This is a genomic window from Prosthecobacter sp., assembly GCF_044227185.1.
Taxonomy (GTDB): Bacteria; Verrucomicrobiota; Verrucomicrobiia; order Verrucomicrobiales; family Verrucomicrobiaceae; genus Prosthecobacter.
Genome location: NZ_JBGAFO010000014.1, coordinates 1 through 115,343, shown reverse-complemented (window position 1 = coordinate 115,343; position 115,343 = coordinate 1). Strand labels below are relative to the sequence as shown.

Genomic DNA, 115,343 nt, shown 5'->3' with positions numbered 1-115,343 from the left:
GTGTGCACTGGATTTACGATCCCGCCTTGATCCAGAAGAAGCATGGTCGTGTGACCGGCTATCTGGCGCCGAGCGCGGACTCCTACCATCCGCACAAGCAGGCGGGCGAACAAGGCCACGCGGGAGACCAGGCGCTGCGGCTGCTGGCTTTTTTGCAACGTGAGCGGCGCTGGGACGCCGCCGCTTTTCTGGCGGACTGGCAGGCCATGTGGCCTAGCTACAACGACTATGTGGACAAGGCGACGAAGGGGACGCTGACGAATCTGCAGGCCGGCGCCACGGTGGCAACGAGTGGCGCGCCTTCAGATGAGCTGGCCGGACCTGCGCGCATCGCGCCGCTGATGGCCTTTTTGGCTGACAAGCCCGAGTCTGAAGCTGTCGCCGCGGCGATCGAGCAGACGGTGATCACGCACCGCTCGCCGGAGACGGTTGAGTGTGCGGAGTTTCTGGCGCGTGCCACGCAGCGCCTGCTGCACGGCGGGGAGCTGCAAAGCGTCATTACTGAAACCGCGCCTGCGTGGGCGCTAAAGGCTGCGGAGGGTGTGGGGGATGAGGATGCCATTGGCCAGCTCGGCCGTGCGTGTCCCCTTCCCCAGGCGCTGCCTGCGGTGCTATGGCTCGTGAGACACCATGGAAACGACTTTGCCAAGGCTGTGATCGAGAACGCGATGGCGGGCGGAGACAACTGCGCGCGTGCTCTGGCGCTGGGCATGCTGCTGGGTGCGGCGCATGGGATTGAGGCGATTCCTGCGGCGTGGCGTGAGGGACTGCGCGCGAAGGAAGCGCTGGAGGGCTTTTTGCAGGCTCTCAGGTAAAGCGCATGCGCTGATCGAAAGTGAGGAGTGTCTATCGCACCTGAAGGCAGCGGTGCAACCGGTGCGGTAGAGGCGCACGTGCCTTTACCACTGGCTGAAGGGCACGGCGCAGAGGTTGGAATTCGTGTAGCGTAAATCGTGGCTCACCTCATCGCCAATCCAGGCGGGCTTCTCAAAGGCGGTGTCTTCAGAGGGGAGCTCGATTTCGGCGACGATGAGGCCGTCGTTGGCGCCGTGGAAGACGTCCACTTCCCAGAGCATGCCTGCGTGCATTACCTCGTGGCGGGTTTTGTCGATGAGCGGTTGGTGGCAGAGCTGAAGCAGATCCCGCGCATGCTCGAGGGGAATGGGGAACTCGATCTCGGTGCGCGTGATGCCGGTGCGGCGGCTCTTCACGGTCATGAAGGCTTCAGCGCCCACCACGCGCACGCGGACGGTGCGGTCGGGATCGCGTGAGAGGTAGCCCTGGGTCATGCGCCGGCCAGGTGAGGCGGGCTGCCATTGGCCGGGCTTGATGAGGTACTTGCGCTCAATCTCGGTGGGCATCGCGAAGTTCAGCTCTTGGAAGAATAGAGCGCCACGAGCGCGGCGCCGATGGCTTGCGAGAGCTCGCCGAGAGTGGCTGGCACGAGCTGCAGCTCCTCGCGCTGCCTGGGGAAAAGATAGGGCAATGCTGCAGCACGGATGCCGCCGAGGTAGCGCTCGCGGAACTCCGGCGTGGTGCTCTCAGGATCCACGAGGCCGCCACCAATGACGACAATGCCCGGATCGAGCGCCATGGACAGATTCGCCACGTGAATGCCCAGGGCGCGAGCCTGGATATCAAAGATCTTCAGCGCGAGGGGATCGCCCTTTTGCGCACGTCCGCGCAGGGAGAGCCCCTTGTTTTTCGGCGTGTCGTTGCTGGCGGCGAGCTCGTGATCGGGATGCTTGGGCAGGAAGAACTCCAGGAACTGCGGCAGGCCGGAAATGGTGGAGTAGGCCTCGATGCAGCCCCAGTCACGGCCGCAGCCGCAGCGGAAGGCGGGGACTTCATCCAGACCATGGCCCAGAAGGTGGCGCGGGATGGGCATGTGGCCGCCTTCCATGCCTGCGAGGTGATCACCACTGAGCGGGAGACCATTGGCATCGATGTAAGCTGCGCCAAGACCAGACCCGGGGGCGAGGAGAAGCACGGTGGCCTTGGTGGCTCCGCGCACACGCGCGGCCTCGCCCACGCCGCCGAAGTCGCCATCATTGCCGACATAGAGCGGGATCTTGCGGCCTGCGGCTTTTTCGATCGCTGCTGAGTAATCGGCGTGGAAGTTCCAGCCGATGAAGCTGTCCGGCAGATTGGAGGATTTTTCCAGCACGCCGTAGCGCTGGTAAGGCCCCGGCAGCGCCAGCCCCGCAGCCTCCACACGGTCCCAGGAGAGGCCGTTGTCCTTCAGGAAACCTTCCGCTCCTTCAACCCAGCCCGCCACCACCGCCGCGGTGCCATTCTGGGCGTTCGTCGAGCTCTGGCGGAGGTGAGTTGAAACAGGCTCACCATCGGCAAACACGCCGCCGGTCTTGGAAGTGGTGGCGCCGGAATCGGTGCCGAGGAAAATATCGCGAGTATCAGATGGCATATTGGGGCCGTGAACTTGGCGAGCGAATGGGCCGTGGTCGAGGGGAATGCACGTCCATGAGCAAGAGACCTATGCAATTCATGGGACTGACGGGTGGCCGAGCAGCGCCAGAGCTTCGCCGGATGGGCATTGACAGCCTGCCGGGGGAGGACGACTGGCAGCGCCTTCTTCTATGATCACACACGAGCACGGTCGTCGCCGGTTTTTGCAGATGCTTGCTGGCGGCCTTGGCCTGGGGAGTTTTGTCAAGGGGGCAGCGCATGCGGAAGAAGACCTCATCACTGCGGCGGACCAGGCGGTCAACGTGCTCGAATTTGAAGCCGTGGCGCGCAAGAACCTTCCGCCCTGGCACTACGCCTACATCGCCACGGGTGTGACTGATGACTCCACGCTGCAGGCCAATCGCGATGCCTTTGGCCGCTACCAGCTGCACACACGCCGGCTCGTGGATGTGTCGAAGGTGGACACGTCCGTGAAACTCTTTGGCGAAGTGTGGGAGACACCCATCATGCTCGCGCCGGTGGGCAGCCAACGCGCGTTTCATCCGGAGGCGGAGCTTGTCACGGCACGCGCGGCTGCGGCCCAGAAACACAACTTCATCGTCTCCACGCACTCTTCCACCAGCATCGAGGACGTGAACAAAGTCATGGAGCGCCCGGCGTGGTTTCAGCTCTATCCCACCGATGACTGGAACGTGACCGGCGCCGTGGTGAAGCGCGCCGAAAAGGCCGGCTGCCCGGTGATGGTGCTCACCGTCGATTCCCAAAACGGCGCGCTGCGAGACACCCTTTTCAAAGTGCGCCGCTCCGCACCTGTGAAGTGCACGGACTGCCACATCGGCGGCTTCGCCTACAACAACGTCGCCAGCCGCAGGCCCATGTTTGCCGGGCTCGATCTCTCCAAGGTCACCACCCAGCTCCCGCTGAACATGACCTGGGACGTTCTCCCGCGCCTCAAAGAGCTCACGACCATGAAGCTCCTCATCAAAGGCATCGTCACCAAGGAAGATGCCGCGCTTGCGCTGCAGAACGGTGCGGACGGCATCATCGTCTCCAATCACGGTGGCCGCAGCGAGGACAGCAAACGCGCCAGCATCGACTGCCTCCCCGACGTCATCGCCGCCGTGAATGGCAAGGTGCCCGTGCTCGTGGATGGCGGCTTCCGCCGCGGCACCGATTTCTTCAAAGCCCTCGCCATGGGCGCCACCGCCGTCTGCATCGGCCGCCCCTACCTCTGGGCCCTCGCCGCCTTTGGGCAGACTGGGGTGGAAACGATGCTGACGCTGCTGCGGAAGGAATTACAGATTGATATGCGTCAGGCGGGTGCGGCTTCGATTGCGCAGATCACTCCGGATTTTTTGGTGAGGTAATAAGCCTCTAAAATGAAACGTTGGCGCAAAGCACACCCTGACGGCAACATGTGCGCCATGGAGGATTTGAATCCCTATGCAGCACCCACAGCGGAAGTGCTCGTGACGGACGCGGATACCAGCCGCGTACGATATGATCATTTGAGGACAGAATCGCACTTGAAGGCCTTGGGGTGGGTCCTTTTGATGCTGGGCATTTTGTCTCTCTTTTTTTCTTGGATGATCCAGCGGATCCAATGGCGGGAGTTTGGACTGGAGCCGGGCCTGGATGTCATTCCTTGGTACGATTGGGCCACGATCGGAATGTACTTCGTGGCAGGCCTGGGCTTGATACGCCTGATGAAAATAGCTGGCCTGCTGACGATGATTCTGTCTGCGGTTTGGCTCATTACCAATGCTCTCTCCCTCCCCCAATCTCTGGTTGGAATCACGATTCACGCCTTCATCCTGCGCTTTCAATTTCAAAAGCAGACACGTTTCATCTTCTCTGAATCCTATCAGACCACTCTACGACAGACCCCCGAGATCAAAAGCGGGATGGAGCCGTGGGGCATCTTGGCAATCATCCTTTTACTGCTCATTCTTATCATCCCCGCGTGGATCGAGTTTCACTGAAGTCTCGAATGTCGCAGAGATTGGGCGGCCGAACTGCCATTTGTCAGATCAGGCCAAAATAGCGGCGACTGGGGAGGCCGAAGGTGAAGCGGTAGAAGAGATAGCCCATGGCATAAGACATCAGCGCTTCCATAAAGCGCTGCCCCAAAAAGGGACGAGCAAAAGCGCCGACGGCACTCCACTGCACAAAGCTGGAGTAGCATGCTTTCAAAGCCAGGAGCGCCAAGGCTATGGCGATCCCATAGTAGGCGATTTTTCGCCTTCCTCCAAACATGCCCAACGCCAAGCCAAGGGGCAGTAAAAGAGAGGGATCAAACAAAGACTGATTGCGCCAAATACTCTCAGCACCTTTAGCCTTGATGGCCTGCCAGTAGAGGATGCCAAGAATCAACGTGAACAACCCCACGCAAAACACAGCCCACTTGACCGAGGCCGGGCGGCGAGGGAGGTTTGCGCCTGAACTGCCCCTGTAGGCCGAAGCCGCTTTTGGTGCGGTATATGGATTGAGAGGTTCAGGCTCAAGCATTGGGAAGTTTATGAAACAGCCTCCACGCACCTCCCACACAGCGTCGGGTGCTCGGCATTGGCTCCCACATCCGGGAGATACTTCCAGCAGCGGCCGCATTTGCAGTGGGTGGATTCTTGCACGACGGCGCTGAGTTCTCCGCCGCGGGTGATCTTGAGTTCGCTGAGGATGAGGAACTCGTGGAGGGTGGCGGGGTCGTTGAAGACGGGGTGGTCGAAGCCTTCGGCGGGCAGGGTGAGGGCCACGGTGGCTTCGAGATTGGAGCCGATCTTCTTTTCCTGGCGGGCTTTTTCGATGGCCTGCTGGATGACGCCACGGACTTTGAGCAGCTCATTCACGGCCAGGGTGGCATCGCTGCCGGGGAAGGCGGGATTGGGCTGCGGGAAGGACTGGAGGTGGACGCTGTCGGTGTAGCCGAGGTGCTCCCAAGCTTCATCGGCCGTGAAGGCAAGCATGGGGGCGAGGAGGCGGCAGAGGGTCTCGGTGATCTCGCGGATGGCGGCCTGCGTGGCGATGCGGCGCGGGCTGCTGGCGGCATCGCAGTACATGCGGTCTTTGGTGATGTCGATGTAAAGGGCGCTGAGGTCGCCGGTGATGAAGCTGTTGATCACGCTGAAGACCTTGCGGAAGTCGTAGTGGGCGTAGGCGTCCACGCATTCCTTGGTGATGGCGTGCAGGCGCTCGAGGATCCAGCGGTCCACGAGAGTGTATTGGGGTGCAACCGTCGCGGTTGCAGAGGGCTGGCGGGAGGCCGCCGGCACGTCTTCATCCGGCAAGCGGGACGCTAGCTCTACATCCAGATCCGGCAAGCGGGACGCTTGCGCTACTTCCCCGCTCAGATTGCCAAGCAGCACGCGCAGGGTGTTGCGGATGCGGCGGTAGTTTTCGCTGTTCTGCTTGAAGAGGTCTTCGGAGAACGGGACTTCGTTTTGGTAATCCACACTGGCCACCCAGAGGCGCACCATGTCGGCGCCGTAGGTGTTGTAGTAGTGGTCGGCGGTCATGGGCTTGGCGTTTTTGCCGGCCGCGCCCTGGTCGCTCTTGCTGATCTTTTTGCCGCTGGTATCGACAACGAAGCCGTGGGTGATCACCGCCTTGTACGGCGCATGGCCGCGGGCGATGACGCTCATCATGAGGCTGCTCTGGAACCAGCCGCGATGCTGATCCGTGGCCTCGATGTAAAGGTCCGCCGGAGCATGGAGTTCCGGGTGCTGATCGAGCACGGAGACGTGGGAACAGCCGGAGTCGATCCAGACGTCGAGGGTGTCGTTGCCGCGCTTGGTGCCCGCAGGCAGGCCCACTTCGGCAGCCCACCAGGCGTCGTCTTTTTCAAACCACAGATTGCTGCCGTGCTGCGCCACGATGGCGGCCACTTTGCCGATGACCTCGGGCTGCATGATGATCTCGCCACTGGCGGAGTAGAAGACGGGAAGCGGCACGCCCCAGGTGCGCTGGCGGCTGATGCACCAGTCGGGGCGGCTTTCCACTGTGCCGTAGATGCGGTTGCGGCCCCAGGCGGGCAGCCACTGCACTTTGTCGATCTCGTACAAAGCCTTGGCGCGGATGTCGTCGATCTTGATGAAGAACTGCTCCACCGCGCGGAAGATGATGGGGGTCTTGGAGCGCCAGCAGTGCGGGTACTGATGCACGTATTTCTCGTTGCCCAGAATCGCGCCTTTGGCGTTGAGGATTTCGATGATGCCGTCGTTGCTCTGGAAGACGTGCTTGCCCACGAAGTCGGGCAGTCCGCACTCGGCAGTGTATTTGCCGTCGGCGTCCACGGGAGAGAGGATTTCCAGACCGTGCTCGCGCCCTGCCTGATAGTCATCCGCGCCATGGCCGGGGGCGATGTGGACCGCGCCGGTACCGGTGTCGTCGGTGACGAAGAGGGTGTTGATGACCTTCGACGTACGCGGGAGGAACGGATGCTGCGCTTCGCAGCCATTCAATGCGCTGCCTTTGAGCTCTTCGCTGGCGTGCTCGGTGTTCAGCTTGAAGCCGGTGGCCGCACTGAAGGCTTCCACACGGGACTTTGCGATGACCAGTTTTTCCACGCGACCGTCGGCATGCGCGAAGCTGCCGCTGATGTAGTCAAAGGTGGGATGCAGGGCGATGGCGAGGTTGGCCGGGAGCGTCCAGGGCGTGGTGGTCCAGATGACGAGGTATGCGCCATCGCAACCGGGCGGCGGATTCACCAGCGCAAACTTCACGTACACCGCAGGGGAGGTCTTTTCCTTGTACTCCACCTCGGCTTCAGCGAGCGCGGTCTGCGCGCCGTAGCTCCACAGCACGGGGCGCTTCATGCGGTACACGAGGCCCTGCTCCACGGCTTTGCCAAAGGTGCGCAGGATGCCGGACTCGTACACGGGGTCGAGCGTGAGGTAGGGGTTGTCCCAGTCGCCGAAAACGCCGAGGCGCTTGAAGCTGTTGCGCTGGATGTCGATGTACTTGCGTGCCTCCGCCTCGGAGCGTTGGCGCACCTCCACAGGCGTGAGCCCGGCGGCGGATTTCACGACTTTGAACTCGATGGGCAGCCCGTGGCAGTCCCAACCCGGCACGAAGGGCGTGTGAAAGCCTGCCATGGTCTTCGACTTCACGATGAGGTCCTTGAGGATCTTGTTGAGCGCGGTACCCATGTGCACGTCGCCATTCGCAAACGGCGGGCCGTCATGCAGGATGAAGGTGGGCTTGCCCTTGGACTGCGCCACGATGCGCTGGTAAAGCTTTCCTTCCTGCCACTTGGCCAGGCGCTGCGGCTCCCGTGCCACGAGGTCGGCTTTCATCGGAAAGTCGGTCTTCGGCAGGAGGACGGTGTCTTTGTAGTTCTTGGCAGCAGTGTCAGGGGCGCTCATGATTCGGAGAAAAGGAGCGCTGAGCCTAGCGAGATGGGGGCCTGTGGCAAGGCTCTCAAGTTCCAAGTTTGAGGTTTCAGGTTGGAAGCTGGGAAGCGGAAACGTCCCTGGGGGCCCTATTCCACGCCTCCCCCCCTGCCCTATGCGGCCACGACAGTGGCATCCGACTCGCCAGAGGCCGCCTCTGGCGGCGGTGCTTCCGGCGGCGTGAACTGTGAGGCGGCTGCCTTCATTTCCTTCTCCGCCGCCAATGCCAGGCCGCAGAGATCCCCCATGATGCGGACGAGCAGCGGGACGAGGGCCTCGGTGCAGACATTGGCCAGTTGAAAGGCGCGCGCCCATTCATTGTCCTTCTGGTCTGGAAGATGCAGGGCCTGGGCAATGGGCGGGTGGCCGCTGAGGTAAGGATGCTCGGCATCGCCGAGGGTGGTCATGCACTGCGAGGTGGCGACTTCGATGCGCTGGGCCACCGCTCGGGCCTGGCGCTCCAGCTCGTAGCCATTGGAATGATTGGCGGCATTGTCGAAGAGCAACTGCAGCGAACGACTGGTGCGGGAGGCCTGCATCATGTTTGGCACGCCACTGGCCAGGGCGCGCTGGGCCACCAGCAGGCGCTCCAAATGGCGCCGGGAAGCCTCGTCTTCATGATGAGACTGCCACCAGTCCAGCGCGGCTGCCAGACGTCGGGAGGCTCCGGTTTCGTAGGAGCTCATCAGCGCAGCGAGCTGCTGCATTTCGTGATTGGTCTCGCGGATGGCGAACTCCGCGCCGCTCTTCGTGCTGGAGGCCAGCGAAAACTGACCGGGCTCGGAAAGCGTGAAACCGGCGGTGATGAGATCGCCGGCAATGACCTGCTTGAGCAGGGCCTCCTGACAGCGGTCGAGCTGGGCGAGCTGATGGCCGTAGGTGGCAGCCAGCGGCTCCATCTGGTCCACCGCCTCACGCCACGTGCCCTGGCACCCGGGCTCGATGGACTGGATGCGCAGCAGGTGAAAGTTTTTGCCGTAGAAGGCTTCGAGGTACTGGTCTGAGGCGTCGGCAGACTGGCGGTCTTCCACCATGCGGGTGGTGCTGCGGAACTGCACCTTGCCCGCGGGCACTTCGAGGATGTGCTCAAAAAAGTGGCGGGTCACATTCTGGCAGGAGGCGGTGAAGTCAGCAAAAAGCTCCGCCGCCGGGGTCTCCTGCTGAAACACGCCGGGTGCCTGCCACGCGAGGGCGGCTTTCACCCGGTCCGGGTCGGCGGGATGAGTGTCGTTCCAGCTGGTTTTGGCTTCGGCGGTGTGTTTGTCGAACTCCTTCTGCACCTCCGCGGGGAGGTTTTTTTCCCTCCACAGGACCATGGCCGGCAGATCATCCGGGAGCTCTTTGGACTGGTAGGTCTGGTAGGCGTCATTCATGGCCACGGCATGTCCGAAGCCGAGGGAGCGCAGGCGTGCTGCGGTGCGTGCAAACTCCGCGCTGCCCGCCAGCTTTGCTTCATAGCTGTCGGCATCGTACTCCATCTGGCGGGACATGAAGCAGCTGATGGCATGGCCCAGATGCATGAGGCACCAGAGCACCTTCCGCCCGACCCAGACACCGCCCTTGGCGAGCATGAAGATGAGCTTGATCCACCATTCCTCGGACTGGGACCACTCCTCGAGTTTTTCATCCCAGTGGTCCCGCTCAAAAACCACCCGGGCAAACCAGGCGTTCACACTGCGGATGATGTAGCTGAGCCGCATGCCCGCGCCCTGTGCAAAGTGGCCGAACTCATGAGCCAGCACGCCCGCAAGCTGGCGCGCCGTCATTCCCGCGGCCAGCGGCAGACCGATGACGAGCACGAGATCGCTGCCAAAGAAACTCAGCCAGCCGCGGCGAAACCCGGCGGAGGCATTCACCTGGGTGTCCAGACGGATCTCGCGTGGCTCCGGAGCTCCAACGAGCTGGCAGATTTTCGCCACAAAGGCGAACAGCAGCGGCTCCTCCGCCGGCGTGATCTTGAAGATCTGCGGGCGGTCCGTGGAGCGCGAGAAGAGCGGCTTCACCAAAAACAAAATGAAAATGCCACCGGCCACCGCAGGCGCGAGATAGACGACCAGGGCGATGACAGCGGCGCGGCCCCGTGCGTGGGTGATGATGCCGATGTCATTCTGCAGATGCCACCACACGAGCCAGCCGACGGCGATGATCAAAGCGATGTAAATGAGCGGCAGCAGCACCATGGCCAGCGCCACAAAGGCCAGACCGAACTGATAAAGCAGCGGCACGCGCGTGGGCTCGATGCGGCCTGAAAAAGCATCCAATGGCGAGGCAGGGGCTGTGTCTGGCATGTGAATTCTCGATTTTCTTATCAGTCGAGGGCGGAAGCGTCAATGAAACTAAGCGGAAGTCTCAGGACAAAGCACAGCCCCCGGCCACAAGACCCATTTGCCCTCCGCCCGGTGCCGCGTATCGCTCTGCAACCATGTTTCTGACTCGTCCTCTGCTTTTCGCTGTCACCTTTGCTGCACTCACTACCGCTTATGGTCTGGAGGTGCGGGTGTCCCCTGCCCTCTCGTTTTCTCAGGCGCTGGAGCAGGTGCGCGCGGCGCGCAAGGCGGGCAACAGCTCTCCGGCGACGATCGTGCTGCCAGCGAGCGTGACGGAGCTGACGCAGCCGATCCAGCTTGAGGCGCAGGATTCAAACCTGACCATCACCGGGACCAACAGCATCCTCATCGGTGCGCCGGTGGTCAGAGGCTGGGAGAAGTATGAGGGGCAGATCATGAAGGCGGATGTGTCCAAGCTGCTGCCGAAGGGCTTTGTGCCGCGGCAGCTTCTGAGCGGAGGCGAGAGGCAAATCCTGGCGCGGTATCCGAACTTCGATGCCACAGATCCGCTCTACGGCGGCTGGGCCTTTGTGGCGGAGTTTCCGCCTGCGGGCGCGCCGGAGGGGCACCTGTGGAAACGCACGCTGTACGTGAAGCCGGAGGATGTGCGGAAGTGGGCGCACCCGGAGGATGTGGAGATCGACATCTTTGCGCAGTACGGCTGGTGGAATTTTGTGGAGCCGGTGGCTTCGCTGGATGCGCAAACGCGGCTGCTCACGCTGAAGAAAGACTGCAGCTACGACCTGCACCCTCACAATCGCTACCATTTTCAAAATGCGCTGGAGGAGCTGGATGCACCCGGTGAGTGGTATTATGACAAGCGCAGCGGCATGCTCTATTTCTGGGAACCCTTTCACAAGGACATGCCCGAGATCCGACTGCCCGTGCTGGAGAGCTTTTTCAAAGTGAAAGCCGGAGCAAAAAACATCGCCATCCGCGGCCTCACGCTCATGGGCTGCCATGGCTCAGCGATCACGTTTGAGCGGGCGGAGGATTGTGTGGTGGAGAAGTGCGTCATCACGCAGGTCGGTGCCTTTCATGGCAGCGGCGTGGGTGTGAGCGAGGGCAAGAATGTGCGCATCTCGCATTGCGAAATCAGTTACACCGGCAGCAACGGCATCAGCCTCAGCGGCGGCGACCGCAAGACACTCACCGGGCCGGGGCATGTGGCGGCGGACAATCACATTCACCACATGGGCGTGTTTAACAAGAACGCCTGCGGCATCAGCATCTATGGCGTGGACAATACGGCCACGCACAACCACATCCACGACGGCCCGCGCATGGGCGTGCAGATGAGCGGGAACAATCTGGTGGTGGAGTACAATCACCTGCACCATCTCTGTCTGGAGACGCAGGACGGCGGCGCCATCTACACCGGCGGGCGCGACTGGATCAGCAGCCGCGGCAGCAAGTGGCAGTATAATTTGATCCACGACGTGATCGGCTGCGGCCAGGAATCCGGCGGGCTGAAGCACCCATGGTTCACCTTTGGTCTCTACCCGGACGACAACAGCGGCGGACTCGACATCATCGGGAATATTGTCTATCGCGTGGCGCACACGCCCATCCACATGCACAACTCGCGCGACTGCGTGGTGGAGAACAACATCTTTGCCCTCGGCGGCAAGTTCCAGTTTGATCTCCATGGCTGGACGAAGGACCAGCGTTTCCACACCGGCCACATCGACACGATGATCAAGGGGTACGAATCCGTGATCGGCCAGCCTGCGTGGAAGAACATGCGCAACATGGACCTGCACCCGAAAGATGCCATTCGCGAAGACGGCACCATGATGAGCGGCAACAGCTTCCAGCACAACATCATGTTTGGCGACACCGCCGGTGTGAAATACGGCGACATCCGCAATGCTTCACCGAAGTACAACACCATTGATTACAACATCGCCTGGAACAGCGGACACCCCATTGTCACCGGCATCAATCAGGTGGGGCCAGACAAAGGTGCGCCGCTGGTGAATGAAAACTTCGACAGTGCCGAGCCTGGCAAAACACCCAAAGGCTGGGGCTTCAATCACCGGCCGAACAAGGACGTGCAGCTCGTGGTGGCTGATGGCGCGCTGCGCGCGGACTGTGCCCTGGGCACGCCGCCGAATCCGAAGAGCGTGTTTCATGGACCCGATGTGCCGATCAAGCCGGGTGCCGCCTACCGCGTGAAACTGCGCGTCAAATCCTCCGAACCCACCGCCAAGCTCAGCCTCGCCTTTGCCTCCTTCAAAAACGGCGAAGGCTACTGGCAGGCCGGCAGCACCAGCATCACCGCCACCCCTGAATGGAAGGAGGTGGAGGCCACCGGGCGCATGCTGCGCGAGAACGAAGCCGGATGGAAACCCTGGATGACCGCCTTCTGGCTGCGCATCGACTGCCATGAGCCAAAGGGCCAGATCTTCATCGACGACGTCCGCATCACGGAAGCCGAACCTCTGGATGAGTGGGCAGCCTGGCAGAACGCCGGATGGGACAAACACAGCCTCGTGGCCGACCCTCTGTTTGTGGACTGGAAGAAGGATGACTTCAGGCTGAAGCCGGAATCACCGGCCTTTAAGCTGGGGTTCAAGAGAATTCCTGTGGAGGAGATTGGGGTGAGGAAGTGAGTGATGACCGTACTATGCCTCATTCTTCGCGAAGGGATTGATGACACGAAGGTTCGGAATGTGCTTGAAGTCCCCTGCATTTCTGGTGACAAGAGGCACATCATATTCCAACGCTGTGGCGGCGATGATGGCGTCTCCGAGTTTCATCTTCTTCTGCTGGCGCAATTGGATGGTCTGCCGGATGATTTCTTCGTCCAAAACGAGTTCGGTCGTGGATGCCAGAAGAGCCAGGAGCTGGGCTTGCCGCGGTGGCGAGAGTTCTCCAAACTTGGGAAAGCCAAGCACCTCGATCCTGGTGACGCTCGCAATCATGGCATCCGCTCTTTGCACGTAGGGCAGGCACAGGGCATCGCCGGGCTCGGCGGCATAGATGATGATATTGCTGTCGCAAATCATGGGAGGTCAATCCGGCCTGGGAAGGATCACGTCTTCCCGGAGGTCTTGCTGCCAGGCCGCCGGATCAGGTATCACATCCTTGAGTCCACCCGTCGCTCGCAATCCTTCCAAAGCAGCCGCACGTTTCACCAGCATTTCGGGTGTGGCGGTTGGAATCAATCGCCTGGGCTTTGCCGTCCCCTCAAGGGGAACCGAGAGCACTAGATGCATACGCCCCGGTTTTAACCAATCGGGCAGTGGCGAGAGCAGCTTCAGGCTGCCATCAGCGCCAATCTCGACATCGGTCTCCAATGTGTTCATGGCGGGATTTTAGGCTATTTTGCTCCCATCGTAAAGTCCGCGAGTGGTGGTTTGTCCATGAACAGCGGAGGCAAGTTTTCACGGCCGTTGCGCTTCTTCCACCCCGCATTTGCCATTCCGCCGCTTCTTCCCACAGTAAGAAACAGAGAGCCTCCGGCCTTTTTCCCGACGTAATCCCCCACATCATGTCCCAATTCCTCCAATTCGACCGCACCGGCAATCCTGCTGAAGTTTTGCAGCTTCAGGAACGTGAACTCACGCCGCCGGAAGGGCATGAGGTGCGGGTGCGCATGCGCTATGCGCCGGTGAATCCGGCGGACCTGAATTTCATCGAGGGAACCTATGGCCGCCCGGCGCATCCGCCCTGCATTCCCGGACACGAGGGCTGTGGCGAGGTGGAGGCCGTTGGGGAGAAGGTCACTTCCTTGGAAAAGGGAGATGTGGTCATCTCTCTGCTCGGCACGGGCTGCTGGACGCAGCACCTCACGGCGGCGGAGCATCACTTTGCCAAAATTCCGCCGCAGATCGATCCCGTGCAGGCCTGCATGATGCGCGTCAATCCGGTGACCGCCTGGGCGCTGCTGAAGCACTACCAGACGGATCTGCCGAAAGGCGCGTGGGTGGCACAGAATGCGGCGAACTCCGGCGTGGGACGAGCCTTCATTCAACTGGCGAAGCACTTCGGTTTTCGCACGCTCAATTTTGTGCGGCGCGCGGAGTTGTTTGATGAATTGAAAACGCTGGGCGCGGACGCGGTGTTTCTGGACACGGATGAGGGCGTGACGGAGGCGAAAAAGCTCGTGGGAGATGAGCCGGTGATGCTGGCCACGAATGCGGTGGGCGGAGACAGCGCGATCCATCTGATGGACCTGCTCAGCCCGGAGGGCATGCTCGTCACCTACGGTGCCATGAGCCGCCGCAGCCTGAAGGTGCCAAACAAATTTCTCATCTTCAAAAACCTGCAACTGCGCGGGCTGTGGATCACCAAATGGTTTGAGAAAGCCAGCACGGCGGAGCTGTATGAAGTGCTCGATCCCCTCACCTCTCTCATCCAGTCGGGCGAACTTGTCACCGCCATTGATGAGATCGTGCCGCTGGCTGAATTTAACCGGGCGATCAAGCGCGCGCAGGAAGGCTCGCGCGGTGGCAAGGTGATCCTCGATCTCGCGTAAGCAAAGCCGATGCATGTTCTCCTCACGAATGACGATGGCATCGCCGCGCCGGGTTTGCGCGCGCTGGAAAATGCGGTGAAGCAGCTCGGCTGGCATTACACCGTGGTGGCTCCGGCGATGGAGCAGAGCCAGTGCGGCCACCGAGTCACCACCCATCAGTGCCTGCAGGTGGATCCCGTGGGGCAAAACCGCCACGCCGTGCACGGCACTCCGGCGGATTGTGTGCGGCTCGCCGTGTTTGCGCTGGGTCTCAAGCCTGACCTGGTGCTCTCAGGTGTGAATGCGGGGGGCAACATGGGGCAGGACATCGTGATCTCCGGCACCGTGGCCGCGGCACGTGAGGCCGCCTATCATGGCATCCGCTCCATGGCGCTGTCCCACTACATGATTCGTGAGCTTGCGGTGGACTGGCAGCGCACCGCCGCGTGGGTGGCGGAAATCGTGCAGGAGACCTATGCCCAGGATCATCCGCCCAGCAGCTTCTGGAACATCAATCTGCCGCACCTGCCAGCCGAGAAGACAGCGGTGCCACCGCGCATTCTCTGCCACCCGGCGCGCTCACCGCTGAGGGTGAGCTACCGCCAGGAGCCGGAGGGGTATGTCTATGATGCCTCCTACGCTTCACGCCCGCGTGATCCTGATTCAGACGTGGAGGCCTGTTTTGGTGGAAAGGTTTCCGTGTCCTTGCTGCAGGTTTGAAAGGATGGACGGTGCCGGACGGGCCACCCTCCGGTCATTTTGTCACCCTGGCTTTGAGAACCATCGCATAGGGCTCCACAGTCAGGCCCAGCCCGAAAAGTTCGGCCGTGTATTTCAGCGCCTCGGTCAGTGGCACGTTGCGCAGATCCAGCGAGATTCGTGTGCCGGGCGCGACACCCTCAGCTCTGACGATGATGGACACGCCCTTTTTATCGGGATCAAGCTCGCGCGCCTTGATGCGGAGAAACTCCACGGCTTCGGCCACAGTCACACCCTGAAACTGGACCTGCGGAATGATGATGGCGGCGGCCTTGGCTTCCAGCGGAGAAGGCTGGGCCGCGGGAATCACCGTCGCGGGAGGAGCGAGTGTTTTGCCCGCGGCAAGCGCCTCGATCAGCCCCTCCACATTCTGCAGCTCCTGCTCGGTGTTTTTGATCACAAGCTGGGAGCCATCCTCCCCCACCAGCGACACTGCGGCGCCCTCGGGAAAGGAAACGCCCTGCTTCGTGAGCCACTGCCTGGCATTGCCGATCTTTGCGGCGGCGCCGGCAGGCAGCTTGTAGGAGCGCGTGACCATCTTTGCCCTGGCATTCTCCGGGCTGATGAAGATGGCGGCGGCTTCATAACGCACCACGCGATGGCTGAGCGATGAGACGTAATGCAATGCCTCGCTGACCGGAATGCTGATGAAGTCCACGGAGATCTCCGCATCCTTCTGAAAATCGGGGTCTTCGATGTTCAGATTCAGGCCCATGTGATCCGGGTCCAGTTCAATGGCCCGCTGACGGAGAAAGGCAATGGCCTGCTCCAGGCTGGCCCCTTTGAGTTTCATGCTGGGTATGATGAGCTTGTTGGCTTTGTCCTTCAGTTTGCCGGCGGGAGAGGCCGCCTCCTGCCCCGGCTTTTCCTCCGCAGCACGCACCTGCGCCGCAGCACAAAGAGCGAGCGCGCCAAAAGCGAGGACGAGGCAGGTGACCGCACCGCGAGTGCTGTAGGAGCTGCGATTCCGCCCGCCATCCATGATCGCGGAGAGGCGTGTCTCCAGGGTGGAGGGCTGGGCCATGGCCATCACGGGTGCGCACAGTCCGCCCGCAGCCTGCACGCCACGCGCAGCATCCAGGAGTTGCAGCGCGTAGTTTTCCGCCACGGCGCCACCGCTCATCACCAGATCGTCCGCCGCCTGCTCCTGCGTGGTGCGCCAGGCCTTGGCGGCGAGCCAGACGAGGGCATTGGGCCAGTAAACGGCCGTTATGAAGGTGGTGATAAGGCGTGTGAGCGCATCGCCGTGGCGGATGTGGCCCATCTCGTGCCTCAGCGCGGCCTCCAGGCATGCCTCGTCCCACTCCAGGCAGTGCTCCGGCAGCAGCAGCACGGGCTGGATGATTCCCCAGGTGAGCGGCACCGTGACGCTGGAGGATGTGCGCAGTGAAACCGTGCGCCGCAGCCCCAGAGTTCGAGCCACACGCGCGGCGCAGGCCAGCACGCGGCCATCCTCCAACAGACGCGTTTGAGCTCTCAAGCGGCGAAGCTGCAGGCTGCCGAGCAGCCGCAGGGCAAGGAGCCAGACGCATCCCGCGCCCCAGACACAGGCCGCCCACTGCATGGCACTGAGTGTGGGCAGCCATGACTGCGCCTTGTACTCAGGCATCACCACTTCAGAAGCCGCGGCGGCATGCACCACAGGGCTGAGCTGTGGCAGCGGGGTCTGCGCCTCCGGCTGCGCGAAATCGATGGACCAACAGGGCTGCCAGAGCTGTGTGAACGGAAGCAGCAGCAGCGCGGCGAAGGCGGCCAGCCACACCGCGCAGCGCTGGGCGGCGGAGGCATTTCGCCACAGGTGCTGCGTGGCGAAGGCGAGGAGCACGATGCCGGCGCTTTTGGCCAGCAGGTCGAGGACGGAGTACAGCAGTGGATTCATAGGTTGGCTGGGTTAACGGTTCCTGGCTTGCTTGATGATGGACTCGAGGCGTTCGAGCTCCTCGGGTGAAATCTTTTCGCGCCCGTCCACCAGCGCGGCGACGGCATTGGCCACGGAGCCTTCGAAGAAGGTCTGCACGAGGTTCTTGAGCGCGGAGCGGCTGGCCTTCTGCACGGACTGGGTGGGCAGAAAGACGTAGCGTTTGCCGTCTTCGCGGTGCTTCAGCATGCCCTTCTCCTCCAGGATGCGCAGCAGCGCGCGCACGGCGGAGTAGCTGGGGGCGTCTGTCATTGCGGCGGCCACTTCAGAGGCGGTGGCCTCACCCTTCGCATAGATGATGTCCATGATCTGGCGTTCACGGCGGCTCAACTGGCTGGCTTTTTCAGACATGCTAAATTATTAGCACAAAAAGCCGTGGTCATGCAAGCACAATCTGCTAATTATTTAGCACATGCAGTTTTACTTGGGCAGGCCGGGCACGCGCTGCAGATTCGTGACGACCCGCTGCAGCTCCTTGGTGTTCGGGTGGTCGGGGCCCAGTTTCTTTCCGGCCTCCGCCAGGGCCTCCGTGGCCTCCTTTTGCGCCTCGGCCAGCTTCCTTTCCTGGATCAGGCAGAGCACAAAGTGATAGCGGAAGGTCAGCGTGTCCGGGTGGTCCTTTCCGGGGTGTTTGTCCATGAGCTCCAGCAGACCGCGGAACTCCTTCTCGGCCTCCTCCAGCTTGCCCTCCTCGCGCAGGGTGATGGCCAGGTTGCCACGGGCCATGAGGGTGGGCTGCTGGTTCACGCCCATCACGCGCTCGTCGATTTTGACGAGGTCGCGCAGCTCGTTCTCCGCCTCGGCGTACTTGCGTTCGTCACTGAGCACCGCGGCCAGGTTGCCACGGTTGAGCAGTGTGGCAGGATGCTCGGCACCATAGACCTTGGTCATTTCCTCCACCACAGCGCGAGTCTCCTTCTCCGCCTCCTCATAGCGCCGTTCTTCATGCAGGTTTTCCGCCAGCGCATTGTGCATGCGCAGGGTCTCCGGATTCTCCGCGCCTGAATATTTGACGTGGCCCTGCCATGCGGCGCGGAATTCGGGGCTGGCCTCCTTCACCTTGCCCTGCGCGCGCAGGCAGGTGCCCAGCGCCCCACGGCAGTCTGGCAGCAGCGCATTGTCAGGTCCGAAGAACTGGGTGAATTCATCGATCAGCGTACGCAGCACCTTTTCGGCCTCCTCGTATTTGCCCTGCTTCATCAGCTCGCGCGCCGCAGCCTGGCTTTTCTTGAACTCCTCGGCCTTCTTCTGCAGCTCCACCGGCAGCCCCTTGGGCAGCTCCATGTTTGCGGGCGGCCGCTCCCTGGAGGGTTCCGCTTTCTTGGCCGGCTCATCGGCGGCGCACAGGGCGGCGGGGAGCAGCAGGAATGCGGAGAGATGAGTGAGGACGGCGGCTGGCTTCATGGGCGGGCTGACAAGGAACTCCATGTGCGCGTGATGTCTTGTGTTTTGTTTTTCAACAGACGGCGCTTCCAGGCATTCTCTGCTCTCAGCCCAGTTGCGCAATCACCTGGGCCGCCACGATGCGCAGCAGCATGGTGAGGGGATAGACCGCGGCGTAGGCCACCGCCGGGGAGTCGCAGCGCGCCATGGTGGTGGCAAAGGCGAGCGCGGGCGGGTCCGTCATCCCGCCAGACAGGAGACCGCAGAGCGTCATGAAGTTCAGCCGGTGCACTTTGCGTGCCATGCAGCCCACCACAAGCAGCGGCAGCGTGGTGACCAGGATGCCCAGCAGCACCCACTGCAGCCCCTGTGCCGAGAAGACGGTGGCGGCAAAATGCTCGCCTGAGAGCAGGCCCACATTGGCGAGGAAGAGAATGATGCCGAGCTCGCGGAGGGCACGGTTGGCATTGAGAGGCATGTGCATCACCATGGGGCCCAGGCGGCCGAGGTGGCTCATCAGGATGGCCACGATGAGCGGTCCGCCGGCCAGCCCCAGGCGCACAGGCGCCGGCAGGCCTTCGATGCGGAGAGGGTAAAGGCCGAGCAGCACGCCCAGGAGGATGCCCGCGAAAATGGCGGCAAATTTGGTCTCCTGCAGCATCTGCACCGCGTTGCCCAGCCGCTGCGTTGCGGCATTGAGGGAGTCTTCATCTCCCACGAGCTGAAGCATGTCTCCAAACTGGAGGCGCAGATCCGGCAGCGCGGTGAAGATGAGGTCGCCACGGCTCACGCGAGTGACGGCGACGCCATGGAAGTGATCGAGACCGAGTTCATGTACCGTTTTGCCGAGCAGGCGTTTGTTGGTAAGCACCACGCGGCGGTAGGTGATCCTGCCGGGAGCCTTCATGAGGTTCTCCTCCGTGCTGCTGCCGATGACGCGGCAAAACTGCTCCAGATGAGTCTGGGTGCCCACGGCCATGATCACATCCCCCACATGCAGCCGTGTCTCCGGCGTGGCGGCAGCCACTTCCACCACAGTGGCCGGACGATGGCGGGAAACGACCACACTGGTTTCATGGATGCCGGGCACCTGGGAGATGCTGAGCCCCTCGAGATTCGGATTCTCCACCCGCAGGTTCATGCGTTGCAGCGGTTCGATGCCAGCGCCCTGCTCCTGCCGGAAAAGCTCCGCCTCGCGGGTCACATCAACCTGGAAAAAGACGCGCAAGACGATGAGCGAGACGATGATGCCGACGATGGCCAGCGGGTAGGAGGCCGCGTAGGAGAGCGCCGGCAGCGTGACCAGTTCCGGACCTGCATGGGCCGCCGCCAGCGCCTGCTGTGCGGCCCCCAGCGCAGGAGTGTTTGTCGTGGCGCCGGCAAACAGTCCCGCCACCGCAGGCAGCGGCATGCCCAGGACCCAGCCGCCTGCCAGAGCCACCGCAGCCCCGAGAAACACCAGCGCGAAAGCATAGGCATTGAGCAGGCGCCCCTGCCGCCGCAGGGAGGCGAAGAACCCCGGTCCCATCTGCATGCCGAGCGCAAAGACGAAGAGCACGAGGCCGAACTCCTTCAAAAAGTGCGCCACCTCCGCATTTGGACGCAGGCCGAAGTGAGCCGCCGCCAACCCGGCAAACAGCACGCCTGCGGTGCCCAGCTTCACGCCACGGAAACGGATGTGGCCCAGGCCGATGCCCCCGAGAATCACAATGCTGAAAATGAGCAGGTCGGCGGCCACGGGGTTTTCCTGCTGCAGGTGCTGAAGAAATGACATGCCGTCCTCATAGGCACGAGTGATGCCAGAAGCACGGTGGTTTTGTCCGCCATTTTTGTGTCCGGATCACGCGCCCGCTGGCATTCGCTGCGCATGCCTTGCCCGCAGGTGTTTTGGTCCGGTATGACGGCGCTGTTTGTGCTTAAAGGCCGGGCATGAATTCAGAATCCCCTTCTCTCTATGAACGTCTCGGCGGTGAGGAAATGATCTCCGCCCTGGTCCCCGCCTTCTATGCCCGTGTGCTGGCGGATGCAGAGCTGGGGCCGTTTTTCAGACACACCGAACTGGAAAAACTGCATGCCATGCAGCGCGAGTTTTTTGTGATGGCCACGGGCGGCCCGCTCCAGTACAGCGGCCGCCCGCTGGCCCACGCCCATCATGGCCGCGGCATCACCAGACATCATTTTGGACTCTTCACCGGCCACCTGCTGGAGACGCTGCAGGACATGGGCGTGACGCAGGAGGAGGCGGACGAAGTGATCCAGCGCATCAATGCCGTGACCAATGAGATCACCGGCGCCTCCTACTGAACCGCCCTCATGCGCACGCTTCTGACAATGCTTTGCCTGCTCTGGCTCCTGCCCGCGAAGGCAGATGAGTGGTGGGCGTGGTCGAATGTGGAATACTACCGCAGCCCGCCGTGGACGGGCAGCGTGTTCATGGGCAACTTCGCCGACGAGGTGGACGGCTCCTACGCGCAGATCGTCAGCCCGCGCGTGAAGTATGCCGCCACGAGATGGTTGGAGCTGGGGCTCGGGCTGTCCATGCTCAGGCTCGAAAACATCGCCACCCATGACCGCTACGACCAGCTCCGCACGGAGCTGGAGATCAATCCCCACTACGACCTCACCAAGGATCTGCGCGTGGACTGGCGCAACCGCATGGAATGGCGGGAGAACCAGGGCGCCGCCGCCGCGGCCAACCGCACCCGCCACCGAATGCAGCTCGCCTGGACGCTGCCGCGGCCGCTGGGACCGCTGACGCGCCTCTTTGCCAGCGATGAGGTGCTGATGGACCTGCACCTGCGCCGGCAGACCGAAAACCGCCTGATACCGCTGGGACTGACCTTCAAAGTCACCGACTCGATGGATATCGACCTCTTCTATATGATCGACTCCAAGCGCACGAAGACCACCTGGACACACGAGTCCGTGCTGGGCACCTACCTGCGGGTGCGGTTTTAAAGTGTGTCTGGACCACCGGCTTTGTTTGCCCAACCGCGGATTCAAGGCGTAGAAAGCAGGCATGCCTCAGTCTTCCAACGCGCGCCTGTTTGTCTGGTTTCGCATTCTCTTCAACTGCCGCTTCTACTACCCGGTCTTCACCATTCTGTTTCTGGATCTGGGGCTGAGCATCGGTGAATTTGCGGCGCTGAACGTGGTGTGGGCGCTGACCAGCGTGGTGCTGGAGGTGCCCTCCGGAGCGCTGGCGGACCGCTACGGGCGCAGGCCCCTGGTGGTGGCGGCTGGTGGGCTCATGGTGCTGGAAATGGGCGTGCTGTGCCTGATGCAGCCGGGGCACCATGATCTGGTGCTGTGGCTGTTTGTGGTGAACCGCGTGCTCAGCGGCGCGGCGGAGGCCTGCGCCAGCGGCGCGGACGAAGCGCTGGCCTACGACTCGCTGCCGGCGGCGGAGCGCACCACGCTGTGGCCGCAGATCATGGCGCGGCTCTCACGCGGCATGGCGCTGGGTTTCGTGGTTTCCTCCATCACCGGCTCCGTGCTGTATGACGCGCACAGTTTGACGAAGGTGCTGCAGTTCATGAACTTCGATGTGACGGTGGCCAAGAGCGTCTCCATGAAGCTGCCGCTGCTGCTGTGCCTGGGCACGGCGCTGGCCTGCCTGATGGTGACCCTGCGCATGACAGAAACGCGCGCCCCTGCCCTGAAAACCCCGCTGCTGCAGAGCATCCGCGAGACCTGGGTGTCCATCCTGCACACCGGCGGGTGGATGTGGCGCACGAAGGCGGCCTTTGCGCTGATCGTGTTCGGGCTGGTGTTTGACAGCATCATCCGGCTTTTCCTCACGGTGGCGAGCAACTTCTACCGGCTGGTGGGCATCGAGGAAGGCTGGTACGGCGTCATCGGCACCGGGGTCTCGCTGCTCGGGCTGGCGACGGCGGGCCTGATGGAAACCAGCGCCAGGGTGATGAATGCGTGGCAGAACTTTCTCTGGCTGGGTCTGGTGGTGTTTGGCGGGCTGATGGCGGCGGCGCATCCGCAGCCGGGCTGGACGGGGATCGCTCTGGTGGTGCCGCTGTTTCTGAGCATGCGCTTTCTGCAGTTCTTCCTCTCGCATTACCTCAATGAGATCGTGGACTCCGAGCAGCGCGCCACGGCGCTGAGCTTCCGCGGGCTCACGATCAATCTGGCCTACGGCATGCTGACGCTGCTCTTCGGCTGGCAGACCGGCTGGGAGGCGGGCCGTCTGCACCTGGGCACGGACGATCCACGGGTGTTTGCGGAGTCGCTGAAGCTGTGGCCGTGGTGGTTTGCAGGAACCGTCGTCGTGGCGGGCGGCTGGATGCTGCTGCGCTCTTTTACCCGGCCCAAGATGAACGCAGCTTCGAACGTGTAGGTCAGTAAGAACATTCGACAAACCACCGCACCGGAGCAAACTGCACCTACCATGAAAGCGCCATTCCTCTTCCGTCTCTGTCTGGCCGTGATCGTCACCGCCTGTTTCACCCAGTGTTCCTCCACCCCCAAGACGCGCATTGAAAAGAACCCGCAGATGTACGGGCGGCTGAGCGCGCGGGACCAGCATCTCGTGACCCACGGCCTGATCCATGAAGGCATGACGCGTGACGCGGTCTTCCTGGCCTGGGGCCGGCCGGATGCGGTGTCGTATGGGGTGAACCGGGGGCGCGAGAGTGAAAACTGGACCTATGAAGGGCAGCGCCCGGTGCGCTCCATGAGCATGAACCTGGGATTTGGCTATGGCGGCTTTGGCCCCTGGGGCTTTGGGGGCTGGGGCCCGTATGGCTTTGGCGGCTTCCCGTATTATGGCGGCGGCTCCACGACCACCTACGTGCCCTACACCTCGGGTGTGGCGGAGTTTGTGAACGGCCGGGTGGTGAGCTGGAAGTCCACCAAACGCTGATCCCCCTTTCTGTTCCCGGATGAGCGTGCCTGAAGAGCATCTGGCCTCACGCCGCAGCCTTAAGTCCCGCGACACCCGCTGGGCGCATGCGCTGGCGGGATGGCTGGCGCGCTCCGGGTTCACGCCAAATGCGATCTCGCTCCTCAGCGTGGTCTTTGCGGGCGGGGCAATGGCCTGCTTCATGGTGGCGGGAGATCAGGTCAGCACGGCGGGCACCCTCGGTGCCTGGCTGGGGGCGCTGGTGTGCATCCAGCTCCGCCTGCTGTGCAATCTGATGGACGGCATGGTGGCGGTGGAAGGCGGCAAGGGCTCGCCGGTGGGGGCCATTTACAATGATGCGCCGGACCGCGTGGCGGATGTGCTGATCATGGTGGGCGCGGGCTACAGCGGCGCGGGAGACCCCGGAGTGGTGAAGCTTTTCCACGTCATCCCCATGGGCTGGTGCTGCGCTGTGGTCTCGGTCTGGACGGCCTATATTCGCGTGCTAGGCGCCTCCCTGACCGGGAAGCATGACTTTCGCGGTCCCATGGCCAAGCAGCACCGCATGGCCGTGCTGTGCGGCGGCACCCTGGTGGAGCTGACGCAGCACCTCATGGGCTGGGAGCGCTGGGGCATCCTGACCGCGCTGACCCTGATCTTTTTCGGCGGACTCTGGACCTGCAGGCGGCGGCTGGCGGTGATGGCGGAGGCGCTGGCAATGACGAAATCAGAATGAGGAATGACGAATGAATGCCCAAGAAAGGCGCGGCACGCCAATGCCTGAAATAATTGCCGGCCAGCTCCCGTCCTCTTTTCTCCCATGAAAAAAGCCCTGCTCCTGCTCGCCGCCCTGTGTGCCTTCACGCTCCATGCCGCTGATTTCCCGGCGGGCAGCCCGAAGTTTTTCACCAGCCCCGGAGCCGTGCTAAAGGCGGCAAAACAGAACGGCAAGCCGATCGTCATGATCTTCTCCGCGTCCTGGTGCGGACCCTGCCAGCACATGGTGAAGGAGGTCTATCCCAGCCCGCTTGTGCAGCCGCTGCAGGACAAGTTTAACTGGGCCTACCTGGACATTGACGACGAGGCCAACGGCAAGCTGGCGGAGGGGTTTACGGTGGACACGATTCCGCACATCTTCTTTCTGGATCCCTCCGGCAAGACGAGCCTGGACCACCTGAAGGACACCGCCACGCCCAAGGAGTTCGTGGCGAAGCTGACCAAGGTGCTCAAGAAGGCGGAAGCGGCCAAGGCGAAGAAGTAAGTGCCGGGCCAGCTCCCCGGAAAGTGGCGGAAAACCGCAGAGACTGCCCCATCGATCAGGCGTCGATGGGGCCGGAGCCGTCCATTCGCGCCCCGGGGACGAGGCGGGGTATCCGCCCCCTAGAAATCAAAGATTGCTTTCAGGGCGGATTTAAACCACAATAAGTGTTCTAAAAGGAAAGTTAACAATTAGTATTTGTTAATAACAATGCGCCAGCACTCCCGCCTTCTCCTCATCCTCGTTCCTCTTCTTCTGGCCTCCTGTGAGTCCTCCGGCTTCCTGGGCCGCGGTACTCGCATCACCGCAGTGCGCACCACCGCCTACACGCATGGCGAGGCCGACCACATCGTGTATGGTGCCAAAACAGCGGTGGGCACGCAGCTCCGGTATGGAAATGTGCGCAGTGCTGCTGCGGACTGGTCCGTGTACCCGGTAGGCACCATTTTCCAGATCGAAGGACTGCCCTATGTTTATCAGGTGGACGACTACGGCTCCGCGCTGGTGGGGACGAACACCATCGACCTCTACAAGCCGGACAAGGCCACCATGAAGGCCTGGGGCGTGCGCAATGTGAACATCCGCGTGCTGAAGTGGGGCTCGTTTTCCAAAAGCCTCTCCATTATGAAGGAGCGCACGGGCTACGAGCACATCCGCCGCATGGTGGCGCGCATCGAAACCAGCTCTCAATAGCAGGCGTACCCACTCCGTGACGAAACAAGAGCGCGCGGATTATATTCGGAAACGGCTGGCAGAGCTGTATCCCGACCCGCCGATCCCGCTGGACCATACGGACGCCTTCACCCTGCTGGTGGCGGTGCTGCTTTCCGCGCAGTGCACGGACGTGCGGGTGAACCAGGTGACGCCAGCCCTCTTTCGGCTGGGGCACACCCCGGCCGCCCTGGCGAAGGAGCCGCTGGAGAAGATCGAGGCCATCGTGAAACCTTGCGGGCTGGGACCGCAGAAAGCCAGGGCCATCAAGCAGCTCTCGGGCATCCTGCTGGCGGAGCATGAGGGCCAGGTGCCCGCCTCTTTGGAGGCCCTGGAGCGCCTGCCAGGCGTGGGGCACAAGACCGCCCAAGTCGTGATGGCTCAGGCCTTTGGTGTGCCCTCCTTTCCGGTGGACACCCACATCCACCGGCTGGCCCAGCGCTGGGGTTTGACCAGCGGCCAGTCCGTCCTGCAGACCGAGCGTGACCTGAAGCGGCTCTTTCCCAAGGAGAGCTGGAACAAACTGCACCTGCAGATCATCTACTACGGCCGGGAGCACTGCACCGCGCGCGGGTGCGACGGGACGGTCTGCGAGGTCTGCCGCACGACCCATGCGCAACGCAAGAAACCCGTGAAGACACGGAAGGCCTGAGACGGCGGGACTCTTACCAGCGCAGACGCAGGCTGGTACGGAAGGCGCGGGTGGTATCGCCAAAATCACCGCCGACACCAATGTCGAACATCGGCAGGAGGCGGAAGTAGGCCGTCACATCGAGGATCTTGCTGTCGTAGCGGTCGGCACTCGTCACGGTCACGCCCGCCTGCAGTTCCAGCCAGTCCAGCGGAGTGAAGCGCAGGGCCGGACGCACATAGATGGAACCGTCGCTGAAGCTCACGGAGCTGTTCTGCGCCTTCAGGCTGGCGTAGATGAGGCCGGCCTCAGCCACAAAGGTGAGGCGGTCGTTGATGAGAGAGGTGTGGAAACCAGCTCCAGCCTGAATGGTGGCGAAGTCGTAGTTGGCGCGGGTGGCTCCGGAGACGCCGCCACCGTCACCGCTGCCCCAGGAGGCTCCGAATTTGAGATAGAGAGGATTGAAGAGGGCGACAGTCAGCGTGGCACCGATGGTGTTGGCCCCGTTCAAGCCGCCGTGGTTGGGGGCCATGTAGCGGTAGTAGGCCTCCAAGTTGTTGAAATTCACCATGTTAGGCGCAGTGGACTTTGCCCCGTAAGCGCCAGAAGCGGTGGGCGCTGCACTGTAACTGCTGACACCCTGCGGCGCATAGGAGGAGACCTGCCCCGGCTGCGGTGCTGAAGCATAGGGGTCCACATAACCAGGAGGGGCCGTCACATTGGACGAAACGCTGGATGGAGGAAGCGCATTGGGATAGGCGGGGACGCTCGGCGTCGTGCCATAGCCGGGCGGCGGCGGCGGAGTACCATAGCCGGGCGGAGGAACGCCCATGACGCCATAACCGGTCTGACCCACCGCACTTTGACAAAAAGCACTGCCGATGCTGAGAGCGCAAAGTAGAATCCTTTTCATGAGAAGTGGGGCATCTATTGATTATTTAGATAAGTTAAATAATCTCTCAAATCAATAGATTCGGCAAATCTTTTTTTTGGCTTTGAGATTTAGATTCGCTCCAGTGATTACAGAGGAGCGGCAGTGCTGATCCTCCGCAGCGGCGAAAAGAAAACGGGGACCAGCCAGGTCCGTGCAAGCTGCGGCAGGAACTCCCCTGCGCGGGCCGAGCTTACTTCCGCAGCCAGCGGGGGAGCAGCACCAGCAGGACGAGACCTGCGGCCAGTCCGGCGACCAGCGGGCCTTTCCGACCTTCATCGGCAGGGGGGGCAGCATCGGGAACGATGCTCACCACATCGACCTCAGGAAGCGTGATGGGCTTGGGAAGCACCTGAGCCTGAAGAGGGGGAGCTTGAGGAGCCGCGCTGGGTGCCGGGGCGTCTGCATCCGCATTTGCATCTGCGCTCGCAGGCTTGAGCTCGCTGGCGGGAGTGGCGGCAGGCAGGGCCTTTTCCCAGTCGAGATTGAGCAGGATGTCCCATCCCGGGCTTTCGTTTTTGAGGCGGCAGCCGCAGCGGCCCACGAGGAACATGCAGGCCGTCTCCAGGGAGGCATCGTCCAAAACACCGAGCGGCCAGGCGCCGAGCACCCTGCCCCGGCCGAACACGGCTCCGGCAAAGCTGGTGATGGCGGGGTCAAAATCGGCCTTCGGTCCGGCCAGCATGCGCAGCAGCAGGGATTCGGCAGGATCATTCCGCCGCAGCCGGAGGGTGGAAAACTTCAGGCGCAGGGGCGGCCCGGGGCCGAGCTGGCTGTCCGGGTCATTGGGGTCCTGAATGGGCAAAGCGGCCACCTGCTCCAGGAACTTGAGGCGTTTCTCGATGCGCTCCACCTCCAGCACGTCCACCGGGGAGCCGCTGTCCGCGATGACCCAGATGACGGAATCCCCCGCCAGAAGCTGCTGGACGAGCTTTTGGCGCGCCGGGGAATCCAGCACGGCGGCGAGTGCCGCGGCATCCAGCCTGCCGGACCAGACCTGCTTTTCGCTGTCCCGCGAGTAGCCCAGCGTCGTGTCCTGCTGGGCGGCGTCCTTTGAAGTGGTGATGTCCAGGTTGGCCTTGCCATTGGCGCGCAGCGGGCGCAGCAGATCCTGGATGGCGCTGTCCTTCGCCACCGCCTGGGGCAGCACGAGGTGGAACTTGTCCGCCTCCCAGCGGTCCAGCGCAAAGCGGAAGACGGGGATGGTACAGGCCAGAGCGCTCGTGGTCCAGAGGGCAAAGAGGAGGATGAGGCGCTTGAGGGGCATGGGAGGGAACGGGTTAATGACGAAATCAGAATGAGGAATGACGAATCAATGATGAAGGCCCAATGAACAGGCTACAGCGGCCTCGCATTCCTCTGGGTGCTTCGTCATTCGGTATTCTGCATTTGGACTTCATTCGCCATTCGCCATTGATTCGCTACGCTCACCCTTCGGGCTCCTTTCAGTCGTCTGTCTCACTTCGTTCGGCTCTGGTTTCGTCATTTCCCAAAGCACTGCAGCCTTCCATCCATGGTGCTGACATACACGCGGCCCTGGGCGACGGTGATGCCGTCCCAGACGGCGGGGCTGGTGAGCTCGAGGCCGGCGCTTTGCTCTCCGGTTTCGGTGTTCACGGCCCACATCTTGGCACCGCGCTTGCCTTCCAGCGCCTCGTCCTGCTCCTTGAGCTCCTGCAGGATGGCGGGGTCTCTGGCGGCGAGGCGTTCAAAGGCGTACTCTTCATCGATCATGTCCGGCGCACCGCTGACGAGCACGGTCTTGCCAGCCAGGGCCATGCTGCGGGCGACGATGGGTACGAAGCGGTCCCAGGTGTGCTTCACAAAGCTGCCGCCATTTTTGCCGCCGCCGCCCTTGGCATCGGCTCCGCCTTTGAACCAGAGCGCGCCGCCCACCTTGCCCTTGCCAGATTCGACGCCCGCGCCCACGCCGTGCGCCTCATTGCCGGAGCTGTCGCGTGAGTCGCCATTGTCGAAGTTGCAGACCAGCACGGCATCCGTGGGCTTCACGTCCGGCTGCTCGAAACGCTGCTGCACCTCCTCGGCGCTCAGCGCCTTGTGGTAGATGGCAAACTGGTCCAGCAGGCCGCTGTAGGCACCCGCATTGTCCTCGGCCACGCCGTTGCCATTGCCCACGATGAGCGGGTTGGCGGGCTTGGCGGAGATGAGGCTCCCGGCGGTGCCTTCGGCCACCAGCTTGCCGTCTATATAGAGCGTCATTTTCTTGTCCGGAGCCAGCACGCCCGCGATGTGGTGCCAGCCGTCCCCGAAGGCTTCGGCGGAGACGATGGTGCTCACCTTGGAGTCGTCGCGGATGTGGAACTGCGGCTTGCGGTCATGGAAGTCGAGGCCTACACCGAGGCGAGGACCGCCGTGATTGATGATGGTGCCGCTGGGCTTGTCCGGCAGCACCCAGACCTCCACGGTGATGGCCGTCTGGCTGGGGTCCAGCACGGGCACATTCGGGAACTGCACGCTGCCAGGGATGGGCGCGCCTTTGCCAGCGGCGGCACCGCCTTTGGCTGCGCCGCCTTTTGCGGCACCTTTGGCATCGCCCTTCTTGCCGCCTTTGCCCTGGCCTTTCTTCTTGGCCTCCGCCTGGGCCTTCAGCGTTTCGCTGTGGCCCACCTGGGTTTCCCCTTTGGGCTGCACCGCGAGCGGCACACCTTTTTCATCGAGCACGACGCTGTTCCCCTTGCGCTCGGTGGTGGCGGACTCAGTGTCATACGCTTCATCCGGCGGAGCCTTGGGCGTGGCAAAGAGGGTGTACTCCATGGTGGTGGTCCACTTGTAGTACTGCGCCTCGCGGCCGTAGGAGTACACGTTCTTGTCATCGTGCACCAGGATTCGCCCGGCAGGAGCATACTTGCCTGCCTGGAAGTAGCCGCCATGGCCGCCGGCGAAGCTCTTGCCATAGACCCAGTAGCTGCGGTGGAAGTTCGAGTCATCGAGGAAGCCCATGGGGGCAAAGAGGTGCTGGCCCTCGCCTTTGTGCGCGCCGCCCTGCTTGTCGAAGTCTCCGCTCACGGGCCCGATCTCCACGCGCTTGCCGTCCGCGCCGATCTTCTGCGTGCGGAGGAAGGTCCACTTGCCATCGCTGCTGAGGATGTCGTTTAGCGCCACGGGCATCTGCAGGGTCTTGTGGCGGTCATTCAAATCGCCGCCGGTTTCGGGGTCGCGGTCGTCGTAGTTGATCTTGACCTTCATCTCGCCGGTCTTGGCATCCACGCGGTAGAACCACAGCCCGCCATCGAGGAAGCAGGAGTGGCCGGAAATAAAGCTCACCAGCCCGTTTTCCACCAGCACGCTGCCATGCACCGGCCACACACTCTCCATCATCTCCCACGCGCCGTGGCTCATCATGACGGGTGCGCCCTGGAACTTCCAGACGAGAGCGCCGTCCTTCGCACGCAGGCAGTACACATTGCCGTCGTTGCCACCGATGAACACCCTGCCCTGCCAGTAGGTGGGCGGTGAATCCATGCGACCGCCAGCGATGAAATGCCAGGCCTCCTTGCCGGTGGCGGAGTCAAAGGCATGCAGCGTGTGCTTGTCCACCTCCGAGACAAAGGTGAGCCCGGCGGCGGTGGTGGTGGTGCTCAGCGGCGGGGTGAGCTTCACCTCCCAGGCCATGCCGAGGTCCTTCTTCAGATCCTGATTGGAGTAGCCGCTGCGGGCGTTGTCAGAGCGGTAGGTGGGCCAGTCCTTGGCGTCGGCGGCCTTCTCCTCGATGACTTCGGCATAGGCGGGGCCCTTGGTCAAACGGTCGCTGTCAGCGGTGTGCGGCGGCATGGGGTAGCGCGGGGCGGAGGCCATGGCGGCCATGCCGTCCAGCTTGGCCTCGGGGTAGCAGGCGCAGTTGTGCGGACCGGCGTAGGTGAGGCCGTTGCAGGGCAGCACGCCATAGAGGCAGGCGCCGCGCACCCAGTGGTTGAGGTCCCAGTGCTGCTTTTCCATGTCCACATACTCAATGCCGGTGCGGGAGGGGATGATGAACTTCTCCGTGGCCTTCGCCATGTAGCAGCGGTGGTGGAACCAGTAGGTTCCCTGCGGCACATCGGGGTAGAACTTCTTTTTCACAGCGCCCGTCAGCGGATCGCGTCCGGTGTACTCGCCGGTCTGATTTCCCTGCGTGGTGCCGGCATTCCATACCAGACCCTGGGCCACGATGACATCCTCCATGCTGCGGTAGCCGCTCTTCTCGTGCGAGGAGCTCCACAATTCCTTGCCCGTGTCCGCGTTGATGCCCTTCATGAGGCCGTCGCCGCCGGCGTAGAGGATCACATCGTCATTGAGCACCACGCGCGGGGCAAAATTAAACTCGTAGAGCTTGCGGCGCGCCTCGGGCACATCGGCAAAGAGCACCTTGCCCGTCTTCACATCGCGGCTTGTCAGTCCATCGCCATTATAGTACACCATGCGCTTGTCATCCAGGGCCAGGGTGATGGGGCCGACCTTGTCGTCCACCTTCCAGATCGTCTTGCCGGTGTCTGCCTCAATCGCCATCAGGTGCCGCGTCTTGCCATCCCAGTTGAACTCCGTCTCCACGCGCTTCTGGTCGCTCTGCTGCTTCACGGCGAATTCTTCGTTCAGCCGCCAGGGCTCGGGATTCACCAGGGCGTAGAGGGTGCCGTTGCGGTAGAGCAGCTCCTCCGCGCCTTTGGTCTGCGGGTACTCGCGCACCACCTCCCCCGTGGCTCCATCCAGGCAGACGATGGGATCGCTGATCCCGAGGGTGACGTACACCTTGTCGCCAATGGCAGCCAGACGACGGGCGAGCTGTGTGGGGCCGGACTTCAGCGGCCAGAGGTGCGTGCTCCACTGCGGGATGGGTTTCTTCCAGAGGATGGTGCCATTGAAGGCGTCGCGGGCGATGAGGGCAAACTTCGCCGGCATGAGGATGGAGATGCGGCTGCCCTCATCCATGATGTAAAAGAGGCGGCCCTGGGAGCTGACCTCGGCGCTGACGGAGGACATGCGGTCATGGTGGCGGCTCCAGCGCGGATTTCCCACCCACTGCATGCGGGAGGGCGGGCCTGTGAGCATGTCCTTGGACGTAGGGTTTCCTTTGGAGTCGTAGGCGTAGTGCGTCCACTCATCCATGCCTTTGGGCCAGGGCTTCACGATCTTCTCCCAGCCTGCGCCGCCCGCCTTGCGCACCATCGCCACGCCCAGAGGCGTGAGCACGCGGTCGATCTCCGCCTTGTCCACCGCCCCGGCGTCTTCGACCACGAGGAGGTTCACGTAATTCTCGATGTAGGGCAGATGTTTTCCATCCCAGGTGTCCACGGCCACGGGGCCGTACTTGCCCGCCTGATGAATGGACTCCCGCACCGCTGGCACCGCCGCTGCATCGCGCAGGAGGCCCTGCACCTGGTAGCGGTCGCTGACGCGGAGCGCCTGGGTGGTTTTGCCGTCGCCACAGCCCACATGCACCACGATGCCGCCTTTCACGCCAGATTGGGAAAGCAGGTCCGCGGCATCGTCAGCCAGCAGCGGGGAGGAAAGGAGGAGGCAGGTCAGGAAGCGTTTCATGGAAAAAGAGAACCCGCGTAACGAAGGCGGCGTGAGGGATGTTTCGAGAGGTTTTTGGCCAAGGCCATCTGAGCCCTGCAGGCCGAATAGGCCCCATCAGCCCTATACGACCTATTCAACGAGCTCCCGCCCGCTCCCCTTCCCCCGCCACGGCATTCGTCATTCGACATTCCTCTCCCACGCTCCACCATTCCCTTCCACCGCTCCTTCCCCTGCCCCGTATGCTCCGCTTCACCCTCTTCGGCTTTCCGGTCCAGATTCACGGCATGTTCTGGCTGAGCACCGCGCTCATGGGCGGGGCTGGCAGGGACAATTCTCCCGATGGGTTTCGGCAGGTGCTGGCCTGGGTGGTGGCGGTGCTGCTGTCCGTCCTCATTCACGAGCTGGGCCACGCGCTGGCCATGCGGAACTACGGCGACCGGCGCGTGAACATCGTGCTGTATGCCTTTGGCGGACTGGCGATCGGCAGCAGGCCGCGCACGCGACGGGAGGATTTCCTGGTCAGTGCGGCGGGTCCGGGGCTGGAGATCCTGGCCGGTCTCGCGGTGGGCTGGGCGCTCACCCTCTGGCCGCCGCCCTGGCTCTGGCTGCGGCAGATGCTGGATGCCTTCACCGTGGTCAGCATCTTCTGGGCGCTGCTGAATCTGGTGCCCGTGCTCCCGCTGGATGGCGGCCACATCTGCCAGGCTTATTTCGGCCGGAGCGGAAAGAGGCAGGCGCTGAAGATCAGCCTGGCGTGTGCCGTGGTGCTCGCCGTGGTGTCTTTTTCCAGCGACCTCTGGCTGCGGCTGCAGGGCAGCACCCTGGCCCTGCTGGACATCAACGCGCAAACACGCGTGGGCGGCGGGGTTTTCACCCTGCTCCTGTTTGGCATGCTGGCCTGGAACAATTGGAAGGAGTTGCAGAATGAGCCGCAAATTCCGTGGATGAATGCGCGTTGAAGGTGCATTGGACTGTTTTCGTCCCCTGATGCGCCTTTTCAGATCACTTTTTATCCTCTTTGCCGCCGCCACCACCGCAGCGGCTCAGTCTCCCAAGCCGGAGCTGATCTCCCCCCAGGTAAAAGCCGCCGTGGACAAGGCCGTGGCCTGGCTGATCAAGCAGCAGAAATCCGCCGGATTCATCGTGGATGAAAAAACTGACGCCAAGCCCAAGCGCGGCGACCTGCCCTCCCACAGCGCGGCCATGACCTCGCTGGCGCTCATGGGGCTGGCCTCCGTGGGCCACATGCCGGACGATCCCACGCCGGAAGGCCAGGCCTGCGGCAAGGCGCTGCGCTTTGTGGTGGACGGCGTGGAGCCGGATGAAAACGGCTACCTGGGCCGCAGCGACCGCTCACGCATGTACGGCCACGGCATCATCTCCCTGATGATGAGCGAGATGATCGGCCACTCTCCTGATGAAGAGACGGACAAGCGCATGCGCAAGCAGCTCGCAGGCGCCATCCAGCTCATCATCCGCTCCCAGCAGGTGCCCAAAAGCGAGGCGAACCGCGGCGGCTGGCGCTATGAGCCCAGCTCCAGCGACAGCGACATCTCCGTGAGCGTGTGGCAGGTGATGGCCCTGCGCGCCGCGAACGATGCGGGATTTGACGTGCCCAAAGGCGCGATCGACAACGCCGTGGCCTACATCAAGCGCAGCTACCGCGTGGAGCGCGACTCCAACGGCAACCCGAAAGCCGACAACGCCGCCTTCAGCTACGAGCCCTACGGCGGCCGCCAGACCTTCTCCACCACCGCCGCCGGCCTGCTCTCCCTGCAGGTGTGCGGCCACTACGAGGCCGCCGAAGTGCTGGGCTCCGCCAACTGGCTGATGAAATCCCCCCCGGAGATCAATGAGCCCTGGTTCTTCTACGGCTGCTACTACTACGCCCAGGGCATGTACCAGCGCGGCGGAGACCACGCCGCCACCGCCCGCCAGAAGACCGAGCAGACCCTCATCGCCGCCCAGGGCCAGGACGGAAGCTGGTACCCGCGCAACGGCAACGAAAAGAGCGCCGGAGCCGTCTATGCCACCTCGCTCGCGCTGCTGAGCCTGAGTGTGCACCACCACTTTCTGCCGATTTATCAGAAGTAGGGCAAAGCACAGTCAAGAGGTCAAGGAGTGGTCAAAGGGTCAAACCGGTGACGTCGGAGCAAGATCGTCCTCGTCCTCCTACTCGAACTCGTCCTCGATCACGGAGCATCGCTCCAAGCTTCCGCTTTCAAGCGACAAGCCGCTCCGCCCTCTGCGTCAGCATCCTCCTCTTCCTCTTCCTCTTCCTCTTCCTCTTCCTCCTACTCCTCCTCTCCCTCCCGGAAAGCTTCCCCACCCAGCGCCATCCCATCCCCCCCGGCAGGAAGATCAGGGTTTTGTCAGTTGTGTCAGTTCCTTTTTCAGGGAGGGACTTTTTTTCAGCGGGAAGGTTTCAAGGGGGGGATGGAGGTTTCGTTGGTTTTGTTGGTTCTTTTTAGACAGCGAGACATTTTTTCATCCCGCCCACAACTCATGACTGCCGCCCGAAAACCCGCCGGAGGGGAGGTTTCGGCGGTTTTGGCAGTTCATTTTGAGAAGGGCCCGAAATTTCTCCGTCACTCCAGACAGTCCCAAGACCAGCCCGTGGTATGAACCCACACCACCGCTGCGAGCAGGCAGAGCTGACACCTTGAACGTGAGGCAGTAAAAAGAGGCATCTTCGCGCAAACCACCAGCTCATGGCATGCCCCCCCCGCAAGCAGAGCTGATTGACTCATTGAATGCATGCCAGCAAACAGAGGCACATCCATGCAAATCATGGAAAGCATCCCACAGAGATCACTGGTCATCCTCCATGAGATGTCTCCGTGATGCCTCCTTTCCATAGCACACAGCCCCCTGCCCCTCCATCCGTGGCACCCGTCTCCAACCTCGTGAGACACAGGAAGCCCGGCTCCATTCCCACCCTCCCGGCCCAGCATCCGCCTGCAAAAAAAACACGCTCCTCCAAAATGAACTGACACAACTGACACAACCCCGGTTCTGCCAGTGTTTTCCCTTATTGGCCCGCCCAGAGGACAGTCTCCGCTTGGACAAACAGCCGCCGCATCCCCTTCCCAGCAGCGCGAAAAAAACTCTCTCTGCTCAAAAAGAACTGCCAAAACCGCCAAAACCCCACGCTCAGAAAATTCTGCGCTCTTCAAAAAAGAACCAACAAAACCAACGAAACCCCCGCTCTGCCTGCATCATTCGGCCTGCGATAAAAAAGCCTCCCCTTCCAAACGAACCACCAAAACCAACGAAACCTACCCTCTTAAGACGACAACCTTCGAGTTTTCAATGCCCTTCCGCAATGCGCGGCTTCCTGCCCCGCGCTGCATCGGCTTGCAGCATGCTGCGCCTCCATGCAAGGCCCGGGTGGGTTCCCGCCGTATTCACCGCACCATGAACACGCTCACCCGTCGCCAGTTCGTCCGCCGCTCCGCCTTCGCCTCTCTCGCAGCTCCGGCCTTCGTGAAAGCGGCCGGGGCGGACAAGATCAACCTGGCCTTCATCGGCCCCGGCGGGATGGGGACCAACCACATCAACACGATGTGCAAACGCGATGACGTCATCTACTCCTGGATCTGCGATGCCGACTCCAAACGCGCGGAAGCCGCGGCGAAGAAGATTCAGGAGCTCACCGGCCAGACGCCCAAGATCACCGGCGACATGCGCCACGTGTTTGATGACAAAGCCGTGCAGGCCGTGCTGATGGCCACGCCGGACCACTGGCATGCGCCGGGGGCCATCCTCGCCGCGAACGCCGGCAAACATGTGTATGTGGAAAAACCCTGCTCGCACAATCTGCGCGAGGGGCGGCTCATGATCGAAGCCGCTGCGAAAAACAAGGTGGCCATGCAGGTGGGCACGCAGAGCCGCAGCACGGCCAGCATCAGCCAGATCATCGAAAAACTGCGCAGCGGCGTCATCGGCGAAATCTTGGTGGCCAAAGCCTGGAACAGCCAGCTCCGTGCGAATCACGGCCACAAGCCCGACACCGAACCACCCGCGAACCTCGATTACGAAGCCTGGCTCGGGCCGGTGCCGAAGGTGCCGTTTAAGAGCACCTACCATCCCGGCCACTGGCGCTGGTTTCACCACTTTGGCGCAGGTGATTTCGGCAATGACGGCGTGCATGACATCGACATCGCCCGCTGGGGCCTAGGCGTGCAGCAGCACCCGGACCGCATCATCGGCCAGGGCAGCAAGCTCTTTTTTGACGACGACCAGGAGTGGCCGGACACGCTCTACTGCGCCTTTGAGTATGACATCGCAGGCAAAACCAAACAGCTCATCTACGAACAGCGCGACTGGTCGCCCTACGTGCAGGAAGGCCACGAAAACGGCTGCGCCTGGTATGGCACGGAGGGCATGGTCGTGGGTGGGAAGCAAAAAGGAAGCTGGCAGATCTACGGCCGCAAAAACAAGCTCATCGAAGACATCAAGCCCACCTCAGGCCCCGACCTCGCCGCACACCACGCCAATTTTTTCGACGCCATCCGCACCGGTGCCAAACTGAACGCCGACATCACCATCAACCACCTCTCCACCTCCCTCTGCCACCTCGGCAACATCGCCGCCCGCACCCGCAGCGCGCTGGTGTTTGATCCCACCAAAGAGCAGTTTATCGGAGCCGTCGCCGATACCTCGAAGCTGCTCCGGCGGGAGTACCGCGAGCACTGGGCCACGCCAGTGGGGTGAGGGCCGGAGGTTACGGTTGTTTACAGTAGTTGACGGTGGTTGACGATTGTTTATCCAATCCTCCCTAACCCACTGCGTCCCCATCACTAACAACCGTAAACTCCCCTTCCTCGCCGCGCTGCTGGCGCTTTCCGGTGCCTGCGCGCTCATCTACCAGATGGCGTGGCTGCGGGAGTTCCGGCTGGTGTTTGGCGGGGCGACACCAGCGACGGCGGCGGTGCTGGCGATCTTCATGGGGGCCATGGGCGCGGGCAGCGCGCTGTTTGGGCGCAGGGCGGAAGCTTCCCGCAATCCGCTGCGGCTGTATGCTTTCATTGAACTGGGGGTGGGGATCGCCGCGCTCCTGACACCGCTGCTGCTGGGGCTGGTGCGGTGGCTGTATTTGAGCACGGGAGGCATCGCGGCGCTGGGCGTGGTGCCGGCCACGCTGCTGCAGCTTCTGCTGGCCACGGTGGTACTGGCCCCGCCCTGCCTGCTCATGGGCGGCAGCCTGCCCGCGGCCTTCAAGTGGGTGGAGACGGACCAGGATGCGCAGCGCGGCAGTCTGGGCGTGCTGTATGGCGTGAACACCCTGGGCGCGCTGGCCGGCGTGCTGGGCAGCACCTTCTGGCTGCTGGAGCTGTGGGGCATCCGCGGCACGGTGGTGGCGGCGGCGTGCGTGAATCTGGTGATTGGTGCTGTGGCGTGGTATGTGGCCCGGGGAGAGACGAGCTACCGGACCAGGGAGGAAGAGGAGGAGTATGAGGAAGAGGAGGAGGAGGAGGAAGATTCGAGTGGAAAGTTGACGCGGCGCTTCATCTACCTCGTCGCAGGCATCACCGGCTTCACGTTTTTCCTCAGCGAGCTGGTGTGGTTTCGCATCCTGGCCCCGCTGCTGGGCAGCTCGGTCTATGGCTTTGGCTTGGTCCTCGCGCTGGCACTGGCGGGTATCGGGCTGGGTGGGCTGCTGTATCGCACGCTGTGGGCGGCGCGGGCGGGAGCGGTCACCCTGGGCGCGCTGGCGCGCGTGGCGGCGTGGCAGGCGCTGTTTCTCGCGCTGCCCTGGGCGCTGGGAGACCGCATCGCGGTGTTTGCCATTGAGGTGAATCAACTGCGCTCGCTCGGGCTGGCGGGGCAGATCACCGGCTGGAGCTTGATCGGCGGTCTTCTCGTCTTCATGCCCTCCGTCCTCGCGGGCGTGCAGTTCCCGCTGCTGGTGGGCCTGCTGGGGAGCGGCAGCCGGAATGCGGGGCGTCATGTGGGCTTTGCGTATGCGGCGAATACGCTGGGAGCCATCACCGGCTCTCTCGCGGGTGGTTTTCTCCTGCTGCCATGGCTCAGCGCGCCTGGGGCCTGGCAGGCGGTGCTGGTGCTCACCCTTTTGCTCAGCCTGGGCGCGGCGTTGCTGGGGCTGCGGTCTTTCTCCATCCTGTCCGGGCCTGCGCTGGCGGCGCTGTGGCTCGCGGCGGGCGCTCTGATGTTTGCGGGCAGCGGGCCCAGCGCGGCATGGCGGCACAAGCCCATCGGCTACGGCCGCGTAGAGGCGCTGCCCGCTTCCATCAATGGCCTGCGCGGCTGGTTGCACGCCAGCCGCTGGAAGATCGCGCACGAATTTGAAGGCCGTGAGGCCAGCGTGGCCGCCGTGAGCAGCGACGACGGCTACTGCCTCTACGTGAACGGCAAGTCCGACGGCTCCGCCTTTGGCGATGCGGATACGCAGATCATGCAGGGTCTCGTGCCCGCCATGCTGCACCCCGCGCCGCACAGCGCCTTCGTCGTCGGCCTCGGCACCGGCACCACTGCGGGCTGGGTGGCCGATGTGCCCGAGATGAAACAGGTGGATGTGGTGGAACTCGAACCCGCCATGGCCGTGCTCGCCCGCGATCACTTCGCCCCGGTGAATCGCAGCGTGCTCAGCAAATCCAACGTGCGCCTCATTCCCGGCGATGCCCGCGAGGCGCTGCTGGCGCACGGCGGCCGCTACGACCTCATCATCTCCGAGCCTTCAAATCCCTACCGCGCCGGAGTCTCCACCCTCTTCACGCAGGAGTTTTATGCAGCCGCCAAGGCCCGGCTGAATGAGCACGGCCTCTTCGCTCAATGGGTGCAGGGTTATGAAGTGGATGCGCAGGCCATCCGTCAGGTGTACGCCACGCTCACCTCCGTGTTTCCGCATGTGGAGACCTGGATTTCCGGCCCGAATGATCTGCTCTTCATCGGGCATCTTTCGGCACCAGGATATACCATGGAGCAACTGCGCACCCGCAGTGCCCAGCCCTTGTTTGCCGAAGCGCTGAAACGCGTGTGGCTCACGAACTCCGCGGAGGGCGTGCTGGCGCGTCATCTCGCCTCGCCCGAATTCGCCCGCCGCCTGTTTCAGGCCGAACCCGCCCACATCAACACCGACGACCGCAACCTGCTGGAGTACGGCTTTGCCCGCGCGCTTTCCAAAGACAACAGTTTCGAGACCACCCAGGTGCTGGCCCTGGCGCTGGAGCAGGAAACGGACGTGCCCGCGCACCTCGCGCCGCAGATCGACCGCGACCGCCTTGGCTACGAGCGCCAGCGCATGCTGGCCGCAGACGGCGCCACCTTTTCCCTGCCCGATGATCTCAGCGAGGAAAACCAGCGCCGCGCCGAAGCTGCCGCCGCCTTTGCCAAAGGTGACTTCCCCGGCGTGCTCGAGGCCTGGACCGGCCAGGCCGGCAGCCCCGCCGAGCAGCTCATGCTTTTGGAGGCCACCGCCCAGGCTGGCACTGCCGAGCAGTTCCTACCACACTATCATGCCGTGCTTCCAGACTGGCCTGCCGATGCCCACCTCGCCGCGGCGCTTTCCGCCTTCCGGCAGGAGGCCTATGACGATGCTACCTCCCACCTCCTGGAAGGCTTCAAGGCCCTGCGCCCGCAGATCTGGGCGCGCCTTTCCAACGTGCAGACCGCACTCTCGCTGGTGCCACCGCTCGCCGCCGCCAATCGCGATCTCGCGCCGCAGTTCGCGCAGCTCTTACTCAAGCCCTTCCCTGGTGGCCTCGCCGATCCCACCCGCCTGAACACGCTGGTGGAAATCCTGGCACTGCTGCCCGCGGCGCAGCAGATCGAAGTCCTCGCCCTGTTTGAGCCGAATCCCCCGTGGCAGCGCCAGTTCCTGGAGTTTCGCGCCAAAACCTATCGTGCCGCAGGGCACGCCCGCACCGCGCAGGCGGAGCGAGAACTGGCCGAATTTTTGCGGCACGCGGGCCGGCGTTTGGATGAAGCGCCAGCCTCCGCACGTTGATTCCACATGCTCACCACCCTGGTCGTGATCCTCGCATCTGCGACTGCGGCAGCCGAACCGCTGCCGGACACCCGCATTGAAGCGCTGCCACGCACGGCCGCGCTGCCAGGAGACACACCCGCGAAGATCGCGCTGGGCCGCCTGCTGTTTTTTGATCCCATCCTCTCCGCCACACAGGACGTCTCCTGTGCCACCTGCCACCATCCGCAGCACGGCTGGGCAGATGCCCGCCCCACGCCCCTGGGCGTGCACGCCAGCGGCCTCGGCCCTGCGCGGCGACTGGTGAAAGACGCCGCCTTCCTCCCCCTCACGCGCAACACGCCCACCATCCTCAATGTGGCCTTCAACGGCATCGTGTCAGGCAAGCCCTACGATCCCGCGCAGGCCCCGATGTTCTGGGACAACCGCACCCACAGCTTGGAGGCGCAGGCGCTCGCGCCCATCCGCCAGTTTGAAGAAATGCGCGGGCATGCCAGCAGCGAGGCCGATGCCGTGCCGCAGATGGTGGCGCGGCTCAAGGCTGTGCCGGAATACGTGAAGCTGTTTCAAACCGAGATCACGGCAGACAAGGTCACGCAGGCCCTCGCCGCGTATGAGCGCACGCTGATCACGCCAGATTCACCCTTCGACCGCTTCATGCGGGGCGACAAAGCCGCCATGACCGCCGAGCAGCAGCAGGGCATGGCCGCCTTTCAAAAAGCCGGATGCGCCCTCTGCCACAACGGCCCCATGCTCTCCGACTACAAGCTGCACGCCATCGGCCTCACCGACAGCGCCACGAACCGCACCGAATTCCGCACACCGACGCTGCGCAATCTCACGCACACCGCCCCCTACATGCACCACGGCGGCAGCCTCACGCTGGATGAAGTCCTCCTCTTCTACGACCGCCTCATGGACCAGGCCGCCGAGACGCTGGAAGGCGGCGATGTGAGCACGCTGCCACCGATTGATCCCCTCTTTCGCCAGATGAATTTGCTGCCGGAAGACCACGCGAAGATCCGCGCATTTCTGGAAGCGCTGAGCAGCGATGGGTATGATAGGACGGTGCCGGAGAAGGTGCCGAGCGGACTGCAGCCCGGAGGATAGTGGTCCGTACAGTCCTCCGTGCGGTTCGCACCGCCCAGGACTTGCTAACCAACATAGCCCTCGTGCACCCGTTCAACCTTGCCTCATATTTGGCCTCAGCATCGAGGGGATGATGGATTCTGCGCAGCATAGCGTGATTTTGCAAATCAGGGGGCTTGCGTGCCGCACAGAGGACTGTGCGGACCACTATGCTGCCGCCTACGCGTGTGCGTAAGCGGGTTTCATGACAGGCAAGACACATGCCTCGTTTCTCACCAAGCATCCGTCCGAAACGGCTGCGCGGGCAGGCCGTCCTTGTTGAACAAGTTGGCCCACTGGAAGGCGTTGCTCCACGCGTAGCGCACGGCCACTGGCTTCGGTACATCTTTGCTGGAAACGAAGATGCTGGCCCAGTCGATGCGTGCATCTGCCCAGTAAAATTTCTTGTCCGCTCCGGCAATCATGAAGCCCTGCAGCTTGTCACCATTCTTGAAGACGAGTCCTTTACCCATGTGGTTGAAGGTCAGCATGATCTTGTCTCCCTGGACGCTGTGGGAGGCGAGCTGCGGGCCCAGGTATTCATTGCCTTTGTCATACGCCACAGCCAGCGCCACCTGCACGGCGCGCGCGCCATAGCCGGACTTGTTCGGCGGGTGGATGCCGTTGCCCAGGTCGCTGCTGATGACCATGTGTGTGTTCTTGTACTTCATGATCTGCTCAAAGGCCACGTGCGAGTACTCCTTGTCTGGATTGTTCGGAATCGTCGCTGGCAGCGGCGCGAATTTCTCTGCGAGACGGTTCATCGGCTGCGAGTAGTCGTAGGCGCAGCCGCCGCCGCTGGGCTTCTCCACGTAGAGCCAGGGGAAGTCGCCCTGCCCCCAGGCCTTGCGCCAGCCGCCGATGAGAGCACCCATGAGCGTGACCTGATCCACGCCGACGATGTTTGTGCGGCTCTCGCCCTGGTCCCACAGCACGCCTTTGATGCCGTAGCCGACATAGGGGCGGATGTAAGCCTCAAAGAGCTGGCCCACTTTGCCGGTGTTGGTCTCGCCCGCCTTGCCCACAGGCTGCGGCGCACGCGGTGCCGGAGGCGGCTGCTTGCCCTCTTTCTTCGCGGCTTCGGCCAGCGGTTTCCACACGGCCACGTCGGCATCCCACTTGGCTTTGTCCACGGCATACTTGGCCACGAGTTCGTCATACTTATACGTCGGCGCGAAAGCCTTAACCGCTGCGGCGCAGGCGGCATCGCTGCGATACATCTCCTCGCTCAGCCAGAAACCGGACGGCGTGCCGCCCACCGCCCCCACCATCAGGCCCACGGGCACGCCCAGTTCCTTCTGCAAAGGAAAGCCAAAGGAGAACAGCAGCGCGCTGAATTTCACATTTGTCTCCGGCGTGGCCTGCTCCCATACGGCATTGCCTTCCTTGCGCAGCAGGCGCAGGTGTGGGTAGGTCTGCTTTGAGGCGGCATCCAGCACGGGATCATTCTGCGTGTAGCTGGCCACCACCATGTCCATGTTGGACTGGCCGGAGCCGATCCACACATCGCCCACCAGCACATCGTCGATCTTCTTGTCACCAATGGTCAGCGTGCGCGGCTCCGTGCTCGCCTTCAGCGCATCCAGCTTCACGCTCCACGCGCCCTTGGCATCCGCCGTGGCCGTTTTGCTCTGCCCCGCGAAGGCCACCGTCACCTTCTCTCCCGGCGCCGCCGTGCCCCACACCGGCACCGCCATCCCGCGCTGCAGCACCATGTGCGGCGTGAAGACTTTGGACAGTTTCACCTCGGCATGCAGTGCGGAGGCCAGAAGGAGAAACGAAAAACAAGCGAGCGATGGTTTCATGAGGGAAGGCATACGAACACCTCGGCGCATTCTTCCGTCTTTGCAGCAGAGATGCGGAGATCAGAAAGCATCAACCACGGAATACACAGTATACACGGAAAAATGAATCTGATTCACAGTCATCCCATAGGCAGAGCAAAGAGAGGTGCAAAGCCTTGAGTTTGTGAGTGCAGGAGAGGCTGAAGTGGCGGAAGGCGAGTTGAAGTTTGGGTGTGTTTGCTGCGCAGATCAGGCGGATGCTGTCCCATATGATGACACACTCGTGGGCTCAAACCCTGGGAGCCATGCAGCATGAAGAGCTCCAAGCAGGGTAAAACTGCCTCCTGCTGTCCCATAACTTCTCAGCAGTCCCGGCAGGTCCAGGCGCTCCCACATCGCTGCGCGCACGACGGCAAAGAGCCGCGTGAAGCTCTGCGCCCACTGGCTGATGTGCGCCGCGTAGCGCAGCAGCACATACACCAGCAGCGCCGTCCACACCTGCCAGCGAATGGCGTTGGCGCTGTGGCCGAGGAAGTCGCCGAGCTTGAGGGTCTGCTTGACCTGCTTGAAAAACACTTCGATGTCCCAGCGGGCACGGTAGAGGTCGCACACGCTTGCCGCGCTCCAGTCGGTGTTGTTGGTGATGAAAACCATCAGGCGCTCTTCGCCATCCACCTCCACCCAGGCCTCGACCCGGCGCAGGGTCCAGCCCTTGAACTTCTTGCGCCATTTGGCGCCCGTGAGCCTGACGATCTGGTCTTTGACGATCCTGCCGCCCTGCCTGACCGGCAGGTTGTTTTTGGCACGGCAGCAGAGGTTGTCCTTGGCGCGCGTGACCCACTGCACGCCGCGCGTGTCGAGATCGTGCAGGTGGTCAAAGTCCACGTAGGCCTTGTCGAAGACGACGACCTCGCCGTCCTGCAGTCCGGCGCAGAGTTCGCGGGCACGGGTGTTGTCATGCTCGCCCGCGGTGTCGATGATGGCGCAGGTGGGAAGGAAACTGCCCAGCCCGAGGCGCAGATGCATCTTGGCCGCCGCCTTGCGCCTGCGGTGTTTGGCCCAGTTCATGCAGTTGGCCACCAGTTCCATCACGGTTGAATCAACCGCATGGATGCTCGCCTTGAAGCGGTGCAGCAGGGTGCGTTTGCCACCGCCGGGGCGCTGGCGGCCAAAGCTGGCATCACAGTGCTGGAGATGGGCCAGGGTGCGCCAGAACACCAGCTCGGCAAACTTGGCGTCGCGCACCTTGTTGGAGTTGGAGAGGTTGTTGCGCGAGGGCGGGGTAAGGCCGAAGGCGGCGATGGCGCGTGCCTTGAGCCGCAGCCAGTCGCAGACATCATTGAGGCTCAGAGCATGGGCGAGCTGGGCGAAGAGCATGGTGCCCAGATGGCTGAGCACGGAGTAAGTGCGTGCTTGGAGATCGACTCCGGTCTCCTTGGCGGCTTTGCTGATGAGGCCGCGTGGAATGAACTTGAGCATCTGCCCAAGAACGTTGATGTGATGGCGTGCTGGCTGGGTGGCGTTGGCGTGTGTTGTTTTAGACATCGTAATCCAAACCAAGCCGCTTTCCGCCCTCAGTCAGCGCACTTCATCTCCAAACTTCAGGCTCTGCTGTGGGATGCCTGTGAATCTGATTCAGACTTCCGTGTATTCCGTGTATTCCGTTGTCAAATTCTGACTCTCTCAGAACCGCCACGCCAGCATGCGGCTCTTCTTCTGACCTTGCGCCATGTCGATGATCCTCACCTCGGCCGCGTTCGCCTTGCGCAGTGTTCTCTCCAGCGGCCGCAGATGCTCGCTCTTGGAAACCAACGTCGTAAACCACCCGCACTGCTGCGCAAAGTCCACGCTCTCTGCAATCATGCGGCGGATGAATCCCAGCTCGCCGCCCTCGCACCAAAGCTCGTTGGCTCTGCCGCCAAAGTTCAGCGCCGTCGTCTTCCCGCCGAGGTTGCGCAGCTTCCTCTGCGTGCCTTCTGCAGCCTCTGCCGCCGAGGCATGGAACGGTGGATTGCACAGCGTCAGGTCAAAGCGCTCACCCGGCCGGATGATGCCGTGAAAGCACTGCGCCGCCGATTTTTGCAACCGGCACTCGATCAAGCCCGCCACACCCGGATTGGCCGCCACGATCTTTTGCGCCCACTTGCACGCCGCCGCATCCACCTCTGCGCCCACGAAACTCCAGCCGTACTCGCTCGCACCGATGAGCGGGTAAATGCAGTTCGCCCCCGTGCCGATGTCCAGCACGCGCACATCTGCGCCACGCCGCTGGCCAATAAGATCCGCCAGGTGATGAATGCAGTCGCTGCGCCCCGGGATGGGCGGGCAGAGATACCCGGAGGGAATATCCCAATGCGTAACACCATAGGCCTGACGCAGCAGCGCCGCATTGAGCGCCTTCACCGCCTGCGGGTCTGCGTAGTCGATGCTGTCATCGCCATGCGCATTTACCTTCACAAACACCGCCAGTTCCGGACTGACTGAAATGAGTGCCGGGAAATCGTAGCGTGTGTTGAAGCGATTGCGCGGATGCAGCCCTGCTTTCATTCTCTCATTCATCACCTTCCACCTCCCGGCGGCGTGCGGTCCTCGCCAAAATATTTCTCGCTGCGGTAGCGCAGCCACACGCGCAGCACCTGCGGCACCTTCTCGCGCTCCGCCTCGCTCAGCGTCTCATACAGCGCCAGCGCCTTCTCGCGCTCGCCACGGCAGGCGCGGTTGTTGTGCGCATCCCAGTAGCTGCGCGCCACGCGGATGCGGCGGCAGACTTCCTTGATCAAGTCATTGCCGCTGAGCGGTTTGTCGCTGGCTTTCTTTCTGGCTGGCATGCGAAGTGCCCGTCACATAGACGCAGACTGGCAAAAAAGCGAGGACGGCGGTGATTTGCATTGCCACCCGCCTGCCTGATCTCATACACCTGGGTCATGTGCATGCACTGGCGTTTTTGGATGATGCTTCTTTTCGGATTCACTCTTTATCCGAAGAGCGGAGCGCAGGAGCCGGCAACTCTTCTCACCGCCCGCATCACCGCGGTGAAGGAAAGCGACTGGCAGCGTGAAATGGCCCAGCCGGCAAAGCCCGAGGGTCTGCGCGAGCGCCTCAAAGCGCGCACGCTCGTGGAGCTCTCAGGCGTCTTGAATGAAGACGATGTGACGCTCCTCAGCATCGGCAAGGAGCAGGCATTTGGCACGGAGTGGGATCTGCGGACAGACCCTCAGAGGCCTAAAACCACGAAGACCGAGAAGCATCTCATCGGCACCGAGATGCGGGTGAAACACGAACGCCTCGATGATGAGGGCCTGAAAGTGCGCCTGGAAATCTCCCTCAGCCATGACCTGCAGCCGCCGCAGACACAGCCACTCACTTACGCCAATGCGGCAGTGGGTGCCGAGCGCGACAAGCACACCGTCCCCATGCCACGCTTTGAGCGTCTGCGCTGGAAGGGCGACGTCATGGCATCGCAGGAGGAGCGCATGCTGGCCAGCTTCCCCTCGCCGCAGGATGCCGGCACGCGCATCGTGGTATTCCTCCAGGGCGGCGCCGCAGTCAGCAAGACCAGGGCGCTCACCACCGTGCGGCAGACCCTCTACCGCATGCCCGAGCTGGACATGATCGAATGGCTCATGAAAGCTCCGCGCGATGACGCGGCTGTGATACATCATTTGGAAGAGGCACAGGCAGCCGGACAGGCCAGCGTCGTCTCCAGCGCGGCGCTCGCAATGACACCCGGCAGGCATGCGGAAGCCCAGGCGGGCACCGAGCACTGGATGCCCAGCGAGATGGATCAGCATTTCGACCAGCTTTACCTGGTGCCCGCTGCTTATGAGACGCTGCTGCAAGGCACCCGGCTGGTATTGGACAACACGCCCCCACCGGATCTCGGCATCGATGCCTCGCATGTTTCCTACATCAGCACCTTTGCACCACGCCCGCCGCTGACGGTGCAATGGCCCACCTCATGGCTCCGGGCACGCGATGAGAAAGGCGTTTCCAGCAGAGCCATTCACGGCCGGATGGACTGGCACGACCGCTTTGAAGAGGAGCTCACAGGAAGCGTTTTGTTCAGCAGCGTCGCCCCCCATGTGGTGGCGATGATGCCGCCACCAGATCAGGTCTGGGGCGCAGAGCGCCAGGGGCGCTGGCTGGATGTGACCGTGGCGCAGCAGCCAGACTGGACCGCCGGGCCCGCAGCCGAAACCAGTCCTTCACCTCCACGCCGCATGTTCATCGGCATCGCGCTCGACAGCGATGCCGCGCATGCCCTGCTGGCCGCGCGCCAGGCAGGGCAGGATGACGCGCCGCTGCTGCGTGATCTGCTGGCACGTGCGAGACACGGCCAGGCCCGCGTGATGAGTTTCGCGCTCACAGCGCATGAAACCGCGCGCCGCCGAATGACCAGCGCGCGTCAGCACGACTACCCCACGGAAATGCCCAGCATTCCCTCCGCATGGGAGAAACGTGCCGTCGGCACAGAATTGGAATATGACGACACCTCAATGGCGCTCACGCAGCATCTCGCCCCGCCGGCGCGCACTGAGTGGCGGCTCGCGCGCGATGTCCCCGAAGCCATCATGTGGCAGCCGCGTTTCCGGCAGATGCACCTGGCCACCACCTCCCTCGCCTTGAATTCGCCCGGCACGCATCTTCTCTCCGCGGCGGATGTTCCCGCCGTCATGGCCGCCGCCGATCTTCCAGCGACCGAGTGCCTCCTGTATTTCAGCCACCTCGATTCCGGCACCACCTCCGCCATCGAAAGCCACGACTATGAAATCGAAACACAGATCTTTGAATTTGCCTCTCAGGATGCTGCGAGCTGGCAGGCCGTGAAGCCCGAGGAATTTGAAACCTTCTCCCGCCAGAAGCTCAAAAGCGGTCGCGCCACACTCCAGTCCCACACCCTGCTCCGCAGCAATCCCCTGACCAGCGCCAGCCTCTCCGTCGCCGAGGAATATCGCACCGCCGTCGATTTCGATCCCCCCACCAAAGACGCCCCCCTTCGCATGCGCCCCACTGGTTTGAATGACATCCCCGTTGGCCAGCAACTCGAAGTGGAACTTGCAGAAGATCCCGCCGGCATTGTCAGCGCGAAGATCAAGCTTCAACATTCCACCGACCGCCCCGTCGAACCCAGTCTGGAAGAAACCCTCCGCATCTCCGCCAATGAAGATGCAGACTATCCCGGAGCCAGGCATGAGCTGGATGAGTGGAGCGAAACCATCAGCCCGCCCTTCAACCAATTCTATCCCCTCGCCCCGCCCACCAGCACCAGCGGCGACCAAGGAAAGACACGCAGCGCCTGGGTGCGTGTGCGGCGGGTGAAATAAGCCGCCCGCGCAAAGAGGCGAATTCCCCACAGCCGTGCAGAACTTTGCACCGCGCCGCGTAGTAGCTCCATGCACGCACGCATTGCCGCCATCGCACTTTTTTTCACTGCCGCGCAGTCTTTTGCGCAGAGCGGCTCCATCCCGGCGGATCGGCCGCGGGCGCGTCCGGCTTCGGCGTTGACGGGCTGGGCGGACTGGGAGAAGGGCGAGGACCTCCTAAAGCGCATCCACGTGCCGCCCGCGCCGGTGCTTTCAGCGGAGGAGGAGGCCAGGACCTTCAAGCTGGCGCCGGGCTTTCGCGCAGAGCTGGTCGCCTGCGAGCCGATGGTGCAGTGCCCCATCTTCTTTGAGTTTGATCCCGACGGCCGCATCTGGGTGGTGGAATACCAGGGCTACATGCGCGATGTGCACGGCAGCGGCGAGGGAGATCCGATCTGCCGCGTGGTGGTGCTGGAGGATGAAAACGGCGATGGCAGGGCGGACAAGAGCACCGTTTTTCTAGACAAGCTCGTCATGCCCCGCAGCTTCGCCTTCGTCAAAGGAGGCATCCTGCTGCAGGAGCCGCCGAAGCTGTGGTTCTGCGAAGACACGGATGGCGACCTGCGCTGCGACAAACGCACCGAGGTGGGCACCATGGGCGTGGGCGGAAATCCACAGCACACCGCCAACGGCCTGCGCCGTGGCATCGACAACTGGCTGCACTGCGCCGACTGGCCGCACCGTTACCAGTGGAGAAACGGCAGGCTCATCGACGAGCCGACGCCGCACCGCGGGCAGTTTGGTGTCAGCTTTGATGAGACGGGCCGCTTCATCAGCTGCTATGAAAACAGCGCCATGCACATGGACCTCCTCCCTGCGGAGTCGCTGCTGCGTCACCCGAACCTCGCGAAGCTGGCACAGCGAGGCGGGCGCGGCAGCTTCGGGGTGAATGTGAACGTGGCCAAGGACGCTGCCGAATGCTTCCCCATTCGCGTGACACCAGCAGTCACGCTGGGCGCGCTGGAGCTGCGCGATGACGGCCGCCTGCGCACCTACACCATCGTCTCCGGCACCTGCTTTTATGATGGCGATCAGTTTCCATCCGCCATGCACGGCACCGTCTTCGTGCCAGACTCCGCCGGGCATTTGGTGGGCACGCTAAAGCTCAGTGGCGGCATCTCACCGCAGGCGCAGCGCTTTTTCCCACCGGAGCAGGAGTTCATGGCCAGCACGGACGAGCGCTTCCGCCCGGTGAATGCTCGTGTGGGTCCGGATGGCGCGCTGTATCTCGCGGACATGTATCATGGCATCATCGAGCACGTGATCTTCATCGTGCCATGGCTTACCAAACAGATCGAGCAGCGCAAGCTCTACGAGGGCAACGACCACGGCCGCATCTGGCGGATCGTGTACGAGGGCGGCGCATTGCGCCCACGCCCGGCGCTCTCCAAGGCCAGCACCGCAAAGCTGGTGGAAGCGCTGGGCCACGCGAATGGCTGGCAGCGCAACACCGCGCAGCGCCTGCTGGTGGAGCGCCAGGCCGACATCGGAGATCCCAATCGTTTGACCGCACCGCTGCAGCGGCTGCATGCCCTATGGACCCTGGAGGGCACGGGCAGGCTGACACAGCCGGTTTTAGACAAAGCCGCTCAGGATGCCGATCCACGGGTGCGCGCCGCCGCCGCGAGACTGGGCGCAAACATCTCCCTGCAGGCCGAGCCGGATGACAGCGTGCGCTTGCAGGCGCTGCTCAGGCCGCAGAGCACCGCCGCTCTGGCGCAGCATCTCACCCAGCATGAGGATGATCTCAGCCGCATCGCCGCCATGACGGGCCTGCATGGCCGGGAGATAGAGATGCTGGACCTGCTGCTGAAACACGCGGAGTGGCAGCAGGAGAGCGCCCACCATCGCGAAACGCTGCGTCTGCTCAGCCAGCTCATCAGCATGGATGCCCGGGCCGCCGACGTGGTGGCACGGATCGGGCAGCACTCCGGCTGGCAGCGCGCGGCGCTGGTGGAGGGTTTTCTGGCCACGCAGCCGAATGACCCACGGCAGATCAAACCAGTAAAGCTGGAGGCGAGACCCGCCTTTCTCGATGAACTGGCGGCGCAGCGGGACATCGCCACCCGCGAGCAGGTACAGCGCCTCCGCATGTGCCTCACGTGGCCGGGCGCGGAAAGCGTCATCACTTCAGCACGCAAGCAGCCGCTCACGGAGGCAGCCCGCCAGCAGATCGAGCACGGAGCGGCAGTTTACCAAACGGTGTGCGGCCTCTGCCACCAGCCCACGGGTTATGGCATCCCGAATGTGGCCCCGCCGCTGGCGGAGAGCGAGTGGGCCACGGGAGAACCGGAACGCATCATCCGCATCGCGCTGCACGGCTTGTATGGAGAGATTGAGGTCAACGGGCAGAAGTGGAACCTCGCCATGCCCGGCCAGGGAGAAAACCCCGTGCTGGATGATGCAAAACTCGCCGATGTGCTCAGCTATGTGCGCAACGCCTGGGGCAATGAAGCCAGCGTGATCAGCTCCGCCCAGGTGGCCGCTGCGCGGGCGCAGACCAAGGCCCGCAAGATGCCCTGGACGGCCGACACGCTGAAGCAGGTGGATGTGAAAGAGGGCCAGGCCATCCAGCCAGATGCAAATGGTGTACTGCTCCTGCCCGCCAGCGCAGCCCGGACCTACGGGCAAAAGCTGGCCTACCGCGCCGCGCTCAATGTGCTGGCCCCCTGGCGCATCGACACCGACGTGGCCGAGTGGCAGATCCAGGTGCCCGCAGACGGAGACTACGAGGTACGGGTGACTTTGGCGGCGGACGAAGCCAGCGCAGGCGACGCTTACGTGATCGAAGCGGAAAGCACCAGCGTGAAGGGCGTGGTGCAGGCCACCGGCGGCTATGAGACCTTCCGCGAGCAGTCGGCAGGCACCCTGCGGCTGAAGGCCGGAGCGCAGTCCCTGCTCATGCGGCCGGAAGGCGCGCTGAAGCAGGAGCTGGCAGACGTGCGCAGCGTGCGGCTGCTGCGCAGATAAAAACGAGAGCACAATCCCTTCTCTCCCACCTTGCCATCCCCGAATCCCCGTTCTATCTCGCTCCGTGGAAGAAACCGACTACAAAGTTAAACTCGAGATTTTTGAGGGCCCCCTGGACCTGCTGCTTTACCTCATCAAGAAGGAGGAGATCGACATCTACAATGTCTCTCTGGAGCGCATCACGCGGCAGTACCTGGACTACATCGACACTTTCAAGGCTCTCAATATTGAGCTGGCCAGCGAGTTCATCGTCATGGCGGCCAATTTGATGTACATCAAAAGCCGCGAACTCCTGCCGCAGGCCGTGCAGCCGCCGGAAGAAGACGCGGAGGAAAGCGATCCGCGCTGGGAGCTCATCCGCCAGCTTGTGGAGTACAAGAAGTTCAAGGAGGCGGCGCATTTCCTCGGCGCGCAGGAGGTGAAGAGCGACGAGCTCTTCGTCACCACCCCCGAGCTTCCCGATCTGGACGCTCCCGTGGCCAGCGTCGGCCAGGTGGGCATTTTTGACCTCATCCGCGCCTTCCAGCGCATCCTGAAGCGCTTTGAGAACGCCAGCGACTTCCGCGAGATCGTCAATGACCGCTACACCGTGGCGGACAAGATCGAGCACCTGCTGGAGATCGTCCCTGTCGGCAGCAAGGTGAAGTTTGAAGACCTTTTCACCACCGCCGCCAGCCGCGGCGAGGTGATCGTGACCTTCCTCGCCATGCTGGAGCTCATCAAGCTCAACCACCTGCAGGTGGAGCAGGAGCAGCTTCTGGGAGAGATCGTGGTGGTGAGACCTGCGGTCTAAATGACGAAACCAGAATGGCGAATGACGAATGAATGACGAAGCCTCAATGGCGGAAGTCATCAGGAGCGGCTGACATGCAGGATCTGTGCGACAAATGGCTCCACCCCATGAAACGTTTCATGCTGCGTTCACAGCTTCGGGCTTCATTCGTCATTCCTCATTCTGGTTTCGTCATTCTCTCCCCCCTCACTTCTTCTTCGCCACCACCGGCACCGCAGACGCAGGCGCCTCGTTCCTCACGATCTTCGTCTCATGCCCCAGCACCCAGTAAAAGCCGCAGATGCTGCCCATCAGGGCAAACGCCGCCAGCACCGTCCAGAGGCCGGGGATGAGCGGTTTGCGGTAGCGGCGGCGTCTTGCCATCAGGCAATGTGACACGACTTGCCGCTCTGTGCCAGTGCGGCTATGATGGAAGATGCTTCATTGGTTCCAAAACGACCGCTTCCCGCTCTATCTGGCTCCCATGGCCGGGGTCACGGACGTGATCTTCCGCCATTTGTGCAAAGAACAGGGCGCGGACGTGCTGGTGACTGAATTCGTCAGCGCTGAGGGCATCCTGCAGCGGGACGACCGCACCCGCCACTACACGGACTTCGACGACTCCCAGCGGCCGCTGGGCGTGCAGCTCTTCGGCTCCGATGGCGTGCGCATGGGCGAGGCCGCGCGCAAGATCATCGACTGGAAGCAGCCCGACTTCATCGACATCAACTTTGGCTGCCCGGTGAACAAAGTCGTCTCCAAAAACGGCGGCTCCTCCCTGCTCAAAGACTGCCCCCTGCTCGCCAGCGTGGCCCGTGAGGTGGCAAAGGCCGTCTCCATTCCCGTCACCGCCAAGATGCGCATCGGCTGGGACGCCACGCATGTGAATGCGGTGGAAGTGGCCCGCATTTTAGAAGACTGCGGCATGCAGGCCATCGCCGTACACGGGCGCACCCGTGCGCAGGGTTACACCGGTCTCGCGGACTGGGATGTCATCGGCCAGGTGGCGGACGCGGTGAAAATCCCCGTCATCGGCAATGGCGACATCTCCAGCGGGGTGGATGTCGAGATCCGCCGCGCGCAGACGAATGTGAAGGGCATCATGATCGGCCGCGCCGCCATGGTGAATCCCTGGGTCTTCAAGGAAGCGAAGCACTACCTCGCCACCGGCACCCACGCCGCCCACGCGAGCGTGGAGGACCGCTTCAATTTCATGCGCCGCCATTGCCAGATGGCCATCGCCCGGAATGCGCACATGGGTGAGCTGCCCACCATCCGCTCCATGCGCAACCGCCTCATGAACTACACCAAGTCCATCCCCGGCGGCAAATGGCTGCGCCAGCGCTTCTCCCAGGTCGGCAGCGTGATGGAGCTGGAGGACATCTTTGCCGCCTATCTCGTGCATCAGGCGGAGCATGGGCATGAGGCTGCGGTAAATGCCATTGTGGAGGTGGATGCGGAATAGCGCGTGAAGGAATGATCCCTCACTTCGCAAAAACCTTCTTCAACCACGCATCCACCACAGGCGTCGCCGGGTAGGCGGGATCTCCCATGCGGCGGTTGATTTCCGCGTGTCCTTGGAGCCCCTGCCCCGGGAAGCCTTTTACCTCGGCTGGCGTGTCCGCTTTGCGCAGAGCTTCGCCGAGGGCGATGGACTGGGCGGTCCCGTCCACGCGCTGGACGTGGAGGATAAGGAAGGCCGGCGCATTGGGAGCAGCCGCCTGCTTCGTGGGCGAGAGCTTGTTCTGGCGCACGGGGTCGGTCCCGAAGGCCTCCAAGTAGGTGGAGTGCATGAACTCGCCGCCTTCCGCAATCTGCTTCGGCACATCATAGGCCGCACCATCGAGAGGAATGATGCCGCGCACGGCCTTGGGGTCCAGTTCGGCCTGCTTGAAGTAGCTCAGGTCCGTGCCCACCAGCGCCACCAGATGCGCCCCTGCGCTGTGGCCCAGGAGGACCACGCGCTTGCCGTCAAAGCCGAGCTGCTCGGCGCGGCGGATCAGGAATGCGACGGCATGTGCCACGTCGCTGGCCTGATCCTCCACTTTGCAGGAGGGCACGAGGCGGTAGTTGAGCGAGGCAAAGGCGTAGCCCTGCTCGAGGTAATGCACGCTCTTTTCTCCGGCGGCGAGCCCTTTGTCCCCGCGCTTCCAGCCGCCGCCATGCACGTAGATGACCAGCGGAGAGCCTGGCGTGGCAGGACGCCAGTAGTCGAGATTTTGCATCGAATCGCTGCCATAGCTGAGCTCCTCCCGCCCCGCCTGCGTGGAGCCCGCCCCAGGCTGCCTGCGGTTGGCGATAAGATCGCGCAGCCTGCTGCCGATCTGGGCGGAGGCCTGAGTGACGCTAAGAACGGCGAGGAGGAAAAGCAGGGGGCGGATCATGACTTGCGGGGTAGAGTTGGGGATGTGGTCATTGACTGAAATGCAGCACAGGGCGAGTGGTTACACAAAATTTTGGGATCCGTGCCGCGCCTGCTGCATCGTAACCGTATTTTCCCCCACCCCAACCGCATGTCCTTTTCCAATCCCTGGTTCATCGCCGCAGTCGTCGGCGTTCTCGGCGTCTTTCATCTCGAGATCATCGCCACGTTTTTGAACCTCGCGCAGTTCCGCCATGCGCTGCCGCAGCGGCTCAAAGAGATTTTCCCGGATGAGACCGTGCAGAAGGCCGGCGAATACGCCAGCAAGTCCGCCAGCCTGGACCTGCAGCGCAGCACGGTTTCCACCGGGGCGCTGCTGCTTTTCTGGTGGGGCGGCGGCTTTGACTGGCTGCAGCGCTGGAGCGCAGGCTGGGGCTGGGGCGCCATCGCCACGGGCGTGGGTGTCATCGGCCTGCTGATGCTGGCGCAAAACTTTCTTTCCCTGCCCTTTGACGCCTGGGACACCTTCAAGATCGAGGCTGAATACGGCTTCAATCGCACCACGCCGCGCACCTTCATTGCAGACCGGCTCAAGGGCCTCGTGCTCACCACCGTGCTTGGCGGCCCGCTGCTGGCGCTGGTCCTGTGGTTCTTCCAGACGCAGGTGCATGCGGTGCTCTACACCTGGCTCACCGTGGCCGGCTTCAGCATCATCATGGCCTGGCTCTCTCCCCGGCTGCTGATGCCGCTCTTCCTCAAGTTTCAGCCATTGGCAGATGGCCCGCTGCGGGAGGCATTGCTGGCGCTGGCCGCACGGCTGAAGTTTCCCGTGGTCGATGTGTCCGTGGTGGACGGCTCGCGCCGCTCCAGCAAGGCGAACGCCTTCCTGAGCGGCTTCGGCAAAAACAAGCGCATCGCCCTCTTTGACACGCTGATCGAAAAGCACACGCAGCCGGAACTGGAGGCGATCCTGGCCCACGAGATCGGCCACCACAAATGCCGCCATGTGCCGCAGCAGATCGTGCTCGGTCTGCTGGAAAGCGGCCTGATGTTTTATCTGCTCCATCTCGCCCTGCAGTCACCGGCGTTTTTCCAGGCCTTCGGTATCACGGGGCAGCCGCTGGGTCTGGGATTAGTTCTATTTAGCATTATCTACCAGCCCGCCAGCCTCCTGCTCGGCATGCTCAGCAGCGCCCTGAGCCGGCGGCATGAGTTCCAGGCAGATGCCTTTGCCCGGGAGGCCTGTGGCGGTCAGCCTCTCATGGACGGGCTGAAAAAACTCTCCGTGGACCACCTGACGCATCCCAATCCCCATGCGCTCACGGTCTGGCTGCACTATTCCCACCCGCCCATTGGGCAGCGGCTGGCGGCGCTGGAGGCATAACTGTGCGAATTCACAGTGTTTTTTCGCACCTTTGATAAATGCCTCCCCTCAGGCCCGTAGCTTGATTAACCCCTCGATCCTACCTCTTATGAAAAGCCCCTTGCGAGCTTCTCTCCTTGCCCTCGCCGTTTCCTCCTCTGGTTTTGCCGCAAACCCTGCGGCGCCTGCCACTGCTCCCGCTGTAGCAGCCGCACCTACAGCAGCCCCTGCCGCTGCTGCCGGAATCGATTTCGTACGCGATGTGCAGCCCATCCTGGAAACCAAATGCCTGGAGTGCCACAACCCCAGCAAGATCAAAGGCAAGCTTCTCATGGACTCCGCCGCAGCCCTGCTCAAAGGCGGCGACACCGGTCCGGCGCTCGTCGCAGGCCAGCCTGACAAGAGCGAGATGATCAAGCGCATCGTGCTTCCCAAAGATCACGATGACATCATGCCGCCCAAGGGCGGCCCGCTCGCCGCGAATGAGATCGACGTGCTGAAGCGCTGGATCGCCGCCGGTGCCCAGTGGCCGCAGAATCTCACGCTTCAGTATAAGACGCCCGAGCAGCGCCAGGCGCTGGCCGAGTTGCAGAAAAAGCTGCCCACGCTGAAAAACCTGCAGATTCTGCCGGACAAGTACTCCCTGGAAACCAAGCGCGACTTCCATCGCGTGGTCGTGCTGGCCACCTTCCAGGATGCCACCACCAAGGACGTCACCGGCGTGTGCGATCTCAAGATCGCCGATCCTAAAATCGCCGCGCTCGATGGCCTGACCCTGAAGCCCGTGGCAGACGCGGGCAGCACGGAGATCGTCGCCTCCATTGGCGGCCAGACGGTCAAAGCCCCGGTGGAAGTGAAGAACGGCACCAAGGACCGCGCCATTTCCTTCCGCCTGGACTGCATGCCGGTCTTCATGCGCGGTGGTTGCAACCAGGGCGGCTGCCACGGCGCTGCCCGCGGCAAAGACGGCTTCCGCACCTCCCTTTTCGGCATGGACCCTGCCGGCGACTACATCCGCATCACTCGCGAGATGCCGGGCCGCCGCATCAATCTGGCCATCCCCGAGGAAAGCTCTCTCATTGAGAAAGCCGTCGGCGCTGTGCCGCACTCCGGCAACCAGTGCTTTGAACCGGACTCTGTCTATAACAAGGCGCTGCTGGAATGGATCAGCGCCGGCGCACCTGATGACCCCGCTGATGTGGCGAAGGTTACCGGCATCGAGGTCTTCCCCAGCCAGATCGTCATGGAGGGCAAAAACGCCACGCAGCAAATCACCGTGCGCGCCACCTACTCCGACGGCACCGACCGCGATGTGACGAATCTCGCGCTCTTCATGTCCAACAATGACCCGACCGCCACCATCGACAAGAGCGGCCTGGTTACCTCCGGCGACCGTGGCGCGGCCTTCATGCTGGCTCGTTTCAATGTGTATTCCGTCACCGCCCAGGTGCTCGTCATTCCCGCGCAACTCCAGTATGAGCGGCCCAAGCTCGCGGAAACGAACTACATCGACACCCTGGTCGATGAAAACCTCCACAAGCTCCGTATCCTGCCCTCCGGCATCTGCACGGACGAAGAATTCGTGCGCCGCGCCTTCATCGACATCGCCGGTGTCTATCCCGAGGCCAAGGAGATGCGAGCCTTCCTTGCTGACAAGAATCCCAACAAGCGCGCCGCGCTGGTGGACAGCCTGCTGGAGCGCAAGGAGTTCACCGAACTGTGGGTGATGAAGTGGGCCGAGCTGCTGCAGATCCGCTCCTCCATCAACAACAACCAGCCGCCCTTCTACAAAAACGCGCTGCTCTACTACAACTGGCTCTCCGAGCGCATCGGCAAGAACGTGCCGATCAACGAGATCGTGCAGGAGCTCCTCTCCTCCACAGGCGGCACCGTTTCGAATCCTGCCGTGAACTTCTACCAGACCGAGCTCGACCAGCTCAAGCTGACCGAAAACGTCGCACAGGTGTTCATGGGCATGCGCATTCAGTGCGCCCAGTGCCACAATCATCCCTTTGACCGCTGGACCATGGATGACTACTACGGCTTCAAGGCCTTCTTCTCCCAGATCGGCCGCAAGCCCACGGACGACCCCGCGGAAGTCATCATCTACAACAGCAAGGGCGGTGAATCGAGGCACTTCCTCACGCAGGCCGTGATGAAGCCCAAATTCCTCGGCGGCGACACTCCGGAAATGAAGGCCGGCGAAGACCGCCGCAAGGTGCTGGCCGAATGGATGGCCTCACCGCAAAACCCGTTCTTCGCCCGCAACATCGCCAACATCATCTGGTCCCACTTCAACGGTGTCGGCGTCGTGGAGCCTGTCGATGACGTGCGTGTCTCCAACCCTCCCTCCAACCCCGCTCTCATCGCCGCCCTGGCCGAGCACCTGACCGAGTACAAGTACGACATGCGCAAATTTGTGCGTGACGTGTGCACCTCCCAGACCTACCAGCGCAGCACCAAGGTCAATGAGACCAACGCCGGCGACAAACGCAACTTCTCCCACGCCCAGGTCCGCCGCGTGCGCGCGGAGGTGCTGCTGGACGCCATCTCCCAGATCACCGAAACCCCGAACAAGTTCCAGGGGCTGCCCCTCGGCGCCCGCGCCGTGCAGATTGCCGACGGTGCCGTCTCCAACTACTTCCTCACCACCTTCGGCCGTGCCAAGCGTGAGTCCGTCTGCTCCTGCGAAGTGAAGATGGAGCCCACCCTCTCCCAGGCCCTCCACCTCATGAATGGCGACGCCGTCAACGACCGCATCAAGCAGGGCCGCGTCGTCGCCAAGATGATCCAGGAAAAGAAGGGCGACCGCGAGATCGTCGAAGACCTCTTCCTCCGCGTCTTCGGCCGCATGCCCATCGACAAGGAATGGACCAACGTCCAGCAGGCCATCGCCGAAGACCCCGGCGCCCGGCAGAGCGTGCTTGAAGACTTGTTCTGGGCGCTGCTGAACTCCAAGGAGTTCTATTTCAACCATTGATCGGCAGAAGAGAGAGCTGAACTGATCTTAGTTTCAAAGCGGGCGGCAGGGCATCAAGCTCACCGCCCGTTTTTTTTGCGCCTGTCGGAGGCTGACCGCATTTGCGGGACTACTTCACACCCCTCGCCAGCTTTTGCAGCGGCTTGGCAAAGATCAGCAACAGAAGCCCCGCGATGGAGGAAATCCAAACCACGCGCGTGAAGATAACCGGCATGGCAGTCATCGCATCACCAGAGACTTCGCCGGCGATGATGCCCGAGAGCACATCGCCGAGACTAGTACCGAGAAACCAAATGCCCATCATCTGCCCTGTGTAGCGATGCGGCGAGAGTTTGGTGACTGCGCTTAGCCCCACCGGGCTAAGGCAGAGTTCTCCCAAGGTGTGGCACAGGTAAATGCCCAGCAGCCACAAAGGCCAGACCTTGCCGACATCCAGCGCACGATGAGCAGCAAGCACTGCCAGTCCAAACCCCAAAGCCAGCAGCAGCATGGCCACGCCCATTTTCGTGGTCATGGAGAGGCTGATCCCACGCCGGCCCAGCACCTGCCAGAGCAGCGCCACCACCGGTGAAAACAAGATGACAAACAACGGATTGACGGACTGGAACCAGGCCGTGGGAATGACCCATGAGCCGATCTCACGCACCGTATGTTCTTCGGCAAACACATTGAAGGAAGAGCCCATTTGTTCAAATCCAGCCCAGAACAGAGCACAAATCCCAAACAGCATGATGATGAGCCCCACCCGTGCTCGTTCATCCCCGTCCAGCCCCCCAAACAGCAGCAGCCACGCAAAGAACAACGCCGCCACAACCGAGATCACCATGGTGACCGCATGAGCCAGCCACACCGGATCAAGCGTGATGACTCCAGACACGCAGAGAATCACCACTGCGGCCAGAGCAAGAAGCGCTGCACACAGCAGGCCCCATTCGCGCTTCAGATTCTGCCCCGGGTGGTCGATTCGCTCCCCCACTCCCTCCAGCGCCTTGCGTGTGAGCTGCCATTGCACCAGCCCCAAAAACATCCCCGCCGTCGCAGATCCAAAAGCCCAGCGCCACCCCATCCCTTCGCTCTGCTGCAACCATCCGCTGATGAGCGGCCCCACAAACGCGCCCAGATTGATCCCCATGTAAAAGATCGTAAACCCAGCATCCCGTCGTTGGCCACCTTCGGGATAAAGAAGGCCGACGAGTGCGCTCATGTTTGATTTCAGCAGCCCTGAGCCGAGCGCGATGATGAGCAAGCCCAGAAAAAAGGGCGTCCTCCCGTGCATGGCAAGAACGAGATGCCCGAGAGCAATCGCGACTCCACCCCACCAAACCGCTCGTTTGGTTCCCATCAGCCGGTCCCCCACCCACCCGCCAGGAAACGCCGAAGCGTACACCGTGGCGAGGTAGAGTCCGAATATGGCCATGGCTTCCTTCTTTTCCAGGCCAATGCCGCCACTTGCCATGGTCATGAATGGCACCATCAGCGCACGCATGCCGTAGTAGCTCCACCGCTCCCACATCTCAGTGAAGAACAAGGTGCGAAGACCGCGAGGATGGCCGGTGGGTTCGGAAGTCATGGCGTGAGAAGTCCGCTATCCAAAGACAACACGCTCCTCAATGCGAGCTTTTCCTCACTCAGCCGCCACCAGCTTCGCCTTAAACTTCACCATCGCCTGCTGGATCAGCGGGTCGTTGTAGAAGTCCTCGGGCGGCGTTGGAGCGGAGGAGGCCGCAGGCGCATCCGCTTTTACCAGCTCCGGTTGGGCTGCGGGTTTTACCTCTGCTTTAGGCTCCGCCCTGGCTTCAGCCGCCGGTTTGGGAGTCGCCGCAGGTGCGGACTCGTTCAGCAGGTTCAGATCAATTGAGGCCAGCACCGGTGCCTTGAGACTGGAATCGAGCACGTACTCAAACTTCAGCGCCCTCCCTGTCATCTCCTGCGCCAAATCCTCAAAAAAGCTGATCTGCACTGGGCGCATCAGACTGTCTCGGGCGTGACTCTCTCCCGGTGGAAATCCCACTTTGATCGTTTTGCTTGAGATGCCGAGCAGCGTGCCCAATTCGATCCATGACGAAAACAGAGGGCGGCGCGCCTGCACCTGCTGGAGGAACTTGGACCAGAAAACATCTTCGCTGAAAAGCTCTTCCGGTTCCGCCACGGGCGACGGCTCTTTCGGTTTCACCGCCGTGACCGGCTGCGGCGCTGGCGCTTTCTCCACGACTGGTGGAGGCGCTGCTTCCGCCACGCGCGGTGTTGGTGCCAGCTGCGGCTCGGGCTCTGCCACCTTCTGCACGACTGGGGCCGGGGCAGACACCGCCGCTGGAGCCGACTCTCTCACCACAGGCTGCGGTCTCACCAGGGGCTCCGCCGCACGCCTTGCGAGCGGTGGGGCCGCCTGCACACGGGGGGCCGGCCTGGCCAGTCCCTCGCCACCGCCGGAATCCAGCGCCTCGATCACATCACTGATGGAAACTTCATTCAGGCTCTGCACCGCCGCGATCACGCCCAGCTCAAAGTGCAGGCGCTTGTTGCTGGCCCACCGCATGCGTGAATCCACTTCGGCCAGGCCATCCACCACGCGCAGGAGCTGCTCCGTGTTGGCCATCTGCGCCTGCGCCACCACTTCCTCCGCCACCTCGGGGCTCAGGTCCTCGGCAGCCGCCTCCGGGTCCGCCTGCTGCACCAGCAGCGTGCGGAAATGCTGAATCAGGTCCGCCAGGAAACGGCCCAGTTCCTTGCCCGCCTCGTTCTGCTCATACACCGCGCGCAGCGCGCCCACGGTGTCGCTTTCCAAAATGTGCCGCGCCAGCGCTGCCACGGACTCGCCGGAGGTGAAGCCAAACACATCCAGCACGTCCTGCTCGGTGATCTTGTCACCGCAGAAAGCCACGAGCTGGTCTAGCATGGACTGCGCATCACGCATGCCGCCTTCCGCTCCCTTGCCGATGGCATAGGCGGCCTTTTCGTCCAGCGTCACGTTTTCCAGCTCGGCAATGTGCAGCAAATGCTTCGCGATCACCGCGTTCGGGATGCGCCGCAGGTCAAACCGCTGGCACCGGCTGATGATGGTGGGCAGGATCTTGTTCGCCTCCGTCGTGGCAAAGATGAATTTCACATGCTCCGGCGGCTCTTCCAGCGTCTTCAGCAGCGCATTGAAGGCGCCCGTGGTCAGCATGTGCACCTCGTCGATGTAGTAGATCTTGTACCGGCAGCGCGTGGGGGCGTACTTCACGTTGTCCCGCAGCTCGCGCACCTGCTCCACGCCGTTGTTGCTCGCACCGTCGATCTCCAGCACGTCCATGCACCGCCCCTCGGCAATCTCCAGGCTCAGCTCGTCCTCGGGGTCGAAATCAATCGTCGGTCCGTTCTTGGCGCAGAGCGCCTTGGCAAAGATGCGCGCCGTGGAGGTTTTTCCCGTGCCACGCGGCCCCACAAACAGGTAGGCATGCGCCAGCCGCTGCTGGGCGATGGCATTGCGCAGCGTCCGTACGACGTGGTCCTGGCCGAGCACATCGGCAAACGTTTTGGGGCGGTATTTGCGGGCAAAAACTTGGTAACTCACGCGCTCAGGCTAGCGCACCCATCAGCCGGGGCAAGAGCTTCCACTTCCCTCACCTCAACTTTGAACGGGCGATTTTTTGAAACCTCTCCTTGCTCTCTCAATGCGAGACGCTCCAGGGCATTTCCGTGGACCCTTTATAGCCGTCTCCATTGAAGCTGCCGCGCAGGGTCCATGTCCCCTCCATGCTGTGCGTCTGCGTCTTTTTGTCCACCGTGGCCGTCGCTGTGATGTTGCCTTTGGCCTGCATTTCGATGGCTCCCGAACCCAGGTCCATTTTTCCGGCCACCTGGGCGTTGATCGTCCGGGTGGTGCTCACCGCGCCCAGATTGTTGGCCGTATGCTGTGAAAACGTTCCCGTCACCCGCCCGCCTTTAATGGTAATGCGCAGCGTGGCGCCCGTTTTGTCCGGCATGGTGACGCGCCCGGCAAAGGTCCCTTCCATGGACACAAACTCCTGGATAGCGGCGGCCAGCGCCTTTTCGCCACCGTCTTTCAGAGCAGCCAGGCAGCGGTTCACCAGCACATCATTCACCGGCAGATTGGCCCCACGCAGCCGGGCCGTCACCAGTTCCAACTGCTTCTGTTCGTCCTCCGTGCCGGTCTGCGCCGTTTGAAGGTTCTGCTTGTTCGCCTCCTTGCGGATCTCCAGCTTCTTTTGGTGGTGGCGATATGACAGCGTACCGGGCTCCGCCTCTGCAGCAGCCGCCAGCCTGGCGGCCTTCTTGCCCTCCAGCACTTTGTTCAGGCGTTTGGCCTCGGTGAAGTCACCATTCTTCACGCCGTCCGCCGCACGCTGGGCGCCCACCGGGGAGGCGCCGTTTTTGATCAGCTTGTCATAGATCTCTTTGGAGCGTGCTTCGTTGGTCGCTTTCTCGTCGCGGGCGCTTTTCAACTGATCCAGCAGACCTTTTCCAGCTCCCAGCCCCTCGCCGATGGCATTGCCAAGGTTGGTGCCGCTCTGCTTCGCCGCGTCGTAGGTGATGGCCTTCACGCCGCCGAACAAACCGCCGAGCACGGCCTTGCCCTTCATTTCGAGATAGGGCTTCCACGCATCGGGAGAGATTTTGCCTGCCGCGATGTCCTTCTGGTATTGGTCAAACGCCTCCTTTCCGGCCTTCGTGCCGATGTCCGCCATCGATCCAAATCCCAGTCCGTGCCACAGGGTGCGCCCGGCGAGTTCCGCCTTGTCCTTGGTCCACCCCAGCGCACCGGAGGGTTCCCCCTGCTTCTTGACCTCCATCTCCTCCTTCGCGGTCTTGTAGCCTTCGTAGATGCCGTAGGCCCCCAGTGCCAGACCTGCACCTTTCATCAGCCGGCCCCCGGTGGTGGGTTTCACCTCCGCCTCTCCCGCCGCAGCCTGCGTGCCGCCCGGTTTTGTCACGGGCTCGCTCGGGCTGCCGGGTTTCGTCACGGGTTCGTTCGGAGCACGTACGGCTTCGGTGGTGGCCTTGGCTTTGGCATTGTAGTCCGCCAGTTCATTGCGCGCCTGCTGGGCCTCCGCCTTCAGCCCCTTCGCCTCCAGGTCATTGATCTTCGTCTGCGTCTGCCGCACCTCCGCCTCTGCAGCCGTCTTGGTCTTCGCCTCCGCAGCATTCAAAATATCGCGCGTGGTTTTCTGCAGCTTGGCGGCTTCATCCGCATTCGCAATGCTCGACCGGCCCGTCTTGATCTCCGCCAGTTTGTCGAGGATGTCTTCAGGGTTCTTGACGCCATTCTGCTTGGCGATCGTCTGCACCGTCTCAGGATTCAGCCCCGCCTGGTTTGCCGCCTTCAGCGCGCCTTTGGCCATCATCTGCCCCTCCGGCGCTCCGCCCACCAGGGTCTCCGGTGCCTCATTGAGCCCGTGCATCGCCTTCTTCGCGTGATCCATCGTGGCCACATGATCCTTCAGTGCTCCAGGTTTTAATGAGCCGCCCGTCTCTGACACATAAGTCTCGCCATGCTGTGCGCCGGTGTTCACCTGCGCCTGATGTCCCGCGCTGCCGATGCGGTCCGTGCCCGGCGCGGCATTCACCGTCATGCCAAACTCCGGCGAAGTCTCCAGCACGCCGCCCGTCATTTTCACCGGTCCGCCTTTGGGGCCCTGCACTCCCATCTCGTTGAGAATCTTGCCCACCTTTTCCGTCGTGCGGTAACCGCCGCCCGCGTCAAAGTCGCCGTTCATGCCGCGGTGGTTGGGATCAGTGATCGTCGTGCCCGCAGTCTGCTTCACGCTGTTGCTGGCGTTGCTCGTGCCTCCCATCACATCGCGGTTGGCCTGCTTCAGCACGCCTTCATGCACGGCGTTCCGTTGCGTGGCGATCTCCTTGCTCGTGCTCCGGTGCGTCGCATTCTCCAGCTCCACCTCCGCGGTTTTCGCCGGCCCCTCCCGCATCTTGTCGATGCGATTCTGCGCCGCCTCATGCCGCGCGCATTCATTTCGCCAGTCCGACTCTACGCTGTTCCACTTTTGTTTCAGATCAGCGATCACCTCCTTCCGCGCCGCCTGCTGCTGCATGGAAAGCCGCTTCGATTCTGTCTGATGCCGCACAATCTCCTCCCGCATCTGAGCATCCCGCTGTGGGCTCGCCGGCTGCTGTTGCAGCGCCTGCCTGCGTTGCTGAAAGCCCTCCCGCTCTGCCTGCTGCGCCGCCTCCATCGAGTCAAAGCTCACCATCACCTCCCCTGTCTGCGCAAAAGCCGCCGCGCCGCCAAGCACCACCCACGCTATCGCGATTCGTTTCATGGCTTCTCTCCTTCCCATTCAGCCACCAGTTTGGCGGCGTAATCATGTTCCTTCGTCCCATTTTCCTCGATGAGCACGATGTCCCGCGCCTGCGCCAGCGCCGCCTCCCGGTCTCCCAGGCAGTGCAGCATGATCGCACGGCCGACACCCAGCGCCGACACCTCGGGATTCGCCGCATACTGGGCCTCAAAAAAGTCCACTCCGCGAAAGCCCTCGTCATTCGCCGCATACTGCGCGCACAGCACCCCCACCGCCTGCGCCCCGGAGCCCGCCGCATCCTTCTCCAGCGCATTTTCCAGCGCCGAGATCGCCTCCATGCCCCGCTCCTGCGCCGCCATCAGCAGCCCCAGTTCCAGCCACGCCGCCGCATGGTCCGCGTCCACATCCACCGCCTGGGTGAACATCTTTTCCGCCATCACCAGCGCACGGTCATCATGCTGCGCCAGCTCCTCATACAGCAGCCCCGTCAAAAACAAGTGCGCGGCACTTCCCGGCTCCAGCGCGCACGCAGACCGCGCATAGCCCACCGCCTCCTCCAGCGCCGCTTGATCCGGCTCCCGCTTGGGATGATCCAAAATCGCAAACGCATGGTCGTGCCGCACCACCGCCATCCGGTGCCTGTTCTCCGGCGACGCATCCTCCAGCAGCGCCTTCAGGGCCTCCGCTTCGCGTTTCTTGATCTCCACCGGCACCCAGGCTGCTACCCCCAGCGGCGGCTGCGGCCCCAAGATGGTGGCCTGCTCCAGGTCCTCCTTCGCCGCAGCGTGTTCCCCCAGCGCCTCCCGTGCTTCCCCGCGGATGAGCAGCGCCCGCGACTCCGTTGGCTGCAGTTCCAAGCACCTCGATGCGTCTGCCGCCGCCTTCTGAAACTCGCCGGCCGCCAGCCACGCACCCGCACGGTTTCGATACGCCTTCGCATGCTCAGGGTTGACCTGGATCGCCCTGTCAAAATCCACCATCGCCTTGTCTCGTTGTCCCAGGTTCAGCCAGGCCTGCCCGCGGTTGTTCAGATAAATCGCGTTGTCCGGAAGCAGTTCCAGCGCCTTGCCAAAGCTCTCGATCGCCGCCTCGTTTTCCCCGCGGTTCATCAGAAAGAAGCCGCGGTTGTTGTGAAACTTCGCCATCTTCGGCCCGAACTCCACCGCCTTGTCATAATCCGCCAGCACACGCTCCTTCTCGCCCATCTGGTCATACGCCATCGCACGGTTGAAGTAGGCCGCCGCGTTCTTCTCATTCAAAGCGATCGCCTGGTCACAATCCGCCGCCGCTTGCTCATACTCTCCGCGGATAAGCAGCAGTTCTGCACGGTTCACGTAGAACGCTCCATTCTTGGAATCCAGCTCGATGGCCTTCGTGTAATCTGCCAGCGCCTTGTCGGGCTCTTTGATCCCGCCCCAGGTGAGCGCACGGTTAAAGTAATACACCGCGTTCTTCGGATTCAGCTCGATCGCCTTGGCATAATCCGCCAGCGCCAGATCATGCTCGCCTTTGCCATCGTGAGCCAGCGCACGGTTGTTATACGCGGCCGGGTCCTTCGGCGTCAGCGTCAGCACCTGGGTGAAATCGGCGATCGCGCCGTCAAATTCTCCCAGCCGCCACCGGGCGCGCCCACGTCCCAGATATGCCCGTGCCTCATGGGGCTTCTGCCTCAGCAGCTTCTCATACGCCGCAGCCGCCTCCCTGGGTTTCCCCCCCAGGAGCAAAGCATCCGCCGCCTGCCACGCATCCGCAGCTCCCGCCAGCCGCCTCGCCACCAGCAGAAGCAGGATGATCAGCACCACCCACAGCACCCTGCGCCAGTGGTTGCGGGATCCCAGGGTATCCGTTGGAAGGGGGTCGGTCATGGCGTCTCCTGCTCGGGAGAATTACACCCCGCGCCGCCGCCTTTCCCTCCCCCCTTTGCGATCCTCCCACCGCATTTTGTGGCCTCCCACCTTGACCTTTTGACCACAACATGACCTTTTGAACGTATCCTGCTGCTCCCCCCCCTTCTTCGCCGCCCCCATGCTCCTTTCCCTCACCTCCCGCATCCTTAAAACCGTCGATCCTCTCTGCCTCGCCAAAATCGGCTGGAACTTCGGTTACAAAGGCGCGCGCTCCGTCATGCTGCACAAGCAGCGCATGAAGCAGGGCCAGTTCTTCCCGCCCTTCTTCTACATCTCCATCCTCAACTCCTGCAACCTCCGCTGCCAGGGCTGCTGGGTGGACGTGGACAAGCCCCGCGAATCCCTCAATCTCGACGAGCTCAACAAGATCGTGAACGACGCCAAACGCCGCGGCAATGCCTTCTTCGGCATCCTCGGCGGCGAGCCCTTCATGCACCCGGAGCTCTTCGACTTCCTCTCCCTGCACCCGGATGCCTTCTTCCAGGTCTTCACCAATGGACAGATGATCACCGCCAAGGCCGCGGAGACCATGCGCAAGCTCGGCAACATCACCCCCCTCGTCAGCATCGAAGGCACCGAGATCGTCAGCAACGAGCGCCGTGGCAACAAGGACGTGCTCACCCGCACCCTGCGTGGCCTGCAGAATTGCCTGGATGCCTGCGTCCTCACCGGCGTGGCCACCAGCCTCTGCAAGACCAACATCGACGACCTCCTCACCGAAACCTGGCTGCGCCGCCTCATCGACATGGGCGTGCACTACGCCTGGTACCACACCTACCGCCCCGTGGGACCCAAGATCAGCGCCGAGCTCGCCCTCACGCCTGAGCAGATCACCCAGGTGCGCAAATTCGTCGTCAACATGCGCGCCAGGCTGCCCATCGCCATCGTCGACGCCTACTACGACCACAACGGCCAGGCCCTCTGCCCCATGGCCAACGGCATCAGCCACCACATCAGCCCCACCGGCGCCATCGAGCCCTGCCCCATCATCCAGTTTGCCAAAGAAAGCGTCCGCACCGAGCGCGATCTCTACGACGTCTTCACCGGCTCCGAATTCCTCCGCGACTTCCGCACCATCGCCTCCCAAAACACCCGCGGCTGCATCGTCCTCGAGCGCCCCGATCTGGTGAAAGCCGTCGTCACCAAACACACCGCCAAAGACTCCACCATCCGCCAGACCGCCATGGCCGAAATTGAGAGCATGACGCCGCGCACCAGCCAGTGGCGCGAAGGCGAAGAAGTCCCCGAGAAACACTGGATGTACTGGCTCGCGAAGAAATTCTTCTTCAATGACTTCGGGGTGTACAAAGGCTTGGAGAAGCGCTAAGGTCCATCGACCCGCCACCGTTCCACCACGACGCGCCTTAATCCAACAACGCAGCCAGACGCTGCGTATTTCTCAGCACCGTCGCACGGAACGGGCCATTTTTTGACGATCGCTCATCTTTTCGCTTGAAGTCCGCTGCGAAAATCGCTCTGAATGCACAGGTATGGATCAAAATACTTTTCTTCCGATTTTGGCGCGTGGCGGTGGCATGGGCAGCATCGTCCGCTGGTTTATTCAGGTCGTCATCTATGACATCTGCGTCACCGGCATTCAGGACATGCTGGGCGTCAGCCGTATGGTGGCGCTCTTCATCTTCCTCGGCATCCTGCTCCTCGTCAGCCTCGGCGGCTACATGCTGCGCAAGAAGATGAGCGGCCAGGCCGACTCTGACATTTAGTCATGCGGCACACGGTTCTTCACGCCCCCGCCTTTTCGACCTTGCGTCTTGATATGGCGGAGGGTGAGGCCATTCACTCGCAGCCCGGCAGCATGCAGGCCATGACGCCGGGCTTTCACATCGACGTGAAGGCCGGCCTGCACATGGGAGGCAAGCGCGGCATGCTCGGCGGCATGCGCAGCCTCTTTGGTGGTGAGAATTTTTTCACCGTCATCTACAAGGCCAAGCGTGATGATCAGCATCTCATGCTGGCCCCTGAGCAGATGGGCGACATCCGCGCCATCGAGGTCACGCCTGAATCAGGCCTCAAGCTCGCACGCGGTGCCTTTCTGGCCTCCACGCCTGAGCTGACCTTTACTCTGCACAATGCCGGCATGCAGGGCATGCTGGCCACACGCGGGCTGTTCTTCCTGAAAACCGTCGGCTCCGGTACCCTCTTCCTCTCCAGCTACGGCGGCGTCATCGAGCAGACTCTGGCCGAGGGCGAGCGCTTCGTGCTCGACAACCGCAACATCGTCGCCTTTACCGACACCATGGAGTTTGAATCCGTGGTGCTCACCCAGTCGCTCAAGGATTCCTTCTTCTCCGGGGAGGGCTTTGTGGTCCGCTTTACGGGCCCAGGCAAGGTCATCTACCAGACTCGTGCGCGCCCATCCATGGGGCTGATCCGCGGCCTGCTGCAGACCGTCACTTGAGCGGGCATGGAGGAGGTACTGCCAAAGCCGCGCCGTCTCGTCACGCCCACGCGGGAGGCGCTGCTGCGCAGCTTTCAGGCAAACGAGTCGCGCTCGCTGCTCTGGCTTGGCCTGGAGCTTCTCGCCATATTCGGCGGTGTGGCCTGGTGGGTGGCGCAGCCGCATGAGCTCCCAGGCTGGCAGTTCGTCCTGCTGTTTGCCTGCGCCTTTCTCGGACTGTTTGATTTCATCGTCCTGCAGCATCTCGCCAGTCGGAAACGACTGGAGGACGTTCGGCCGGAGGCAAAGCTCGGCATCCACACTCGGGACTCGCTCATCGCCGCGGTGCGTCGCGTGCAGATGCGGCTGGGCCTCGCAGAGCGGCGCATTCCCGTCTATCTCGCTCCGGAAAAAGACGTGAATGCCTTCGCCATGCGTCTGGAGTTGCTTCCTGGCTGGCACTTCTTCAACAGCGTGCAGCTCAACCGCTCCATCGTTCACCTTCTCGATGAAAAGGAGCTGGAGTCCGTCATCGGCCATGAGCTGGGCCATGTCTTTGCCTACTCGCCCATTGCCAGCCGCTGCATGCTCCTCCACGCGCTTTTGTCCGGCGTGCTGGCGCTGGTGATCGCGCAGCTCCTGCAGCACTACGAGATTCGCTGGGGTGCGCCGCTGCTGGCCTTGGGTGCGGCACGCTGGGTGGCCTTTTCCACCTGGGTCACGCAGATTCGTCTGGTGGAGTTTTTGTGCGATGACCACGGCGCGCGTGCGGCCGGCCTCGTCCCGGCTCTCACCACAGAGATCAAGCTCGGCATGGAGCATGAGGCACGCAATGCCCTGATGGCACGCGTCCTGGAAGCCAAGCTGCACCACAGCGGCGTGCCCATCGCCCAGCTCCTCCAAGAATACGAGGATGCCATGCCCTTCGGCAGCGTGCAGTCCGCACAGGCCCGCGCGCAACTGGAGCAGGGCATCCAGCGACGCCTCGCCGAGCACGATGTCTCCTCCCTCACTGGCTTCTTCCAGTTCACCTTCAAGGGCGACAACACCGACCATGATGCACTCAAGGAAACCCTGGCCGAAATATCGGCGGTCTCCCAGATCGCCAAAGTGCCAGTCTCGCTCCCTGACGTGCTCAAAGACTCGCGCCTCCTGCCAGATCTTGTGCAGCTGATCGAGAGCCATCCCGAACGCGTGCTCTTTCATCTGGCGCCCGAGCTCGATGACCGGGGCTCCACCCATCCCAGCCCTTCACGCCGCATCCTCTACCTCTGGCGCAATCAGCAGGCCATCGCCGCCGCGGCATGATCTGGAGGACAGGCTTCCAACCTGTCCTGATTAGCGCTCAATCCTCGGCGCTACCTGCAGGCATCTCAGCGCGCCGCCTTGCAACCACCCTTCCTCGTTTCGCAAAATCACACGCAACGTTTTTGGCGGCTGGCTGCCAAGATACGTGTCGGCTTTGATGAGGGTGATGGTGAGGCTGCCGTCATCGTGACGCAAAATGGTTTGCGGCTTGTCAGAGTCAAACCAGCCGTCCTCCGTGAAGGCAATGATGTGATCCGCCTCGCGCTGGTTTTTGCTCGGTCGCGCACCGGCAGTGGCAGGCCTGACGACGAGGGTGATCGTATCTCCCTTCTCGCTGGCGGTGGCTGTCCACGCGTCACTGCGTTGCTCGGCGCGGACGCGCTCGGCATTTAGAAGCTTGTGCCACCTGGCGTTCAGTTCAGCGCTGGCGGCCACGGGCAGCGTCAGGCTGAGATCCATCGAACCTGGATGGCAGGAGTTGCCGCAGCACATCCATGAGGCAGTGCCGGTCAGGGTGATGGAGTCTCCGATCTTGAGATTCGCGGGCGGAGTGATCTCCGTGCGCAGCATCACATCGCGGTCAAAGCCCTGCGCCTTGATCTGAAACATGAAGGTGCGTTCCGGTTCCGGGTAAATGAGTTCACCCGCCTTCCAGCCACGCGGCAGCTTCCATTTCAACTGCGTGGGCACACCGACGATGCCCGGAAAGCGCCAGTAGGTGTGCGAACCGCGATCATGCTCCAGCCACAGGCCGACGGTGAAGGGCTGGCCCGGAACGATGGCCGACTGCTCGGAGACAAGCTGGATTTTGAGCCCTTCTTGAGCCAATGACGAATGCCGAATGAGGAATGACGAAAGCAGAGCCGCCAGCAGCAACCAGCGGCGGCTCGGACCAGACGTCATCGTGCATTTGTCATTCGTCATTTTTCAATATGCGGCGTGCCCTGGTGTCCGCGCAAAGGGAATCACATCGCGGATATTGGGTACGCCTGTGACAAACATGAGGAGGCGCTCAAATCCGAGACCGTAGCCGGCGTGCGGTACGGTGCCGTAGCGGCGCAGGTCGGCGTACCAGGCGTAGTTCTCGGGGGCGAGCCCCTGTTTGGCCATGAGGGCTTCCAGCACATCCAGGCGCTCCTCACGCTGGCTGCCGCCGACGATCTCGCCGATGCCGGGGACGAGCAGGTCCATGGCGGCGGCGGTTTTGCCGTCATCGTTCTGGCGCATGTAGAAGGGCTTGATGTCCTTCGGGTAGTTGAAGATCGTCACAGGGCCTTTGACATGTTCTTCGGCCAGATAACGCTCATGCTCGGTCTGCAGTCCTTCACCCCAGACGACCGGGTTTTCAAAGCTGCGTCCGCTCTTGAGCAGGATCTCGACGGCATCCGTGTAGCTGATGCGCTCAAAGGGCTTCGCCAGCGTCTGCTGGAGGCGGTCGATGAGGCCTTTGTCGACGAACTTGTTGAAGAACTCCAGTTCATCCGGGCATTCATCAAACATGGCCTGCACGAGGTAGCGCACGTTTTCCTCGGCCAGAGTCATGTCCGCGGTGAGATCGTAGAAGGCCATCTCGGGCTCGATCATCCAGAACTCGGCGGCGTGGCGTGTGGTGTTGCTGTTTTCGGCACGGAAGGTGGGACCAAAGGTGTAGATGTTTCCCAAGGCGCAGGCAAAGGCCTCCCCCTGAAGCTGACCGCTGACGGTGAGGTAGGTGGGACGGCCGAAGAAGTCCTGCTCGGGCTTGGCGGGCGCGTCTTGTTTCAGCGTGGTCACTTGAAACATCTCCCCTGCCCCTTCGCAGTCGCTGCTGGTGATGATGGGCGTGTGCACGTAGAAAAAACCGCGCTCCTGGAAGAAGCGATGCACGGCGTAGGCCATCTTGCTGCGCACCCGGAAGACGCTGCCAAAGAGATTCGTGCGCGGCCGCAGGTGGGCGATGGTGCGGAGAAACTCCGGCGTGTGCCCTTTCTTTTGCAGCGGGTAGGTGGCATCGGCCTCGCCCAGCAGTCGCAGCTCCTTTGCCTGCATCTCCCACTTCTGTCCGGCTGCGGGAGAGGCGATCAAATCTCCCACCACCTCCACGGAGGCACCCGTGAGAATGCGCGGCAGCAGTTCCGCCGAAGGCAGAGTCGCATCCACCACCACCTGCAGGCCTTTGAAGCAGGAGCCGTCGGAGATTTCCAGGAAGGAGCAGGCTTTCGAATCGCGCTTCGTCCGCACCCAGCCGCGTGCGATGATGCCCGGACGTTCGGATTCGGAGTGAAGAAGAGAGTGGATGGTGTCGAGGGACATGGTGGAATGGTAGCAAAGCCCTCCGGTGGAGCAAGGAAGACGGTGCACGATGCTGCAGAGAAAGCCGCGCGTACCGGCGTGAATCGTTGCCACACGCCAGCGTGGCTTCACTCTTCCGGCGAAAGAACCTCGATTTTCCGCGCCTTCTTGAAATCCGGCCTCACAGGGCGTGGATCATGCCAGCGCTCCCGTGCGGCGGGCCCCTGCGCATCCAGCCACCGACCCAGTCGCAGCCGCAGACTCTTGAGCGCAGCATGCGTCTCCGCACCAAACTGCGACCTCCCCGCATCAGCTTCTGAGCGTTTGACCAGTTTTGCCGAGAGCCCCGGCAGCGCACGCACGGCTGCCATCACCTCCGCACGTGTGTGGCCTGACAGCGCCGTGAACTGCATCAGATACTCCACCAGTTGCTGCCCGGCGAGGAAGGACTTCAGCCGCAGGCTCGGCACCGGCCCCTGCGCTGTGGGATACAGAACGGAAGTCTCCGTTGGCTTCTGCCACGCCGCCATGTCGCCGATCGTGTTCCACGGCACCACACCGTCCGCCCCGAGGCTCCACGATTCCACGCACCAGGCCGCATTGGCCCAGCACGCCGCACCGGGGGCGCTGGCGCTGCCATACATGTAATACAGATTTCCATGTTCTTCCGCGCGCCGTCGCACGCGCGGCCACCAGGTGCGCAGCGCGCCGCTCACGACTTCCACATTCACGCAGTCATCCAGGAGGTCCCGCTGCCACTGCGGGCGCGAGATGTCGGCACGATAACACAGCCGCGCCTTCTGCCAGGGCTCCACTGCTTTCCAGAACTCCATCCCAAAGCGCCGCAGCGCCCAGAAGTCCTGTGTCTGCACCGGCTCGTCAAACACCCATGCCGCGGTACATTTCCGCCAGTCGTCCTTTTTGAAATAAACCTTGTTGTTCAGGTAAAACTCCACCATCGGCTCCGTCCAGCCTTTCTCCTCAAAGTGTCTGGCCGCCTCCGCCGCCGCATGGCGAAACTCCTCCCAGTACGAGTTATCGTAGGCATCTTCGATCCAGTAGCCGCCGCGAAAATGCGCGTCATGATTCATCGGCCAGTTCTCGTTCAGCATCAGGTACCACGCCTCCACCGGCGTCCCTGCACGCGGCAGCCCCGCAAAGGCGCTGCCATCCAGCAGCGGGCCAAAGGCCTCGTCATACGCCGTCCAGTCCCAGGCACCGTCCTTGCGGATCACCGGCTTTGGCTCATCGAGCTTTCCCGTCCAGCCATAAGGCAGCTGGTTCAGCGTCGTGCGGTGCTCGTGCGCCAGCCGGTAATAGTCCCGCACCTGTCCCGGCAGGCCGTACGCATTCATCTGCGGCAGGAAGGACAGACGGTTCGGCAGCGTGAAATTCCACACCTGCAGCCGCAGCGGAGCCGTGCTGCCGACCACATGGACCGCACCAGTAAAAGCGCCCGCTGCTGCGGACTTTGGCACCCTCAGCTCCACGTACGTATCCGCCGCAGCCACATCGGTGCCCGTGCTGTTCACATCCCAGCCGGGAGGTACCAGCGGATCCTGCACTCCACCGATTCGCGGCAGCGTATACAGCTTGACCTCCACACCCGGCAGTTCCACGCGCACCTCCGCGGGCCGCGCTGCGAGGATGAATCCCACAGCCTCCCCCTTGGCGGCATGGAGCCGCAATGCGCTCAGCGGCTCTCCATATTCGTCCCGGCATGCCACCGGCAGCGCCGCATCTGCACTCTTCTCCTCTTCCACCAGCGGTGGCAGTTCCACCGCTTTGGTGGTTGTATCGGCGGGACGCTCTGCTGCAGGCGGCGCGGTCACGGCTGGAGAGCCCGCGCCCTCCTCCAGCCAAAGGGTGAAATACGGCCGGCTTTCCTTTCTCTCCTCGCGGCTGCTCACATAACGGTTCACGTTCGGGCTGTAGGTGAAGGCGTTGCCATCCCGCACATACTCGCTGCCCACATCATCCATCACCGCAAATCCGTACGACCTTCCGTCGATGCGTGCCTGCACCACCTCCGGCGCTACGGGGATCACCTGCCAGCCATTTTCATCCGGTGCAGTCACCTCGCCAAAGCCCCAAACGGATCCGCCTTCTGCGTTGATCACCGCCGTCAGGTCCGGCTCATCCCGCCCCCAGCGCGACTCCCCCGTGCGCGCCCACGCGAACGAGCTCGCCCCTGCGACCTTCTGATAACTCGAGCCGTTTCCCTCGACCCACTCCTGCGTCACCGATGACACCGAGGTTCGCTGCAACGGATGATCCCGCGACACCAGCCGCACATGCAGCCAGGCCTTGCGAACCCGCCGCCCTTTCAGTGACGCAGCATCGAGATCCACCAGAAAAAACTCCTGAATGCCTTTCAACTTCAGCCGCGGAGAGCCTCCATTGTTTCCCTCAACTTCCGTCGGATAAGACGAAACCCACAAATCTCGCGACACCTCCACCCGCTGCTGAGCCAAAGCAGAATCGCAGGATGCCATCCACATCAGCAGTGCGAGACAGAAGCTGTGACCACTTTTCATTCGCAGAAGAAAATGCCTGCCGCCCGACGCGGTGTGGGGTAATCCTACCTCCCAAAGTAGCCTTTCACCTTCACTTTGCGACCGTAGATCTTTTCGCCACCGCCCACATACAGGATGTCGTGCTCCTTCCCGGCAAATTCCACGCTCACGACTTTGCCGTTTGCTTCCGGTTTGGCGATGATGCCAGCCAGGCGGCCTGCGGGGTCGAAGATCTGCACGCCAAGTTCGGTGGTGACGAAGACGCGTCCGGCTGCCTCGGTGGTCGAGCCGTCACCCGCCGCAGATTCTTTGCCCACGGGCAGCCACATGGTGGAGTAGGGCTCTCCTCCAGTCAGCGTGCCGTCGTCCTCGATGCGCCACGCCCACACATGCTTGCCGCCGTATTCAGAGGCGTAGAGCGTGCGCTCATCCGTGGAGATCGTGATTCCATTGGGCTTCACCACATGCCCCTCATCCGCGATGACGTGCTTCCTGTCCTTGGTGATGAGATGGATGCGCTGTGTGGGCGTCTCGGTAAAATACAAATTCCCCGTCTTGCTCACCACGAGGTCGTTGCACTTCACACCGGCGAGCAGTTCCTCCACCTCCCCCTTCATCGTGATGGCGATGATACGCTGCTCCTTGTTGTGGCAGGCATAGAAACGACCATCCGGGCCGATCTGCAGACCGCTGATGCCGGGCAGGTTGTCGAGAAACAGGTCCACCTTTCCCGTGGCGGCATCCAGCTTGTAGATGCCCTTGCCACCCTTCACATCGGTGAAGAAAAGATTGCCCGCAGCATCGCAGCACAGGCCGTCGGTGAAGACATAGCCGCCGGCCACCTCGCGCCAGGGCTCGCCCTTGACGAGATAGTCATGCAGCGAGGTGTCCTGCGCGAGGAGCGGGGTGGAGAGGAAGAGGCAGAGAGAGTAAAGGATGCGTTTCATGCGTGGAGGTTGAGATCAGTTGTAAATATCCTTGCGATGCCCAACGTCCACGATCAGGACGATGAGTCTGGAGTCTTGAATGTCATAGATGACGCGGTAACTACCCCAGCGGACGCGCCAGAATCCTGAATCACCCTTCATCTTGAGACATCCTGGTGGCCGGGGATTCTCCCTCAGCTTTTCAAAGATGCGGGATAATTGTTCGCTCACGTCTCGTGGAAGCTTCTTGAGCTCTCTCAAGGCTGCTGGGCGGAATTCGAGGTTGTAGCTCATTCACTTCCAGCCCATTTCCTTTTTCACCTCATCCCACGAGACATTTTCGCCACCCTCCGCCAGAGAGGCTTCGGCCCTGGCCACGTCGGCAGCATCCTCAGCCGCTTCACGTTTGGCCTCCAGCCATTCCACCAACTGCCAGAACTGATCCTGTGGCAGTGACTCGATGGCTTTTTCGATTTCCAGCACCGTGCTCATGAGTGTGAAGATAACCGTGAGAATGCTTTGCTCAACAGAGAACCGCGAACCCACACAGCGTCTTACTTCTTCCACAGCCAGCGCATCGTGTCTGGAAAGATGGCGCCGCCGTGTTTGCCGCTGTGGGTGCCTTCACCAAGAATGAACTGATAGTCATAGCCCGCAAACTTCAGTGAAGCGGCCATGTCCTGGTTGGACAAGGGCCAGTTGCCAAACTGGTTGTCCAGATCATTGCTGCCATCCTGCAGGAACACCTTGAGCGGCTTCTTCTCGGTCTTGCGGATCAGCGCGGGATAGACGTAGCCGCCGCGGATGTTCGTAAAGCTGCCGATGTGGCTGACGACCTTGCGGAAGGCGTCCGGCCGCTCCCACGCCACCGTAAAGGCGCAGATGCCGCCGCTGCTGTTGCCGCAGATGGCCCGGCCTTCGGGATCATCGGTCAGCTTGTAGCTTTTGGAAACTTCGGGGAGAATTTCCTCCAGCAGAAACTTCGCGTACTGATCTCCCAAAGAGTCATACTCAAAGCTGCGGTTGCTCCGTGGTTTTTCCTTCGGGTTTTTTGTCGGAAACACACCCGGATTGATGAAAATACCGATCGTCACCGGCATCTCGCCCGAAGCGATGAGATTGTCGAACACCACCGGCACGCAAAACTGACCGTCCTTCTTCACGAAGCCGCCGCCGTCGCAGAACACCATCACGTTCGCCGGCTGCTCGGCCTTGTATTGCGCCGGCACATACACCCACCAGTCGCGCGTGGTGTCGGGATAGGTCTTTGACTCCGTCCAGGCCGGCATCTGTGTCACCTTCCCTTGCGGCACGCCTTCCTTGACCTTCGAATCCGGCCCCAGGACATACTGGTCATCCTGCGGGGCGGAAAAAGCGGACGTGGCGAGAAACAAGGAGGCAGCGGCAAAAGGGAGAAACTTCATGGAACGAACCCGAACGGGAGATGCGCGGGACATCTTGCAGGCATGAGAGGATGGAACGTCTTGTGTCGTTTAAACCGCGCCTTCATGATTTTCCGCCACCTCCTGCCCTGCTTGTTTGCTGCCACATCGGCATCCGCCGCCGTCGATTTCTCCCACCAGATCGTCCCGATTCTGCGGGAGCACTGCGCGGAGTGCCATGCAGGGGACAAGAAAAAGGGCGGCTTCTCCTTCAACGATCGTGAGTCCTTGATGGAAGGCGGTGAAGACGGCGCGGTGGTGGTCAATGGCAGGAGCGCGGAGAGCGCGCTGATCAAAGCCATTCTCTCCACCGATCCCGACGAGCAGATGCCGCCGAAGGGCAAGCGGGTGCCCGCGGAGCAGGTGGCGCTGCTGAAGCAGTGGATAGATGAAGGGCTGGCATGGGAGGAAGGCTTCGCCTTCAAAAAGCCCGCTTATGAGCCGCCGCTCAAGCCGCGCTCGCCGGTGCTGCCTGCCGCGGTAGATGGCCGAGACAATCCAGTGGATCGCATCCTCGACCACTACCTCGCTGACAAGAAACTCCCCCGCCCTGCATCCATTGATGATTCCACGTTTGTGCGCCGGGCTTATCTGGATCTCATCGGCCTGCTGCCCACGGCGGAGGAGGTCGCAACCTTTGTCAAAGATGCCGGGCCGGACAAACGCATCCGCCTGATCAACACGCTGCTCAAGCGCGACATGGACTACACCGAGCACTGGCTCACTTTTTGGAATGATCTTCTGCGCAATGACTATGGCGGCACCGGCTTCATCACCGGCGGGCGCAAGCAGATCAGCAACTGGCTGTATCACGCGCTGATCACCAACATGCCCTTCGATCAGTTTGTGCGGGAGCTCATCGCACCGCCGAATGACGAGAGCCGCGGCTTCATCGACGGCATCAAATGGCGCGGCGATGTCAGCGCCGGGCAGACGGTGGAAATTCAGTTCGCTCAGAGCGTCTCCCAAAGCTTCCTCGGCATCAACATGAAGTGCGCCTCCTGCCACGACAGCTTCATCGACCGCTGGAAGCTCAGCGAGGCCTACGGACTCGCGGCCATCTATTCGAGCCGTCCGCTGGAGATCAACCGCTGCGACAAGCCCATCGGCCAGCAGGCAGTGCCCTCATGGCTCTTCCCGGAAATCGGGCAGGTCGATGCGAAAGCCTCACAGCCGGAGCGGCTGAAACAGCTCGCGGCGCTGATGACAAATCCGCAAAACGGCCGCGTTCCCCGCACCATTGTGAACCGTCTCTGGCAGCGCCTGATGGGGCGCGGCATCGTGCATCCGGTGGATGCCATGCAGACGGAACCCTGGAATGCGGACCTTCTCGACTACCTGGCCACCGATTTTGTCGAGCATCACTATGATTTGAAACACACGCTCGCCCTCATCGCCACCTCGCAGGCCTATCAGTCGCATGCCCAGGTGGTGACCAAGGGGATCGATGACCGAGGCTACGTGTATGCCGGGCCCAGGACGAAGCGGCTCACGGCGGAGCAGTTTGTGGATGCCATCTGGCAGCTCACCGGCGCCGCCCCCACGAAAATGGACGCAGGTGTTCTGCGCGGTAAAGTCGATCCCGAGCTCGCCAGGCAGATCAAAATTCAGGGCCAGTGGATCTGGGGCTCCAGCGCCAAACCCGGCAGCACGCCGCCTTCCGGCGAAACGATCACGCTGCGCAAAACGCTCAAGCTGGATGCCGATCCCGCCAGCGCCAGCGCAGTCGTCACCTGTGACAACGGCTACACCCTCTTCGTGAACAACCGCAAGATCAGCGCGGGTGACGACTGGACCAAGCTCGCCGCCGTGCCGCTGCAAACCGCCCTGCGCAAAGGCGCAAACTCCATCCTTGTGACAGCCACGAACGCGGGCAAAGGCCCCAATCCCGCCGGCTTTTTCTTCGAAGCCCGCGTGCGCGACGCCACAGGCAAAGAAATTGCCATCAGGAGCGACGAAACCTGGGAGTGGACTACCAAAGCCCTCCCCACCAAGGAAGGCCGTCTCGGAGCATTTGAGGCCAAGGACTGGCAGCCCGTGACCGTGGTGAAGGCCCTGGGTTCATGGCAGCAGGTCATCCACGCTCAGGCCCCCTCGCTGCTCGCGCAGGGTGCCTCCGCCTCAGACCACATGATCCGCGCCTCGCTGATGAAGTCGAACTTCCTCATGCGCACGCTCGGCCGCCCGAACCGCGACCAGATCGTCACCGCACGCCCGAACGATCTCACCACCCTGGAAGCCATCGATCTCGCGAATGGCAGCGTCCTCGCTGAAGCCATCGCCAAAGGAGCACTGCGGCTCCTGGCGGCGAAAACCTCCTCCACGTCCGCTTTGATCACCGGCCTGTACCGTCAGGCCTTGTGCCGGGAGCCCTCGGCCAGCGAGCTCGCCACGGCACAGAGCCTGGTCGGTGAAAAGCCCACGCAGCAGGCCCTGGAGGACCTGCTGTGGGCCGTGTGCATGCTGCCCGAGTTTCAGACAGTCCGGTAGCGCTTCGCCTCTTGATTTGAAGCAGAGGCCGGGAATGATGCGGGCACTCCTCTCTCCAACCTATGAAGCCCGCACTCCTGCTCGTCCTCCTTGCCGCCACTGCAGTTTCACTCCCAGCCGTCACCCCGGATGGCAAACAGAAGCTCGTTCTCATCGCCGGCAAGCCCTCCCACCCGCCGGGCATGCATGAGTTCCGCGCCGGCACCATCCTGCTGGAGAAATGCCTCAAAAGCGTGCCCAATCTGGTGGTGGATCGTCATGAGATGGGCTGGGTCACCGACGAAAAGACCTTTGATGACGCGGACGCCGTGGTCATCTATGCCGATGGCGGCGGCAGGCACCCCGCCGTGGTGGACGGGCACCTCGAAACGCTGCGCAGGCTCACCGCAAAAGGCGTGGGCTTTGGCTGCATGCACTACGGTGTGGAAGTGGTGGCCGGCCAGGCCGGCAAGGAGTTTCAGGAGTGGCTCGGCGGCTACTATGAGAACGCCTACTCCTGCAATCCCATCTGGGACGCCAGCTACACCTCCCTGCCCAGCCACCCTGTGACCAATGGCGTGCAGCCCTTTAACACCAAGGATGAATGGTACATTCACATGCGCTTCCGTCCGGCCTTCGGCCATGGCGTCGCGCCCGCCGAAGATGGCGCCGCCAAGTTCGTGCCCATCCTGGTGGCGCCGCCCAGCGACGCCACACGCGACGGCCCCTATGTGGCGCCCAAAGGCCCCTACCCCCACATCCAGGCGGAAAAAGGCTCTCCTGAAACCATGATGTGGACTGTGGAGCGCGCCGATGGCGGCCGCGGCTTTGGCTTCACCGGCGGCCACTTCCACGCCAACTGGGGCAATGACAATGTGCGCAAAACCGTTCTCAATGCCCTGCTGTGGGTCGCCAAAGTGCCGGTCCCCGCGGACGGCGTGGCCTCCAGCGTCACCGCGGAAGAACTGACCCAGAATCTGGACCCCAAGCCGGCGCCGAAACCCAAGAACGCGGGCCTCGAAACACCCCGTGTGTTTGAGCGTGTGGCGGCCCGCTGATCCGAATCCTGATCCTGATCAGAGATACTTCTTCTTGAACAGGATGCCCTGGAAGGATTCGAGGCGCTTCAGGATGGTGCGCAGCGACTGCTGCGCCTGATCGATCATGCCAAACTTCGCCGGCTCCGAGAGCTTCATGCTGTCGCACTGTTGCTCCACCCGCTCCACGGCGATCTTCAGTTCCTTGAGCTTCTGGCTCAGTTCCGGGGTGATCCGGCTTTCTTTGATGGTGTTGCCGAGGATCTCCGCTTCACGCGAAAGGTATTCCACCGTCTTTGGCAGCGCAGCGCTGCCACCCACCAGCGCGCCGCTGTAGGTGTCCACCTTCGGCTTGCCCGCCATGTGCGGCCTTTGCGGCACCACCGACTGCGGCTCGGCCGGCAGGCCTCCGTTGCGCGCGTCGATGATCGTCGGCGTGATGAAGAGCATCAGGCTCTTGTGGTTCTTGCTCCGGCTCTTGTAGTCGAAGAGCCACTTGAGACCGGGGATCTTGCTCAGGAAGGGCACGCCGGCCTCGGCTTCTTTTTCCGTGGCCTCGTCCAGTCCGCCCACCGCGACCGTGTAGCCTGACTCAATCTCCACCGGCGCGCTGTAAACGCGGGAGGAGGCAATCGGATACGGATTGCCGGAGATCACCTGCGTGCCGATGATGCTGGAAACAGTCACCGCCATGTTCAGCAGCACCTTGTCAGCCTGCATGCGCTTGGGCAGGATGTTCAGCACGGTGCCGATCGGCAGGTAGGCCACCTTCGTCGTCGTCGTGGCGCCGACAGAACCCGAGCTCGCCGTGGAGCTCGCGTCCAGCACCGGCTGGTTCACCACCGCACGGATGGCCACCTCACGATTGCTCAGCGTGACCATTCGCGGATAGGACGTGGTGTTCGTCTCCTGGTCGCGCATCATTGCGCGCAGCTTCACATTCACATCCTGCGCACTCAGAATGCTCGTGGCGGGAAATCCCAGCGTGGCCCCCACATTGTTAAGATTCGCACCTGTCAGCAGGTTGGCGAGGTCCGTGCGGTAGCCTCCCGTGGTCGGTACGTTGGTGTAATTGACCGTCGTCACGGGCAGGCCCGTCGTGGTGTCAGTCGTCGTCGTGGTGTCCTTCACCTGCCGGAAATTCCCGGTCTCCAGGGTGCCGGTCCAGTCGATGCCAAACTCTCGCGAAGGATCACGCGAAGTTTCGATGAACTTCACCTCCACGGCGATCAGGGTCTGCGGCTTGTCCGCCGCTGCGATGTAGCCTTCCACCCACAGGTGCTGGAGACGCGTGGCCACCACATAGAGCGTGTTGGAGTCCGACTTCCAGATCACCTTGGGTTTGCGCACCGAGCTCAACTCGTTGGAGTTCATCGCCCTCGCGGCATTTTCATCCGTGCCGACGCCGGCCATTCCAGGAATGCCCGTGCCAGCCTGGGCGCCGTCCATCTCCTCAGGTGGCAGGCCCAGCAGCATGCGGATGTCATTGATCACCTCGCTGCGCTTCACGGCAAAGGTCTGGCTGGTCCCCTGAAGGTCCATTCCCACCGCAGCCCCGCTGACGCCCCCGCCTCCGCTCCCGCTGCTGCTGCTGGTTGAACGGGTTGAAGACGAGCCCGTACCCGAGCTGACACGCTCCACCAGTTCCACGGCGTTGTTCCGGATCTCATAAGATTTGCCGATCAGCTCGCGATCATCCGCAGGACGGATGTACCAGATGCCATTGTCAGGAATGATCGCCAGGCCATTGGCCTTGCACAGGGTCTCCAGCACCTGAAAAGGACTGGCCTTGATTGAAAACGTAATCAAGCGGCTCCCCTCCGCGCTGTCATCAGGGAGCGAGAAGAATGAAATGCCGGCGTCTGTGGCGAGGAATCGCAGCACGTCGCTCAGCATGGCCTTTGAAAAGTCGTACTGCTGCGGAGCCGCTGAGCGCAGCCGGCTCGCCTCCATCTCATGCTCCGGCGACATCTGATGCATCGTCGCCTGATTGAACTGAGCGCGCAGAGCTGTGCCTGACAGGCTCGTCAGAACGAGACCTAGCACGAGATTGAACTGGAACAATGCTATAAAATGGCGCATATTATAGAAATTATAGATTAAACGAGAAAACAAATCAAATGACATTTAACAGTGGAGTCTATTGATTTTATGAAATACGTCGATTATTCAGCCCGCCAAACAATTTATTCTATGTTTTATATAATTTCCATATCTTTCCCTTGAATTTAGGGGCCTTTAACTATTTAGTATCGCATCAATGATAACCGCTAGAGTCATCGCTTGGCGTTCCCGCCTGCGCAGTTCGCACTGTCGCGGCGGCTTCTCATTGCTCGAGCTGATCATCATGATCGCCATCATTGGCGTGATCGCCGGCCTCGGTGCCTCTCTCCTGACCGATGACTCGGACTCTGCCCGCGTCGCAAAGCTCCAGTCAGACGTCGCCACGCTGAATCAAATGGTGTCCCTTTATCTGGCAGACGGCGGCAGCCTCGCCGGCCTCACCACTCCCCAGACCATCCTGGATAAAATGAAACGCACGCGCCCCCAGGCGGAGTGGCAGCAGCATGCGGGCATTGTTTCCGGCAGGCTGCTGGACGTGCGCCTGCGGGCCCGGATGACCACCCAGCCGGACAATTCCAACAACCCGCGCGTCATCTGGGACCGCACCAAGCAACGCTTCGTCATGACCCGCGCGGCCGGCAGCGCGGTGTCTGAATTCTATCTGGACGACACCCTTGCCGGTTCCGACTTCGGCACGGAAACACGCACCAAATCGCTCATCACCTTCAATTCCAGCAACAGCGGCTGGGTCTGGGGAACCTCTGTTTCAAATCCCGCCGCCAATTATCTTGATCCCCAGCCCTTCACCTCACCGACTGCGGACCCCGCATTCAATCCGAACGATGCCGCACCCACCTCATCCACTCCACCAGCGGACACCGGCGGGGGCAGCGGTGGCGGGAGCGGCGGTGGGGATGGCACGCCCGCACAGCCCACCCTCGCGCTTCTGCCCATACCGCTCGTCTCGCCGGTCGGCGGCACCTTTGCCTTTGGCAGTTTTCCGGCCTCCGTCACCCTCAGTACTGGCGGCGCGCCTACCGGTGTCTCCACCCTCATGTACAGCATCAATGGCGGGGCCTGGCAGGAGTACACCGGCGAAAGCATTCCTGTGATCCCCGCCATGATCCTGCAGGCGCGCAATGAAACGGCACGCCCGGCCGAGTACACCACCAGCCTCACCAACACCCAGACCTATTACCGGCTCACCAGCGGCTTCAGCGGCACGGAGGAGGGCAGTTGGGGCAATGCCATCGGCGGCTCCAATCTCGTCACCAGCATCCAGAACAGCGGCACCACCTCCACTTTCAAGTCCGGCAACACCAAGCTCGACCTTGGCAACGGCCAGTACCTCGACGCAGGCGTGGAAAACTCACTGAGCTTCACTCCGGCGAGCTTCAACAGCATCACGCCCAACACCTGGTTCGACTTTGGCGCCATGCAGATTCTGAACGGCACCACCTTTTATAACAGCGAGGCCTCTGGCGTCACGCTCACCGTCAATCTGAACCTGACGCAGCCGGCGATCAGCGTCACCACTCACATTGACCTGGGGCTCGTCAGCACCACGAACACCAGCGACCGCCTGGCCAGTGCTGACATCGTTCAGCTCATCAATCCCACCACGGACTTCACCGTCACCATCGATGGCGTCCAGTACCGTCTGGAGCTCTCCTGGGTGTCCCTGGACCCCAGCGCCAGCGTCGTGCAGGGCAACAACCTCCTCATTTATGAAGGTGCGACCGCGGCGGTGGAGCTGCGGGCCCGCTTCACCAGCAATTACTAACCCACCGCCACCATGGAAGACATTCACGAACGCAGTCAGCTTGGTTACCGGATGCTTCACCTCTCGAAGGATTCAGGCGTTAGCGACTTCTATGTCACCCCGTGGGAGGCCCTGACCTACAAGCGCAACGGCAAGCTGTTTTATGACTCCTTCATCTACCAGCCGGAGCGCCCCCTGGAGTTCACTCCCGGCTGCGTGGACTACGCTCTGCAGCTCGGCCCCCGCCGCTACCGTGTCAACCGCATGGTCACCCGCGGGCGTCCGCGCTGGGTGCTGCGTCTGCTCCCGGAAAGCATTCCGGACATCAGCAAGCTGATGGTGCCCCCTCCCGCCATCAAGGCCTTCCTGGAAGCCAAGAACGGCCTCTTTCTCGTCTGCGGCGCCACCGGCTCCGGTAAATCCACCACGATTGCCTCCATGATCCTGGAGCGCGCCAAACGCCGCCAGGAGCATGTCCTCACCTTCGAGGATCCCATCGAATTCGTCTATCCCGCCGGCATTCCTTCGCTGGTCTCCCAGCGTGAGATCGGCACGGACGAGCTCGACTTCAACAAGTCCCTTCGCGCCGCTCTTCGTCAGGCGCCCGATGTCATCCTCGTGGGAGAAATTCGCGATGGCGAAACGGCCGAAATCGCCCTGCAGGCGGCGGAAACGGGCCACGTCGTCGTGGCCACCCTGCACACCTCCTCCGCCGCGCAGACGGTGCAGCGCTATCTCAAGCTCATCCCCAGCGACCGCATGGAAAACGCCATGCTCTCTTTCGCGGACTCCATTCGTGGCATTCTGTGCCAGCGCCTGCTGTTTGACGAAAACCGCGGCAAACGCTTCCCCATTCACGAGCTCCTGCTGCCGTATGACTCGGTGTGCGGCATGATCCGCCGCGGTGAGTTCAAGAACCTCGACCAGGAGCTGGAGGCCGGCTTCACGCGCGGCATGGTCAGCTTTGAGCGCTGCCTGAACATGCGCATGGCCGACGGCTGGAAACCCTCCACCGCACGCAAGACCGGCTACACCGAACATGAGGTGTACGACTTCCTTTCCAAAGAACAACTGACCTCCATTTATGCTGTTGGATGAAATCAAATCTGTCCTGAGCTTCGCCGCTTTCAAAGCCGACCCCGACGACTCCGCAGTCCCGTGGGGCAAGCGCTTTGAATCGCGCAAATCTCTTCTCATCAATGTCAGCCGCGGCGCGGTGAGCTGGCGTTCCATCAACAAACGCGGCCGCTTCGAAGAAGGCGGCGTGCAGGAGGGAGAGCTGGCCGACACCGCCCCGCTCAAGGGCGACGAGTGGCGTGGCATGACCGAAGGCGGCTGGTGCTCCGTCTCCGTGAACCACCGCTTCATCATCAGCCTCGAAAACAACCTCATGCGCGGTGACAACTGCGTCAGCCTCCTGCGCACCAATCCGCGCGCCGTGCTGGGGCCCAAGTATGACCGCGGCAAGCGCTACGCCATCTGCCATCATCCCGAGACCACCGCCAGCCTGCTGCTCGCCGTGGAGGAGTCTCTGGTCAAGGTCACTGAAGACGTGCTCAAGACCGTTCATCTTCGCCCCGGCCGGGTCAGTTGCGGGTTGTTTGCCATGCTGGAGCACGCCATCCTCAGCATCTACCGTGCGAGCTCGGGCGGCACTCCTTCTGACTTCGTCCTCATCGCCGCCTGTGAAGGCTCGCTCGCCGTGCTCGTGCAGCAGGAAGGCCAGTGGCGCGACATCCGCTGCCGCAGCGGCCTGGGCCCGGAGGCGGTGGAGACCGCGCTGCAGATCATCAGCCCCCTGCTGGCCAAAATCCCCCAGGGCAGCCCGGTGTACTTTGTCGGCGACGGCCACGACAACAAATTCCGCACGGAGCTGATGCTGCATCTTGAAAAGGTCGGCGCCGCCGACCTGACCCAGGATGACCTGCTCTGGACCATCATTGGAGAACATTGAGCCCCTGACTTCCCATGAACGAATACCTCTGCCACGACTTCAAAACACCGCGCACGGACACCTCGCGCCGGCTGCCCTCGTCGTTCCGCGCCATCCCCGTCATCTTTTACGTGGCCCTCGTGGGCAGCGCCTATGTGATGACCATGGACTACTTCAACTACAAGAAGGCCCTCAAGCAGAAGATCGACGCCGAAGAGCGCCAGAAGCTCAGCGAAAGCCAGCGCGATTCGTTCAAGAATGAAAAGGCGGACCTCGAGGCGGAGGCCACCAAGGCGGAGAAAGTCGCCCAGTGGATGGAAGGCGCGCGCAACATCCAGCCCATAGCCGTCAAGATCGCCCGTGCGGTGCAGACAGACACTCGCATCACCCAGGTGGCTCTGGAGCGCAGTGAGCAGGTGCCCTCCAACATCGCCCTCACCATCCATCTCAACGGCTCCAAAGTCTCCACCGAGCTCGCCGCCATCGAGGCGGCGCTCGGCCAGCTTCTCTACCGCTCCTACTCGCCCCAGCAGACCAAAAACGGCGACGTGGTTGAGTACCACTCCACCCTCGTCCGCCAGGCGGATTAACCCCGCACATCCCTTCCTCGCATGAACCCCAAGCAACTCGCCTGCGTCGTCCTGCTTATGATCATCGGCGCCATGACCTACACGGCGCAGATCATCCACAACACGGTGGCCACCACGCGCGCCGCTGCGGAGGAGGCCGAAACCGCCGCCGTCACCGCGGAAAACGAGCGCTCCACCGCTGAAATCGAAACCGCCGTTTTCAAGACCGACACCGAGGACCTGCGCCGGTTCCTGCGCTCCTGGCTCCCTGCCATCGACCATGTGCAGACCCAGCAGGAGGCGGAGCAGACCATCGAGCTCAGCCTGCGCGAGCGCGGCATCAACCTGGTGCGCTCCCGCAAGACCGAGCCCAAAACAGCCGCGAACAACAAGCTCATCCCCCGCTCCGTCGTCACCACCCTGACCATCGAAGAGGAGTTTGCCAAGGTGCTCAACTGGCTGGGAGACATCGAACGCCGCCTCCCCACCGCGCGCATGAAGGTGGTGCAGATCACCGGCGGCAGCACCGGCACCCAGCTCAAAATGGAAGTCTCGTTTGAAACACCGATTTTCGATCTCGCCGCCGCGGATGCGGACAAGAAGAAGGTCCCGGCCAAGCCCAAGGAAAAAGCCAACAAATCCTAGCCCATGAACTTCGCATCCAGCTTGCTGCTTCCGGGCCTGATTTTCATCTTCATGGCCGCCTCCGGCCATGCCCAGGAAGCCGCTGTCGCCGAGGAGGGGGAAAAGCGCGTGCAGTACCAGCTCGTGCTGCCCGAAGAGAAGACTCCCGAAAACGTGAAGCCCGAGGAGCACAACCCGTTTGAATCCGAAAACGAGGCGCTCAGCCGCCAGTCTCCGGGGGACACCGAGGAAAACCGCGTGCGCGACAAACTTCTCAAGCTCCCCGTGGTGGGCACCAAACGCATGCCGGACGGACGCATGCGCGTGCTGCTGGGAGACATCATCCTGGAGACCGGCTCCACCGTTCCCCCGGTCCTGCCGGAACAGCTCGTCGAGTTGAAGGTGAAAAACATCACCGCGCAGTACATCGAGCTCGCCTGGCAGGAAAAGCGCCTCACCGGCCTCCCCCCCAAGCTCATGATCATCCCGATTAACATCTCCCCGCAGGTGCGCTACCAGATGCTCGGCCAGACCGAAGCCGATGCAAGAACCGTCAAGGGACCGAACGCCACCATGGATCTGCCCGCGCGCGCTCCCGCCGCCAGCCCGCAAAACACTCCCCCGCCCGCGCTTTCGGAGGAGTCTCCGCCGCCCCCGCCCCCGCGGGCGCAGGTCGTTGCGGACGACCCGCAGCCTTTCACGCCTCCCCGCGTGGTAAATCCACCCGCCGCGCCTCCTGCTCCGGCCCCAGCCCCAGCCCCTCCCGCGCAGCCTCTGCCCGAACTCGCCAAAACACCCGACAAACCGAAAGAGCCCGCTCCGCCGGCCATCCCTCCCGCCCAGAGCACACCTCCTTCACCAGCCGTTGAGTCCGTGGTGCGCATGCTGTTTGGCAATCCCACGCCCGCACCCAAATGAACCGTCGTGTTGTCCATCAGCCGGGGGGCTTCACCTCCGTGGAACTCCTGCTGGTGCTCGCGCTTTCTGCCGTCATCCTGGGCGGGGCGGTCGTATCCTACGGCACGCTGATGCGCAGCCAGCCCAGCGCCTCCTCCATGGTCGCCGTCCCCCTGGGCGTCACGCGCACGCAGGCCTTTTACGGCACCGTCAGCACCACGGTCGATGTGGGCATGGCACCGCAATATGGTGCGCTGTCGCTCGCCGAGGAACTGCGCGAGCAGTTCCTGGCGGACACGCTTAGCGCCACCGCGGTTTACTGCCTGCCCCGCGACGGCATCAACACCTGGAAGCCCTCGCTGATCGCCTACAATCCGAGCACGGATGACGAGCTCGACACACCGCAAAAGTTTCGCGCCCACATCGTCGCCCATGCCGGTGTGTCCGCCTCCCTCTACCGCGACTACCGCAATCCGCTCAACGATGGCGTCGCCGTTCCTCAAAACGCCAGCATCTTCGTTCTCGGTTACAGCAAGTATTCCGGCTATCTCAAGGTCAACGCCATTTACGACATCGACCTGATTCGTTTCACTGGAGTGACGGAGCCCAATGGCATTCACGCTTCTGTGAAGCGGTATGCCAGCGTCGCCGCCTCCACCACTCCGTCCACACTCTCCTACATGGGGGGCTATGACGTGTTCTTCCCGCCCTCCATACCCAGCCCCACCAATGCCGCCCAGTGGTCCACGGACGGCTTTGCGCCGCTGTTCGTCACCTTTGAGCGCGCTTCACGCCTGGCGCTGCGTGAAACGCCTTCCACGATCGACCGTTTCAAGCGCGCCTATGAGCGCCCATTCTACTTCATCTGGTGGCCTGATCCCTCCGCCCGTCATCTCGGCGCGGTCACCAGCACCCTGGCCACCACGGATCCGCGCCAGGCCTACAACCAGATGGCCGGACGCTCCGCCTTCATGTTCACCGTGCCAATGTTCCCGGCCCTCTAGAGCGAATCATGCGCATCACCCGACATCATCATCGCGGCAGTTCCGGCGCCCTCATGGCGGCGGCGCTCATGCTCATGATTGTCAGCGGCATCTTCGTCACCTCCTGGGTCACACTCATGAGCACCCGCGCCTCGCAGGTCAGTTATCTGGAGGACGTGTGCAAACGTCACATCGGCGTCGAAAGCTCGCGCCTCCTGGCCTGGCAGTGTGTCACCAGCAAGGCGTTTGACCGCTACAACACCATGGCCGCCGGCCAGAACACCATGCTCGGCACCGACATCGGCGGCTTCAGCACCGGCAACGGCTGGAACAACCTCAACGTGTACACCTCCAGCAGCACGGCAGGCGGCATGAGCACCGTGTTTCCCTTCAACCATACGGGTCTGCGCCCGGGAGCCACCTACATCAATGTCGAGCAGTTCTCACGCCCTGACGCCGCCGTCGCCGGAAACATTGACGACTACAACGCCTGGCAGTTCCTCAAGACCATGCCGCCGGTGCTCAATGGCGACGTGTTCTGCATCTACCGCAAGCCCGACGGTGTCTCCACGGAGCTCGACGTCTATGCCAACGCCGGCTCTGGCAGCGCCGGTCACAATGCAAACTGGACCGTCCAGGGACGCACTGTACTCCACGATCCGGCTTCGCTGTTTGTCCGCACCACGCCCAGCCCGCTGCAGCTTCCCTTCCTCACCAAATCTCTCTACATCCAGTCACACTCCACGGTGGAGCCGCCCTCCATCCCCTATCCCGTTTATGGCACCGATCTCAACGGCAAGGCGCTCGCTCCGTCCAACATGGCGGTGGTTCCCAGCACCACCGGCCCCATCGACAGCGGCGGCACCAGCAGCTACCTCGGCTGCCTCAATGTCGTGAAGAACACCAACAATCCTGACAACTCGCTCTGGCATTTTCAGGATCGCGAGGCCGCCGCCGGCCGCACCGCCACCATCACCATCGACGTGGAAAGCGTCTTCAACTCCGCCACCGAGGCCTACTGGATCTCCGAGCAGACCACACCGACCTACACCCCGCCCGGCTGGCCTTCTGGTTACGACACCAAGCTGAAGGTCCTCTTCATCAAGCTCGACAGCCAGTATCTCAAAAACATGCGCATCTATGGCGTCGTTGATCAGATCATCTTCGTCGGCCAGAGCAACGCCGCCGCCTTTGAAAACGCGGCCGCCCTGAAGCCGGTGATCATCACCATCATGCCCAACGGCGCCAAGGGCCGCTGGGTGCGTGACATCCGCTTCGAACGCGAAAACAACCGGCGCCACGTTCTCGCGTTTCAGGATGACAACGGCCGGCCCGTCGAGCTCTCCTGGGTCAACAATCCCATCAGCGGCACGGAATTCCGCTGGCGCTGCGTGCTGGTGAATGAATACCAGAGCCTCTTCTTCAACATGCCCGCCAATCTCACCCAAAGTGTGCGCTGGATCGGCGGCGTCATGACCAACTGGACCGTCAAACGCCGCGCCGCCGGCGGCACCAACCCCAGCCGCCTCCTTTTCACCAGCGACAGCGACCCCGCCGTCCCCGCCGCCACCAACGGCGGCCCGGCCTTCGCCACCTTCCTGCCGCGCGACGCGTGGCTGGAGTCCTACTTTCTACCCGTCGCGCCGCCATGAAGATCCCGAAGAAACAGAGTTTACGGTGGTTTACGATGGTTGACCGTTGTTTAAAGTGGTTTGGAAAACCACCGTCAACGACCGTCAACAATCGTCAACGACTGTCAACGGCTCGCAGCGCCTACACTCTCATTGAGGTTCTAGCCGCCGCCTCCATCATTTCCATCGGCACCACCGCGATGGTCAGCCTTTCCTCCACGGTCATGCTGCAGGAGGAGCTGGCCGCCCGCGTGGCCGTCACGCGCAATTATCAGGAGAACACCGTGCGGCTCTGGCAGCTCGGCCTTTCCACCGTGCAGATCACCGCGCTCATGCCCTCACTGGCGCAAAACGCCGTCCTTCAGCAGGCCATGTTCAACAGTCCGGTGCTGGTGGAAAACGGCCTCACGACAGTGAACGGCGTCGTCATGGAGACGGCTCTCTGCACCGCCATCGTCAACAGTTCGCAGAACCCCTCCACAAAAGCCGCCGGAGCCTCCTTCACCCTGACCGCCTACCGCCCCCATCTGGTCACAGACCTCCGTTTCGCTCCGCCTTGATTTCTGTCTGCCGTACCAAAGTCGCATCCCTCCCGTCTCTCGTATCATGCTTAAAAAAGTCAAAATCACCAACGTCCACTCCGGCAAGTCTTCCGAAGCCCTGGTGGACACGGACACCGATGAGAAGGCCCTCATCGGCGCGGGAGTCGCGCAGAATGAAAGCTCCACCGTTCAGACCATCACGGGCGTGGATGAAAAGCTGCACCGCCTGACCAGCCCGAAACCGAACACGGAAGACAGCGCCGCATTTTTTGCCGGCCTGGGACGATGCCTTGAGCGCAACATCTCGCTCACCAAATCGCTGCTGCTGCAGACCAACCGCGTCAAGTCCGCCACGTACAAGGGCATGATCGCGGAGGTCGTTCATGCCATTTCCGTGGGCGACAAATTCAGCGACGCCATCGCCAAGTTTCCCAAGCTCTTTCCGGATGACATGCTCTCTCTCATCGTCGCGGGTGAAGAGGCCGGCCAGCTCTCCAAAGTCTGCAAACGTATCGCCGTCTCGCAGAAGAAATCCTCCAAGGTCATCAAGAAGCTCAAGGGCGGCCTCATCTACCCTGCCGTGGTGATCGTGCTCGGCGTCGGCGTGGTCATTGTCATGAGCTTCACGCTTGTGCCTGCCATGGCCAAGCTGTTCACCTCCTTTAAGACGGAGCTGCCCATGGGCACCAAGGTTCTCATCGGACTTTCGGATCTGTTCCTGCACCGCCCTTATCTGGCCATCCTCCCCTTCGTCGGCCTGTACTTCTTCTTCTCCAACTGGGGCAAAATCAGTTCCCTGCGCCCCATGCAGGACCTGTTTCTCAAGATCCCCGCCGTCGGCGTGCTCGTGCGCAAGTCCGCCGCCGCCACCGGTTTCCGCACCCTGGCCATGCTCACCGAGTCCAATGTCCGCCTCAGCAGCGCGCTCGACATCACTGCGCAGGCAAGCTGGCACTACCATTACAAGGAGCTCTTCATCCGCCTGCGCGAGCACATCGCCGTGGGCCGCACGCTGCACGAGGCTTTCCTCATGGAATCCCACTGGCTGGGGCCGGATGCCCGCAATCTCTGCGGTCTGATCGAACTCGCCTCCGAAACCGGCTCCGGCACCGAAATGCTCTCGGAAATTGCTGACGACTACGAGGAGGACCTCGACAACCTCGCGGCCACGCTGGACAAGATGATCGAACCTCTCACGATGCTGATCCTCGGTGTCATGGTGGGCTTCCTCATCTACGCCATCTACGGCCCGATGTTCAGCCTCGGCGATGTCATCTTGAAGAAGAAGTAGCGCGGGTCATCCGGGCCTCATTCCTCCAATACCTGGGTCCATTCTTGAAGGTGCTTTTCCCACGTCAGGGAAAGCACCGTCTCACGCGCGGCCGTGGACAGCGACTGCCACGCCGGCGCGTCATGGGCCAGCGCCTCCTGGATGCGGGTGGCCAGCTCCCGCGACTGCTGCGGGTGATAGAGCATGAGACCGTTTTCACCGTTGCGCACGTGATCGACGGCACCGTCCATGACCGAAATGATGCCGGGCAGGCCGCAGGCCATGCTTTGCAGCACGGTGTTGGAAAAGGCATCATACTGCGTGGGATGCACAAACCAGTCCGCCGACTGGTAGAGTTCCACGAGATTGCTCGTCACCGGCACAACGCGGATGCGTGAGCTGATGCCAAGACGCTTGATCCTGGCCAGCAGTTCCGCACTCAGGCTCTTGCCCGCAATCCAGAGCGTGGCATCCACCTGCTTCATCGCCTCCAGCAAAGGTTCCAGGCCGCGGCGGCGATGGCTGAGCGAAACAAACAGCAGCACCGGCTTCGTCGCATCCGTCTGCATCTTGCGGCACAGAATTTCACGAGTGTTCGCACGGCTCTCGGAGGGCTTGAAGAGCTGGGTTTCAACCGGAGGTGAAAAGATGCGGAAGCGTTCGCCATCAGAGCCGTAAACGCCCTGCAATTGCGCGGCCACGCGGGCGGAGCTGGTGATGAACTTGGGCGTCTCACCGCCCGTGTAGAGCCGCCGCTCGAGGTGCAGCTCGTAGAGATGCTTCACGCTGAACCTCTGCCAGAACGGCAGCAGATTGCCATACAGGCGATGGCAGCCGGTGCCATTGCGGTGCATGTCCTGCGCGCAGGTGCGACCAAATGCAATGCTCAGGTCCACCCCTGCCACGGCCCGCGGAGCGAGGCGGTTGAAATGCCACATGCGCATGGTGGCCGAGCCGCGGAGGCGCGGCAGCAGCTCCCACCGGCCTGGCAGCGCGGCGCCGATCTCCGGCGTGGTGAGGGAGGTGATGTAAGTCAGCTCATGGCCGGCGGCGGCGAGGCGTTTGGCGAACTCGATGAGGTAGTTTTCCACACCGGAGCCGCGGATGATCTGCGGATGAATCAGGGCCAGCTTCATCTCAGTGCTTCTCCCTGCCCTCCGCTGCGCTTTCATACATGCGGCTGTAGCGATCAAAGGTGAAAAATGCCGTGGCTGCGGCGATCCAGAGGCCGGGGAAACCATCGAGGAAACCGAGCTTCAGGACGTAGGCGCGGGTGAAGCGCCACCAGGGGCGGAACAGGGTGTGCAGGAGGGACCAGCGCTTTCCTTTGCTTTGCTGGGTCTGGAGGAAGACGTTTGAATACTGGACGTGCTTCACCAGGTAGTGCTGGATGTTCCGGAAGGAGTAATGCAGGAGGTCTCCTTGCAGCGTGGTGCAGGGTCCTGCAACGTCCAGGCGCTCGTGCACCTGGCCGCCGCCGTCTGCGGCCCACTGGCTTTTTTCGCGGCGGAAGAGGCGTATTTTGCGGTCGGGATACCAGTCTCCGTGGTGAATCCAGCGGCCCATGAACCAGACGAGGCGGGACATCCAGGCGCCGTCGAAGCGGTTTGATTCACCATTTTCGAAGAACTTGTGTATCGAATTCCGCAATTCGGGGGTCAATTCCTCATCACAATCAAGCGCCAGAATCCAGGGCTGGGAACAGAGGGTGAGGCAGTGGTTTTTTTGGGCGGTGTAGCCGAGCCAGTCTTGATGCACAAATTTTGCGCCAAACTCGGCGGCGATTTCGGCGGTGCGGTCGGTGGAGCCGGAATCGACGATGACGATTTCCTGGGCGAGGTCCACCGTGCTGGCGAGGCAGCGGCGGAGGTTGGCCTCCTCATTGAGAGATATGATGGAAATCGAGAGCGGCAGGCGGGACATGAGGTGCGCGATATTCGCGAATCCACCGCCGGTGCCAAGCACGGAATCAAACGGCGGCCAGGGAGACGGCGGCATTGTGGCCGCCCATGCCGGAGGCGAGCTTGAGGACGCGGTCGCCGGGGGAGACTTGGAGGGGGGCGTCGTTCAGGGGCAGACCGCAGGCCGGGGGGGTGAGGCCGGGCAAGGAGGCTGGCAGCCAGCGTTCGGCCATGCAGGAGGCGAGGAGGGCCACGTCCAGGAGGCCGCTGGCGCCGAGGGCGTGGCCGGTCTGGGGCTTGAGAGGCAGGAGGGGTACGCTGCGGCCATCGAGGGCGCGCAGGAAGGCGGGAGGCTCGACGCGGGCGTGATTGAGGGTGCCGGTGGCGTGGGGGCAGAGGGCGACGACTTTGGCGGGATCGCCGGCATGAAGGGCGGAGCGAACGCAGGACTCGATGCCGCCGCCATCATCGGGGATCATGAGAGTGTCGTAGGCGTCGCTGTTGGCGGAGTAGTGTTCGAGGCGGCAGAGGCCTGAGGGGCCGCGGTCCAGGGTGAGGGCGACGGCGGCTTCGCCGGGGAAGAAGCCGCTGGTGGTGGGGGCGAAGGGGTCGTTGACGCCGTTGGTGGAGAGAAGGCCTGTCTCTTGGAAATCCTGCAGGAGGGCGGGAATCAGAGGGAGGTCCACGGAGACGACGAGGGCGCGGGGGGCGGCGCCGCTGGCCACGGCCATCCATGCCATGCCGAGGGCATCCAGACCGGAGGAGCAGCCATTGGAGATCATCTGCCAGGGACCGCGAATGCCGAGCTCAATGCTGACGGCGGCAGGTATTTCACAGTGCATGGTGTTGCTGGCACTGAACTTGCGCAGAGGACGACGCCATGAATTCACACCCAGCATTTCACCTGCGTTGCCACGGCTGCTGGCACCAAACACCCAGGACTCACGAATCTGCGCGGGGGTCCAGCCCGCGCGGCGGATGGCTGCAGCGGCTGTTTTCACGGCTGCGTTGCTGGCCGCGCCATAGCGACGGCCTTTCAGCAGTTCCCGTGAGGGCAGAGCGCCCACCCGGAGGGACTCAAAGCCCGGCACCTGGGCGGCTGAGGGCAGGGCCAGGCCGCCGCGCCGCTCACGCAGCGCGTCCAGGCATTCCTCCGTCCGCAAACCAAGAACACAGGCCGTCTCCGCGGCTGTGATAAACACAGATTCCATCATGACAAGATACAGCCCCAAAACCACAGCCGCGCAACCCCTGTCCACAAAACCGTTACATCTAACTCACAAAAAATAAGCAAGCCAAAGATTGACACTCAACTTAATAGCCAGCTATATTTTACACCTCATGTTAAGGCAAATCATTGGACAACCCGAAGGGCAAAAGGAAGACAGGCGTTCCGAGGCATCCGCACCGGCTCCCGCAGCTGAGCGCGCACCCATTCTCTCCGCACCCGCTCCCGCTGCACAACCCCAACGCTCATCACACTCAGCTCCCGTCATGACCACCAGCAAAAACGTTCTCGCCAACGACGTCGAAATCAAAGGCTCCATCAAGTTTTCCCACGACCTCATCATCGACGGCAAGATCGAAGGCGAAGTCATCTCCGACGGCAGCCTGACGGTGGGTGAAAACGCACTCATCAAGGGCGAGGTGAAAACCCGCTCCGTCATCATTTTCGGCAAGGTCGAAGGCAACATCACCGTCGCTGAGCGCTGCGAGCTGAAGAGCAACGCGATCCTCGTCGGTGACATCGCCGCCGGCACCCTTGCCATCGAAGAAGGCGCCACGTTCATGGGCCAGTCGCAGGTCGGCAAAAAGGCAGAAACCAAGCCTGCTTTCGGCGGCGCTCCAAAACAACCTTAACTTTCACCTGAGTGTTCGGACGGTTCTTCGGCACGAAGACCAGCATCCTTCCCACACCACCTAAGAATCAAATCGAAGTGGTGTGCCCTTCCTGTGGCGCGGCTCAGTATGAGCCGCGTGGCAGACCCATGGGACGCTGAACAGAAAACAGCGGCAGCCAGTCCGGCGCCTGCCGTGCAGGAGCCTGTGGCGGTGAGTCCTGCCCCAGCCTCCGCCCCCGTCCCTGCGCCTGCCCCTGCGGCGGAAGCTCCGGCTGCACCCGCCCCTACGGCGGCTGAAGGCTTTGGCGCGTTCTTGCAGAGTCAGAATTTGCCGACGCCGGAAGGTGAGGCTTCGGCAGCCGAGAATGACGAGACGGAACCGTTGACTGCCGGCATGCGCCGCCCGCAGTCCAATTCCCCGCCCCCGACACCGGCCCCTGCCCCGCACACGGCGACGTCCCTGCAGAAGATGAAGGAGCAGGGCATGTACCGGAACCAGTACTTCAAGGATGCCGAGTGCTTTGACTGCGGACACAAGTTTAAAACGGGACGCTCGGCGAAGTCCGCGAACTGCCCGACGTGCGGGGCGTACATTTCGCTGGAGGATGTGGAGATCAACATGACCTCCACGCAGCCGATCAAGACGCGCGGCGATGTGCTGATCCGCAAACGCGGGCGGCTTTCCGCGAGCAGCGTGCAATGCCGCGACCTGGAGTGCCATGGGATCATTGAAGCGAACGTGACGTGCTCCGGGGATGCGGTGTTCCGCACGACGGGCAGCATCATCGGCGAGATTCACTGCAACCGCTTTGTGGTGGAGAAAGGCGCGGACGTGGCATTTCTCAATGCGGTGCATGCGACGGATGTGGACATTCAGGCGCGGGTGACGGGAACGATTTACAGCAGCGGCCCGGTGCTGATCAGCAGCAATGGTGCTGTGAACGGGGATGTGACTGCGCGGTCGGTTTCGATCGAGCCTGGGGGTGAGCTGAATGGGGCGATGAATATTGTGCGTGGGAAGCAGCCGGCGTTTCCGGGGACTGGTTCTTGAGGTGGGGGCGTGGCGTGATGGAGAGGCAAGCTTTCCGCGGTGAAATGGCCGCGAGACGCTTCTGAAAGGCGGGGTGCTTGAAGAAGATGATGGGTTCACTTTCCGGGTGGGCTGACAAAACCCAGGGGAGCACTCGCTAACGCCCGGCACCCCTGGGCTGTATGACGGAAGGCCGTTGGCCTTCAAGGCGAAGCAGGGGGATGAGGGCGAGGCGCTCATCGAGGGGGCTTTGTTGACAGTCTATGAGGCGATTCTCAATCAGGGGGTGAGAAACGATAATGGTTTTCCTGCCCGCCAGCGAATCGCATCCTGCAGAGCGGAGTGCTCCGGCCCCTCACCCGGCCTCTCCCCGGAGGAGGCTGAGACCGAACACGCTCTCGACGGGGAGAGGGGATTCGCGTTGGAGCTGTTAACACCCCAGGCAGTTGAGAGTCGTGCGAGACTTCCTCGCGTGCGCTGGGAGGCTGAACGCTTCTTGCATGCCTCCGGCATGCGACCTTGAGCCTTTGCGCATGTCTCGCAGGATCCGGTGGTTCTCGCTCGGCAAGCCTCGCTTCACCACCGGCTAATTTCTCAGCTCCCTCAGGTTTTGTTGGTTTGTTGTCATGTCTTCAGAAGGAGCTGATGATGAGAAGGTTATCTCGATTTCAGCGCGGTTCTTTTTGATCTCAATTCGCTCCACGATACCCTCGATAATCCGACGTTTGTTTTCGGCGGGGAGCTGAGGCCAGTTCTTGTAGAGGGTGTCGGCCTCGACTTGCACGGCATCTGCACTGACGGTGCGGATGCGGTGGTAGTCGAGTTCGGCCTCCAGTTTTGGCAGTTCGTTTTGGAGCTGGGTCAGGCGGTCGGAGAGGGGCTGGTGATAGCTGCCGAAGTCCGCCAAGGCGATGTGACCATCGAGATAGAGGCGATGGGTTTTGGCCATTTCGTCGCGCACCTTGTCGATTTCCTGGCGATGGGCGGCAAGGAGCTGCTCCTTGTCTCGGAGGTTTTGCTGGGCTTGCGCGATCTGGTGGTGAAGCCGCGTCTTGTTGGAAAACAGGTCGCGAATTTCATCCACAAAAACCTCTTCCAGATCGCACATGGGTATCTTGTTTCGGCAGGCGGTGCAGACATATTTCGGGGTGTTGGGGCCGACATACATCTTTTTGCCGCACTCACATTGAACCAGCCCGGCGAACAAATGAACAGGTTTGGGGCCGGGACGCTTGGTGGGGGATGAGCGTCGTTGTTCGAGAAGCTGGTTGGCATCGTTCCAGGCAGTTTCGCTGACGAGGGGTTCACAGGGGGCCATGCCCCATTCGCTTTCATCCTTGATCTCGTGACGCCAGCCATCGCCACCTTTATACACATTGATGCGGTAGATGCCTTTCGCCGTCCAGTCGGTGATCAGACGCCCAATGCTGACATCTTTCCATTCGCAGCCGGTGCGTGTGCGGTAGCCCATCTCGTTGATGAGGCGGGCAACGGTGCCAAGGCGCTTGTGCTTCAGGAACAGCTCATACATGAGCTTGCGCACCGGCGCTTCTGCGGGGTGCTGAATCAGCTTCTTATCCTTCCACACGTAGCCATAGGGAGTCTTGCCGCTGAGGGGTTTGCCCAGCTTGGCCCGCACAAGAATTGAAGCACGGATGCGGTCGCCGATCTCGGCACGCTCCCACTCGGCCATCGCACTGATGATCGTGAAGAACAGCATTCCGGCGGGCGTGCTGGTGTCGAGGGTTTCCTGAAGCGAGACGAGGTTGGCCCCTTTGGTTTTGAACTTTTCGGCCACTTCCAGCAGCTCGCGGGTATTGCGGGCGAGACGTGCAAGCTTGGAGAAAATCAGAGACTTGATGTGACCGCGTTCGATGTCACGCAGCATGCGTTTTGCCTCGGGGTGATCCAACACGGCTTTGCCCGATACGCCAGCAAGGTCATAGACTTCACGGACTTCCCAGCCGCGTGAGGCGGCGTAATGCCGGGCACGCTCAAGGTGATGTGCGGGACTTTCTCCCTGGGCTTGCTGATCGGTGGAGACTCGAATCCAGATGCCGACAGGCACCGATTGACTTGAAGGGACTGCGGCAGGGGCGGGCGTCTTCATGTGCTAATAAAAAGCACATGTCGTCGAGATTTCAACACAAGACAATACATTAGGTCTTTTGTTGGCTATTTATCATTCATTGCTCCTTCATTGGTCGGGGCTTCAACTCCTCCGCCAACAACTTCAAAGCAGCGGCTTCGCGTGCGCTCCTTTCCTCCTGAGTTAGATGGGTGAAGACTCGTTTCACTTTGTAGCCCTTGCGCACCGATTCCTTTGGCGCTGGTGCGGTGGGGATCTGCTCTGGCTCGGGCGGCGGAGTCAGAGTGGCAAGGTATGTGATGAACGCCTCGGGCTGAAAATAGCGTACTTTGGAGGCTTCCCCATTTTCAAAGCAGCCACTCACCGCAGACTCGATCTGCCGAAGTCTGCGGGCATCGGCGGTGATGACAGCGACGAGGTTGAAATCTTCGCGCAGGCATTTGCGGACATTGCCAACCTCGTGGTCGATGGTGGTCGTCACGGAAATCTCACAGGCGATGCGCATGTCATGGCGAAGCAAGCCGACATCGACGGTTTCGCGGCCTGCTCCGACCGGCATCTCCAGATGAGCCCTGAATCCCATTTGCTCACTGACGGTGCGGATTCGATCCTGCACAATGCGGTGCTGGTGACCGCCTTTTCCGGGATCGGCGGCAACTGCTGGAGTTGGCGTGGGTGGAGGAAGAGGTGGCTCGTGGGCCGTGTTTGTTGGGACCCGCACCGGTGCTTCTGGTGGTGGCTCTATCAGGCGAGGCGGCTGAGGTGGCTCAGGAGGAAGCACTGCGGGAACGATCACCCCATCCTCCCGGGCTTTCCTCTGCTTGGGTGACTGAGGTTTTGCCGCCTCTTCTTCAAGTCGGCGCAACAACTCGGACTCGACCTGCTGGCGCGTGATTGAGTAGGTTTGCCTTGAGGCATCAATGACGGCACTGCGCACCTGCTCGGTTTTCGCCTCATTCAGCTCTTCTGGTCTCGGAACAGCGAGATTGAAATCATGATCGGCGCGCTCAATGCGGGCAATGGCATGCCCGGTAGCGAGGCTCTGGATGTCACGGGCCTCGAAATGTGCAAAACCGTCGGCCAGGGCACGAGCATCACTGTCACCCACACGAAACACAACACGGGTGAACGCATTCGAAAGAACCGCGCTTCCCACATCCTTGTCACGATCCAGCTGCTTCAGCTCCTGATGTGCCAGAACGAGGCCGAGGCCATACTTGCGGGCACCCGATAGCACCTCCGTGAGTGAAGGTGTTATGAAGTGATGGAACTCATCAATGTAGCAGTAAAAAGGGCGGCGTTGAGATTCCGGTATGCGCGCCCGGCTCATGGCCATTTGCTGCAGCTTGGTCATGATGAGACTGCCGAGTAGAAAGGCGTTCTCACGTCCGATGAGACCTTGGGGAAGACGGGCGAGGAAGATTTTGCCGCCGTCCATCATCGCTCTGAAGTCGAGGCGGTTTTCACGCTGTGACACCATGTAGCGAATCGGCTTGGGGGAGAGGAAAGTCTCCAGCCGGGTGATGATCGGGCCGATGCTCTTGCCGCTGCCAAGCTGCGGAAAGGCGCGCTTCCAGTAAAAGCGCACATCAGGGTCGGACACAGTTTCCAGGAATTGTTCGCGCCACTGAGCATCGAGCAGAAATCTCCGCAAATCGGCCAGCGTGCCGCCATCCCGGCTTTCCAGGAAAGCGAGTACTGCATTCTGAAACACTGAGTTCATCTGATCGCCCCAGCTCGTGCTGAGCCGCTGGAACACGGAAACGAGATCACTGGCAAGCAGCTGTTTCTCGAAATCCGAATGCGCAGACAGGATGTTGAAGGGAATGACAAACTGCTCATCGGCAGGATCAAGCAGCACCACATCCTTCACTCTCTCCGGCGGAATGATGCCAAGCACGCGGTCGATCAAATCACCGTGGGGATCGAGTACGGCGACGCCTTCGCCCCTGAGAATGTCCTGCTGGATCATCGAAAAGAGCAATGTGCTTTTACCCGTGCCCGTGCCTCCGAGGATATGGCAATGTCGCACTCGATGCGCAGGTGGCAGCCACACTTCGGTAGCCTCGCCATTGTGCTGATTAATGCCAAGGCAGACGCCTTGGTGCCTGGGAGGTGTGTCTGCAGCACGGGTTCCGGTGTCGAGACGGTGAAACTTGGCGGACTGCACTGTCGCCGTGGGCAAATGAACCAAGCCTGTCAGCTCGTCGATGCTCAATACCATGCCGCATCGGCATGTCTGTCGGCTGACCACATCCATGAGGTGATCCTTTGGATCATAGTCGTGGTTGTGAAGTGGCATGAAATGGTTGCCGTTTGTTAGAGAGAAATGCCTCAGGGCGGGTGCCATGCCACTCACTATTCGCCAGGCACGTTCATAGCTGGAGCCAGCCGCAGCGAGGCGCACCACGACACCATAAAGCATCCCGCAGGTCTTTTGCTGCGCTGCTTTGACCATTGGGCCTCCATCGTCAAAGAATGGCTGGCCATCCTGCTTGGTGATCGCCGCCAGGCTGCTTTCCGCCCACGGCTCGGACAAGGGAACAAAGATCACTTGATACAAACCGATCTCCCCCTCAGCGAGCGAGGCCAGGGCTCCAACGAGCGTCACAAAGGGATCGTTTTTGACCGAGGCCAGCGGCAGCATAAACACCTCGCCCAAGCCGAACTCCACGACAGCCATTTCGTCGGTGTCTTGTAGCATTTCCGCCAGGGTATCGGTGGGCTTTGAAAGTTTTGCCTGTGGAAAATGGGCCTGCATCTGCTGACGTAACTGTGCCTCGTCATTTTCAGACACTACCCATTGCATCCACGTCTTCTCCGCCGTGCCGACGATCTCAAATACAAGAGGATGTGAGACGTAGGCGAGGCTGGTGAGCAGAGGCGACATGGCCTCGCGCGAGACGTTCATTTCCTGCGGAAGCCGCATGGGGATTTCGATCCAACAAGGAAGCCTCAAACACCATTCAGGCTCGATGTCCTGCTCCTTTCCATCGTCCTGCAAAGTTGCGACAGCAGGAGCCGCATTGTTTTCGCCTTTCACCAAGGCTTTCGCTCGTTGTAGAAAACTGCTGACCCGTGTCGGGCGGACGCTGTCAACGCCGCTCAAAAGCTGCGGCACTCGATGGCCTCGAAACGGTGCAAAAGGTGGGCGCGGCGACACAGGTTTTGGATAAGTCAGCACACCACGCCCACGAATTTCCCAACGCTCGAAGTTCTCGCGCAGTTGCTCGTGAACAGATTTCATTTCACCATTTTTTTGATGCCTTCCAGACCTGCCGTGGCCAACTTCTCGGCTGCCATGTCCACAAAACTGCTCATGCGGTCACTGAAGGTGGTGATCTGCTGAATATCAGTAACCTGATGAAACTCTACATCCGTGACACCTGCTGCTGCAGCAAATTCCTTCACCTTCTCGCGAACCATGAAGTCTACGACAGACACATACATGCGCCGGGTGTCGTCACGATAATAGCTCTCCGCACGGAACACCCACTCATACAATGCGCCGAGCACCGGCAGGCGCAGCAGCAGGTCGTCGAGCCCGTTCCAAGAGCGAGCAGCCACCATCAAGGCCACCAACATGAGAAGCGTGCTGCCAAGTGCGATGCAGCCGACCACCATGCCAAAGGTATAAATGTAGCAGCCTGCAAAGGCGGCGACAAAGGCCAGAAAGATGATCACCTCCCAAATGCGCATGGAGCGGGGGAGAACGGCGCAGCGGCAAGAAAACCACCACCAGCTCGCGCCAAATTTTGCTGAGACAATGTCAAAAACCAGAGCCTCGCGTCTGGCGCGGAAATACTCCCGTCCGGGTGAGAGAAAGCCGCCGTCCTTGTAAATGATGCGCTCTGTGACCAGCTCCGGCACCTGCCATGCTTTCAGGCCTTCCTCGATAGCATCGTAAAACTTTGCTGAGTCGCTGGAAAACTCAAGCAGTGGCGTAATCCACTGCGAGTAAACCTGCGGGCGCTTGCGTTTGAAGAGGCCAAACATGGTCAGGGTTTCTTTTCAGACCTTTGGAGAACGATTCGAAGCCCCTCTGCGGTATGGGCGATGACCATTCTGACTGCAAACACGCCACCTACGGTTTTGCGTGTGCCTACGTTCAAGGCCTGGACTCGCAAATCATATGCAAGTTCATAACCCGCACCTTGGAGTGCGGGCTTCACCGTGATATCGCCGAGGATCCTCTCCTCATAAATTTGGTGGGAGTTGTGATATGTATTTTCGTCACGAAGAATCCATGCCCGATCCACCTCTCCGTTCGTGAAAAAGTCCACCTTGTCAGCATAATCAGCGACCATGCCATTCACATCGCCTTGCTGGGATTTTTGATGATGAGCCACGACAAAGCGAACGATCAACTCCTTCAGCTTGGTGGTAACTTCCGACTCCCGTGCTAGCTTTTCCATCGCAGCCTTGCGCTCCGCCTCTGCTGCCGCAGCTTTCTCTGCGGCCATGCGGGAGGCTGCGGCGGCCTCCTCTTCGCGTTTCAGGCGCTCCTCCTTTTCACGGGCTTCTCGCGCTGACAGCTCCTCCCGCTCACGTTTTTTCAAAGCCGCTGCCTGATCAAGCCGAGAGGCCGCCTTCGGAGGTGTGAGCGATGCTTCGGCAGAGGCTGGCAGGCGCGTCCACCAACGATGCGGCGTGTTGAGTTTCAAAAGATCGCCTTCGATCTCATCACCAAGAACGCAGGCATCCGCGATCACATCCCCCTCCTTGATGGGGAAACAGCTCTGCCAAAGGTACACAGTCGCATCCTTACCCTTCCATTCTTTGAAGCGCAGCACAGCCAGCACTTCTTTACGCATCGGGCCTACCACTTGCTGATTGAGGGGATTGATCATCGGACGATAGACCAGGGCAGCTAGCTGACCGGTTTCCAATGCACGCGTGAGCTCTTTCGCGTTGTCGCCCTCATCTGGTGCATGCGGCATGCTGATCTTCCAGACCAGATCCGGCGTCTGCGCCACATCAAAATAGCAGAGATGCAGGACGTTGTTGATAGAGCGGAGCACTATAGATCCATCCTTGGTAGAGATAAGGCGTTCATCCTCCTTCACGGGCAGGCTTGGAAACGCCATCATGCAATCCAGGACTGGATGTCTTATGGCAAGGCATTGTTCACTGGTAAGCGGCCAGCTTGACTGGAGAGCAATCTCGGGAAGTTCGCTGCCTCGGATGATGCGCCTGACCTCCCATTGCCAGTAGATTTTGTCCCTCAGGGTCGGCACAGTCTCGCGCGCGAGCTTTTCCTGGATCAGCGGGTTAAGTGACTTCCATTCCTCATCAAGTTCTGCATCATCAATTTCCAGAGTGTCCAGATTGAGCACTAGCTTTGCCCGATCCTGAAAGATCAGCACCTTTGAGTCTTTCCACCAGAATGGAATTCCCGCTGGTGAGATGCCCCGGCGAGGTTTGGGCAAAGCGATGACATTGCCCGGACGAATATCCGCCACGCCATAAACTCGTTCGCCATCCTGCTGCCAGACCACAAGCAATCGCTCCTCCTTTGGGTGAAAAGAAATGTGCTCAACCCTGCCAGGGATGCTGATGCGCCAAACAGCCTCTGAACGCAGGTCTATCACTTGAATCGTGCGCTGCTCTTGAACCATACAGGCGGCAAAGTGATCGTCTGGAGAGAGCGCCAAGATGGAGGCATCAACACCTGAAATTTCCCGCTCTTTGAGCAGCCGCCACTGCATGGCGCTGGCGTGTTCAATGTCCTTGGCGGGTGTAAATTCAAACTTTGGCCTGGGCGCTGCCACCTGCACTGGCCGCTGCACCGCTGCGGGAGCAGTTGGCAGAGCTATCCGCCGGGGAGATGTTGGTGGCAACACAACAGCAAGCAAAACCAGAAGAGTAATGAGTCCGCGCAGACTCCAGACGATCAGAGGCATTGGAGGCGTGTTTTCGCCTGGCGACTGAGAATGTGTTTCCTGTGGGCCAAGCACCAAAGCAGCCACACCGGCGCAGATCATGCCATAAAACGTGACTGGCAACAGCGACAGCAGCCCCGAGGTCCCCGCCTTGAAAATATAGAACCAGCTTTCCATCAGCCGCGCAGACAGGGCAAAAATGGAAGCTGCAACCAGAGCGGACAGAAACGCTGCCCATGCGCCAAACCTCAAAGCTTTGGAAGGTTCCAGCCCTTGCTGGACTGCAATGCTTCCACCTGCAAAACCTGCCATGCAGGCAAGCACCAGAAGGACGAGCAGAAGCCAGCCGGGTTCCATCAGCATGACCAGCCGCCAAGGTAGTGCCAGAAGGATGAGAAGCCCAAACACGAGGCCAATGGCTTCGCGGCATCTTCCAACCTGGCTAAGCGGGTTCATGATGGGGCTGACTTATTTTTTATTTCAAACCAAATACTATAAATTATGCTGAAATGAGTCCGAAGAACATTGCACACGTGTCAAGATTCACCGCGCATCTGAGTTAAGCCATTGTCGATCAATACTTCAGTCGCAGTCTGAGTTTTTTGCAGCATCTGACGAAGCTTTGGCTCGAACCACCCTGAGTTGCAGTTCGGACGCGCAGATGTGGTGCTACGACTGTTTGCGGACGCCTTTCTTTTGAGCCGACCTTTGGAGAAAGACGCTTTTGCCGCTCAGTCCAAGCTTCTGTTCTGCTCGGCTCCATACCTCCGACGGTAGTAAACCGAGGGCGAGCGAGATTTTGGCGAGCGTCTCCGTGGTGGGTTTACGGTCGCCACGCTCAACGAACGTGATGGCCTGTCGGTTGAGGCCGGAAAGTTCCGCCATCTCTCCCAATGAAAGTCCAGCATTCTGCCTGGCGTCGCGCAGCACTTCGCTGAGTGCTGAGCATAGCAAGGCGCTGACTTTGGCGACGTCGATCACGCTACGATTGTAGGATTCACGATTGACTTCACCACGCTACAGTTGTAGCGTGTGTCGAATCGAACATCCCTTCTAAATCTTATGAACTTCCTGCGTAGAATCGGACCCGACCCGCACGCCAATGGACAGAGCACCCCGGCGGCGGATAATTGCCCTGACATTTGGGAGCTGGAAGATGGCGACTTCGCCATCATTGGCATCGACATCACTGATGCCGCCAAGCCTCTCCTTCCGGCTACGGCGGGCTGTGGATGGGATGAAAGGATCATTCGCATGCCGCGCCGCATCTTGTTGGATGCCAAGGCCGACATACCGGCCAAAAACTGAGCCACTGGCTTTGCTGCCCGTCCTCATGCTACAATGAGGACAACATGAACGATCTCATATCATGGACGGGAGCCCATGTCTTCGATCTGATTTCAGCGGTCGGCATCATTTCCGGCCTTTGCTACACCTCTGTCAGTTTTCAGGAATCGGCCCGTGCGCGCCGTATCGACAACCTGCTCAAGCTCACAGAGCAACACCGCAACATCTGGGAGAAAATCCAGGGTAACCCGGCGCTGGCTCGCATTCGTGCTGATGATACCGATTTGATCAAGCACCCAGTGACAATGGAGGAAGCCCAGTTTGTCACCTTTCTCATTCTGCACATCCACTGTTGGTATCGGGCCATGCTAGACAAGGAAGTGGTCAGCCTTGAAGGCATGAAGCGAGATGTCAGAGGCATCCTCAGCCGTCCGGTGCCAAGGCATGTCTGGGAGCAGCGCAAGTCCTACCTTGATCACGATTTTCGTGAGTTCGTGGACACGTTGCTCAACGAATAAAAAGTTTTCCCTCAACAAAAAAGGCCCACCTGGACGAAAGTCCAAGGTGGGTGTTTTTTAGTACTCGCTGGGAAGAAGTACCGTTGTCACTGAGCGATCCCATTCGGTGATGATCCAGAACTTTGCGCCGTTGGTGGAACTGTAGGCCGAGAGCAGCCTGCAGCCCTCCTTGAGCGCGCGCTGGTTTTCCTCGATGTCCTCCTGGCAAAGTTCCCCCCAATCACCGCTAGAGTGGCGGGTGACAGCGGCAGCAACCTCTTCCGGGGAAACTTCAGCAAGAACACCGGGTGTGGCGCAGAGCTGACCCAAGGGGAACAGGCTTGTTTGCAGATGAAGAATAAACATGGTAGTGGTTCATGCTGTTCTCAATCGAGCAGCTCATGTAGCTCGCTTTCCGTCAGATGATCCGGCTGAGCACCCTCCTGAGGGAGAACTGCCACACGGACGAACAGTTTTTGCGCCAGACGCACAAGAGCCCTTTCACGGCCCATGCGCCCGGCCTCATCCTCGTCAAACATCAGGATGATGCCTGAGCGGCCTTCTGTGGCTGTGACAAGCGCTGCCTCTTGAAGTGCAGAGAGAGAACTGCCCATGATCGAAACCACGCGGCGAAATCCAAGCTGCCAGAGCTTGATCACATCGAAGAAGCCCTCGACGACGATCAGTGGCAGCCCTTTTTCCTCCAAAGAAGCACGGTCGAGGTTGAACACCTCGGCGCTCTTCTTGAAACCTGCTGGCAGCTTGTATTTGGGCCTGTCTTCCGGTGGTTGTCCTGGCCAACGGCCTGCATACCCGACGAGTTCGCCCCCCGCATTGTGAATGGGGATGACAATCCGGCCTGACATGGTGCCTTTGGCGCAGAATCCGAGTCCAAACTCAGCCACTGTGGTTGGCGTGAGCCCGCGTTCGGCGAGGTAGGAGTGATCCGCTTTGAGGTTCTCCAGCTTGAAGTTGAGCGGCTTGTTTTCGCCATCTTCTTCGGGTGGTTCTTCCTCGACCTGTGGCTGCTGTCGAGGTGTGAATCTCGCTGAAGCCACGGCTGGCTGTGCAGTCGGGCTGCTATACCGCGAGGTTCCGGTTGAGGCGTCCGATTTTCCAGCCAGTCCAAGATTGAACCACTGGTCCATTTTGAGTGCCGCTTCGTGGGCGTCGCAGTTTTCCATCTTGGCGACAAAGTCGAGATGGTTCCCTCCGCATTTACAGACGGAGTTGTGGCAGTACCAGCAGTTCTTGCTGAGTGTCACCTTGAAGGCATCCTTGCCGGTTGCTTCAGGGTGAATGGGGCAAGGGCCGTCGAGGCCATCGCCGTTGCGGGTGCGGTGCATTTTGGCCGTGAAGCCGTAATGCTCCAGCACCTGCTCGAAAGACACGGCGGATTTGACCGCGGTGAAATCAATGAAGGGTCTTCCCATGTTGAAATGAGCAGTGTGGTGTTTGCGGGATGTCTGCGTTGTGCAAACACCTCCACAGCTCATGGTATCAGGAGACACGCAGACTCGGGAGTTGACTGCCTTCGAGTTGTGTGTTGTGAAATATGGGAGGTTACTTACTCGGCAGGATCTGGAAGCTCCATGCCTTCCGGGTGGGCCATTTTGAAAAGGCTGGAAGGAAGCGCCGCTTTTCGAATCTCCGCCACGATGTTGGCGAGCCTTTGAGGTGAGGCGCTCACGATAACAACGAAAGTGCGTGGGGGGAGCCTGTGCAGCACACGGCTCAACAGGTGATACCCATGGAGCTTTTGCATGATGGAAGTCTGACGGGGATTGCTGCGTTTGATCGGCATGGTTCCACGGTCGGCCTCCACCAGATAGTGGCTGCGCGTCACTTTACCGTTTTGATCCTTCTCATCGAAGGCAAACACCTTGTCGGGAATGAGTGTCATACGACGACCACCGCAGTTGGAATATGACCAGCGAATGGGGCCGGATTTGCGTGGGTCGGCGCGCAAGTCGAGGTCTTCAGCGTTGACGAAGCGTTTGCGTTCACCGCCCCCTTCAATGAGCTGAGTTGCCATGAAGTCACTCAGCAAAACGGTGTGCTCCAGCAGCAGACGGCTGGCATGACGGTTGCGCGTTGTCCAGTCCATGCGCTCAAAGGGCATGTTGAGGTCGCGACGGAGGCGGCCAGCTCCCCTTGAAGCCAGGCCGTAGATCATACTGTGTGAACCGCCTTCGTGGTAGTAGTCAATCTGCGCTCGTGGGCGATCCAAATAGCTGTGGTGGTAAAGCAGATGCAGCCTACGAATGACCTGTTGATAGCTGCCTCCAGCCAGACGGGCAATCCATTCGGAACGGATGAAGCGATGCTCTGCCACTACACGCAGAATCTGCAAGTCACGCGGAGTCACACGAAATCCACCGGCCTTTTGAGGCGCGCGGGTGAATCGTGGAAGCCGCGATGAATTACGAAGCATGCTGTCATTTTACCACGCCGAGCATTTCTTTTGAAATGTGACACCATGTGTTTGGAAAGCGTCCAGTTTTTAAATGCCAAAAAGAAGGCCGCCGAGGAGATATTTGATGTTTTGTGCTTTTCCTGCCTGAGTGAAATATGTTTAAAAATATTTTGCAGACTGCTGGGCTCTGACACAAATAATCGAGCATCACCATGAGCAGGTCAGATGACGGACAACAGCCATATTTGCCACCCAGTCGGGATGCGCGAGAAGTTGGGTGTTCTGCTCTGCTGGAGGGATTTGCCGTTCATCAAGGCACCGGTCAGAGGGTTCATGCATCGAGTGTAAACAAAAATGACGGCCCCTTTCTTTGCCCTGGCTGCCTCTCCGATGTCATTCACAGGCATCCTTGGAAGATGCGTGACCACTTTGCTCATCATGCCCGTTTGTCTCCAATTGACACTTCGCGGGAATCTTTGCTGCATTATGAATGCAAGCGCCGCATCTATGAAGCGCTGCGCTCAGCGTGTCCTTCCTCCGAGTGGTTCTGTGACACCAGGAAAATTCAAGGGAGCCGGGAAACAAATCGTAAAACCAGAAAGCCAGACATTGAGGGTTGGATCAAGGGCAGGCGAGTAGTCATTGAAGTGCAAAAGTCAGCGCTCGGAATTCGCAGTCTCATAGCCCGCACTCGTGACTATTCTGAACTTGGCATTGCTGTTCTCTGGGTGGTGCCTTTGACCCAAGAACTTGGAGAAGAGATCTTCCGCCCGAGGCTGGTCGAAAGATACCTTCACGCGATGTATTTCGGGAGGGTATATTATTGGCTGCCAGGTATGGGTGGTGAGGTTCTTCCTGTTCATTTCGGCGCGGCAACCCGTTCAGTGAGCTTTAGATCCAACGAGAACGGCTATTGGGAGGAGGCTGGCAGCTTCGAAAAACCCTACAGGATTGTTCGACGCCCTCAGCCTTACCGAAGTACCATGCCTATTCATCGGATGTTCAGAGCGGGTGAACGCAAGGCATTTATGCCGTGGGGAGAAGCCAGGCCAGTCCCTCGTGCTCGGCTATGGATGGACATCAAGCGCCGTTGGTGGCCTCGCGAAGAAACATCTTTTCTAAAACATCACTATCCAAAAATCCCTGGAGAGTTTGAGGAAGAAGATTAACCGTCACAAAATCACCATGCCTGTCAGCTTAACCGTTGTGAAGCGCTTGTTCGCCAAGTCCGGCAACCAGTGCGCCATTCCCTGGTGCCATGCACCGCTTGTCGTTGAGGATCACTCCATCGCCGAAATCTGTCACATTCGGGCAAGGCGCAAAGGTGGGCCTAGGTATGATCCCGCGCTGACGTCAGACGAAAAAGACGACTTCAAAAATTTAATTCTCTTGTGTCCAACACATCACACTGAGGTCGATAAATCACCGGCCAAATACTCGGTGGATATTCTCTCTGAGATCAAAGAGATGCACGAACGCGAGTCGCAAAATGAGGTCACGCCACGCATGGCAGAGCAAGCGGCGCTCATTCACGCCAAACAGTTGAAAAAGAACTCCAAAAGCATCAAAAGCAGCCCAGTTCATGGAAATGCGGATGCCCGGGCTTCTTCCGGTGGCGTGGCAGTTGCCATTGGCGGACATAACCAGGGCAAAATTAACATCCACGTTGGAGGCAAACCCAAAAAGGAGGCTGGCAAATATCCAGCCAACAGCATCGGTGCTGATGCCAACCTGGCAGGTTACATTGATTACCTCTGCGAGATGTATGTAAAGTTCATGTCACCCATTGAGCGTGATGAAGACGCCTTATGGGCTAGGATCGGGAAGCACATCAAAACAAAATTTCGTCTCGTCAAACGCAGCCGGGGGCACATTCCCGCCGAGAAGTTCACCAAACTGGTCGAGTTCATCATCGATGAAAAGCTGACGAATACACCTGTCGGACAAAAGCACATCCGAAACGGAACGAGACTTTGCAGTACGTTTCAGGAATGGAGGGAAGGAAAGTAGCGATTTTGGCTCCTTCTCATTTTAAGCGGGACTGATTCCAAATGTCCCCAACCTGCTTGTATTCGTCCGACATGATTAAACCATCCGTTACGGATTGTGTGAAAAGCTCATCAAAGGTGATTTTAAGGTCATCAGATTGAACTAAAGAAATTGCGTTGTTCGAGATCAATACAAAATTCCCACGTTCAGAGCATGGCCTAATTTCGCCACCTTCGAACTTCAAGCCAAGTCCTCCATCATAGTCCTCTGTGATTAAGTCAGGCACTTCATGAAGCTGAACTTTGAATTTCAATCCGCCTATGCTTTTGGAAGCAATGCCCCTCATTTTACCAGGGTTGGCGTTCACTCTTGTGTCATGCAAGAGATTGAAATTCACCTCCCATTGCTGTTGACTGTACCGAGAATGACCTGCTTTGACACGAGAAAGCAAAGCGGCTAAATGCTCGGCCCCGTAACCACCGATGGCGGTGTCGGTTATCTGAATTCGGAATTCTTTTTCCTCGGGGTCATGCTGCAAAAGCATATGCGATAATTCCCTCAAGATCTCAACCTCTCTGTCCACATGCCGGGTATAGTTCAAAAATTGATATTCCACTTGGCTTCTTGTCATCACATCCACAATTGAGCATGGGCGAAACGCCCCCCTGAGAGGACCGATATTGATATGAGCGGCATTGTCCTTCACGTCATGTGCAAGTTTCACAAGGACTTCGCCATACGAGTCGAGATCTTCTCTTTTCACTATTGGATACTGAACAGTGAGTATATCACCGAGGCGAGTAAGCTTGTTCTCATACTCCACAATTTTGTAGGAGTCGCGAAGATGCTCAAAAACGCCGGGGTTCCAGATGACCGGAAGATCAACGTTGGCAATGCCAGCACTGTAGCCAAAAGTTGACGCAAACTGCCCCGAAGGAGCCATTGTGAAAGTGAAGGTGCTCATGATCTCAAGATAACGCAGCCAAAATGCGCCTGTCATTCGAATTGCATCGATGAGAATTGTTAAAATCCTTCCACCGGCATTCACCCCCGCTTGGAGCGAGAAGCTCATTTCAATCGGGTAGGAGGCGGGGTTGCCCCCGCCGTCCTCCCACACCACCGGACGTGCGGTTCCGCATCCGGCGGTTGAGATGAAGAGTTTGTGTTCATGGTCTGACCTGACGCTGCCAGCGTTGGATGGTTTCGAGCAGGAACACCAGATTGTGCTGGCGGAACCATTTCGCGGGGAGGGCTTCGTTCATGTGCGAGGCCCCGGCGTTCCACCAGGGACCTCGTCCGTTGAACGCGCCGATTCTCGCCCGCTCGGGTTCCACCCCCAGCCTGATGAGTTCTTTCCTGCGGGTGGGCCCTCGCTTCCATTGCCGCCATTGGCTGCATCGCAGCTTGCGCCTCACCCAGGCGTCGAGTTCCTCGAAGTGGCCTTTGACTTCCGCCAGCCGGTAATAACCGGCCCAACCCCGCAGCACGGGGTTGAGGTCTTCTCGGATGAAGCGCCCAAGGTTGCGGCCTCGGCTCACTCTCCAGAGCGAGCGGACCTTGTCCTTGAGCTTCGCCACGCTCTGCCCTGCCGCTTTGAGCCTGGGCTTGTAGTGGCTGGTCATGCTGTAGCCTAGGAACTTGCGCTTCCATGGCCGGTCCACCGCGCTTTTGGCAGTGTTAACCCTCAGCTTGAGCTTCTTCTCCACGAACCTCGTGACGTTGGCAAGCACTCGCATGCCCGCCGCCTTCGACTTCACGTAGATGTTGCAGTCGTCGGCATACCTCTCAAAGCGGTGGCCGCGTCTCTCCAGCTCCTTGTCCAGGTCATCCAAAAGAATGTTGGAGAGCAGGGGCGATAACGGGCCGCCTTGCGGCGTTCCTTCGGTTCGTGGTTCGACGATGCCTTTATGCATCATCCCGGCCTCCAGATAGCGCCGGATGAGCCGCAGCAGGGTTTTATCCCTGATCTTGCGCGCCAGCCGGGCCATGAGGATGTCGTGATTGACCCGGTCAAAGAACTTTTCCAGGTCGATGTCCACGACCCATCGGTGCCCCTCCTCGACGTGCTTTCTGGCGGCTTGCACCGCCTGATGCGCACTTCGACCGGGTCTGAAGCCATGGCTGTGTTCGGAGAACTCCCCCTCCCACAGCGGGCTGAGCACCTGATGGATGGCCTGCTGGATGAGGCGGTCGCACACAGTCGGTATGCCGAGGGTGCGAACACCGCCGCCGGGTTTGGGTATGTCCACCCGCCTCACGGCCTGCGGCTCATACCTTCCCGCCAGCAGGCTGGCTCTTGTCTGCTCCCATCTGGCTCTCAGCCATTCGGGCAATGCTTCCACCTGGAGTCTGTCCACTCCGGCGGCTCC

The 115,343-nt window shown here is 61.4% G+C and carries 92 protein-coding genes (1 of these 92 running past the window's edge); 47 read left to right on the top strand and 45 right to left on the bottom strand.

Annotated features, from left to right (window positions below; all coding sequences use genetic code 11):
- Positions 1-815: the 3' portion of an ADP-ribosylglycohydrolase family protein gene (locus ACILSQ_RS26855; RefSeq protein WP_395746777.1), read on the top strand. The gene continues 73 nt to the left of window position 1, outside the view; the window shows 815 of its 888 coding nt (coding positions 74-888); the start codon falls outside the window, past its left edge; its stop codon occupies positions 813-815.
- Positions 816-899: 84 nt separating this feature from the next.
- On the opposite strand, the gene ACILSQ_RS26850 is transcribed toward ACILSQ_RS26855, so the two are convergent.
- Together ACILSQ_RS26850 and ACILSQ_RS26845 are read right to left on the bottom strand one after the other, a co-directional pair.
- Complete coding sequence (locus tag ACILSQ_RS26850) at positions 900-1,361, bottom strand: CYTH domain-containing protein (protein WP_395746776.1); 462 nt, start codon at positions 1,359-1,361, stop codon at positions 900-902.
- An 8-nt stretch (positions 1,362-1,369) separates the two neighbouring features.
- A complete protein-coding gene (locus ACILSQ_RS26845) occupies positions 1,370-2,425 on the bottom strand; it encodes an ROK family protein (protein WP_395746775.1) in 1,056 nt (351 codons plus the stop codon).
- A gap of 172 nt (positions 2,426-2,597) precedes the next feature.
- Here ACILSQ_RS26845 and ACILSQ_RS26840 point away from each other — a divergent pair, with 172 nt between their 5' ends.
- Both ACILSQ_RS26840 and ACILSQ_RS26835 read left to right on the top strand, forming a co-directional pair.
- Complete coding sequence (locus tag ACILSQ_RS26840; RefSeq protein ID WP_395746774.1) at positions 2,598-3,794, top strand: alpha-hydroxy acid oxidase; 1,197 nt, start codon at positions 2,598-2,600, stop codon at positions 3,792-3,794.
- Between the two features lie 12 nt (positions 3,795-3,806).
- Positions 3,807-4,409 carry a hypothetical protein gene (locus ACILSQ_RS26835; protein ID WP_395746773.1) on the top strand — a complete coding sequence of 201 codons (603 nt, stop codon included), beginning with the start codon at positions 3,807-3,809 and terminating at the stop codon, positions 4,407-4,409.
- 43 nt (positions 4,410-4,452) lie between these two features.
- Here ACILSQ_RS26835 and ACILSQ_RS26830 read toward each other — a convergent pair whose 3' ends face one another.
- The 3 genes from ACILSQ_RS26830 to ACILSQ_RS26820 all read right to left on the bottom strand — a co-directional run bounded on the left by ACILSQ_RS26830 (position 4,453) and on the right by ACILSQ_RS26820 (position 10,102).
- Positions 4,453-4,935, bottom strand: coding sequence for a hypothetical protein (locus tag ACILSQ_RS26830; protein WP_395746772.1), 483 nt, complete (start codon positions 4,933-4,935; stop codon positions 4,453-4,455).
- Between the two features lie 8 nt (positions 4,936-4,943).
- Positions 4,944-7,787: an isoleucine--tRNA ligase gene (gene ileS, locus ACILSQ_RS26825; protein ID WP_395746771.1), complete on the bottom strand. Its 2,844-nt coding sequence runs from the start codon at positions 7,785-7,787 to the stop codon at positions 4,944-4,946.
- 140 nt (positions 7,788-7,927) lie between these two features.
- Positions 7,928-10,102 (bottom strand): M48 family metallopeptidase, encoded by a 2,175-nt coding sequence (locus tag ACILSQ_RS26820; protein WP_395746770.1) that lies wholly within the window; start codon positions 10,100-10,102, stop codon positions 7,928-7,930.
- A 134-nt stretch (positions 10,103-10,236) separates the two neighbouring features.
- On the opposite strand from ACILSQ_RS26820, the gene ACILSQ_RS26815 reads away from it, so the two are divergent.
- Positions 10,237-12,756: a right-handed parallel beta-helix repeat-containing protein gene (locus ACILSQ_RS26815; RefSeq protein ID WP_395746769.1), complete on the top strand. Its 2,520-nt coding sequence runs from the start codon at positions 10,237-10,239 to the stop codon at positions 12,754-12,756.
- A 12-nt stretch (positions 12,757-12,768) separates the two neighbouring features.
- Here the strand turns inward: ACILSQ_RS26815 and ACILSQ_RS26810 are convergent, their stop codons facing one another.
- Positions 12,769-13,152: a type II toxin-antitoxin system VapC family toxin gene (locus ACILSQ_RS26810; RefSeq protein ID WP_395746768.1), complete on the bottom strand. Its 384-nt coding sequence runs from the start codon at positions 13,150-13,152 to the stop codon at positions 12,769-12,771.
- 6 nt (positions 13,153-13,158) lie between these two features.
- Positions 13,159-13,452, bottom strand: coding sequence for a hypothetical protein (locus ACILSQ_RS26805; RefSeq protein ID WP_395746767.1), 294 nt, complete (start codon positions 13,450-13,452; stop codon positions 13,159-13,161).
- A gap of 185 nt (positions 13,453-13,637) precedes the next feature.
- Between ACILSQ_RS26805 and ACILSQ_RS26800 the strand changes: the two genes are divergently transcribed.
- Positions 13,638-14,624, top strand: a complete 987-nt coding sequence (locus ACILSQ_RS26800) for an MDR family NADPH-dependent oxidoreductase (protein ID WP_395746766.1) — start codon at positions 13,638-13,640, stop codon at positions 14,622-14,624.
- 9 nt (positions 14,625-14,633) lie between these two features.
- Positions 14,634-15,323, top strand: a complete 690-nt coding sequence (gene surE / locus ACILSQ_RS26795) for a 5'/3'-nucleotidase SurE (protein ID WP_395746765.1) — start codon at positions 14,634-14,636, stop codon at positions 15,321-15,323.
- Positions 15,324-15,357: 34 nt separating this feature from the next.
- On the opposite strand, the gene ACILSQ_RS26790 is transcribed toward surE, so the two are convergent.
- From ACILSQ_RS26790 to ACILSQ_RS26775, 4 genes are all read right to left on the bottom strand, one after another.
- Positions 15,358-17,241, bottom strand: a complete 1,884-nt coding sequence (locus ACILSQ_RS26790; RefSeq protein WP_395746764.1) for a M56 family metallopeptidase — start codon at positions 17,239-17,241, stop codon at positions 15,358-15,360.
- Between the two features lie 12 nt (positions 17,242-17,253).
- Positions 17,254-17,631 carry a BlaI/MecI/CopY family transcriptional regulator gene (locus ACILSQ_RS26785; protein WP_395746763.1) on the bottom strand — a complete coding sequence of 126 codons (378 nt, stop codon included), beginning with the start codon at positions 17,629-17,631 and terminating at the stop codon, positions 17,254-17,256.
- 69 nt (positions 17,632-17,700) lie between these two features.
- A complete protein-coding gene (locus ACILSQ_RS26780) occupies positions 17,701-18,684 on the bottom strand; it encodes a tetratricopeptide repeat protein (protein WP_395746762.1) in 984 nt (327 codons plus the stop codon).
- 85 nt (positions 18,685-18,769) lie between these two features.
- The gene (locus ACILSQ_RS26775) at positions 18,770-20,437 is read right to left on the bottom strand and encodes a putative transporter (protein ID WP_395746761.1); all 1,668 of its coding nucleotides are present in this window, start codon (positions 20,435-20,437) and stop codon (positions 18,770-18,772) included.
- A 155-nt stretch (positions 20,438-20,592) separates the two neighbouring features.
- Between ACILSQ_RS26775 and ACILSQ_RS26770 the strand changes: the two genes are divergently transcribed.
- From ACILSQ_RS26770 to nth, 8 genes are all read left to right on the top strand, one after another.
- Positions 20,593-20,967 carry a group 1 truncated hemoglobin gene (locus tag ACILSQ_RS26770; RefSeq protein WP_395746760.1) on the top strand — a complete coding sequence of 125 codons (375 nt, stop codon included), beginning with the start codon at positions 20,593-20,595 and terminating at the stop codon, positions 20,965-20,967.
- Positions 20,968-20,976: 9 nt separating this feature from the next.
- Positions 20,977-21,621, top strand: coding sequence for a DUF2490 domain-containing protein (locus ACILSQ_RS26765; RefSeq protein ID WP_395746759.1), 645 nt, complete (start codon positions 20,977-20,979; stop codon positions 21,619-21,621).
- Positions 21,622-21,682: 61 nt separating this feature from the next.
- Positions 21,683-23,014, top strand: coding sequence for an MFS transporter (locus ACILSQ_RS26760; protein WP_395746758.1), 1,332 nt, complete (start codon positions 21,683-21,685; stop codon positions 23,012-23,014).
- Between the two features lie 51 nt (positions 23,015-23,065).
- Positions 23,066-23,539, top strand: a complete 474-nt coding sequence (locus ACILSQ_RS26755) for a hypothetical protein (protein WP_395746757.1) — start codon at positions 23,066-23,068, stop codon at positions 23,537-23,539.
- 19 nt (positions 23,540-23,558) lie between these two features.
- Positions 23,559-24,254: a CDP-alcohol phosphatidyltransferase family protein gene (locus ACILSQ_RS26750; protein ID WP_395746756.1), complete on the top strand. Its 696-nt coding sequence runs from the start codon at positions 23,559-23,561 to the stop codon at positions 24,252-24,254.
- An 84-nt stretch (positions 24,255-24,338) separates the two neighbouring features.
- Positions 24,339-24,779 carry a thioredoxin family protein gene (locus ACILSQ_RS26745; RefSeq protein WP_395746755.1) on the top strand — a complete coding sequence of 147 codons (441 nt, stop codon included), beginning with the start codon at positions 24,339-24,341 and terminating at the stop codon, positions 24,777-24,779.
- 207 nt (positions 24,780-24,986) lie between these two features.
- Positions 24,987-25,469 (top strand): 3D domain-containing protein, encoded by a 483-nt coding sequence (locus tag ACILSQ_RS26740; RefSeq protein WP_395746754.1) that lies wholly within the window; start codon positions 24,987-24,989, stop codon positions 25,467-25,469.
- 16 nt (positions 25,470-25,485) lie between these two features.
- Positions 25,486-26,139, top strand: a complete 654-nt coding sequence (gene nth, locus ACILSQ_RS26735; protein WP_395746753.1) for an endonuclease III — start codon at positions 25,486-25,488, stop codon at positions 26,137-26,139.
- A 13-nt stretch (positions 26,140-26,152) separates the two neighbouring features.
- On the opposite strand, the gene ACILSQ_RS26730 is transcribed toward nth, so the two are convergent.
- The 3 genes from ACILSQ_RS26730 to ACILSQ_RS26720 all read right to left on the bottom strand — a co-directional run bounded on the left by ACILSQ_RS26730 (position 26,153) and on the right by ACILSQ_RS26720 (position 32,584).
- Positions 26,153-27,031, bottom strand: a complete 879-nt coding sequence (locus ACILSQ_RS26730) for a hypothetical protein (RefSeq protein WP_395746752.1) — start codon at positions 27,029-27,031, stop codon at positions 26,153-26,155.
- A gap of 211 nt (positions 27,032-27,242) precedes the next feature.
- Positions 27,243-28,316, bottom strand: a complete 1,074-nt coding sequence (locus ACILSQ_RS26725; RefSeq protein ID WP_395746751.1) for a hypothetical protein — start codon at positions 28,314-28,316, stop codon at positions 27,243-27,245.
- A 215-nt stretch (positions 28,317-28,531) separates the two neighbouring features.
- Complete coding sequence (locus ACILSQ_RS26720; protein ID WP_395746750.1) at positions 28,532-32,584, bottom strand: PQQ-binding-like beta-propeller repeat protein; 4,053 nt, start codon at positions 32,582-32,584, stop codon at positions 28,532-28,534.
- 221 nt (positions 32,585-32,805) lie between these two features.
- On the opposite strand from ACILSQ_RS26720, the gene ACILSQ_RS26715 reads away from it, so the two are divergent.
- From ACILSQ_RS26715 to ACILSQ_RS26695, 5 genes are all read left to right on the top strand, one after another.
- Positions 32,806-33,525: a site-2 protease family protein gene (locus ACILSQ_RS26715; RefSeq protein ID WP_395746749.1), complete on the top strand. Its 720-nt coding sequence runs from the start codon at positions 32,806-32,808 to the stop codon at positions 33,523-33,525.
- A 28-nt stretch (positions 33,526-33,553) separates the two neighbouring features.
- Positions 33,554-34,660, top strand: a complete 1,107-nt coding sequence (locus ACILSQ_RS26710) for a hypothetical protein (RefSeq protein ID WP_395746748.1) — start codon at positions 33,554-33,556, stop codon at positions 34,658-34,660.
- 1,323 nt (positions 34,661-35,983) lie between these two features.
- Positions 35,984-37,282, top strand: a complete 1,299-nt coding sequence (locus ACILSQ_RS26705) for a Gfo/Idh/MocA family protein (RefSeq protein ID WP_395746747.1) — start codon at positions 35,984-35,986, stop codon at positions 37,280-37,282.
- 46 nt (positions 37,283-37,328) lie between these two features.
- Entirely contained in the window at positions 37,329-40,535 is a 3,207-nt protein-coding gene (locus ACILSQ_RS26700; protein WP_395746746.1) for a fused MFS/spermidine synthase, read from the top strand.
- A gap of 6 nt (positions 40,536-40,541) precedes the next feature.
- The gene (locus ACILSQ_RS26695; protein ID WP_395746745.1) at positions 40,542-41,624 is read left to right on the top strand and encodes a cytochrome-c peroxidase; all 1,083 of its coding nucleotides are present in this window, start codon (positions 40,542-40,544) and stop codon (positions 41,622-41,624) included.
- A 251-nt stretch (positions 41,625-41,875) separates the two neighbouring features.
- Here ACILSQ_RS26695 and ACILSQ_RS26690 read toward each other — a convergent pair whose 3' ends face one another.
- The 4 genes from ACILSQ_RS26690 to ACILSQ_RS26675 all read right to left on the bottom strand — a co-directional run bounded on the left by ACILSQ_RS26690 (position 41,876) and on the right by ACILSQ_RS26675 (position 46,254).
- On the bottom strand, positions 41,876-43,447 hold the full coding sequence (locus tag ACILSQ_RS26690; RefSeq protein ID WP_395746744.1) for a hypothetical protein: 1,572 nt from the start codon (positions 43,445-43,447) through the stop codon (positions 41,876-41,878).
- A gap of 228 nt (positions 43,448-43,675) precedes the next feature.
- Positions 43,676-44,971 (bottom strand): IS4 family transposase, encoded by a 1,296-nt coding sequence (locus tag ACILSQ_RS26685; RefSeq protein ID WP_395746743.1) that lies wholly within the window; start codon positions 44,969-44,971, stop codon positions 43,676-43,678.
- Positions 44,972-45,109: 138 nt separating this feature from the next.
- Positions 45,110-45,973 (bottom strand): 23S rRNA (adenine(1618)-N(6))-methyltransferase RlmF, encoded by an 864-nt coding sequence (gene rlmF / locus ACILSQ_RS26680; RefSeq protein ID WP_395746742.1) that lies wholly within the window; start codon positions 45,971-45,973, stop codon positions 45,110-45,112.
- Between the two features lie 11 nt (positions 45,974-45,984).
- Positions 45,985-46,254 carry a Precorrin-3B methylase gene (locus tag ACILSQ_RS26675; protein ID WP_395746741.1) on the bottom strand — a complete coding sequence of 90 codons (270 nt, stop codon included), beginning with the start codon at positions 46,252-46,254 and terminating at the stop codon, positions 45,985-45,987.
- 102 nt (positions 46,255-46,356) lie between these two features.
- On the opposite strand from ACILSQ_RS26675, the gene ACILSQ_RS26670 reads away from it, so the two are divergent.
- The 3 genes from ACILSQ_RS26670 (at position 46,357) to ACILSQ_RS26660 (ending at position 52,552) form a co-directional block, all read left to right on the top strand.
- Positions 46,357-48,750 carry a hypothetical protein gene (locus ACILSQ_RS26670; RefSeq protein WP_395746740.1) on the top strand — a complete coding sequence of 798 codons (2,394 nt, stop codon included), beginning with the start codon at positions 46,357-46,359 and terminating at the stop codon, positions 48,748-48,750.
- A 69-nt stretch (positions 48,751-48,819) separates the two neighbouring features.
- The gene (locus ACILSQ_RS26665; RefSeq protein WP_395746739.1) at positions 48,820-51,759 is read left to right on the top strand and encodes a c-type cytochrome; all 2,940 of its coding nucleotides are present in this window, start codon (positions 48,820-48,822) and stop codon (positions 51,757-51,759) included.
- 64 nt (positions 51,760-51,823) lie between these two features.
- A complete protein-coding gene (locus ACILSQ_RS26660; RefSeq protein ID WP_395746738.1) occupies positions 51,824-52,552 on the top strand; it encodes a segregation and condensation protein A in 729 nt (242 codons plus the stop codon).
- 186 nt (positions 52,553-52,738) lie between these two features.
- Here the strand turns inward: ACILSQ_RS26660 and ACILSQ_RS26655 are convergent, their stop codons facing one another.
- Complete coding sequence (locus ACILSQ_RS26655; protein WP_395746737.1) at positions 52,739-52,915, bottom strand: hypothetical protein; 177 nt, start codon at positions 52,913-52,915, stop codon at positions 52,739-52,741.
- A gap of 52 nt (positions 52,916-52,967) precedes the next feature.
- Here ACILSQ_RS26655 and dusB point away from each other — a divergent pair, with 52 nt between their 5' ends.
- Positions 52,968-53,996: a tRNA dihydrouridine synthase DusB gene (gene dusB, locus ACILSQ_RS26650; protein WP_395746736.1), complete on the top strand. Its 1,029-nt coding sequence runs from the start codon at positions 52,968-52,970 to the stop codon at positions 53,994-53,996.
- Positions 53,997-54,015: 19 nt separating this feature from the next.
- On the opposite strand, the gene ACILSQ_RS26645 is transcribed toward dusB, so the two are convergent.
- Positions 54,016-54,915 carry an alpha/beta hydrolase gene (locus tag ACILSQ_RS26645; RefSeq protein ID WP_395746735.1) on the bottom strand — a complete coding sequence of 300 codons (900 nt, stop codon included), beginning with the start codon at positions 54,913-54,915 and terminating at the stop codon, positions 54,016-54,018.
- A 129-nt stretch (positions 54,916-55,044) separates the two neighbouring features.
- Here ACILSQ_RS26645 and ACILSQ_RS26640 point away from each other — a divergent pair, with 129 nt between their 5' ends.
- Positions 55,045-56,277, top strand: coding sequence for a M48 family metallopeptidase (locus ACILSQ_RS26640; protein ID WP_395746734.1), 1,233 nt, complete (start codon positions 55,045-55,047; stop codon positions 56,275-56,277).
- An 88-nt stretch (positions 56,278-56,365) separates the two neighbouring features.
- Positions 56,366-59,236 (top strand): DUF1549 domain-containing protein, encoded by a 2,871-nt coding sequence (locus ACILSQ_RS26635; protein WP_395746733.1) that lies wholly within the window; start codon positions 56,366-56,368, stop codon positions 59,234-59,236.
- Between the two features lie 109 nt (positions 59,237-59,345).
- Here ACILSQ_RS26635 and ACILSQ_RS26630 read toward each other — a convergent pair whose 3' ends face one another.
- The 4 genes from ACILSQ_RS26630 to ACILSQ_RS26615 all read right to left on the bottom strand — a co-directional run bounded on the left by ACILSQ_RS26630 (position 59,346) and on the right by ACILSQ_RS26615 (position 67,358).
- On the bottom strand, positions 59,346-60,806 hold the full coding sequence (locus ACILSQ_RS26630; protein WP_395746732.1) for a peptide MFS transporter: 1,461 nt from the start codon (positions 60,804-60,806) through the stop codon (positions 59,346-59,348).
- 54 nt (positions 60,807-60,860) lie between these two features.
- Positions 60,861-62,789: a DNA polymerase III subunit gamma/tau gene (gene dnaX, locus ACILSQ_RS26625; protein WP_395746731.1), complete on the bottom strand. Its 1,929-nt coding sequence runs from the start codon at positions 62,787-62,789 to the stop codon at positions 60,861-60,863.
- Between the two features lie 97 nt (positions 62,790-62,886).
- Positions 62,887-65,514 (bottom strand): hypothetical protein, encoded by a 2,628-nt coding sequence (locus tag ACILSQ_RS26620; protein ID WP_395746730.1) that lies wholly within the window; start codon positions 65,512-65,514, stop codon positions 62,887-62,889.
- On the bottom strand, positions 65,511-67,358 hold the full coding sequence (locus ACILSQ_RS26615) for a tetratricopeptide repeat protein (protein WP_395746729.1): 1,848 nt from the start codon (positions 67,356-67,358) through the stop codon (positions 65,511-65,513). The genes ACILSQ_RS26620 and ACILSQ_RS26615 overlap by 4 nt, the downstream gene beginning before the upstream one ends.
- Positions 67,359-67,518: 160 nt before the next feature.
- On the opposite strand from ACILSQ_RS26615, the gene ACILSQ_RS26610 reads away from it, so the two are divergent.
- The 4 genes from ACILSQ_RS26610 (at position 67,519) to ACILSQ_RS26595 (ending at position 71,106) form a co-directional block, all read left to right on the top strand.
- Positions 67,519-68,727, top strand: a complete 1,209-nt coding sequence (locus tag ACILSQ_RS26610) for a radical SAM/SPASM domain-containing protein (RefSeq protein WP_395746728.1) — start codon at positions 67,519-67,521, stop codon at positions 68,725-68,727.
- Positions 68,728-68,890: 163 nt separating this feature from the next.
- The gene (locus ACILSQ_RS26605) at positions 68,891-69,124 is read left to right on the top strand and encodes a hypothetical protein (RefSeq protein ID WP_395746727.1); all 234 of its coding nucleotides are present in this window, start codon (positions 68,891-68,893) and stop codon (positions 69,122-69,124) included.
- Between the two features lie 2 nt (positions 69,125-69,126).
- A complete protein-coding gene (locus tag ACILSQ_RS26600) occupies positions 69,127-69,819 on the top strand; it encodes a TIGR00266 family protein (RefSeq protein ID WP_395746726.1) in 693 nt (230 codons plus the stop codon).
- Positions 69,820-69,825: 6 nt separating this feature from the next.
- Entirely contained in the window at positions 69,826-71,106 is a 1,281-nt protein-coding gene (locus ACILSQ_RS26595; RefSeq protein ID WP_395746725.1) for a M48 family metalloprotease, read from the top strand.
- A gap of 30 nt (positions 71,107-71,136) precedes the next feature.
- On the opposite strand, the gene ACILSQ_RS26590 is transcribed toward ACILSQ_RS26595, so the two are convergent.
- The 7 genes from ACILSQ_RS26590 to ACILSQ_RS26560 all read right to left on the bottom strand — a co-directional run bounded on the left by ACILSQ_RS26590 (position 71,137) and on the right by ACILSQ_RS26560 (position 78,243).
- Complete coding sequence (locus tag ACILSQ_RS26590) at positions 71,137-72,030, bottom strand: protein-disulfide reductase DsbD domain-containing protein (RefSeq protein WP_395746724.1); 894 nt, start codon at positions 72,028-72,030, stop codon at positions 71,137-71,139.
- Positions 72,031-72,033: 3 nt separating this feature from the next.
- Positions 72,034-73,398, bottom strand: a complete 1,365-nt coding sequence (asnS, locus tag ACILSQ_RS26585; protein WP_395746723.1) for an asparagine--tRNA ligase — start codon at positions 73,396-73,398, stop codon at positions 72,034-72,036.
- Between the two features lie 107 nt (positions 73,399-73,505).
- Positions 73,506-75,914, bottom strand: coding sequence for a hypothetical protein (locus ACILSQ_RS26580; RefSeq protein WP_395746722.1), 2,409 nt, complete (start codon positions 75,912-75,914; stop codon positions 73,506-73,508).
- Positions 75,915-75,958: 44 nt separating this feature from the next.
- The gene (locus ACILSQ_RS26575; protein WP_395746721.1) at positions 75,959-76,840 is read right to left on the bottom strand and encodes an SMP-30/gluconolactonase/LRE family protein; all 882 of its coding nucleotides are present in this window, start codon (positions 76,838-76,840) and stop codon (positions 75,959-75,961) included.
- Between the two features lie 15 nt (positions 76,841-76,855).
- Entirely contained in the window at positions 76,856-77,113 is a 258-nt protein-coding gene (locus tag ACILSQ_RS26570; RefSeq protein WP_395746720.1) for a type II toxin-antitoxin system RelE/ParE family toxin, read from the bottom strand.
- Complete coding sequence (locus ACILSQ_RS26565; RefSeq protein ID WP_395746719.1) at positions 77,114-77,311, bottom strand: hypothetical protein; 198 nt, start codon at positions 77,309-77,311, stop codon at positions 77,114-77,116. It lies immediately after the preceding gene.
- A gap of 62 nt (positions 77,312-77,373) precedes the next feature.
- Positions 77,374-78,243, bottom strand: coding sequence for an alpha/beta hydrolase (locus ACILSQ_RS26560; RefSeq protein ID WP_395746718.1), 870 nt, complete (start codon positions 78,241-78,243; stop codon positions 77,374-77,376).
- A gap of 84 nt (positions 78,244-78,327) precedes the next feature.
- On the opposite strand from ACILSQ_RS26560, the gene ACILSQ_RS26555 reads away from it, so the two are divergent.
- The gene (locus tag ACILSQ_RS26555; RefSeq protein ID WP_395746717.1) at positions 78,328-80,751 is read left to right on the top strand and encodes a DUF1549 domain-containing protein; all 2,424 of its coding nucleotides are present in this window, start codon (positions 78,328-78,330) and stop codon (positions 80,749-80,751) included.
- A 62-nt stretch (positions 80,752-80,813) separates the two neighbouring features.
- Positions 80,814-81,788 (top strand): ThuA domain-containing protein, encoded by a 975-nt coding sequence (locus ACILSQ_RS26550; protein WP_395746716.1) that lies wholly within the window; start codon positions 80,814-80,816, stop codon positions 81,786-81,788.
- Positions 81,789-81,806: 18 nt separating this feature from the next.
- On the opposite strand, the gene ACILSQ_RS26545 is transcribed toward ACILSQ_RS26550, so the two are convergent.
- Positions 81,807-83,849, bottom strand: coding sequence for a type II secretion system protein GspD (locus ACILSQ_RS26545; protein WP_395746715.1), 2,043 nt, complete (start codon positions 83,847-83,849; stop codon positions 81,807-81,809).
- Between the two features lie 265 nt (positions 83,850-84,114).
- On the opposite strand from ACILSQ_RS26545, the gene ACILSQ_RS26540 reads away from it, so the two are divergent.
- Genes ACILSQ_RS26540 through ACILSQ_RS26495 form a run of 10 tightly spaced genes read left to right on the top strand, consistent with a single transcriptional unit; the run spans position 84,115 to position 94,063 of the window.
- Positions 84,115-85,614 carry a choice-of-anchor K domain-containing protein gene (locus ACILSQ_RS26540; protein ID WP_395746714.1) on the top strand — a complete coding sequence of 500 codons (1,500 nt, stop codon included), beginning with the start codon at positions 84,115-84,117 and terminating at the stop codon, positions 85,612-85,614.
- 12 nt (positions 85,615-85,626) lie between these two features.
- Complete coding sequence (locus ACILSQ_RS26535) at positions 85,627-86,691, top strand: type IV pilus twitching motility protein PilT (protein WP_395746713.1); 1,065 nt, start codon at positions 85,627-85,629, stop codon at positions 86,689-86,691.
- Positions 86,678-87,547 (top strand): hypothetical protein, encoded by an 870-nt coding sequence (locus ACILSQ_RS26530; RefSeq protein ID WP_395746712.1) that lies wholly within the window; start codon positions 86,678-86,680, stop codon positions 87,545-87,547. The genes ACILSQ_RS26535 and ACILSQ_RS26530 overlap by 14 nt, the downstream gene beginning before the upstream one ends.
- 14 nt (positions 87,548-87,561) lie before the next feature.
- Entirely contained in the window at positions 87,562-88,116 is a 555-nt protein-coding gene (locus ACILSQ_RS26525) for a hypothetical protein (protein WP_395746711.1), read from the top strand.
- A 21-nt stretch (positions 88,117-88,137) separates the two neighbouring features.
- A complete protein-coding gene (locus tag ACILSQ_RS26520) occupies positions 88,138-88,740 on the top strand; it encodes a hypothetical protein (protein ID WP_395746710.1) in 603 nt (200 codons plus the stop codon).
- 3 nt (positions 88,741-88,743) lie between these two features.
- Positions 88,744-89,637, top strand: coding sequence for a hypothetical protein (locus tag ACILSQ_RS26515; protein WP_395746709.1), 894 nt, complete (start codon positions 88,744-88,746; stop codon positions 89,635-89,637).
- A complete protein-coding gene (locus ACILSQ_RS26510) occupies positions 89,634-90,620 on the top strand; it encodes a hypothetical protein (RefSeq protein ID WP_395746708.1) in 987 nt (328 codons plus the stop codon). The genes ACILSQ_RS26515 and ACILSQ_RS26510 overlap by 4 nt, the downstream gene beginning before the upstream one ends.
- Positions 90,621-90,628: 8 nt before the next feature.
- Positions 90,629-92,251 carry a hypothetical protein gene (locus tag ACILSQ_RS26505; RefSeq protein ID WP_395746707.1) on the top strand — a complete coding sequence of 541 codons (1,623 nt, stop codon included), beginning with the start codon at positions 90,629-90,631 and terminating at the stop codon, positions 92,249-92,251.
- Positions 92,248-92,790 (top strand): prepilin-type N-terminal cleavage/methylation domain-containing protein, encoded by a 543-nt coding sequence (locus ACILSQ_RS26500; RefSeq protein WP_395746706.1) that lies wholly within the window; start codon positions 92,248-92,250, stop codon positions 92,788-92,790. Before ACILSQ_RS26505 ends, ACILSQ_RS26500 begins: the two co-directional genes overlap by 4 nt.
- 46 nt (positions 92,791-92,836) lie before the next feature.
- Positions 92,837-94,063, top strand: a complete 1,227-nt coding sequence (locus ACILSQ_RS26495; protein WP_395746705.1) for a type II secretion system F family protein — start codon at positions 92,837-92,839, stop codon at positions 94,061-94,063.
- A gap of 17 nt (positions 94,064-94,080) precedes the next feature.
- Here ACILSQ_RS26495 and ACILSQ_RS26490 read toward each other — a convergent pair whose 3' ends face one another.
- The 3 genes from ACILSQ_RS26490 to ACILSQ_RS26480 are packed head-to-tail and all read right to left on the bottom strand — an operon-like array spanning position 94,081 to position 97,157.
- Positions 94,081-95,178, bottom strand: coding sequence for a glycosyltransferase family 4 protein (locus tag ACILSQ_RS26490; RefSeq protein WP_395746704.1), 1,098 nt, complete (start codon positions 95,176-95,178; stop codon positions 94,081-94,083).
- Between the two features lies 1 nt (position 95,179).
- A complete protein-coding gene (locus tag ACILSQ_RS26485; RefSeq protein ID WP_395746703.1) occupies positions 95,180-95,965 on the bottom strand; it encodes a glycosyltransferase family 2 protein in 786 nt (261 codons plus the stop codon).
- A 46-nt stretch (positions 95,966-96,011) separates the two neighbouring features.
- On the bottom strand, positions 96,012-97,157 hold the full coding sequence (locus ACILSQ_RS26480; RefSeq protein WP_395746702.1) for a beta-ketoacyl synthase N-terminal-like domain-containing protein: 1,146 nt from the start codon (positions 97,155-97,157) through the stop codon (positions 96,012-96,014).
- 280 nt (positions 97,158-97,437) lie between these two features.
- Here ACILSQ_RS26480 and ACILSQ_RS26475 point away from each other — a divergent pair, with 280 nt between their 5' ends.
- Both ACILSQ_RS26475 and ACILSQ_RS26470 read left to right on the top strand, forming a co-directional pair.
- Complete coding sequence (locus tag ACILSQ_RS26475; RefSeq protein ID WP_395746701.1) at positions 97,438-97,803, top strand: polymer-forming cytoskeletal protein; 366 nt, start codon at positions 97,438-97,440, stop codon at positions 97,801-97,803.
- A gap of 375 nt (positions 97,804-98,178) precedes the next feature.
- Positions 98,179-98,835 carry a polymer-forming cytoskeletal protein gene (locus ACILSQ_RS26470; protein WP_395746700.1) on the top strand — a complete coding sequence of 219 codons (657 nt, stop codon included), beginning with the start codon at positions 98,179-98,181 and terminating at the stop codon, positions 98,833-98,835.
- Positions 98,836-99,400: 565 nt separating this feature from the next.
- On the opposite strand, the gene ACILSQ_RS26465 is transcribed toward ACILSQ_RS26470, so the two are convergent.
- The 5 genes from ACILSQ_RS26465 to ACILSQ_RS26445 form a co-directional block, all read right to left on the bottom strand.
- Positions 99,401-100,924: a recombinase family protein gene (locus tag ACILSQ_RS26465; RefSeq protein ID WP_395746699.1), complete on the bottom strand. Its 1,524-nt coding sequence runs from the start codon at positions 100,922-100,924 to the stop codon at positions 99,401-99,403.
- A gap of 76 nt (positions 100,925-101,000) precedes the next feature.
- Positions 101,001-104,150 (bottom strand): type IV secretory system conjugative DNA transfer family protein, encoded by a 3,150-nt coding sequence (locus tag ACILSQ_RS26460; protein WP_395746698.1) that lies wholly within the window; start codon positions 104,148-104,150, stop codon positions 101,001-101,003.
- Positions 104,147-104,899: a hypothetical protein gene (locus ACILSQ_RS26455; RefSeq protein ID WP_395746697.1), complete on the bottom strand. Its 753-nt coding sequence runs from the start codon at positions 104,897-104,899 to the stop codon at positions 104,147-104,149. Before ACILSQ_RS26455 ends, ACILSQ_RS26460 begins: the two co-directional genes overlap by 4 nt.
- A gap of 2 nt (positions 104,900-104,901) precedes the next feature.
- The gene (locus tag ACILSQ_RS26450; RefSeq protein WP_395746696.1) at positions 104,902-107,241 is read right to left on the bottom strand and encodes a hypothetical protein; all 2,340 of its coding nucleotides are present in this window, start codon (positions 107,239-107,241) and stop codon (positions 104,902-104,904) included.
- A 213-nt stretch (positions 107,242-107,454) separates the two neighbouring features.
- Positions 107,455-107,766: a helix-turn-helix domain-containing protein gene (locus ACILSQ_RS26445; protein ID WP_395746695.1), complete on the bottom strand. Its 312-nt coding sequence runs from the start codon at positions 107,764-107,766 to the stop codon at positions 107,455-107,457.
- 81 nt (positions 107,767-107,847) lie between these two features.
- Here ACILSQ_RS26445 and ACILSQ_RS26440 point away from each other — a divergent pair, with 81 nt between their 5' ends.
- Entirely contained in the window at positions 107,848-108,093 is a 246-nt protein-coding gene (locus ACILSQ_RS26440; RefSeq protein WP_395746694.1) for a hypothetical protein, read from the top strand.
- Positions 108,094-108,137: 44 nt separating this feature from the next.
- Positions 108,138-108,590 carry a hypothetical protein gene (locus tag ACILSQ_RS26435; RefSeq protein WP_395746693.1) on the top strand — a complete coding sequence of 151 codons (453 nt, stop codon included), beginning with the start codon at positions 108,138-108,140 and terminating at the stop codon, positions 108,588-108,590.
- A 57-nt stretch (positions 108,591-108,647) separates the two neighbouring features.
- On the opposite strand, the gene ACILSQ_RS26430 is transcribed toward ACILSQ_RS26435, so the two are convergent.
- The 3 genes from ACILSQ_RS26430 to ACILSQ_RS26420 form a co-directional block, all read right to left on the bottom strand.
- The gene (locus ACILSQ_RS26430) at positions 108,648-108,935 is read right to left on the bottom strand and encodes a hypothetical protein (RefSeq protein ID WP_395746692.1); all 288 of its coding nucleotides are present in this window, start codon (positions 108,933-108,935) and stop codon (positions 108,648-108,650) included.
- A gap of 20 nt (positions 108,936-108,955) precedes the next feature.
- Complete coding sequence (locus tag ACILSQ_RS26425; protein ID WP_395746691.1) at positions 108,956-110,002, bottom strand: toprim domain-containing protein; 1,047 nt, start codon at positions 110,000-110,002, stop codon at positions 108,956-108,958.
- Between the two features lie 134 nt (positions 110,003-110,136).
- Positions 110,137-111,003, bottom strand: coding sequence for a replication-relaxation family protein (locus ACILSQ_RS26420; RefSeq protein WP_395746690.1), 867 nt, complete (start codon positions 111,001-111,003; stop codon positions 110,137-110,139).
- Positions 111,004-111,197: 194 nt separating this feature from the next.
- Between ACILSQ_RS26420 and ACILSQ_RS26415 the strand changes: the two genes are divergently transcribed.
- Together ACILSQ_RS26415 and ACILSQ_RS26410 are read left to right on the top strand one after the other, a co-directional pair.
- Entirely contained in the window at positions 111,198-112,154 is a 957-nt protein-coding gene (locus ACILSQ_RS26415) for a competence protein CoiA family protein (RefSeq protein WP_395746689.1), read from the top strand.
- 16 nt (positions 112,155-112,170) lie between these two features.
- On the top strand, positions 112,171-112,995 hold the full coding sequence (locus tag ACILSQ_RS26410) for an HNH endonuclease (protein ID WP_395746688.1): 825 nt from the start codon (positions 112,171-112,173) through the stop codon (positions 112,993-112,995).
- Positions 112,996-113,011: 16 nt separating this feature from the next.
- On the opposite strand, the gene ACILSQ_RS26405 is transcribed toward ACILSQ_RS26410, so the two are convergent.
- Together ACILSQ_RS26405 and ltrA are read right to left on the bottom strand one after the other, a co-directional pair.
- Positions 113,012-114,046, bottom strand: a complete 1,035-nt coding sequence (locus ACILSQ_RS26405; protein ID WP_395746687.1) for a hypothetical protein — start codon at positions 114,044-114,046, stop codon at positions 113,012-113,014.
- 94 nt (positions 114,047-114,140) lie between these two features.
- Positions 114,141-115,343, bottom strand: a 1,203-nt coding sequence (gene ltrA, locus ACILSQ_RS26400; protein WP_395746686.1) for a group II intron reverse transcriptase/maturase, incomplete at its 5' end; no start/stop codon positions are given.

What these genes read in the sequence shown, in the direction of transcription:
- ACILSQ_RS26655 (WP_395746737.1), bottom strand. Translation starts at nt 52,915, where the DNA reads ATGGCAAGACGCCGCCGCTACCGCAAACCGCTCATCCCCGGCCTCTGG.
- ACILSQ_RS26685 (WP_395746743.1), bottom strand. Translation starts at nt 44,971, where the DNA reads ATGTCTAAAACAACACACGCCAACGCCACCCAGCCAGCACGCCATCAC.
- ACILSQ_RS26815 (WP_395746769.1), top strand. Translation starts at nt 10,237, where the DNA reads ATGTTTCTGACTCGTCCTCTGCTTTTCGCTGTCACCTTTGCTGCACTC.
- ACILSQ_RS26555 (WP_395746717.1), top strand. Translation starts at nt 78,328, where the DNA reads ATGATTTTCCGCCACCTCCTGCCCTGCTTGTTTGCTGCCACATCGGCA.
- ACILSQ_RS26715 (WP_395746749.1), top strand. Translation starts at nt 32,806, where the DNA reads ATGCTCCGCTTCACCCTCTTCGGCTTTCCGGTCCAGATTCACGGCATG.
- ACILSQ_RS26775 (WP_395746761.1), bottom strand. Translation starts at nt 20,437, where the DNA reads ATGTCATTTCTTCAGCACCTGCAGCAGGAAAACCCCGTGGCCGCCGAC.
- ACILSQ_RS26560 (WP_395746718.1), bottom strand. Translation starts at nt 78,243, where the DNA reads ATGAAGTTTCTCCCTTTTGCCGCTGCCTCCTTGTTTCTCGCCACGTCC.
- ACILSQ_RS26800 (WP_395746766.1), top strand. Translation starts at nt 13,638, where the DNA reads ATGTCCCAATTCCTCCAATTCGACCGCACCGGCAATCCTGCTGAAGTT.
- ACILSQ_RS26785 (WP_395746763.1), bottom strand. Translation starts at nt 17,631, where the DNA reads ATGTCTGAAAAAGCCAGCCAGTTGAGCCGCCGTGAACGCCAGATCATG.
- ACILSQ_RS26730 (WP_395746752.1), bottom strand. Translation starts at nt 27,031, where the DNA reads ATGAAAAGGATTCTACTTTGCGCTCTCAGCATCGGCAGTGCTTTTTGT.
- ACILSQ_RS26540 (WP_395746714.1), top strand. Translation starts at nt 84,115, where the DNA reads ATGATCGCCATCATTGGCGTGATCGCCGGCCTCGGTGCCTCTCTCCTG.
- ACILSQ_RS26740 (WP_395746754.1), top strand. Translation starts at nt 24,987, where the DNA reads ATGCGCCAGCACTCCCGCCTTCTCCTCATCCTCGTTCCTCTTCTTCTG.
- ACILSQ_RS26450 (WP_395746696.1), bottom strand. Translation starts at nt 107,241, where the DNA reads ATGAACCCGCTTAGCCAGGTTGGAAGATGCCGCGAAGCCATTGGCCTC.
- ACILSQ_RS26695 (WP_395746745.1), top strand. Translation starts at nt 40,542, where the DNA reads ATGCTCACCACCCTGGTCGTGATCCTCGCATCTGCGACTGCGGCAGCC.
- ACILSQ_RS26535 (WP_395746713.1), top strand. Translation starts at nt 85,627, where the DNA reads ATGGAAGACATTCACGAACGCAGTCAGCTTGGTTACCGGATGCTTCAC.
- ACILSQ_RS26710 (WP_395746748.1), top strand. Translation starts at nt 33,554, where the DNA reads ATGCGCCTTTTCAGATCACTTTTTATCCTCTTTGCCGCCGCCACCACC.
- ACILSQ_RS26600 (WP_395746726.1), top strand. Translation starts at nt 69,127, where the DNA reads ATGCGGCACACGGTTCTTCACGCCCCCGCCTTTTCGACCTTGCGTCTT.
- ACILSQ_RS26495 (WP_395746705.1), top strand. Translation starts at nt 92,837, where the DNA reads ATGCTTAAAAAAGTCAAAATCACCAACGTCCACTCCGGCAAGTCTTCC.
- surE (WP_395746765.1), top strand. Translation starts at nt 14,634, where the DNA reads ATGCATGTTCTCCTCACGAATGACGATGGCATCGCCGCGCCGGGTTTG.
- ACILSQ_RS26790 (WP_395746764.1), bottom strand. Translation starts at nt 17,241, where the DNA reads ATGAATCCACTGCTGTACTCCGTCCTCGACCTGCTGGCCAAAAGCGCC.
- ACILSQ_RS26470 (WP_395746700.1), top strand. Translation starts at nt 98,179, where the DNA reads ATGCGCCGCCCGCAGTCCAATTCCCCGCCCCCGACACCGGCCCCTGCC.
- ACILSQ_RS26670 (WP_395746740.1), top strand. Translation starts at nt 46,357, where the DNA reads ATGCACTGGCGTTTTTGGATGATGCTTCTTTTCGGATTCACTCTTTAT.
- ACILSQ_RS26830 (WP_395746772.1), bottom strand. Translation starts at nt 4,935, where the DNA reads ATGCTTGAGCCTGAACCTCTCAATCCATATACCGCACCAAAAGCGGCT.
- ACILSQ_RS26760 (WP_395746758.1), top strand. Translation starts at nt 21,683, where the DNA reads ATGCCTCAGTCTTCCAACGCGCGCCTGTTTGTCTGGTTTCGCATTCTC.
- ACILSQ_RS26550 (WP_395746716.1), top strand. Translation starts at nt 80,814, where the DNA reads ATGAAGCCCGCACTCCTGCTCGTCCTCCTTGCCGCCACTGCAGTTTCA.
- ACILSQ_RS26465 (WP_395746699.1), bottom strand. Translation starts at nt 100,924, where the DNA reads ATGAAGACGCCCGCCCCTGCCGCAGTCCCTTCAAGTCAATCGGTGCCT.
- ACILSQ_RS26620 (WP_395746730.1), bottom strand. Translation starts at nt 65,514, where the DNA reads ATGAAACGAATCGCGATAGCGTGGGTGGTGCTTGGCGGCGCGGCGGCT.
- ACILSQ_RS26420 (WP_395746690.1), bottom strand. Translation starts at nt 111,003, where the DNA reads ATGCTTCGTAATTCATCGCGGCTTCCACGATTCACCCGCGCGCCTCAA.
- ACILSQ_RS26570 (WP_395746720.1), bottom strand. Translation starts at nt 77,113, where the DNA reads ATGAGCTACAACCTCGAATTCCGCCCAGCAGCCTTGAGAGAGCTCAAG.
- ACILSQ_RS26780 (WP_395746762.1), bottom strand. Translation starts at nt 18,684, where the DNA reads ATGAAGCCAGCCGCCGTCCTCACTCATCTCTCCGCATTCCTGCTGCTC.
- ACILSQ_RS26850 (WP_395746776.1), bottom strand. Translation starts at nt 1,361, where the DNA reads ATGCCCACCGAGATTGAGCGCAAGTACCTCATCAAGCCCGGCCAATGG.
- ACILSQ_RS26765 (WP_395746759.1), top strand. Translation starts at nt 20,977, where the DNA reads ATGCGCACGCTTCTGACAATGCTTTGCCTGCTCTGGCTCCTGCCCGCG.
- ACILSQ_RS26645 (WP_395746735.1), bottom strand. Translation starts at nt 54,915, where the DNA reads ATGATCCGCCCCCTGCTTTTCCTCCTCGCCGTTCTTAGCGTCACTCAG.
- ACILSQ_RS26440 (WP_395746694.1), top strand. Translation starts at nt 107,848, where the DNA reads ATGAACTTCCTGCGTAGAATCGGACCCGACCCGCACGCCAATGGACAG.
- ACILSQ_RS26455 (WP_395746697.1), bottom strand. Translation starts at nt 104,899, where the DNA reads ATGTTTGGCCTCTTCAAACGCAAGCGCCCGCAGGTTTACTCGCAGTGG.
- ACILSQ_RS26500 (WP_395746706.1), top strand. Translation starts at nt 92,248, where the DNA reads ATGAAGATCCCGAAGAAACAGAGTTTACGGTGGTTTACGATGGTTGAC.
- rlmF (WP_395746742.1), bottom strand. Translation starts at nt 45,973, where the DNA reads ATGAAAGCAGGGCTGCATCCGCGCAATCGCTTCAACACACGCTACGAT.
- ACILSQ_RS26770 (WP_395746760.1), top strand. Translation starts at nt 20,593, where the DNA reads ATGAATTCAGAATCCCCTTCTCTCTATGAACGTCTCGGCGGTGAGGAA.
- ACILSQ_RS26530 (WP_395746712.1), top strand. Translation starts at nt 86,678, where the DNA reads ATGCTGTTGGATGAAATCAAATCTGTCCTGAGCTTCGCCGCTTTCAAA.
- ACILSQ_RS26635 (WP_395746733.1), top strand. Translation starts at nt 56,366, where the DNA reads ATGAAAAGCCCCTTGCGAGCTTCTCTCCTTGCCCTCGCCGTTTCCTCC.
- ACILSQ_RS26720 (WP_395746750.1), bottom strand. Translation starts at nt 32,584, where the DNA reads ATGAAACGCTTCCTGACCTGCCTCCTCCTTTCCTCCCCGCTGCTGGCT.
- ACILSQ_RS26415 (WP_395746689.1), top strand. Translation starts at nt 111,198, where the DNA reads ATGAGCAGGTCAGATGACGGACAACAGCCATATTTGCCACCCAGTCGG.
- ACILSQ_RS26820 (WP_395746770.1), bottom strand. Translation starts at nt 10,102, where the DNA reads ATGCCAGACACAGCCCCTGCCTCGCCATTGGATGCTTTTTCAGGCCGC.
- ACILSQ_RS26835 (WP_395746773.1), top strand. Translation starts at nt 3,807, where the DNA reads ATGAAACGTTGGCGCAAAGCACACCCTGACGGCAACATGTGCGCCATG.
- ACILSQ_RS26460 (WP_395746698.1), bottom strand. Translation starts at nt 104,150, where the DNA reads ATGAAATCTGTTCACGAGCAACTGCGCGAGAACTTCGAGCGTTGGGAA.
- ACILSQ_RS26755 (WP_395746757.1), top strand. Translation starts at nt 23,066, where the DNA reads ATGAAAGCGCCATTCCTCTTCCGTCTCTGTCTGGCCGTGATCGTCACC.
- ACILSQ_RS26430 (WP_395746692.1), bottom strand. Translation starts at nt 108,935, where the DNA reads ATGTTTATTCTTCATCTGCAAACAAGCCTGTTCCCCTTGGGTCAGCTC.
- ACILSQ_RS26845 (WP_395746775.1), bottom strand. Translation starts at nt 2,425, where the DNA reads ATGCCATCTGATACTCGCGATATTTTCCTCGGCACCGATTCCGGCGCC.
- ACILSQ_RS26590 (WP_395746724.1), bottom strand. Translation starts at nt 72,030, where the DNA reads ATGACGAATGACAAATGCACGATGACGTCTGGTCCGAGCCGCCGCTGG.
- ACILSQ_RS26485 (WP_395746703.1), bottom strand. Translation starts at nt 95,965, where the DNA reads ATGTCCCGCCTGCCGCTCTCGATTTCCATCATATCTCTCAATGAGGAG.
- ACILSQ_RS26750 (WP_395746756.1), top strand. Translation starts at nt 23,559, where the DNA reads ATGAGCGTGCCTGAAGAGCATCTGGCCTCACGCCGCAGCCTTAAGTCC.
- ACILSQ_RS26520 (WP_395746710.1), top strand. Translation starts at nt 88,138, where the DNA reads ATGAACCCCAAGCAACTCGCCTGCGTCGTCCTGCTTATGATCATCGGC.
- ileS (WP_395746771.1), bottom strand. Translation starts at nt 7,787, where the DNA reads ATGAGCGCCCCTGACACTGCTGCCAAGAACTACAAAGACACCGTCCTC.
- ACILSQ_RS26595 (WP_395746725.1), top strand. Translation starts at nt 69,826, where the DNA reads ATGGAGGAGGTACTGCCAAAGCCGCGCCGTCTCGTCACGCCCACGCGG.
- ACILSQ_RS26565 (WP_395746719.1), bottom strand. Translation starts at nt 77,311, where the DNA reads ATGAGCACGGTGCTGGAAATCGAAAAAGCCATCGAGTCACTGCCACAG.
- ACILSQ_RS26435 (WP_395746693.1), top strand. Translation starts at nt 108,138, where the DNA reads ATGAACGATCTCATATCATGGACGGGAGCCCATGTCTTCGATCTGATT.
- ACILSQ_RS26505 (WP_395746707.1), top strand. Translation starts at nt 90,629, where the DNA reads ATGCGCATCACCCGACATCATCATCGCGGCAGTTCCGGCGCCCTCATG.
- ACILSQ_RS26805 (WP_395746767.1), bottom strand. Translation starts at nt 13,452, where the DNA reads ATGAACACATTGGAGACCGATGTCGAGATTGGCGCTGATGGCAGCCTG.
- dusB (WP_395746736.1), top strand. Translation starts at nt 52,968, where the DNA reads ATGCTTCATTGGTTCCAAAACGACCGCTTCCCGCTCTATCTGGCTCCC.
- ACILSQ_RS26490 (WP_395746704.1), bottom strand. Translation starts at nt 95,178, where the DNA reads ATGAAGCTGGCCCTGATTCATCCGCAGATCATCCGCGGCTCCGGTGTG.
- ACILSQ_RS26405 (WP_395746687.1), bottom strand. Translation starts at nt 114,046, where the DNA reads ATGAGCTTCTCGCTCCAAGCGGGGGTGAATGCCGGTGGAAGGATTTTA.
- ACILSQ_RS26525 (WP_395746711.1), top strand. Translation starts at nt 87,562, where the DNA reads ATGAACGAATACCTCTGCCACGACTTCAAAACACCGCGCACGGACACC.
- ACILSQ_RS26575 (WP_395746721.1), bottom strand. Translation starts at nt 76,840, where the DNA reads ATGAAACGCATCCTTTACTCTCTCTGCCTCTTCCTCTCCACCCCGCTC.
- ACILSQ_RS26630 (WP_395746732.1), bottom strand. Translation starts at nt 60,806, where the DNA reads ATGACTTCCGAACCCACCGGCCATCCTCGCGGTCTTCGCACCTTGTTC.
- ACILSQ_RS26810 (WP_395746768.1), bottom strand. Translation starts at nt 13,152, where the DNA reads ATGATTTGCGACAGCAATATCATCATCTATGCCGCCGAGCCCGGCGAT.
- ACILSQ_RS26475 (WP_395746701.1), top strand. Translation starts at nt 97,438, where the DNA reads ATGACCACCAGCAAAAACGTTCTCGCCAACGACGTCGAAATCAAAGGC.
- ACILSQ_RS26545 (WP_395746715.1), bottom strand. Translation starts at nt 83,849, where the DNA reads ATGCGCCATTTTATAGCATTGTTCCAGTTCAATCTCGTGCTAGGTCTC.
- ACILSQ_RS26840 (WP_395746774.1), top strand. Translation starts at nt 2,598, where the DNA reads ATGATCACACACGAGCACGGTCGTCGCCGGTTTTTGCAGATGCTTGCT.
- ACILSQ_RS26605 (WP_395746727.1), top strand. Translation starts at nt 68,891, where the DNA reads ATGGATCAAAATACTTTTCTTCCGATTTTGGCGCGTGGCGGTGGCATG.
- ACILSQ_RS26725 (WP_395746751.1), bottom strand. Translation starts at nt 28,316, where the DNA reads ATGCCCCTCAAGCGCCTCATCCTCCTCTTTGCCCTCTGGACCACGAGC.
- ACILSQ_RS26705 (WP_395746747.1), top strand. Translation starts at nt 35,984, where the DNA reads ATGAACACGCTCACCCGTCGCCAGTTCGTCCGCCGCTCCGCCTTCGCC.
- ACILSQ_RS26425 (WP_395746691.1), bottom strand. Translation starts at nt 110,002, where the DNA reads ATGGGAAGACCCTTCATTGATTTCACCGCGGTCAAATCCGCCGTGTCT.
- ACILSQ_RS26610 (WP_395746728.1), top strand. Translation starts at nt 67,519, where the DNA reads ATGCTCCTTTCCCTCACCTCCCGCATCCTTAAAACCGTCGATCCTCTC.
- ACILSQ_RS26640 (WP_395746734.1), top strand. Translation starts at nt 55,045, where the DNA reads ATGTCCTTTTCCAATCCCTGGTTCATCGCCGCAGTCGTCGGCGTTCTC.
- ACILSQ_RS26615 (WP_395746729.1), bottom strand. Translation starts at nt 67,358, where the DNA reads ATGACCGACCCCCTTCCAACGGATACCCTGGGATCCCGCAACCACTGG.
- ACILSQ_RS26745 (WP_395746755.1), top strand. Translation starts at nt 24,339, where the DNA reads ATGAAAAAAGCCCTGCTCCTGCTCGCCGCCCTGTGTGCCTTCACGCTC.
- ACILSQ_RS26410 (WP_395746688.1), top strand. Translation starts at nt 112,171, where the DNA reads ATGCCTGTCAGCTTAACCGTTGTGAAGCGCTTGTTCGCCAAGTCCGGC.
- ACILSQ_RS26515 (WP_395746709.1), top strand. Translation starts at nt 88,744, where the DNA reads ATGAACTTCGCATCCAGCTTGCTGCTTCCGGGCCTGATTTTCATCTTC.
- asnS (WP_395746723.1), bottom strand. Translation starts at nt 73,398, where the DNA reads ATGTCCCTCGACACCATCCACTCTCTTCTTCACTCCGAATCCGAACGT.
- ACILSQ_RS26480 (WP_395746702.1), bottom strand. Translation starts at nt 97,157, where the DNA reads ATGATGGAATCTGTGTTTATCACAGCCGCGGAGACGGCCTGTGTTCTT.
- ACILSQ_RS26675 (WP_395746741.1), bottom strand. Translation starts at nt 46,254, where the DNA reads ATGCCAGCCAGAAAGAAAGCCAGCGACAAACCGCTCAGCGGCAATGAC.
- ACILSQ_RS26690 (WP_395746744.1), bottom strand. Translation starts at nt 43,447, where the DNA reads ATGAAACCATCGCTCGCTTGTTTTTCGTTTCTCCTTCTGGCCTCCGCA.
- ACILSQ_RS26510 (WP_395746708.1), top strand. Translation starts at nt 89,634, where the DNA reads ATGAACCGTCGTGTTGTCCATCAGCCGGGGGGCTTCACCTCCGTGGAA.
- ACILSQ_RS26580 (WP_395746722.1), bottom strand. Translation starts at nt 75,914, where the DNA reads ATGAAAAGTGGTCACAGCTTCTGTCTCGCACTGCTGATGTGGATGGCA.
- ACILSQ_RS26665 (WP_395746739.1), top strand. Translation starts at nt 48,820, where the DNA reads ATGCACGCACGCATTGCCGCCATCGCACTTTTTTTCACTGCCGCGCAG.